This is a genomic window from Agrococcus casei LMG 22410, from assembly GCF_900163565.1.
Taxonomy (GTDB): Bacteria; Actinomycetota; Actinomycetes; order Actinomycetales; family Microbacteriaceae; genus Agrococcus; species Agrococcus casei.
Window position 1 is genome coordinate 1 of sequence record NZ_FUHU01000046.1, and the last position, 113,717, is coordinate 113,717.

The following is a 113,717-nucleotide window of genomic DNA, read 5'->3' on the forward strand; positions in this document are numbered from 1 at the left end:
GAGTCTCTGTCGTGCCTTCCTGGTAACGACTGTCTACAAGAAGTGTCACACCCCATGCGTCCATTCAATTTATCCATGTGATGTCTCAGGCATAGCGGACAGTTCTGTATCAGGACATGTCGGACACTTCAGAATGCGGGGGCTGTTTCAGTGCGGTGGCGGTTCGGTTGTAGCGGACGAATCCGACATGTTTAATCCCGGGTTCAGTGAACTGGGTGTTCGGCGTTGAGTTCCCGGTGCCAGTCCCCAGAACATGATGATCATTTCGCCTGCGATGACGTGGAGTTTTGCGGCAACCTCAGAGTTCGCGTTGGAAATCCACCCAACTCCGCAACAAGAGGTGAGCACCATCACGATCGCCCCTTTCTTGCCAAAGAGGAAAGACTAGATTAGGGTTTCCTGTATGGAAAACAATGAAGTTGAGGCACGGGAGGCGCTTGCTGAGGTCGACCGCATCCGCGAGGTGAACGAGCACCACCTGCGTCGCCCGAAACGGTACTGGATCATGTTCGCCGCTTTCTTCGCGTTGTGGGTGCTCAGCCCGCTGCTCTACGCGGTGGTTCCTGAGCCGTACGGTTATTTCCTGCCAGTAGTGCTGGTTGCCGTCGTCGCTGCAATCTTCCTGTGGCGGAAGCCGCGCGACATGCGCATCCGGTACACACTCGATGAGACCATGCTGCGGCAGTTGATGGTCGGCGTTGTCGTACCCTTTGTCGTACTCAAGGTTGTCAGTCTCGGGCTATTCCAGCTACTCGGATGGTGGTGGGTGCTGCCTGTGGCAGCCGTGGCAACGTTCGTGATCATCTATCTCCGATTCGGGGCCTTGGACCGGCAGTGGGCACACACCGTCAGCCACCGTGAGTAACAAGCGACGAGCGCACGCCCAGCTCGATCCCATCATCCACCCCTTGCCACGACTCCGGCTCTGCGCGATCCTCGCGCCGCTGGACTGGGAAGAGTTTCAAACGCTGCGTGACCTGCTAAAGACGAGTGACTCCGCACTCAGCAAACAGTTAAGCGCGCTCACAGAAGCGGGATACGTGGAGCAGCTCCGAGCCTCTCGCGGCGGACGGAGCCGAGTGCGAGTTCACTTGACTGCCGCCGGTCGTCGCGCGTTTCGCGCACACCTCGCCGCTCTTGCTGCACTCGCCCAGTCCGAATAAAGCTGACCGAGCTAATACTCCAAAGTGGTGGACGGTCGGCTCTATCCGTCGAATCGAACCAGCGCACAGTCAACGGTCGGTGGTTTTGTCGGATGGGCTCCGTACCTATCCGGTGACGGGCAAAGTGTGCACCGTCAGGAAGGGAGCGTGGCGGGCAATGCTGAAGTTCAATACGCTCGGAATATGTGCACCCGTAACCGGAGGTGCTTATGGTCCTCACCATGTGCTGAGACAATCGGAGGCCTCAGTTGGCTGTGGGTGCGGGAAGGCCGTTTCGGCACCCCCGCACCAGCTTCCGCTGTGATGGGACCGGTGGTGCCGACTCGGCGGCACCGGGTCTTTCGTCGCGGTGTGGCTACCGTGGCCCCACCGTCGGGATTGGTGCGCGGTGCCGGTGAGTCACCGGCACCGTTCGTCCCGGTTGCCGACCGCGACGGTGCGACCCGTCAGTGAGCAACAAGTCCACATATTGTACCCCAAAGACCAAGTGGCTACTAGATGTTGTGGTTATGGTGGCGCACCTGTCAGGTATGGACACCATCACCGACACCACACCCAGCAGCAAAACAATGACGACACAGACGTCGCGTTCGGAGAAGCGGCGGGCGCAGGCTCCCGGGCAGTTGCCGCCGGGATTCGATCCGGACGCGTTCACGCGGGAGGCCTGTGAGCGGTCGGGGGTGACGTTCGCGGTCACCGACCCGGTCGCGCTGTCGAAGCTCCGCGTGCTCACACGCCCCAGCACCTGACCGCAGCAGGCTACGGAGAACGGCGCAGAAGTTACGCTGCTGCGCCGTACGTCGTGTTCGCTGTTCAGGCTTTGAAAGTGATCTCGACCCGTTCGGGGCGGAACCTCGCCCCACCTCTCGGTAAAGGTTTGATGATGAGGGTGTCCACGAGCGCGGCAATGATGGCACGCTTCTGCGGGATCGACCACTGTTCCTCCCACGCAGCACGGAGTGCTGGTTCGTCACCGATGGGGATGCCCTTCAACGCCGCCGACTTGCTCGTTCTGCCCAGGAGCCGTTCGGCTTCGATGATGGTGTGCCCTGCCGCGGTTTTCGCTGCATGCAACTCGGCACGGGTGAGGATACCTGCCCCGTAGTCGCGGGCCATATCCTCCATCCGTTGCCTCGCCGCGGTGATCTGCTCCATCGCGCGTGACACCCCGCCATCATCGCCGGGCGACTCATCAGGGAGCGTGGTCGCCGCGAGCCTTCGGATGATCGCTTCCGTGACGACCGCTTCAACGCCTGCCGCACTGGCCGAGAGCCCACCCCGTTCAGGTCTGCCTGGGAGTGGGAGGCAGCGGTAGAAGTGCTGCTTCGAAGGCGCGGTCTGCCCGGAACGCCAGCCCCCGGTGACGAGCGTGTTGCCGCACTTGCCGCAGGAGATGATGCCCGCGAGCAGACTCTTCGCGCTCCTGCCGACGCGGCGGTCGGGATTGGCGAACACAGCCCGGATGCGTTCGGTTTCTTCCGGGGTGATGATCGCTTCCCAATTCCCTGGCCCCATGATCGCCCGCCCGCCCGGTTTCTCGCCACCGCGAGGCGCGTCGGGGTCGTAGGCGCGCTGCCCCGAGATCCGCGCCGAGCACAGAATCGACCGCACCGTGGAGGCATGCCAGATGTTCAGACGGCTCTTGCCCTTCGACGGCGGTATCGGCCCGCCGTCACGGTTCAGCCAGACCGCGATCTGCCGGATCGACTGCCCAGCGAGGAACCGGTCCGCCATTTCACGGATCACGGCGGCTTCCTCGGGGATCAGGACACCGCCGAGGCCGTACCCATATTTCGGCGCTCCATGCCACTCACCGCGTTCGGCTTTCTGCCGATTTGCCCGCCGGATGCGATCCGCCTTATGGCCAGACTCATACGAGGCAATCGCGACGAGTTGCCGCGCCATCAGGCGACCTTCGTGTGCGTTGAGGTCGAACGCGCCACCCTTCACCGTCTCGATCCTGATCGGGTGCGACTCCACCAGGTCGATCAAGTCTTCCAACTCGCGCGGCTTCCGATACAACCGATCGACGTGCCAGGCGACGATGCGTGATGGGCCGAGCTTCACGCGTTCGAGGAGTTCAAGATATCCGGGCCGTTTCTTGTTCCCGTACGCGGAGATATCGTTATCCATGAACACCACCGGTTCATCGACGCCGAGCCGGGCGCAGAGGTCGAGGCAGTCTTGCCGTTGCCGATCGACGCCTGCCTCCGCGCCGGTACGATCTTCCGAGATGCGCAGATAGACGACGATTTGCTCCATGTCGCTGTTGTTTGTTGTTGTGCCGTTCATGACGACCTCCATTCACTGGGTAGGTACGTCGGTCAAACCCGACACGTCGACAAGACGACGACGATGTCTGCGTTGCGGCGGGCGTGGGAGAAACGCCACGGCAGCGGTTCTGTGATCGGTCTGGCACCGTCTGCGGCTGCCGCTGATGTCCTGGCCGGGGATTTGGGGATCTCGACGGAGAACACGGCGAAGTGGCTCCACGAACACCGCCGCGGCAACTGGAACCTCACACCCGGGCAACTCGTCATCATCGATGAAGCCTCCCTCGCAGGAACCCTCGCGCTCGACACCATCGCCACCCACGCCGCCGAGGCCGGCGCGAAGGTACTTCTTGTCGGCGACTGGGCGCAGCTCGCGGCCGTGGATGCGGGTGGGGCGTTCGGAATGGTCGTCCGCGACCGGGACGATGCCCCGGAGCTGACGGATGTGCGCCGCTTCCGCAATGAGTGGGAGAAACACGCCTCCCTCGGCCTGCGCATCGGCGATACCGATGTCATCGACACCTACCTCGACCACGACCGCATCACCCCAGGCGGCTACGAGGACATCCTCGAGCAGGCATACCAGGCATGGCGTGCCGACCTGGCTGCGGGGAAGGCATCGGTGTTGATAGCCGAGACCCTAGACACTGTTTCCGAGCTCAACACCCGCGCCCGCACCGACCGGATCCTCGCAGGCGACGTCGCCCTCGACGGCGTCCGGCTCCATGACGGGAACGAGGCCTCCCGCGGCGACCTCATCATCACAAGACAGAACGACCGCCGACTCGCGCTGGGACGGGGGTGGTTGAAGAACGGCGACCGGTGGACCGTCACCCGCGCCAACGATGACGGATCCCTCACCGTCCGCCGCGCACACTCCAAATGGCGCACCACAATCACTCTCCCTGCCGCGTACGTCACCGAGCACGTCGAGCTGGGGTACGCGATCACGGCTCACCGGGCGCAGGGCTCCACTGTCGATACTGCGCATGCGATCGTGCACTCACCCGAGATGACCCGGGAATCCCTTTACGTCGCGATGACCCGCGGCCGGGAATCCAACCGCGCCTACATCGCGACCGATGAACATCACCTTGAAGATCACCAGCACCGGGACGACCTGCAGATGACCGCCCGGTCCGTGCTCTACGGCATCTTGCAGCATGTCGGTGCGGAGCATTCCGCCCACGAGACCATCACGACTGAGCAGGACATGTGGGGGTCGCTGGCCCAGCTTGCTGCCGAGTACGACACCATCGCCCAAGAAGCGCAGCAGGACCGGTGGGTCACCCTCCTCGAACACGGCGGCCTCACCCCACAGGCGATCGATGAGCTGGTGGAGACGGACTCGTTCGGGATCCTCACCACCGAACTGCGCCGACTCGAAGCCGACGGGCACGACATCAACGACCTCCTCCCACGCATCACCCGCGCCGGAGGCCTCGATGGGGTGGAGGATCTCGGGTCGTTGCTGCGCTACCGGGTCCAGAAAGTCGCCGCCACCTACCAGCCGTCAGCGCGCCGGGTGTCGCTGATCGCCGGCCTCGTCCCGCGTGCGACTGGCATCACCGACCCAGCCATGCGGCAGGCGCTCCAGGAGCGGGAGCAGCTCATGCAGCAACGCCTCGACGCCCTCACCACCACGGCCATCGAACGGCCCGAGCCGTGGATGAGCATCGTCGACGGCCTGGACCCCGACGCACGGGCGACGGCGGTGCGGGTGGTGGCCGCGTATCGGGACCGGTGGGGCATCACCTCCACCAGCCCCCTCGGACCCGTCCCCGACGATGACGCAAAGAGGATCGACTACGAACGCGCCCGAGGGCTCCTCGCCAGCCATCAGCCAGACCAGCAGGACGCATCGCCCGGGGCTCAGCAACGGCGCAGCCGCACCCTGTGAGCACCAACGACCGCCCGGCAAGGGATTGCTCTTCCTTTGCTGCAGGGCCGCCGGTATCCTGATGGTGGCAGGAGCAACCACACGCCGAGCCCCCGGACATTGTTCAGGGGTGACGCAGACCGTTCGAGCAGCATCTCGGGCACTCAACCACTCAGGACCAGCCACACCGCAATAGTCCTGCGTGCGAAAGTGAGGCCCACACCATGCTCCTGAACCGGCTCTGGAACGCCAGCATCCACACCCGCATCTTCCTGCGCCGATGGATGCCCACCAACATCCTCCTCGACCGACTCCGCACCCGTCGCTGCCTGCGGTGGGGTGTTCCAGCGATGCTCCTCGGCGTCGTCTACATCCTGATCGCCGCCACCTGCACCGAGCTCATCGACCAGGGCTGGAGCGAATGGCTCTACCTGGCCTTCTTCTGGGCACTATGGAACGGCCTGAAGTTCCTCCTCTTCGGGCCGTGGAGCCTCATCCTCCTGGCGCAGGTGCGAACGCGGGAAGCGATCGCACGTCGGCGGCAGCATCGACATGCTGCACGCTCCGAACACGCTCCGGTGTGACACGCGCCCATGGCGCGTGGTCGGTCATCGTTCCTGCTCGGCATCGCGCCAGGCCTTGAGACATTGTTAGTCGGCGGACGGCACGTCCTCTTGGGGATCTCGTTCAGATGGCCGGTGTTGATAACGTACTCGTGCATGTCGCGGGTCTCATGAAAGGTCACCAATACCGCTTCCCGATGCGGGAGTGTCTCGTAGATCTCGTGTTGGGCCCGCCAGGGGTGTACCTCGGACGCGCGAATCCGCGCCCGTCGAAAGCTCAGTCACGCCTATCTAGATTGGATGGTTCCTCAAGATCGGTCATAGCGCGGCGTTGGGTGAACGCGACCGCATCGTCACGCATCCTCTGCAGCACGTCCCAGTTGTGGAGCATGTCATCTGCGTCGTGATCGAAGCTCGGCACGAGTTCGCGCATACGGGTGAGGACATCGGTATCGGGCAGCGATTCCAGCCAGGCCCGCACGTCCGCGAATGTTGGAGCGTCGGGCATGTCGGCGATGGTGCCCGTCATGTCCGCTCGTACCGTCGCCGCACTCAGCCGGTCGCGGTTGCGGTCATACGCAGGGACCCGACTCCCTTCGGAGAGCGCCACCCGCAGATCCGGGTGGCCCTGCGATATCTCATGCCACGCCGGGATCTCGGGCTGGGGAGGATCCGTTCCGGTGATGAGCCTCGGGATGGCCTGCGTCCGCACCCAGGCAGCGATCTCGCCCAGCTCGTTCATCAACACCGGCCAGCGAGCGGTTTCCGGCAGGTTGATCCCGACGGTGGGGAACAGCGTCACCGGCACCACCTGGCCCGTGGGAGCCGAGAAGATGACCTCGCCCGGCACGAGCGGTTCCTCAGGCCGCTTCGGTATGTCGCGCGGATGCCGCGGTGTCACGTCTTCGCGAGACACAACAGGGATTCGAACGGCCGTGACCGCCGGGGTGCGGTGCTTCGCGTGATTCGTGTAAGCCACCAGCCGTGCTAACGGATGCGCCTCGGGATCGGTGTACCGGTGAAGTGGCTGGAGATCGTAGATGCGCCGGTTCAGATCCGCACCGCTGCGAAGCGCCGACGGCCCGTTCTTCGCCCGTTTCTGGGTCCACTCCACGAACTTGTCGTAGCTCGACGCAGCAGGCATCTCCACGAGCTTCGCCGCTCTCTCGCTGAGTTCGGCTCCCGCGTCGGCCTCGGCCTCGATGTAGATCGTGTGCTCGATCGCCGCCCGAAGCGCGTTGAGAGCATCAGCGGCCAGCAACGGGATCTTCTGCGGGATCGGCGCCACACTGTCAACCACTAGATGCCGAAGCTGCCCGTCGAGCACTTCTCGGAGGCGAACGACGTCCGAGGACTGGGCCTGGTAGTCAAAGAGCATCTCGCCGACTCTTCCGATCAGCTCGTCGACATGAGCAAGCGTCGCAGCAACCCCGAGGTGCCTATCGGGAAGCCAATGAGCAACCATCACCGCACACCTCCCGACTCTCTCGCTTTTGCTCAATCCTCCCAGAACGCCCTGACATCCCCGATCAAGCCGCTCGGTTCCGCAACCCGCGCCGGAGATGCTCCAAGAACCGTAGGGATGGCGTTCACTGCTTCGAGAGCTTGCGTCCGACGCGACGAGTATTGGGCCTGGACTCGACTTCCGCCCGCTTCAACGCCCGCCACACCATCGAGTGCCCTATACCGAGCTCCCGTGCGATCTCACGCGTCGTCAGCCCCGACTCATAGCCGCGAACCGCGTGCGCAACTTGCTCATCGTCCAACCCCTGACGACGGATCCTGACACCAGCATCCACGAGCAGATCCCGCACCGTTTCCTTACCCAAACGATGCTCACGTGCGATCGAGATCAGCGACGCCCTGGACTCGTACGCCGCGACCATCGCCTGCAACGTCTCGGGGGCGACCGGGGTTCCAGCCGTCTCAATCGGCGTCACCACCGGCCCACGAACATCACTTCGAGGCACAGCTAGACTGGAAACCGACACGCCCTGACCTTCGGAAGATCCGCGTGAAATCAACGATTTCAAGGTGACGAACGAGGATACAGTTTTCTCCCGGTTGGGGCACGAGAATAAAAGGCCCCCTTCACGGGGGCCTTTTTCGTGCGCTCGGGTGCCGAATGCAGCCAATTCGCGGGCCGTTGCCGCGCGTCCGCTGCGCTCCTGTAGCTGCTTTGGCCGATAGTCTGAGCGCAGGGCGCGAGCCTGCGCCCGCGATGGCGAGAGGAGACAGCTGCATGTCGTATCGAGTCCAAGGTGTGGTCGTGAGAGCCGAGGGTGCTCCTGCGCAGATCGAGACGGTGATCGTTCCTGATCCCGGCCCAGGCGAGGCTGTCGTCGACATCATCACGAGTGGTGTCTGTCACACCGACTTCCACTATCAGCAGGGTGGGATCAACGACGAGTTTCCGTTCCTGCTCGGCCATGAGGCCACCGGTCGCGTGGCCGCCATCGGAGACGACGTCACAGAGGTCGCGGTCGGCGACCGCGTGATCCTGAACTGGCGCGCAGTCTGCGGCCAGTGCCGCGCGTGCATGAAGGGCAAGCCCCAGTACTGCTTCGACACCCACAACGCCACCCAGAAGATGACCCTCGAAGACGGCACAGAGCTTTCGCCAGCACTCGGCATCGGCGCCTTCATCGAGAAAACCCTGGTCGCCGCGGGCCAGTGCACCAAGATCGATGAGGAGTCGGATGCCGCGGCGGTCGGCCTGCTCGGTTGCGGCGTCATGGCCGGCATCGGTGCTGCTATCAACACAGCGGAGGTGCAGCGCGGTGAATCGGTCGCAGTGATCGGATGCGGCGGCGTCGGAACCGCGGCGATCGCCGGAGCACAGCTCGCGGGCGCGACCACGATCATCGCCGTCGACATCGACGACGCGAAGCTTGAGCAGGCGAAGCGGTTCGGTGCGACACACACCGTGAACTCGCGTGACCTCGACGCTGTCGAAGAGATCCGCAGCCTGACCGAGGGCTTCGGCGCCGACGTCGTGATCGACGCAGTCGGGCGACCGGAGACCTATGAGCAGGCGTTCTACGCCCGCGATCTGGCCGGCCGCGTCGTGCTGGTCGGAGTCCCGACGCCCGATATGAAGCTCGAGCTGCCACTGCTCGACGTGTTCGGCCGCGGAGGCGCGCTCAAGTCGTCTTGGTACGGCGACTGCCTGCCCAGTCGCGACTTCCAGATGCTCATCGACCAGTACCGCCTCGGGCGACTCGATCTCGACGGTTTCGTGAGCGAGCGAATCGGGCTGGGCGACATCGAGGCCGCCTTCAAGAAGATGGCCGAAGGAACCGTGCTGCGATCGGTGGTCGAGCTGTGAGCGCGCGCATCGAACGACTGGTCACGAGCGGCACGTTCTCGCTCGACGGCGGCACCTGGGATGTCGACAACAACGTCTGGATCGTCGGCGACGACTCCGAAGTCATCGTCATCGACCCCGCCCACGACGCTGCGGCTGTGGCCAAGGCCGTCGACGGACGCGCCGTCAAGATGATTCTGCTCACACACGGTCACGACGACCACGTGCGAGCAGCACGCGAGACGGCACGACTGCTCGATGCGCCCATCCGCCTGCATCCCGACGATCGGATGCTGTGGGATGCAGTGCATGAAGAGGCACCGGATGGGCAGATCGCCGACGGCGACGTGTTCGAGGTCGCCGGGGTCGAGTTGGAAGCTGTGCACACCCCCGGTCACTCACCCGGGTCGGTCAGCTTCGTCGCTCCGGCGCTGGATGCCGTGTTCACGGGCGACACGCTCTTCCAGGGCGGGCCGGGTGCCACTGGACGGTCGTACAGCGACTTTCCGACCATCGTCGAGTCGATTCGCACACGGCTGCTGACGCTGCCGGACGAGACCGTCGTGTATACCGGGCACGGTGACCCCACGCGTATCGGCGACGAGGCACCGCACCTGCAGGAGTGGATCGACCGCGGTCACTGATGCGCGGTGGCGCTGGGCCTGGAAACTTCGTGCATCTGGGCCCGCGCATCCGCCTTGCCTGTGCTGAATGTAGTCAATTCTCGGGTTGATGCCGCGGGGAGGCGTCGTTCGGGCACGTTTCGCGAGATTTGACTACTTTCGGGACACGCAGATGCCCCGGCGCGTACGGTGAGGGCATGAGCCAGACCTCGAAGACCAGCAAGACACCGCAGATCACCCTCAACGACGGCAGCCGCATTCCCGCAATCGGCTTCGGCACCTACCCGATGGTCGGACAGGCCGGCTTCGACGGCACCGCCTCGGCCATCGCCAATGGCTATCGCCTCATCGACTCTGCCGTGAACTACGAGAATGAAGGCGCTGTCGGGGCGGCGATCCGCGCATCCGGAATCCGTGACGAGATCACCGTGCAGACCAAGCTCGCAGGCCGTCACCACGAGACCGAGCGTGCCGTACAGGCCGGCTGGGAGTCGCGCTACCGCCTCGGCCTCGACCAGATCGACGTCATGCTCATTCACTGGCCGAACCACAGCACGGGCAAGTACGTCGAAGCGTGGCGCGGGCTCGTCGAGCTGCAGCAGCAGGGTGTCGTGCGCACGATCGGCGTCAGCAACTTCGCTGAACAGCACCTGCGCGAGATCATTGCCGACAGCGGCGTGACCCCCGCGGTGAACCAGATCGAGCTGCACCCGAGGTTTCCGCAGCCCGAGATGCTCGAGGTGCATCGTGAGCTCGGCATCCAGACGCAGGCGTGGAGCCCGCTCGGCAAGCGCCAGGCTCCGTTCGACGAGTCAGCGGTGGTCGCGGCGGCCGAGGCGCACAGCGTGACGCCCGCCCAGGCGATCCTGCGGTGGCACGTGCAGCGCGGTGTGGTGCCGATGCCGAAGTCGGCCACACCGGAGCGCCAGGTGACGAACCTCGACGTGTTCGGGTTCGAGCTGACGGATGCCGAGGTGCAGTCGATCTCGCAGCTCGCGCAGGCAGATGGGCGGCTGTTCGGCGGTGACCCGCTGACTCACGAGGAGATGTGAGGGGGCGCGGGGTTTCGGGGTTTCGTGACGTGCCTTCGGCACTCCTCAACCACCGGATAGGGTCGCTACTTCGCGGTGTAGCCGCCGTCGATCGGGATGTTGCCACCCGTGATGTAGGCGGCGCCAGGCGACGCGAAGTACGAAACGGCGTGCGCCACGTCGGCAGGCTCGGCCACGCGGCCGAGCGGCACAGCCTCTGAGACCTCGCGCTCCTTGCCGGCCGGGTCGTCGAACGTCGCAAGCCACTCCGTGAACATCTCGGTGCGGGCCATGCCAGGTGCGACCGAGTTGACGCGGATGCGGTGCGGCGCCCATTCGACAGCGGCTGCGATCGTGAACGACTTCAGGGCGCCCTTCGATGACGAGTACACGCTCATCTCAGGTACCCCGATCGAAGCCAGACGGCTCGTGACGTTGACGATCGAGCCGCCTTCGCCCTGCTTGATGAACTGGCGTGCTGCGGCCTGCGCCATGACAATAGGCGCAATCGCATTGGTCTCGAACGTTGCCCGAATGTCGGCGACGGGCGCCTCCTCGAGCTTTGCGTTGTAGTCGATTCCCGCGTTGTTGACCAGCACATCCAGCCGTCCGGTCGCAGACAGGGCCGCCTCGACGACCCTGTCTGCTGCACCGTCTTCAGTGAGATCAGCCTGTACAAACGTCGCCTTGTCTCCAATGGACTGGGCGACTGCCTCGCCGCGTTCGACGCTGCGGCCAGTGACGATCACGTCAAAGCCGTCATCGACGAGGCGACGGGCGATGTCTACCCCGAGCCCACTGGTGGCTCCGGTGACGATTGCTGTAGGCATGATGCTCCTTATTGTTGCTTTCAGCCGCTAGTTCGAGCGGTTGACCTTGCCGACGAGCTCCTCGCCGACTGCCAGGCGGTCCTGGTCATCGTCACCCGGCACGACATTGCCGCGCAGCGAGCGCCCGGCAGTCTCGTTGAAGGTGAGCACGGCGACAAGACCGATCGCGGCGGTGATCATCAGGTAGAAGCCCGGAACCGCGATGAATCCGGTGGCCTCGATCAACAGCTCGTTGAAGAAGCCAGCCGTTCCTCCGAGGAGGCTGGTCGCGATGTTGTAGCCGAGTGCGAATCCGGCGTAGCGGACCGACGTCGGGAACAGCGCCGGCAGGGTTGCCGAGATGTTCGCGAGCAGCATCACCAGGAAGACGCCGAAGATGGCGAGTCCGAGGATCTGCAGCGGGACGATGCCGCTGTCGAGCAGGTAGATCGCGGGCACCGAGCCGACCAGGAAGCCGATGCAGGCCGTGATCAGGATGGGGCGACGGCCGATGCGGTCCGAGAGGGCGCCGATCGGGATGATCACTGCCATCATGACCAGCTGCACGCCGACGAGCATGAAGCCCGAGGTCGTCGGGTCCATGTCGAGCGACGAGTCGAGGTAGGTCGGCATGTAGGTCAGCACGAGGTAGAAGGCCGAGTTGATCAGGATGACCAGACCCATGATCTTCAGCAGCTGCTTGGGCTGCTGCTTGACGAGGTCGACGAGCACCTTCCAGGCCGAGGACTTCGCCTCGCCGCTTGCCTGAGCCTCTGTGAAGGTCTCGGACTCGGTGAGCTTCGTACGCATCCAGAGAGCGAACAGACCCAGAGGCAGTGTGATGAAGAACGGGATTCTCCAGCCCCAGTCGTTCATGAACTCGTCGCCGAGCGTGAGCTGCATGACGGTGACCAGGATGGCAGCGCCCGAGAAGCCCAGCAGGGTTCCGAACTCGAGGAACGAGCCCCAGAAGCCACGACGGTTGTCAGGTGCGTGCTCAGCCATGTAGACGGCCGCGCCTGCGTACTCGCCACCGGCCGAGAAGCCCTGGATGATGCGCAGCGTGAACAGCAGGATCGGCGACCACCAGCCGATGGTGTCGAATGTCGGCAGCAAGCCGATGCAGAAGGTCGACAGCGAGATCATGAGGATCGTGAAGACCAGCACCTTCTGGCGGCCGATGCGGTCGCCGAGGGGGCCGAGGACTGCGCCGCCGATCGGGCGGACCAGGAACGACACGGCGAAGCCGAACAGCACCCAGAGGGTGGAGTTCTCGGAGTCGCCGAAGATGTGCGAAGACAGATACCCGGTCAGGTAGCCGTAGATTCCGTAGTCGAACCACTCGATGGCGTTACCGGCCATCGCTCCCATGACCGAGCGCTTGACGTCTTTGCGCTCGCCCGGTGAGAGATCGATCTCTCTTGTGATCGGTGGTAGGTCTTTGCGACCTCTTGCTGTGGCGGACATGTGTTTCCCTTCTTTAGTTGGGTTTCAAGGCGCGCGTTTCCCATTGCGTCATTGCAATGCGGGCGTAGGCGCGGGCTGCGAGTTCGAGATCAGAGATGGAGACGTGCTCGTTGGGCTGGTGCGCTTGGTTTCGAATGTCTCCCGGGCCGAGGATGATGATCGGGCATGCGTGGTGCTGGTGAACGTAACCACCTTCGCACGCTGCGGTCCAGGCTTCAACTGGACTCGAGAACCCGTCAGCTTCGAGTGCTCCGACACACGCCTCAGTGAGCGGATGCGCGGCATCGGTTTCGAAGCCCGGCATCTGCATGAGCAGCTCGACCTGTGTGTCACAGCCGTCGAGCGTGTGCTCGCGCGCGATGATCTCCTGAAGGTCGGCGAGGGCAGTGGCGCCGGTCTCGCCGGGCATGAGCCTGCGGTCGACCAGCAGCTCGCAGCGGTCAGGCACGATCGAGGTGCCGTGGCCGCCCTGGATCACGCCGACGCTCCACGACGCAGAGCCCAGCAGGCCGCGGCTGCCGGCGCGGAGGCGCTCGTGCTCGCCCGCGATCAGCAGCGCGATGCGGCTCGCGGCCGTGATCGCGTTGACGCCGTCTTCGGGCCTCCCGGCGTGGGCCGCCGAGCCAGTCACCGTGATCTTGAAGTTCGCGGCTCCGCGGCACGCGATCACCGTCGACATGTCGGTCGGCTCGGCGACGACGCAGGCGATATACGCGCGGCTCTCGTTCTCAAGCTCCGCGAGCATGCCGAGCGAGAGGTCTTCTTCGTCGACCGTCACGAGCAGCTCGAGCGGCAGCTCCGGGGCGGACGCGTTGACCGCAGCCATCGCCTGCAGCACAGCTGCGAGCCCGCCCTTCATGTCGACCGACCCGCGGCCATACAGCTTGCCGTCTACGACCCGGGGGCTGAACGGCTGCGTGACCGACCATCCGGTTCCGGCAGGCACGACGTCGGAGTGGCCGAGGAACAGCAGCCCCGGCTCATCGGGTCCGAACTTGATCGAGAGGTTCGGCCTGCCCGGGGCCACCTGGCGGCGCTTCGTGCGGCCGCCGAGCCTGGAGGCGATCATCTCGAGCACTTCAACCGTGCGGATTTCGGTGGTGCCTGGGTTCTCGCTGTTGGCGAGGATCAGCGAGGAGGCGTCGGCGACGATTGTCGCGCCGTCGATCAGCTCCAGTGCCTTCTCGATGTTGCTCACGGATGATTCCTTATTGGGCAGTTGCATAGAGGGTACCCGCCAGACGGGCGACTCCCTCGTTGATTCGTGCAGGTTCGTTGGTTGCGAAGCAGAGTCGCAGCTGGTTTCTGAAGTCGCCGCGGCTCGAGAACGCGGGGCCGGGGATGTAGGCGACGCCGTCGCGGATCGCGTCCGGCATCAGCGCGGAGGAGTCGCGGGATGCGAGCTCGCCTTGCAGCGTCAGCCACAGGAAGAAGCCGCCCGAGGGGTTCGTTGCGACAGCATCGTCGCCGAACGTGCTGGCGAGGACGTCGCGCATGCGGTCGCGGCGCTCGCGGTAGAGCGGCACGACGCGGTCCAGGTGCGACTGCAGATGACCCTCTGCGATGAAGTCGGCCACGAGGTGCTGCGTGGGCACGGGTGTGCAAGTGTCCATTGCCTGCTTGGCGGCGATGATCAGGGGCTTCAGCGACGGGTCGGCGTCGATCCAGCCGACGCGCAGGCCCGGTGCCAGCAGCTTCGAGAAGGTGCGCACCGAGAAGATGCGCTCGTTGCCCGGGTGGAGCTGATGGAACGTCGGCTCGGCCTCACCCTCGAACCGCAGGATTCCGTAGGGGTCGTCGTCAACGATGACAGCGTTCCACTCATCGGCCAGCTCGAGCAGCCGGCGACGGCGGTCGCCCGGCAGGGTGGTGCCGGTCGGGTTCTGGAAGTTGGGGATGCAGTAGATGACCTTGGGCTTCTGACCTGCGAACTTCACGAGATCGGGGAGTGCGTCGACGACCAGGCCCTGCGCATCCGTCGGCGCTTCGAGCACGCGTGCTCCGTACGAGAGCGCCGTGGCGATGCCGTTCGTGTAGGTCGGGCCCTCGACGATGACGAGGTCGCCCGGGTCGACGAAGAGCTTGAAGGCGATGTCGAGGCCCTGCATGGCGCCCGTCGTGACGATGACGCGGTCGTCATCGGTCGGTGCGCCGTGCTGCTGCGTGAGGTCGACGATCTGCTCGATCAGCTTCGGCTCGCCCGCGGTCTCGCCGTAGTCGAACCGGCCCTGGGCGTAGCGGCCCGCGATTGCGTCGAGCTGCTCGACCGGAATCAGGTCTTCACCGGGGGCGCCCATGGCGAACTTCACGATGTCGTGCGTCTGCGAGGCCAGCAGCGAGGTCGACGAGTCGATGACGCTTCCGACGAACTGGTCGGTGCGGCGGGCGAATGGCAGGGTGTGCGTCATGCGGATGTTCCTTTCACGATGAGCTGTCGGGGCGCGTCCGTGAGCGCTTCGACGCCGGTTTCGGTGACGGTGATCGACTCTGAGATCTCGCAGCCCGTCTCGAGCCACATGCCGGCGATGATGTGGAAGCACATGCCGGGGGCGAGGACGGTGGTGTCGTCGCCGCGAATCGAGACGGTGTGCTCGCCCCAGTCGGGCGGGTAGCCGATGCCGATCGAGTAGCCGAGGCGCGACGCCTTCTCATAGCCGCGGGCGGTGATGTGCCGCTGCCAGAGCGCGTGGGCCTCGCGCACCTCCATGCCGGGCTTCATGCCCTCGAGCACGAGCCCGAGCCCTTCGGCCGTGACATCGGCGAGGGTCAGCAGCTCTTGGCTTGGGGGTGCGAGGGCGATCGTGCGGGCGAGGGGCGCGTGGTAGCGCTGGTGCACGCCGGTGAGCTCGAGCGAGACGGCCTCTGCCTTGAACTTCGCGTGGCTGAAGGTGAGGTGCGGGGTGTCGACCGCGGGCCCTGCCATCATGAGCGGCACGATCGCGGGGTAGTCGCCGTTGAACTCCTCAGTTCCGCGGGCCTGGGCCTCCTGGATGATCGCGGCGAGCTTCGCCTGCGACATGCCGACTTCGATGGCGTCGATCGCGGTGCTCATGACGCGGCTCGACACCTTGCCAGCTGCGCGCATCAGCTCGATCTCAGCGGGCGACTTGATCAGGCGCACCCAGTTGACGAGCTCGTGCGACTCGACGAGCGTCCACTCGGGCATGGCCTTCTGCAGAGCCAGGTAGCCGCGGACCGGAAAGAAGTGCGCGTCGCCCTCGACACCGACCCGCGACTTCGCAGCGTGGCCTGCGTCGCGCAGCTGCTGGGCGATCCAGTCGAAGGGGTGGCGGTCGTGCTGCTGCACGAGCGACTCGGGGTAGCCGATGACGGTGCAGGTGCCGGGCTCTGCGGTGCGGTGCGCGCCGTCGGCGTCCATCGCGCGCATGAAGAGCACCGGCGTGCTGTCGTGGTCGACGAACATGGCCTGCGGAGTGTAGAACGACCAGGCGTTGTAGCCGGTCAGATAGTTCAAGTTGGCTGGGTCGACCACTAACAGGGCGTCAAGATCTGCCTCGCGCATTCGTGCACGCGTCTTCGAGAGACGATCCCTGTATTCCTGGGGGTCGATTGCCATATATGCTCCTTCGCTTGTGGTCACTCTAGGCCAAATCGCGTTTAGCACAATTGCACGGTTATGGTCGGTTATCTTAAGCTGTGCTTAAAGGAGGATCGGGTGCTCGATGTCGCGCGACTGCAGCTGCTCGCAGAGCTGCGCCGGTACGGAACGATGGGCGCTGTGGCGCTCGCCATGAGCTACTCGACCTCGGCCGTCTCGCAGCAGCTGGGCAAGCTCGAGATCGAGGCCGGAGTGGCGCTGTTCGAGCGTGCCGGGAGAGGTCTGCGGCTCACTCCCGCAGGCGAGCGGCTCGCAGACGAGGCGGATGCGGTGCTCGAGGCCCTGGAGCGGGCCGAGTCCGTGCTGGCGGTCACCCCGGACGACGCGGGCGAGGTGCGACTGGGGGTGGTTCCGACCCTGATGTGGACTGCGGTGCCGCAGCTGCGCACGCTGCTGGCTGCCGAGCATCCGTCTGTAAGGCTGTCGGTGTCGACCTTCGAGCCTGAAGAGGGCGTCAGCCGGCTGCTTGCTCGTCGCCTCGACATCATGGTGACCGACGAGTACCGGGGGCTGCCCCGCAAGCGGCAGAGCGGACTGCGCCGCGAGCCGCTCATGCGCGACGCCGTGACCGCGACGCTGCCGCGCGGAGTGCCCGCCGACGTCGATCCGCGAGAGCTCGACTGGGTGTTCGAGGCGCAGGGGAGCGAGGCCGAGCGCTGGGCGCTGTCGATCTGCCGCGAGCAGGGCGTCGAGCCGAACGTGCGCTTCTACACGCCTGACCTCGCGCTGCAGCGGCACCTCGTGCTGTCGGGGCTGGCGGCCGCGTTTCTGCCGAGCGTGATGCGCAGCGACGGCGACGAGTATCTGCCGGTGCCCGGGTTTCCGAGCGACCTCGAGCGACAGCTGTATGCCGCGGTGCGCCCGGGGTCTGGCGAACGCGGGGCTGTGAGGGCAACGGTCACCGCGCTGCGGTCGACGCTCAATAGACTCTTTGCATGAGCACACCACGCAAGCGCAACCCGACCGCAGTCTTCGCCTTCTGGATCGGGCTGCTCGGCCTCGTGCTGATGCCGATCCCGCTCTTCGTCGGCCTGATTCTCGGGGGCGGACTCGCGTTCGTCGCACTCGTGCTCGCTGTGATCGGTCTGCTGAAGTCGCGTCACACCGCGGGCCGCGGCATCGGCTGGAGCGTCTGGGCGCTCGTGTTCGTGGCGCTGACGTATGGCGGCATCAGCGTCGGCGGCGGGGTGATCTGGTAGCCGACTTGCTGACCTGACTCCGGCAGTGTCGAAGAACTCTGGTGTTTGACAGTCAAACACCAGAGTTATTCGACACTAATGGTTCTCCACAGGGCGAGACTCTCCACAGGCGGCAGGAAGTGCTGGCGAAGACGCGACCGGGTGCTGCAGAGTGCGCACATGGAACCGCACTACGAAGCATGGATGCCGCCGAAAGTCATCGGCGGGTCGGCGAGAATTTCAGACGCACAGGATGCGGGCATCGGCAAGTTCAAGATGTCGACAGGAAAGCTGGAGCGCCCCTTTCACGGGGTGCGATCGCTGACGCGGGCGACGACGGCACACGAGCGTGCGCTGCAATACCGCTCGAAGCTCAAGCGAGAACAGTGGTTTGGCGGCATCACTGCGATGCGACTGTGGGGGCTGCCGTTGCCGAGGCCGTGGCGCCTCGATGAGCTCACGCGTCTCGTTGTGCCGAGCGGAGCGTACCGTCCGCGCAGCCGCGGTGTGCAGGCCAGCAGTCTGATCCCGAGCCGTCTCGCTGTGACCGTGCTTGACGATCTGCCACTGCTCCGACCGGTGCAGGCAGTGCTCCATGCCGCCGACGAGCTGTCGAACGAGGATCTACTTGCAGCGTTCGATGCCATGATCACGAGCTCCAAGGTGTACCCCGGCCGACACCAGCAGCTGGAAGTCTGGTCTGCAGGTGGCATAGGTGCCGAGATCTCCGCGTGGGGTGGCGGATCCGCGGCTCGGCGGGCTGAAGCGGCGCTCGGACTCGCACGGCCTGACGTGGACTCACAGCAGGAGACACGGCTTCGGCACGTGCTGGTGGAAGGCGGCTTACCGGAGCCTGTACTGCAGCACATCGTGACTCTGCCTGGCGGTACACGGGTGCTCGACGTCGCTTGGCCGCAGTATGGCGTCGGCGGTGAGTACGAGGGAGACCATCACCGCAGCGATTCCGTGCAGTGGCATAGCGACATCAGCCGAGAGCGGTCTCTGACCTTGGCCGGATGGACGATGTTGCGTGTGACGAAACGCGATCTTCGGCCGGAGCATCGGGGTGCGTTGCAGCGCGAATTCTGGCGGGCGCTGTCCCGAGGTGGCTGGACCCCCAGTTAGTGTCGAGAAACTCTGGTGTTTGACCGTCAAACGCCAGAGTTTTTCGACACTGGCGGGGCTAGGCTCTTGACATGAGCAACGACGAGGCGACCACGATCGAAGGGGCCGCTGAGGCCTGTATCGAGCAGGCACGCGAGCACGGCGTCGAGCTGCTGCTTCCGCGAGTGGTTCCGCTCGGCGGACCGCGCGCCATTCCGGTTAGCCGCGTGCTGCCGAACAAGCATCGACACTTCATCGGAGCCTGGTGTTTCGCCGACGCCTTTGGACCCGCCGACCGCGAGACGTACGGTGCGATGGACGTGCCGCCGCACCCGCACACCGGCCTGCAGACCGTCTCGTACCTCGTCGAAGGCGGAGTCGAGCACCGCGACTCGACCGGCCAGAAGCACACGGTGCGGCCAGGCGGCGTCAACGTCATGACCGCGGGCCGCGGCATCTCGCACTCCGAATACCAGGCGGCCGACGCCGACGTGCTGCACGGCGTGCAGCTCTGGACGGTGCTGCCAAGCGGCGAGCGCGGTCGCGAGCCGTCGTTCTCGGGCGTCGACGCAGTGCCCGCCTTCGAGCTGGCGGCCGGCGTCGAGGCGCAGGTGTTCGCGGGGTCGTACCTCGGCCACACCGCCGATGCCCCGTACTTCTCGCCGCTTGTGGGAGTGGGATTGCGCATCCGCGCTGGTGAAGTCGTGACCCTGCCTCTCGAGCGGGGCTTCGAGCACGGGGTGCTGGCGCTGAACGACGGCGTCTTCGTGCTCGGCGACGACGATGCGCGTGTGCCGGTGCTGAACGGCGGCATGGCCTACTTCGCGCCCGGCACCGAGCAGGCGGTCGTGGTCGCCGAGACGGATGCCGTGATCGTGCTGATCGGCGGTGAGCCGTTCGAAGAAGAGGTCGTGATGTTCTGGAACTTCATCGGCGAGAGTCACGACGAGGTGCTGGAGTTCAGGGAGCGATGGATGCGCGAGCGCGCCGAAGAGGAGGCACGGGAGCAGTTCGGCACGGTGGTCGACGATGAGGCTCAGCCTCTTGCCGCACCTCGCCTGCCGGCTGTCGAGCTGTTGCCTCGCGGACGCGCCCGACGCCGCTGAAACCCATCAGTGTCGAAAAACTCTGGTGTTTGACCGTCAAACACCAGAGTTTTTCGACATTTTAGGGGAGGGGGTGGTCAACGTCATAGCGCGAGATCGACGAGCCGTTGCGCGCGATCACCGCCACCAGCCCGACGATCAGAATGCCGCCGAGCAGCATCGGCGACCACAGCCCGAGCCACGCAGCGAGGATGCCCACGTACATGTCGCCGACCCGCGGTCCGCCGGTGACGACGACGGTGAACACGCCCTGCATCCGCCCTCGCATCGAGTCGGGCGTCGCGACCAGCATCATGCTCGACCTGAAGATCGCAGAGACGTCGTCGGATGCGCCCATGCCGGCCATCGCGACGGCGGCAAGCGCGAAAGCGATCCAGTTGACGCCCGTCAGCGTGCTTGACGTCGAAGTCGCCCCGAGCCACTGCGTGACCAGGATCACAGCGCCGAACATGCCCACGAATCCGCCGTAGACCATGATCGCGCACCGAATCGCGACCCCGTGCATCCGCACTGACTTCACGTAGCCCGACAGCAGGCTCGCCAGCAGCGTGCCGATTGCGCCGGCGGCAGTCAGCAGCCCGACCGTGATCTCAGCACCGCCGATGACCACCGCGCCGACCGCCGGCAGCAGCGCATACGGCCGCCCGAACGACATCGCGATGATGTCGACGATGAACGACGTGCGGATGTTCGGCGCAAACCGCAGAAACCGCAGGCCCTCGACGAGGCTCGTCCAGCCGGGGCGCGACACGGTGTCGATCGGCCGCAGCTTCGGCAGCACCACAATGCCCATGAATGCCGCCGAGAACAGGATCGCGTCGACCAGAAACGCCCACGGCAGCCCGATGGTTCCCGCGATGACGCCTGCGAGCGCGGGGCCGACGGTGAGCATGGTGCCGAACGCCATGCCGTTCAGGGCGGATGCGCGGGGCACCAGTTCGGGCGGCAGCAGTCGCGGAACGATCGCGCTGCGTGCTGTGCCTGAGATTGTGGCGGCGACCGAGTTGATCGTGGTCAGCACATAGAACGGCCAGACCTCTGCGCGGTCGCCCGCGTCGATCAGCGCCTGGTCGTGGAATGACAGCGCAACCAGCCCGAGCACCGAGACCCAGCCGGTGATGGCGCTGGTCATCAGCACCGCCTTGCGGTCGAACGCGTCGACGAGCATGCCTCCCCAGAGGCCCGCGATGATCATCGGCACCAGTGCGACGCCGCCGACCAGGCCGACCATGAAGGTGTCGCCGGTCATGTCGAAGATCTGCAGGCCGACCGCCACGATCGTCATCTGCGCGCCGATGCCGCCGATGGCGTTGCCGACCCAGAGGCGAGCGAATTTGGGGCTGACTCTGAGCGGAGTGAGGTCCACCAGAATCTGTCGCGCCATGATTGTCGATCCTACGCCGCGGCCGGCCGACACGATGGCGGCGGTCACTGCCAAGATGGGTGGTGACATGAGCGATATCGAGAACCCCCAGGTCGCGCCGGCAGAGCACGATTCGACAGACAGCGTCGACGCGCTCGTGGTCGGCGCCACCGTCGCCGGTCTCACGGCCGCGCGCGACCTCGCCATGCGCGGCTACCGCGTGCTGGTGATCGACGAGGCGGCGCAGGCCGGCGGTGCCGCGGCCGCTGCCGAGCTGCCGAGCGGGGCGAGCGACTTCGACGCTGCTCCGTTCACAGACCCCGACGGCGACGTGGCGAAGCTGTGCGAAGAGCTGGGGCTCGATCTGAAGAGCCCCGCGACCCTGCGCAGCCAGCTGCTGCTCGGTGCCAAGCGGCTGCCGGTCCCATTGTTCTCGCTGCTCGGCATCCCAGCGTCGCCCCTCGCGAGCGAGGTCGCCAGCATCGTCGGCTGGTCGGGTGCGGTGCGTGCCTACCTCGACCGCCTCATGCCTGTGCTCAAGATCGGTCGCTACGACAACCTCGAGCACCTGGTGGGCAAGAGAATGGGGCGCCGAGTCGCCGAGCGGATGCTGCGCCCGACCGTGCGCGCGCGTCTCGGTGTCGAGGCGGGAGGGGTCGACATCGACGAGACCATTCCTGCGCTCAACAACGCCATCACGAAGGCCGGTTCGCTCTCTGGCGCGGTCGCGATGCTGGTCGAGCAGGCCGCCCACGACAGCGACGCGCTCGAGCGCGGCATCGCCGGCGGAACAAACAGGCTCGTGACCGCTCTCGTCGAGTCGATCACCGAATATCACGGGCGTACACGCCTCGGCACGCGCATCGACATCGCCGAGCGCGACGACCAGGGCTGGCTGCTGACGCTGACCGATGGATCGCTGCTGCGGGCCCAGACGCTCATGTATGCCGAAACCGACATGCAGCGAATCGACCGGGTGGCGCTCGAGGTTCCGACAAGTCAGCTCGCGGCTGCTCCAGACGTGCGCGAGGTGCTGCCGGTCGCCTCCGACGTGCACGCCGTGACTCGCGCATCCCTGCTCTGGCCTGAGAAGAGCGAGCAGGCGGCCGAGGTTGTGCTGCTGCAGTACGCGGCCGAAGAGAAGATTCCAGAATCAGAATATCTTGCGAAGGCCCGCGATGACGCACAGCGGGTGCTCGGTGTCGACCTCGAGCCCACCGCCGCCCGCCTGCTCGCGGCACCGCGCTATCGGATCGCGCCCGCCGCATCCGACCGTCATGCCGCGACTGTGCACGTGCTCGAGCCTGAGGCACAATTGTCAGACACCGTGAAGACTGCGCGTGAGGCGGCAGCGGCTGTTCGGCGCGAAGACTTCGCGGTTCCGGGCGTCTCGTGGGCGCAGCAGGTCAATGAAGAACTCCAGGAGGACGAATGAGCAGCGGCAAGACTGTCGAAGCGGCGACCGACAGGGCGCAGAAGCTCGTGCGAGCGCAGTTTCCTGAGGCGGTGACGAGCGCATTCGTCGAAGACAGCATGTTCTTCCTGACGGCAGAGGTGACCGACGGCGACGAGAAGCGCTCGGCGTCACACGCCTACACGCTCGACTCGACCAAGCCGGCCGAGCTTCAGGCGGCCGCAGAAGACCTCGCCAAGCGCGTGACAGAAGAGCTGCAGTAGATGACAGACGACCGCGAGCAGTCGATCGAGCAGCTGATGGCCTCGATCGACGCAGAGTTTCTGCACGGGGCCTCGGGGCACATCTGGCTCGAGCCCGGCACGACCGTGGCGCAGCTGCAGCAGCAGCTCGACGCGCTGGGCATGCGCCGAGTCGAGCTGCGGGCGGTCGGCATCGGCAGACATCGCAAGCGCGACCTGTTCTTCGTCGTGACCGTCGAGGGCCAGCAGGTGTTCGAAGACGGCGACCCGGGCTTCGCCTGGACGTCAGCCTCGGCGAGCACGCATGAGGCAGAGGGCGCGATGCCCGCGGTCACTGCCCGCTACGACGACCAGGGGCTCGAGAGCGGCTTCGTCGACTTCGTGCTCGATGCGCCCGAGCTTCGGCAGCGGGGCCTGCTGCTGCCCGACGACACGGGCGCCGCGAACCTCGGCATCTTCGTGCCAGAGCTCGACGTCGTCGTGCCGCTGACCGATAAGTCGGTCATCACGTGGCGCTCGCGGTTCGATGCGACCGACAACGAGCTCATCGTGCGCGATGGCGTGGCTTACCGCGACATGATGACGCGCTTCGGCGACTACTACTCGAGCAAGCCGCTCGACCCGGCGCGGGTCGATGCCGACATCGCCCGCATCAACGAGGTCATGACCCGGCTCGCGGCCGGCGAGCGCGTCACCGAGGAGGAATGGCATGGTGCGTAAGCCCGTACTCGACCACGGCGACAGCGACATCGACGACTTCTGGGACGGCGGTGGCGGCGACAGCCAGTGCGACTGGCAAGACAGCGTCTGCACCGAAACCCCCACGCACAACTACGTCGCGTTCTGCGACAACCCCGAGTGCCCCGACCGCCATACGGCCAACCTGTGCGCGAGGCACTACGTCGTCGAGATGAGCCGCCAGATCGAGCACATCCTGCAGTGCCCCGAGTATCTCGAGAGCAGAAGCGTCGACGACCGCAAGCAGGCGGTGATGGCGCACGTGGCGGCCTGGGGAGTGATCGACGGGCAATGAGCCAGGAGGCGCTTCGCGATGTGCTCGAGGCGATCGCCGACGGCCGCGAAGTCGACAGTGCGCAGGTGCATCGGCTGCGAGAGCACGATGCGGCGACGGCTGACCTGATCGAGCAGGTGACCGACCGCATGACGCGGCTCCGTCGCCGAGACAACGAGTTCGCGGCGGTCATCGCGATGACCCACGACCTTGTCGCGCAGAGAAGCGGCTCGCTGCTGCAGAGCATCGTCGACCGCGCGCACGAGCTGCTCGGCAGCGACATGACCTATGTCTCGGCCTTCGACCGTGCCGAGCGAAGCTTTGTGGTGCGCGCCGTGAAGGGTGCGGTCAGCCCCGACTTCCTGGGCATGGTGGTGCCGCCGGGCGTCGGCATCGCGACCCGCGTCGTCGACACGATGGCGCCGATCTGGGTCGACAACTACTTCGAGGCCGAGGGGTTTCCGCACGATGCTCGCATCGACGACATCCTGGTCGACGAGCAGGTCTACTCCATTCTGGGCGTTCCGCTGATCGCCAACCAGCGCATCCTGGGCGTACTGTTCGTGGCCGACAGGCGAATGCGCAGGTACTCGCCAGAAGACATCAGCCTCGCCAGGTCGTTCGCCGACCACGCCGCCGTCGTGATCGAGCAGAGCAAGCTCGTCGGTGACCTGCACTCGGCCACGCGCAAGGCCCAGGCCGTCGCTGATGACGTGCGCCGCGCATCCGCCCTGCATGAAGACCTGACCCGCCTCGTTGCCGGCGGATCCGACCCCGAGACCGTTGCGCAGGCGCTTGCTCAGGCCCTCGGTCGGCGCATCGCGGTCGTCGACGCCGATGCCGAGCTGCTGGCTGGCGAATCGACGCTGCTCGACGGCGGCGCTGAGCTGCAGCGGGCGCTGTCGAAGGCGACTCGTGATGCCGAGAGCGTGAGTCTGGCGGATGGGCGGGTCGACTACGTCGCCGCAATCGTCGTGCAGCAGAGTGCTGTCGGGGCACTGCTCGTCGAACGCAACGAGCGCGCGCTCACGAAGTGGGATCAGCGGTCGATCGAGCGCTCGGGCATCGCGTTCGCGCTGCTTCGCATGCAGCAGCGAGCCGAAGACCTCGCAGAGGAGCGCATCCGCGGCGAGCTCGCACACGAGCTGATCGACGCGTACGGCAACCGCGCCTATGCCATCGAGCGGGTGCGCACGCGCGGCATGAGCACGGCGAAGCCCTGGTCGCTGGCGCACTTCACGACGAACGCAGACGACGCCGAGCGGGTGCTTCGGGCCCTGCGCAAGAGCCCAGAGCTGCTCGTGACGCAGACCAACGGCGTCTTCTGGGCGCTGGCCGCGCAGTGTGCGGCGCCCCAGCGCATTGCACAGGCGTTCCAGACGCTCGGGAGTCGCCAGCCGCTCACTGTGACTGCCGAAGGCTCGAGCCTCCCCGTGCTGATTGAAGAAGTCGATGCGGTTCGCGGTGCGCGCGGGTTCCTGAGCTCGATGGGAGAGTCGCACGGCGTCTTCCCGGCCCACGCGTTCGCTCCCTACACGGTGCTGTTCGGAGGTGACGGGGCACGGGCAGACGCATTCATCTCGGCGTCGATCCAGCCGATCCTCGACTGGGATGCCAAGCGCGCGACCGACCTGTTTCAGACGTTGCTGGCCTCGCTCGACGAGCAGGGTTCGGTGACCGGCATCGCCCGCCGTCTAGGGGTGCACGCAAACACGGTACGACAGCGACTTGACCGCATCTCTTTGCTGCTCTCGGCAGGGTGGCAGCTGCCGGATGCGCGGTTCCGACTCGAGACAGCCGTGCGTCTCGAGGCGGCGAGGCGTTCAATGCGCACACATTAACGTCTCTAAGTATGGTGAAATCGGCCACAGCGGGTCGTGGGTGAAGTTGGTTGACTGTTCTCCGTTGCGCAACGAAGCGATGAAGGGAGCAACGTGGCTACAACCTCCAGACTCAGTGGTCTTCGGAACGAGACGCCTGAGGATCGACTGCAGAAGGTCATCGAGCAGGTTCCCGGTTTCTCTGACCAGGCAGACGCCCTGCGAACGGGCGGCCTCGACATCGAGCGGGCAGACCGCATGATCGAGCACGCGATCGGCCAGATCTCGATTCCGATCGGCGTCGCCACCAACTTCATCGTCAACGGTCGCGAGGTGCTCGTGCCCATGGCCACCGAGGAGCCCTCGGTCGTCGCTGCGGCAAGCAACGTCGCCCGCATGACCCGCTCGACCGGCGGATTCTTCACGTCGTCGACGCTGCCCCTCATGCAGGCGCAGATCCAGCTGCTCGACGTCGCAGACCCGCACGCGGCCAAGCTGCGCATCTTCGAGCAGCGCGAACGCCTGCTCGAGCTCGCGAACTCGAAGGACCCGCGCCTCGTCGAGATCGGCGGCGGCGCTCGCGACCTCATCGTGCGCGTCATCGACGGCCGTCGTCGCACCCATGTGGTCGTGCACCTCGTCGTGCACGTGGGTGACGCGATGGGCGCCAACGCGGTCAACACCATGGCCGAGGCGCTTGCCCCCGAGCTCGCCGAGATCTCGGGCGGCCGCTCGCTGCTGCGCATCCTCACGAACAAGGCAGACCTGCGCCTGAGCCGCGCTCGCTGCGTCATCCCCGCATCCGAGATCGGCGGCGAGCAGGTCGTCGCCGACATGGTGGCCGCTGCTGACTTCGCCCTCGACGACCCCTACCGTGCCGCAACGCACAACAAGGGCATCATGAACGGCATCACCGCTGTCGTGATGGCCACCGGCAACGACACCCGCGCCGTCGAAGCGGGTGCGCACAGCCACGCCGCTCGCGACGGCGAATACGCGTCGCTGTCGCACTTCGACATCGATGCCGACGGCAACCTCGCTGTCTCGATCGAGCTGCCCATGCCCGTCGGGCTCGTGGGCGGCGCGACTCGCACGCACCCGGCCGCCCAGGCTTCGGTCGCGCTGGCCGAGGTGCAGACGGCCCAGGAGCTCGGCGAGCTCATCACGGCAGTCGGCCTCTCGCAGAACATCGCCGCCGTGCGCGCGCTGGCAGCCGAGGGCATCCAGAAGGGGCACATGACGCTGCACGCTCGCAACGTCGCCGTCTCGGCTGGCGCTGACGGTGACGAGGTCGACCGCGTCTCAGCGGCGATGGTTGCGGAAGGCGCCGTGCGCGTCGACGTTGCTGAGCGCATCCTCGCAGAACTGCGCGCATGAGCGCCCTCGAACTGGGGCTTCCTGCCCCCATGCCCGAACTTGGCCTGCCCGAGCGAGTGACCATTTGGGAGATGAGCCCGCGCGACGGCCTGCAGTCAGAGAAGAACCTGATCTCACCGGCCACGAAGATCGAGCTCATTCAGCGCCTCGCGACCACCGGCTTGCCCGTGGTCGAGGCCGGCAGCTTCGTACGACCCGACCGCGTGCCGCAGATGGCCGGCAGCGAGGACGTGCTCCGCGGTGTGGCCGATGTGCAGGTGCGCAAGCCCGTGCTCGTGCCCAACCTCAAGGGCCTCGAGCGCGCCGTCGACGCGGGGGCCGCCGAGATCGCGGTCTTCCTGAGCGTGACTGAGTCGTTCGCCAACGCCAACCTCTCGACCGACCGCGCGACGTCTGAGGCGCGCGCGAAAGAGGTCGTCACCGCTGCCCGCGCCGCCGGCATGCCCGTTCGCGGCTACCTCTCGATGGTCTTCGGAGACCCCTGGGAGGGTCCGGTCGCGATCGACGAGGTCGTCGGACTTGCAACGCGGATGCGCGAGTGGGGAGTCGGCGAGATCTCGCTGGGCGACACCATCGGGGTCGCGACACCCGGCCTCGTCAAGGCCACGCTCGATGCGCTGACACCGGAGATACCCGTCGCGGAGCTCGGTCTGCACATGCACGACACCTACGGCCAGGCGCTCGCGAACGTCTATGCCGGGCTGCAGTCGGGAGTGTCGATCTTCGACGCATCGACCGCAGGAGTGGGCGGATGCCCCTTCGCAAAGTCAGCAACAGGAAACCTCGCCACCGAGGATCTCGTGTGGATGCTCACAGGACTCGGCATCGGAACCGGTGTCGACCTGCGTGCGCTGCTCGACATCTCTCAGTGGCTCGGGGCGGCACTCGACCGCCCCATCACCTCCCGGGTCGCAACGGCGCTGGTCGGAAAGGAAACACAGTGACATCGGAAACAAAACTGGGGGACAGCCCCTCGTACATAGAAGTGTGGGGCGACACTGTCTCGCCCAAGCACATGTGGCTCTCGATCCTGATGGGCGTGATCTTCGCGCCCGCGGCGTTCCTGACGAGCCGGTGGGCGTTCGAGTCGTCGGGTGTCGATGCCCAGCTGGCCGGGTCGTACTCGCTGCTGGTCGGGCTCGGAGCATGCCTGGTCGTCGCGGTGGTCGGCGCGAACCTCTTCAAGCCGAAGCGGGTGCTCGTCGAGAGCGAGCTCGGATCGCGTGAAGACGCGATGGACGCAATCGAAGCCGAGGTCGGCCCGATCGGCGACCCTGACACGTTCTCGGCTGGCGACCTCGCAGAGGTCAAGCAGCTGGGGCTCTACGACGACTTCAAGCGTCGCTTCGAGCAGAACAGCGCTGCATCGACGAATGAGGAGAAGAGCTGATGGAAGAGCTGCTGCCGATGATCGGCTGGGCGCTTGGCATGGCGCTCGCCGGCGCCATCGCATTCGGTCTCCTTGGGCTCGTTTCGGGCACCGACGAGACAGCGACGATCGCCCCCATCACGCTGCTGGTGATTCTGCTGGGCGTGCCGCCGGTCGGAGTCTTCGCGTTCTTCATGGCCGCGATCTCTGCCAAGCACATCACACACGCGATACCGACGACATTGCTCGGAATACCGGGCGACACCATGGCGGCCCCGCTGCTGAGAGACGCGCAGCTGCTGCGCGAACTCGGCGTGCCGCACATCGCCCTCCGCAAGGCCATCTCGGGCGGCGTGCTCGCAGCGCTCATCGCAGTGCCGCTCGCGGTGCTGTTCGCCTGGCTGCTGACGCCCTTCGCTGACGCCATCAGCAGCGTCGCCGGCTGGATCTTCCTCGCGGCTGCCGTGCTCATCGCCTTCCTCTCGAAGAGCCGCTGGGCAGCCGTCATCGCGCTGATCCCGTTCGTGCTGCTCGTGCTCGGCCTCAACGCATTCACCCTCGCAACGCTCGACAAGACGCTGACCGTCAGCTTCTTCCTGGGCATCGCAACCGGTCCGCTGATCGTCGACATGTTCCTCGCGGCGAGCCCCGTGGGGCGCAAGACCCTGCAGCGCGCCGACAAGCGCCGCTTCGAGCTGGCAGCCGACTCCCGCACCTGGAAGGGACGGATGCCGTCGCCGTTCGGAGTGCTCAGTCGCGGTCAGCTGGGGGCAACAGCAGGTGCAGCGACGATCTCGAGCGCGACCTTCGTGTTCTCGCCCGTCGCGATGACGGTGCTCATGGGTGAGCTGTTCGGCAGCCGCGTCAAGGGCGCCTACCAGCGCCTGACGACGCAGATGTCGGTCAAGAACGGCACGACTGAGTCGACCTACATCGCCGAGACGCTCATCCCGCTGATCGCAATCGGCCTGCCGCTCTCGCCGATGGCCGCTTCGGTCGCCAGCCCGCTGTTCAACGCGCCCCCGGTCTACACGATCGACGACGGTGTGCCGAACAACCTGCACACGCTGCTCGAGCCCTGGCAGTTTCTGGTGTTCGGTCTGCTGGCAGTCATCATCGCGGTGCTGCTGACGTATCCGTTCGCCATGACACAGGCGCACCGCGCTGCGAAGTGGATCATGCAGAAGGTTTCGCACGAGGCCATCATCGGAGCCTTTGCTGGCCTGCTCGTGGTCATCAGCCTCTACGAGGGCGGCGTGATCGCGCTGTTCGTGACGCTCACGGTCGGCCTGGTGGGCGGCATGCTCAACAAGCTGTTCGCCGTGCACACGGGCGTGCAGTTCATGGGCTACTACGTTGCTGTGCTGAGCGTGCCCGGAATCCTGGCGCTGTTCGCGTAACCGTCTCTGCTCTGTCAGCGGTGCCTCGTGTGGACAATCCACGTGAGGCACCGCTGCCGCATGCGCGGGCGGCATACGCTGGAAGCATGACCGACACAGACCTCTCCCCCGAGCACAACCGGGCCATTGCTGCGGCACGTGCCAGCGGCATCCGCTTTGATGCTCGCCGTCATGAGCCCGCTGGGTCGCTGGCCGAGGCCGCTGCCGCACGCGGCGTGACCCCGGGCGAGATCGTGAAGTCGATGGTCGTGCGCCTGGGCGAGAGCGATTACGCGATCGCGCTGGTGCCGGGCGATCGCCGGATCTCGTGGCGCAAGCTGCGGCAGGCGATGGGCGTGAACCGCGCGAAGATGCCCACGGCCGACGAGGCGTTCGGGATCACGGGCTTCGAGCGCGGCACGATCACGCCGTTCGGCAGCGAGGGCGATCTGCCGGTGCTGGCCGATGCGCATGTGCCAGACGGGCCGATCTCGATGGGCGGAGGCGCGCACGGCGTTGCGCTCTACCTCGACGGGGCAGACCTCAAGGCGCACTTTGCGGCGCAGGTGCTCGACATCGCCGAGCCGCTCGACGCGACCGCGTGAAATCCCCTCGCGAGATGGAAAAGTGGCGTTGAGATGGCATCTTGTCGGGAGTTTTCCATCTTGCGGCGGGCTGGCGGCGGGCGTGCGGCGCAGCTGAACTCCCTTTGGAGTTCAGGCACCGATTTCGTTCTTCAGGAGGAGACGGATGCGCGGGTGCCGCCGGTAACGTTGGGCGCGTGTTCGACGACTGGAAGCGCCGCCGAGCCGCCAAGCGCGTCAAGGCCGGAGACGGCCACGCCCTGAAGCGATTCCGCTGGTGGCAGCCGTTCTCGCGCGCCCTTATGCACATGCAGCTCGAAGACGGGCAGGGCCGCCGCGAGCAGTGGTCAGTCAGCGTGAGCCTGTGGGGCGAGGGCGACGACGGCGACGTCTGGGCGCACCTCTACCGAAACGGCGGGCACACAGCCAAGTCAAAGCTGCCGGCGGAGTTCGAGGTGCCGGGCGGCCGCATCGAGATCGCGGCGAGCGGCTACGGCCTCAAGCGCTGCCATTACGTCACGCCTGACGGCAATGCCCGACCGCTGACACCTGACCCCGCATCTGCCGAGGGCCGGCGTGCGCGGCTCGACCGACGCCATCCGTTCGCCAGCCGCATGGTCGGCGTGGTCTCCGTGCTGATTCTGGTCGTCGCGCTCGTGCTGGGGGTGCCGCAGCTGATCGAGACGGTGACGAGCATTCCTCCGGTGGCTGAGCGCATCGGCACCTTCGAATCGCCCATCATGCTGCCGGCGTGGTTCAACATCGGGCTGGTGGTGTCGGCGGCGATTGCCAGCACCGAGCGCGCACTGCGCCTGCGATACAACTGGCTGCTCGACGGCGGCCTGTTCGACGGCGAAGACTGACCAGCTGGCCGGAGTGATCAGCTGCGAAGTGACCAGCTGGGCGGTGCAAGGAGAGTTGCGCAGGCAAAGGCATGCGCTTCACCTGCGTGAATCTCCTTGCGATGGCAAAGCCCCGCTGAGATGGAAAAGTCGCGCTGAGATGGCATCTTGCCGGGAGTTTTCCATCTCGCGGCGGCCAGACGGCGGGCGTGAGGCGCATCTGAACTCCAAAAGGAGTTCAGGCCTCGAGCCCGAACAGCGCATCGAGCCCGCTCACGAAGTCGTCGTGCCGACCGGATGCGGCAAGCTCGCGGGCGCGCACGCTCGGCTTGTGCAGAATGACCCCGGCGAAGTGGCGCAGCGCAGCCTCTGTTGCACGGCGCTCAGCCTCGGTGCCACGACGTCCGATCCGCTCGACTTCGGCATCGAGCGCCTCGAACACGTGCTGGCGCAGTGCAGTGACAGCAGGCGCCAGCCGATTCTCATCGGTCACGCGCTCGAACACGGCGGCCGCCTTGCGCACGTAGGCTCGCGCATCGTCGGTCGTCACCAGATGCTGCACGGGCGCATGCAGCCGCACGGTCTCGAGGTCGAGCAGCTGCACTCCGGGAACATCCGCAACAGCCGGCTCGACGTTGCGCGGCAGCCCCATGTCGATCACGATCTGCCCGGCAGGCTCAGCAGCACCGGTCACGGGGCAGACGGATGCGCTGGCACGGTTCTCGAGTCCGAGCCGGCGGCCGCGCAGCAGGGTGTCAGCGCTGATCGCGTACCCCTCGCCCGCAGAGCAGGTGACGATGACATCGGCGAGGGATGCGGCGACATGCACGTCGCGCGAGTCGACGATGTCGATGCCGTTCTTCAGCGCGAACTGGCGCTGGCGGCCCGACGGGCTCCACACCTCGATGTGCTGCGCGCCGCGATCGCGGAGGGCCTTCAACGCAGTGCCGGCGTAGTTTCCGGTGCCGACGAGCAGCACCCGGGCATCCTGCCAGGATGCGAGCTGCGCTGAGGCGAGATCGAGCGCGAGCCTGATCACCGAGCGGTTCGCGCCGCCCACATCGGCCCGCCGCTTCACGATGCGCTGCGTCTCGTTGGCGCGCTGAAACAGCCGCTCGAGGTTGCTCGTCGTCGCACCGAGCTCCTGCGCTCGGCGGTGCCCGCGGCGCACCTGACCCGCGATCTCATCCTCGCCGACGACGACCGATTCGAGCCCGGAGGCCACCGCGAACAGGTGCTCTGCGGCGTCGCGGTCGGCGTGCACCTCGCCCGTCACAGCAACCCCTTGCGCCAGCAGCTCGTCGCGCACGAGCGCGGCCGCGGCGCCAGGGTCTGCGTCGGTTTCGAGGTACGTCTCGAACCGGTTGCAGGTGCTGACCATCACCGCACCCCGCACGGACTCGTGCGTTCGCAGGGTGTCGCTCAGCGCATCCGTGTCGATGCGCGACAGGGTTTCGAGAACAGTGAAATCGTCGGTGCGGTGACTGACCGTCAGAGTGATGAGCATGGCGAAACGCATACTAGCCTGGCCTACAATGCCGAAACTATGACCACCTCTCTTCCGGCCGAGCACCCCCTCCGCACCGTCACATCCGATTCCCGCCTCATTCGCGCCTACCGAGGTGAGCGCCCGGACGTGCTGCCGGTGTGGTTCATGCGGCAGGCCGGCAGGTCGCTGCCCGAGTACCGCGAGCTGCGCAAGACCGCAGAGGCAGGCGCCGACATGCTCGACACCTGCCTCGTGCCCGAGCTGGCGAGCGAGATCACCCTGCAGCCAGTGCGCAGGCACGGGGTCGATGCGGGCATCTTCTTCAGCGACATCATGATTCCGCTGCGTCTGGCGGGCGTGGATGTGCGCATCGAGTCGGGCGTCGGGCCGATCGTCGGCGAGGCGGTGCAGACGCCTGATGCCGTCGACCGCATCGTGCAGCTCGAGCTCACGCACGAGGCGCTTGCCCCGATTCGCGAGGCCGTCGCGCTGACCGTGGCCGAGCTCAACGAGACGGGCACGCCGCTCATCGGCTTCGCGGGGGCACCCTTCACGCTCGCCGCCTACCTCGTCGCCGGCCGCCCGACCAAGGATCACCTGCCGGTGCGCACGTTCATGCGCAGGCATCCCGAGGCCTGGAGCCGCCTGGCCGAGTGGGCCGCGAAGATCACGGGCGAGTTCCTGCGCACGCAGGTGATGGCGGGCGCGAGTGCGGCGCAGCTGTTCGACTCGTGGGCGGGCTCGCTTTCGCGCGGCCAGTACGTCGAGCAGGTCGTCGGCCACTCGCGTGCGGCGCTCGACCCGGTGCGCGAGCTCGGTGTGCCGCTCGTGCACTTCGGCGTCGGCGCGGGCGAGATCTACGGCGACATGAACATCGGCGTCGACACCATCGGCGTCGACTGGCGCGTGCCGCTCGACGAGGCGGTGCAGCGCATGCAGGGCGACGTGACGGTGCAGGGCAACCTCGATCCAGCGGTGCTCGCAGCCGGCTGGGATGCCATCGAGCCCGCCGTTCGCGACGTCGCCGAGCGCGGTCGCGCGGCCCGTGCCCACGTGTTCAACCTCGGCCATGGGGTGCCGCCCGAGACCGACCCGGCGCAGCTGACCCGCATCGTCGAGCTCGTGCACTCGCTGTGACCGACGTCGCCGTCGTCGGCGCAGGCATCGGCGGTCTGGTCGCGGCACGCGAGCTTGCCAGGGCCGGACTCTCGGTCGAGCTGTTCGAGGCGGCTGCGGTCGTCGGCGGCCTGGTCGGAGCGACGCGGATGGGCGACACAGCAGTCGACAGCGGCCCCGAGTCGTTCGCGACACGAGGCGGAGCTGTGGGCGAGCTCGTCGACGAGCTCGGGCTGACGCGCGTCGATGCGGCCGACCTCGGATCGTGGCTGGTGTTCGACGACGGAGCCGCGCCGAGCCCGGCGGGAGCGCTCATGGGGATCCCCGCTGACGTCACAGCGGCTGACGTCGTGCGCGTGATCGGAGCCGAAGCCAGCCAGCGAGCACTTCGCGACCTCGAGCTGCCTGCCCGCGCCGGCACGGCATCCGGCATGCTCGGCGAACTCGTGCGCGAACGCCTCGGCGAGACGGTGCTTGATCGGCTCGTTGACCCCATCGTCTCGGGGGTCTACTCGGCCCGCGCCGACGATCTGCCGGTTTCGAGGGTCTCGCCGAAGCTGCTCGACGCACTTGCCGAGCACGGGTCGCTGCAGGCTGCCGTGCGGCAGATTCGGGGCGGCGGGGCTGGCCGGCCCAGCGGGTCTCGACCCGGTGCGCTCGTGCAAGGCATCGACGGCGGGATGCACCGGCTGGCCGAGGCGCTCGCGGCCGACTTCGAGCGGCTCGGCGGCAGGCTGCGGCTCGGTCATCGCGTCGATGACATCACGATGCTGGATGCGCGGGCGGTCGTGGTCGCGACTCCCGACTGGGCGAGCGAGGCGAGGGGTGCCGAAGTCGAGCTCGTGACCCTGGCGTTCGAGGCGGGTGCGATCGACGGTGCTCCGAGGGGAACGGGCGCGCTCGTGGCCCCCGGTGCCGCCTCGATCAGCGCGAAGGCCCTGACCCACTCGAGCGCCAAGTGGCCGTGGCTGCGTGCCAGCGCCCCGCATCTCGACATCGTGCGGCTCTCGTACGGCCGACAGAACCAGCCGCCGCCCACGAGTTGCCTTGACGACGAGGCAACTGTCGCTCTCGCACGCTCCGACGCCGAGCGCATCCTCGGTCAGAGCCTGCCAGCCCCCGTGTTCACTGGCCGCCGGGCGCTTCGGCAGCCTCCTGCGCCGGGTGCTGTGCAGCCTCCGGACGGCGTTCTCGCAGTCGGATCGTGGGTCGCGGGCACAGGGTTGGCAAGTGTTGTTCCGGCTTCCATAGCCGTTGCAAAGGAACTCTCGCAACGATTGGCGGCAAGCACAGGAGGATTGACGTGAGCGACTTTACGGTCTTCACGGTGTTCGGCCGCGGTCTCTCGGCTGAACACCAGGGTGGCGAGCAGCTGGATGCCGTCATCGACGAATTGGCAGCGGCAGGTGTCGTCACTCGGGGCGTCTATGACGTTTCGGGACTGCGGGCCGGCGCAGACATCATGGTCTGGCTGCACGGCAAGGATGCGCAGGCGCTGCAGTCGGCGGTCCGCCGTATACGCCGCACGGCAGACCTCGCTGGCACCGAAGTGGTGTGGAGCGCCATGGGCGTGCACCGCGACGCCGAGTTCAACAAGGCCCACGTGCCCGGCTTCGCACGCGGTGAGCGCGCCCGCGACTGGGTGACGGTCTACCCGTTCAACCGCTCGTACGACTGGTACCTGCTCGATGACGCAGACCGCAGCCGCATGCTGGCCGATCACGGCCGACGCGGCGCCAAGTTCAAGGGCGTCGTCGCCAACACGGTCTCGGCGTTCGCCCTCGGCGACTACGAGTGGCTGCTGCCGATGGAGGCCGATGAGCTGACCGACCTGGTCGACATGATGCGCGACCTCCGCGCCTCTGAGGCGAGGCTGCACGTGCGCGAGGAGATCCCGTTCTACACGGGCCGTCGCATCGAGGTCGACGAGATCGCCGAGGTGCTGCGATGACCGTCACGACCGACCCCAAGAAGCCTGCCGAGGCCGCGGGCGTCTTCCTCGAAGCCGGCGCCGTCGTGCCGAGCGCCACCGCGCACGCGCAGTCGGGCAAGGCGCATGTCGAGGTGCCGACGCGGTACGACGCGATCCTGCTGTCGTCGTTCGGCGGCCCCGAGGGGCAAGACGATGTGATTCCGTTCCTGCGCAACGTCACGCGCGGCCGCGGCATCCCCGACGAGCGGCTCGAAGAGGTCGCCGTGCACTACCGCCACTTCGGCGGACGCAGCCCCATCAACGACCAGAACCGTGAGCTGAAGGCGGCCCTCGAGGCCAGGCTTGCCGAGCGCGGCGTCGACCTGCCGGTGGTCTGGGGCAACCGCAACTGGCACCCGTACCTCAACGACGCGATGCTCGAGGCCGACGCCGCGGGCCACGCCAAGCTGCTGGCGATCGCGACCAGCGCCTACTCGTCGTACTCGTCGTGCCGCCAGTACCGCGAGGACTGGGCCGATGCACTCGAAGACGCCGGGCTGCAGCAGCGCATGCAGATCGACAAGGTGCGCGCCTTCTACAACCACGAGGGCTTCGTCACGCCGTTCGTCGAGGGACTCCGCGCCGCAGTCGCAGAGGCTCACGACGCCGGCTTCGCCGACAGCGAGATCGAGGTGCTCTTCGCGACCCACTCGATTCCGATCGACGACGCGGCTCGGTCGGGCGACCCATCCGTCGAATGGCCCGCGGATGCACGGGGCCAGACAGGCGGAGCGTACGCGCTCCAGCACCACCAGGTGTCAGAGCACGTCGCAGCCGAAGCCGCACCCGGCATCGCGTGGCAGCTCGTCTACCAGTCGCGCTCGGGACCCGCTTCGCAGCCGTGGCTCGAGCCCGACATCAACGACGCGATCGACGAGCTCGCCGGCCGCAAGGCAGTGATCATCGTGCCGATCGGCTTCATCTCAGACCACATGGAAGTCATGTGGGATCTCGACGAAGAGGCGACCGAGACCGCTGAGAACCGCGGCCTCTGGGTGCGCCGCACGCCGACGCCCGGCGTGCATCCGGCATTCGTCGACGGACTCGTCGACCTCGTGCTCGAGCGCGTCGAGGGCCGGCCTGTCGCTGAGCGCAGCGCCGTGACCGCACTCGGTGTCGAGCCAGACGTCTGCCGGGCAGGCTGCTGCGAGAACACCCGCCGCGGATTCCGCCCCGCCATCGCCGGGCTGCAGCCGTGAGCGCCGCGCCGCTCGGCGGCACCGGTGAGTCGACTGCTGCGCCGCTTCGTGTTGGAACGCGCGGCTCGCTGCTCGCGCTCGCGCAGACCCACGACATCGCAGCGCGCTTCGCAGGCGTCGTCGAGATCGTCGAGATCTCGACCAAGGGCGACGTCGACCGCTCGCCGCTGTCACAGCTCGGCGGCACGGGAGTCTTCGTCTCGGCCCTTCGCGATGCCCTGCTCGGCGGCGAGATCGATGTCGCCGTGCACTCGATGAAAGACCTGCCCACGCTGCCGCAGGAGGGCATCCGTCTGGCTGCTGTTCCGGTTCGCAATGACCCGCGTGACGCGCTCGTCGCCCGCGACGGGCTGCAGCTAAAGACGCTCCCGAAGGGCGCCAAGGTCGGCACGGGTTCGCCCCGCCGCAAGGCGCAGCTGCTGCACGCCAGGCCCGACCTCGATGTCGTCGACATCCGCGGCAACATCACGACGCGCATGAACCGCGCCCTCGCAGAGAACGCCGACCTCGACGCCGTCGTGCTCGCGGTCGCCGGCCTCAACCGCGGCGGATTCAGCGATCGCGTGAGCGAGGCGCTCAGCACCGCAGAGTTTCTGCCCGCCCCTGCCCAGGGAGCCCTCGGCATCGAGACCCGCGACGGCGACGAGCGCTCGCTTGCTGCAGTCGCGGGCGTCGACGACCCCGTCACCGCCGCGTGCGCTGCGGCCGAACGCATAGTGCTGCGCGGCCTCGAAGCCGGATGCGCGGCCCCGGTCGGCGCATTCGCCAGGGCAGACGGCGACACGGTGCAGATCGACGCCGCAGCCTACGCGCTCGACGGCTCGCGCAGCATCCGCGCATCGCGCAAGGGTGCTGTCGCAGACGCCGCAGACCTCGCCGCTGACCTGGTCGCCGAGCTGCTCGACGGCGGGGCCAAGGAGCTCGTGGGATGACCCGCGTGCTCATCTCCCGCGACGGCGCAGCAGCCGAGCCCTGGGCTGACGCCCTGCGCGCTCGCGGACTCGACCCGGTGCTGGTGCCGCTGACGCGCATCCGCGAGGTCGAAGACCGAACCGCGCTCGACGCGGCCCTCGCTGGGCTGACTGCCGGCGACTACGACTGGCTCGTCATCACCAGCCAGAACACTGTGCCGGCGATCGCTGGTGCGCTGCGTTCGGGTCTGCCTGAGTCGACCCGTGTCGCGGCAGTCGGAGAGGCGACGGCGGATGCGCTGCGCGAGTCGGGGGCGCGCGTCGATCTCGTGCCGCGCGTGCAGTCGGCCGCGGGTCTGCTTCGCGAGTGGCCTGGAGTCGAAGGCGAACGGGCTCTGCTGCCGTCGTCGTCGCGCGCGAAGCCGACGCTCGTGCACGGACTGCGCTCGGCCGGGCTCACTGTCGACCAGGTCGATGTATATGACTCTGCCGCGGAGTTCGCATCGCGCGATGAGCTTGCAGCGACTGGTTTTGCCGGCGCCGACGTCGTGGTGGTCTCGAGCGGCACCGTGGCCGAGCAGGTCGCAGCGCTCGAACTCGATGACCGGGCGCTGGTCGTCGCGATCGGCGAGCAGACGGCCGCCGACTGCCTCGAGCTGGGGCTTCGCGTCACGAGTGTCGCCGATGAACCCTCGGCCGATGGCATCGCGACCGCTGTCATTCGCGCGATCGAGCAGACGAAGCGGCCTGTTGCTGTTCCGGTCGACAGACCACGCCGCCTGCGCACGACCGAGCCGATGCGGCGTCTGGTGCGTGAGACGCGCATCCATGCTTCGCAGCTGGTGCTGCCCATGTTCGTCGCCGAAGGCATTTCTCAGCCCCATCCGATCTCTGCGATGCCGGGCCAGGTGCAGCACACGCTCGACTCGCTGGCTCGCGCCGTCGAGGAGTCGATTGACGCTGGCGTGGGGGGTGTCATGCTGTTCGGCGTGCCTGAGCACAAGGATGCCGAGGGCACGCAGGCGTCTGATCCTGACGGCATTCTGAACCGAGCGACCCGCTTCCTCGCCGACCGCTTCGGTGATGCGACGGTCGTGCAGACTGACCTCTGCCTCGACGAGTTCACCGACCACGGCCACTGCGGCGTGCTCGACTCGCGCGGCCGGGTCGACAACGATGCCACGCTGCGCCGCTTCAACGAGATCGCTTTGGCGCAGGCCGCAGCCGGTTCGCAGTTGCTCGGCATGAGCGGCATGATGGACGGCCAGGTCGCCAGTGCTCGCGCCGCACTCGATGCGGCGGGATACTTCGACACCGCCATCCTCGCCTACAGCGCGAAGTATGCGAGTGCGCTGTTCGGGCCGTTCCGCGAAGCGGTCGACTCGAGCCTCAAGGGGCACCGCAGGTCGTACCAGCAGGATCCCGCGAACCGACGCGAGGGGCTGCGCGAGGCGCTGCTCGACCTGGCTGAGGGCGCCGATGTCGTGATGGTCAAGCCAGCAACTTGGTACATGGACGTGCTCGCCGAGGTGAAGCAGCTGTCGCGGGTGCCCGTGTGGGCGTACCAGGTGTCGGGCGAGTACTCGATGATCGAGGCTGCAGCCGCCAACGGCTGGATCGAGCGCGAGCGCGCCATCGTCGAGTCGGTCACGAGCATCGTGCGCGCCGGAGCCGACACCGTGCTCACCTACTGGGCCACTGAGATTGCGCGGGAGCTTCGATGAGCGTCAACGACACCCTGTTCGAGCGTGCTCAGCGCGCGATTCCAGGAGGGGTCAACTCGCCCGTGCGAGCGTTCGGCTCTGTCGGCGGCACTCCGAAGTTTCTGGTGAGCGCTCGCGGGCCGTTTGTGACGGATGCCGAGGGTCACGAGTACGTCGACCTCGTCGGGTCGTGGGGCCCTGCTGTGCTCGGCCACGCGCATCCGGCTGTCGTCTCCGCCGTGCAGGAGGCCGCAGCGCGCGGGCTCTCGTTCGGCGCCTCGACCCCCGCCGAGACTGAGCTTGCCGAGCACGTCGTCGGCATGATCGGCCCCGTCGAGCAGCTGCGCCTGGTGTCGACGGGCACCGAGGCGACGATGACCGCGATTCGCATCGCCCGCGGATTCACTGGGCGCGATCTCATCGTGAAGTTCGACGGGCACTATCACGGGCACTCCGATGGGCTGCTCGCAGCAGCCGGATCAGGCCTGGCCACACTCGCGCTGCCCGCGAGCGGGGGAGTGCCCGAGGCTGTCGCCAGCCAGACGATCGTGCTGCCATACAACGACCGCGACGCTGTCGAGCAGGTCTTCGCCTCGCACGGCGACCGCATCGCCGGCGTCATCGTCGAAGCCGCTGCAGCCAACATGGGCGTCGTGCTGCCCGCCGAGGGCTTTCACGCCTGGCTCGCAGAGACCGCCCATGGGCACGGCGCGCTGCTCATCAGCGACGAGGTGCTCACGGGGTTCAGGGTCACGAGGCGCGGCGTCTGGGGGCTCGACGAGCTCGCGGACACGGCCGCACCCGACCTGTTCACGTTCGGCAAGGTCATCGGCGGCGGGATGCCGCTCGCTGCCGTGGGCGGTCGCGCCGACGTCATGGCGATGCTCGCGCCGCTCGGGCCGGTCTACCAGGCGGGCACGCTCTCGGGGAATCCGGTGGCGGTGGCCGCCGGGCTGACCACGCTGCGGCTCGCCGATGACGCGGTCTACGCACGCATGAATGCTGTTGCCGATGCGGTGTCGGGTGCGTTGACGGATGCGCTCAGCACGGCAGGCGTCGAGCATGCGGTCTCGCGGGTGGGCACGCTGTTCTCTGTGGCCTTCGCCCCTGAGGCACCCGCCGATTTCGCAGCCGCCAAGGCGCAGGAGGCGTTTCGCTTCGCGCCGTTCTTCAGGTCGATGCTCGAGCAGGGCGTGTACCTGCCGCCGAGCGCATTCGAGGCATGGTTCGTGTCGGCTGCGCACGATGACGGGGCTGTCACGCAGATCCTGGATGCGCTGCCCGCCGCCGCGCGCGCTGCTGCCGGTGCCGCGCCTCCGTCTGGCATCTGAACTCCCTTTGGAGATGAGATTGCGCGGTTTGGCTGGGCGGCTCCTCGCGGGATGGAAAACTCTCGACGAGATGGCATCTTGCCGGGAGTTTTCCATCTCGCGGCTGGCACCCGGCCCCAACTGAACTCCCTTTGGAGTTCAGCTCTTCGGCCGCTTCGCCTTCTGCACCGGCAGCATGCCCGTCTTCTCGCTCTGGCGCCACTCGATCCACTCAGGGCGCCCCTGCATGAAGCCGTCGATCGTGGCGGCATCTGCCGTGAGCTTCGGGTCGTGCTTGAGGTACCACTTGGTCTCGCGCGCGATGAGGCCCGACAGCACGAGCAGCCCGATGAGGTTCGGCAGCGCCATGAGGCCGTTCATGACGTCGGAGAACGACCACACGATGCCGAGCTGCGTCGTGCTGCCGACGAACACGATCACAGAGAACAGAATGCGGAACGGCATCACCATGCGCCGCCCGAACAGTCGCTCGATGTTGCGCTCGCCGTAGTACGACCAGCCGAGGATGGTCGAGTAGGCGAACAGGATGAGTCCGATCGTGACAATCCAGTGTCCCCATTCGCCAGGCAGGCCATGTGAGAACGCTTCGCCGGTCATGAGGGCAGGGCTCAGCTGCTCGCCGGTTTCGGGGTCGGTCTGGTTCCAGACACCCGTGACGATGATGGTGAGGCCCGTGAAGCTCACGACGATGATCGTGTCGATGAACGTCTGCGTCATTGAGACGAGGCCCTGGCGAACCGGGTGCGAGGTCTTGGCGGCAGCCGCTGCGATTGCGGCCGAGCCGAGGCCCGACTCGTTCGAGAAGAGTCCGCGCGCGACACCGAACTGCACCGCGATCATGATGGCTGAGCCGGCGAACCCGCCGACTGCGGCAGTTCCGGTGAAGGCATCCGTGAAGATCTGCGCGAAGGCTGCGGGCAGCGCCTCGAAGTTGGCGATGAGAATCCAGAGGCCGCCGAGCACGTAGAGGATGATCATGACGGGCACGAGGCCGGCCGTGACCTTGCCGATCGTGGTGATGCCGCGCAGCAGCACCACGAGGGTCATGACGGCGAGCACGATGCCGGTCGCCCATGTCGGCACGCCCCAGCTGCCTTCCATGTTGCTGGCGATCGCGTTGCCCTGCGTCATGTTGCCGATGCCGAAGCAGGCGAGCACCGCGAAGATCGCGAACATGAGGGCGAGCGTCTTGCCGAACCAGCCGCCGATCCCGTGCTGCAGGTAGTACTGGGGGCCGCCTGACTTCTCGCCCGCCGCATCCGTCGCCCTGAACCGCACCGCGAGGAACGCCTCAGAGTACTTCGAGGCCATGCCGACGAGGCCTGTGACCCACATCCAGAAGAGTGCGCCGGGGCCGCCGATGCCGATTGCGGTCGCGACGCCGACGATGTTGCCGGTGCCGACGGTTGCCGCGAGGGCCGTGGTCAGCGCCTGGAACTGCGAGATGTCGCCTTCTGAGCCGGCGTCCTTGCGCTTGAAGAGGCCGAGGTTGAGGGCCGGGATCAGCTTGAGAAACTGCAGGCCGCCGAGCCTGATGGTGAGGTAGAGCCCCGTGCCGACCAGCAGGGGGATCAGGAGCCACGGACCCCAGACGATGCCGCTGATGGTGTCGAGTGCTTCTTGCAGTGTTTCGGTGAATCCCACGTGCTGCTCCGCTCGAAAGGCCCCTTGGGGGTGCATGTACAGCGTCGAGTGTAAACCCGCCGGGGTGTCTCAGGCGCTTGGTTGGAGTGCCAATTGGCGGTGGGGTGTGCGGTTCGGCGCCGACGCCAGGAGATTCGCGCAGGTGAAGCGCATGCCTTGACCTGCGTGAATCTCCTCGCGGGATGGAAAACTCTCGACGAGATGGCATCTTGCCGGGACTTTTCCATCTCGCGGCGTGCAGTGCGGCGAGCTGAACTCCAAAGGGAGTTCAAACGGATGCGCGGCTAGAACAGCCGGGGCACGTTCGACTCGACGCCGCGCATCTCGTCATAGTCGAGCACGAGGCAGCGGATGCCGCGGTCCTCGGCGAGTGTGCGGGCCTGCGGCTTGATCTCCTGCGCGGCGAAGACGCCCGAGACCGGCGCGAGCTTCGGGTCGCGGTTCAGCAGCTCGAGGTAGCGGGTCAGCTGTTCGACCCCGTCGACGCCGCCGCGGCGCTTGATCTCGACCGCAACCGTCGCGCCGTCAGAGTCCTGCGCCAAGATGTCGACCGGCCCGATCGCCGTCATGTACTCGCGGCGCCACAGCCTGAAGCCGTCGCCGAGGGTCTCGATCTGATCGGCCAGCATCTCCTGCAGGTGCGACTCGACGCCGTCCTTCACGAGGCCGGGGTCGATGCCGAGCTCGAACGACTGGTCAGACTCGACCTCGTGCAGCTGCACGGTGAGGGCATCGCCGGTCTTCTTGTGCGTGACCTTCCAGACTCGGCTGGCCCCCGCATCCGTCTGCTCCTCAGTCGGCTCGCATTCTTCGAGCGATGCCGGCGGGCTCATCCAGTTGAGTGGCTTGTACGATCCGCCGTCTGAGTGCACGAGAATCGACCCGTCGCCCTTCAGCATCAGCACGCGCTTCGCGAGCGGAAGATGGGCGGTCAACCGCCCCGTGTACTGCACGGTGCATGTGGCCACAACCAGTCTCATCGACGAACTCCTGACAGTCGGTTCTCGCGGGTGAAGGGGGTGAGCAACCAGGATACGAGGCCGATCACCAGCAGAATGAGCATCGCCTGGCGCAGCGAGCCGAAAGCTGCGAGCGTGCCGATGACGGGCGGGCCGGCGAGCATCGAGAGGTAGCCGATGCTCGACACGGTCGCGACGCGAGCGGGGCCGAGGCGGGCGTCGTCGCCGGCGGCCGACATGGCGACGGGGAATCCGAGCGCGTTGCCGAAGCCCCAGAGCAGCACGCCCACAACCACCAGCGCGGGGATGTCTGTCAGCAGCACGAGGGCGAGGCCGACCAGGGCTCCGCCGAAGGTGATGCGCAGCGTCAGCACACGACCGAGCTTCTGCAGTGCGATCACGCCGAGGAGGCGGCCGGCGGTCATGCAGGCGAGGAACACCGCGAACAGCACGGCACCTGCGGTCTTCGAGAATCCGTGGCCGTCGACCATCAGCAGTGCCAGCCAGTCGTTTGCGCTGCCCTCCATGAGGCTCGAGCCCAGCACGAACACACCCAGCAGCAGCGTCGCAGGCTCGCGCCAGACGCGCATCCGATCTCGCATGGTGACGGGATCCTCTTCGTCGACCACATCGGGCGCGATGTGTCGACGCGTGATGAATGCGGCGACGATGAGCGCCGCGAGCACGAGCGTCGACTGCAGGCCGAGGTCGAGCTTCAGCCCTTCGAACAGTGCGCCGACGCCGGCGCCCGAGACCGTGCCGACCGAGTAGAACGCGTGGTAGATCGGCATGATCGGCTTGGCGATCGCGCGCTCGTTGGCCGACGCCGAGGTGTTCATCGCAACGTTGGTGATGCTAATGAAATTGCCGGTGACGATGAACCCCGCGAGCACCAGAGGCAGACTGCTGGCTTCAACGGCCCAGCCGGCGATGGAGAGGCCGGCTCCGATGAAGATCAGGCCCATAGACGTGAGGCGATCGGTTCCGAAGCGGTGAACGAGCCAGGATGCGCTCAGAAAGCCGATCGCACTGCCTGCGGCGATCGCGAGCAGCAGGTAGCCGACCTCGTCGACCTCGATTCCGAGCTGGTCGCGCACGTGCGGGATGCGCGCCATCCAGCCGGCGAAGGCGAACCCGACCAGAAAGAACACGGCGAATAGGGCGTTTCGCCAGTTGCGGGGTTCACTCACTGCAACAGTCTACGAGTCTTGTTGTCGAGCCGATGCGTCTGTCAGACTCATGAAATGGCAGAGCAGCAGATCGATGATGAGGGCCGCCCCGAACCGATCCTTGCGGGTGATGAGGTGGTCACGCTCGTGACCTTTCTCGACTACCAGCGTGCAACCCTCGAGTGGAAGACGCGGGGGCTGACGACCGAGCAGCTTCGGCAGCGGATTCCGTCTTCGGCAATGACGCTGGGCGGGCTGCTTGGGCACCTGGCGTGGGTCGAGAGCTTCTGGTTCGAAGAGACCGTTGCGGGGCAGCCGGCACCTGAGCCGTGGGGCTCGATCGACTTCGAGGCCGACGACGACGCCGACTGGACGCTCGGCGTGACGCTCGAGGGCGACGAGCTGCGGTCGCTGTGGGTCGCGAACGTTGAGCGGTCGCGGGCGGTTGTCGATGGCGTCATCGAGCAGCACGGGGCGGATGCGCTGGGCACGACGGTGCCTGCATGGGGCGGTCGCGAGCACGTGGCGGTGCGCTGGGTGCTGACTCACATGATCGAGGAGTATGCGCGGCACAACGGGCACGCTGACGTGCTGCGCGAGGCTGTCGACGGCGAGACCGGGGAGTAGCTGGCGGGTCTGGGTGCGGTGCTGGTTGCCACGCTGATTTCGGTGCGAGGAGATTCACGCAGGTGAAGCGCATGCCTTCTCCTGCGTAACCCTCCTTGCCTGGCTGCTTGCGCGCCCCTGTTGCCCGTTTCCTCGCAGCTGCCCGCCCGCAAGATGGGAAAGTCCCGTTGAGATGCCATCTTGCCGGGAGTTTTCCACCCAGCGGCGGCACGACGCCCAGCGGCAGCTCAGCACCCAGTGGCACCAGCCCAGCCCATCAAGCCCCGAGCACCATCCAGCGATCCGTGCGCGCCCGCAGATACAGTGTCGCCAGCCTCGCACCCATGTACCCCACGCCGAACGCCAGCCACACCGCGACCAGGGCCGCCAGCGACGAGGTCTGCAGCAGCGCGAGCAGCAGCAGCGGCAGGTAGACCAGCAGGTTCACGAAGCCCGTCCAGGCGAGATAGCGCGCATCTCCGGCGCCGATCAGAATGCCGTCGAGCACGAACACGAGGCCCGCCAGCGGCTGGGCAAGGCCGACCACGAGCAGCGCCCACGGCAGCAGCGCCAGCACCTCGGGCTCCGACGTGAAGACGCGACCGATGACGGGCGAGGCGAGCGCGAACAGCGCACCCACGATCACCCCGCTCCAGAGCCCCCACCACAGCAGCCGGCGCGTGACCTGCCGAAGCTCGGCGACATCGCCCGCGCCCAGAGCCTTGCCGATCATCGCCTGAGCTGCGATCGCCAGGGCATCGAGCGCAAACGCGAGCGTCGACCACAGCGCGAAAGCGACCTGCGTGGCAGCCAGCACCTCGGTTCCGGCGCTGGTCGCGACGAAGGTGGTCGAGAGCAGACCGAGACGCAGTGCCAGAGTGCGCAGAAACAGCCAGCCGCCGAACCCGGCCGAGGCGAGCATCCCGCTCCAGTGCGGCGCCAGTGAGACGTCGTGCTTGCGCGCCTGCCGCACTGCGATCCAGATCATGGCGAAGGCCATGCCCCACTGCGCGATGACGGTGCCGAGTGCGCTGCCCGGAACCCCCATCCCCATGCCGTAGATGAAAAGCACGTTGAGCGCGGCGTTCGTGCCGAAGCCGGCTGCTGAGATGATGAGCGGCGTCTTGGTGTCCTGCAGCCCGCGAAGCAGGCCTGTTGCCGCCAGCATGATGAGCATGCCAGGCAGGCCCAGAATCGAGATCGCGAGGTAGCTCGAGCCGATGTCGGTCACAGCCCGCTCGGCGCCGAACACCGAGACGAGCGGATGCGCGAGCGGCAGCAGCACCTGCAGCACGAGTCCCGCAGCGAGCGCCAGCCACATGCCGTCGATTCCTGCGCGAACTGCGTCGGGCATCCGCCCCGCTCCCAAGAACCTCGCAACCCGCGGCGTCGTCGCGTACGCGAGGAACACCAGCAGGCCCGTGACGGTCTGCAGCACGGCCTGGCCGATGCCGATGCCGGCGAGCTCGTTGACGCCGAGGTGCCCGACGAGCGCGGTGTCGACCAGCAGAAAGGCCGGTTCTGCGATGAGAGCGCCGAGTGCCGGAAGCGCGAGTGCGACGATCCGACGGTCGATCGGGGCAAGGCGGGGCACTCCATCACTGTAGTACCGTGCCCCCATGGCGATCACGCGCATCCTCGCGCCGAACCCGGGGCCCATGACCCTCGACGGCACCAACACCTGGCTACTGTCCGACGGCATCGTGATCGACCCCGGCCCCGAGATCGACAGCCACCTCGACGCGATTTGTGAGCACGAGGTGCAGCTGGTGCTCGTGAGTCACTGGCACCCAGACCACACGGATGCGGTCGATGCAGTCCATAAGCGCACCGGCGCACCCGTTCGGGCGCTCGACCCAGCCTGGTGTAGGGCAGCCGAACCCCTGACCGACGGAGAGGTCATCGGCGACCTGCGCGTGATCGCGGTGCCGGGTCACACTGCCGACTCGATCGCGTTCGTCACCGACGACGCCGTGCTGACCGGCGACACCGTGCTCGGCTCGGGAACGACGGTGATCATGCATCCCGACGGCAGCATCGCCGACTACTTCGCGTCGCTCGATCGCCTCGAAGCGCTCGGCGACCTGCGCGTGCTGCCCGGTCACGGCGACGAGCTGCCGTCGATCGCGGCGATTGCTCGCGAGTACCGAAACCACCGCCTTGAGCGCCTCGATGAGGTGCGCGACGCGCTTGCGACTGCGGGCATTCGCGCTGACGATGCGGCAGCGCTCGCGACCGTCGCCGATTCGGTCTACGCGTCAGTGCCCGACAGTCTCAGGCAGGCCGTCGAGGCGATCGTGCACGCTCAGCTTGCATTCGTGCAGCGATAGGGATGCGGGTATACAGTCGTTCTTCCGCCTGACTGTGATGCTTCACAGGGCGGATACTCCTTGGGGGGACCAGTGGCAGCAATCGGCATGGGGGCACTCGAGTGGATGTTCGAGAAGCTTTTCGGCGGCAGTCGTCGCGAGGCTGAGCAGAAGCACATTCAGCAGATTCCGGTGTACGACCGGTTCTGGCGTGCGCGAGCTCGTGAGGGGCGCATCCGTTATCTCGCTCTGGGCGACTCGTTGGCGCAGGGGCTCGGTCTTGACGACCCTGAGCAGGGGTACGTCGCGGGGCTCGAGCGGCTCATGCAGAAGGCGCTCGGCGAGCCCATTGCGACGCACAATGTCTCAAGTTCTGGTGCGCGCACGAACGAGGTGATCGAACGGCAGCTGCAGCACATTGCCGACGTCGACCCGCACGTCGTCACGATGTCGATCGGCGGCAACGACGTGACGCAGGAGGAGTGGCGGCCAGCCGAGTTCGCTTCTCGGATGCGCGTCATCTTGCAGGCGCTGCCGGCTGGCTCGATCGTGGCGGATGTTCCGACGCTGGGGTTCGGCACGTACGAGGGGCGCGCGCGTGAGGCGAACCGCATCGTGCATCGGCTTGTGCGCGAATTCGGCATGACGCTCGCGCCGGTGTATCGCAAGACGCGCAGGCATGTGCCGTTCGGCATCGTGCAGCGGATGAGCCCAGACTGGTTTCACCCCAACGCACGCGGCCACAGGTCGTGGGTCGCGGCGTTCGGGCCCCACGTGGTTGCTCGGGTTCGCGAGGTCGCGCGAGACAAGGTCGAGGTATCCCCAGCCCATTGACGTGGCGCAGAGTCAAGGGGAGTTCTCCTCTTGTGACATGCGGTTGCAGAAGTTTCGATGGCACTACCAGCCCCCGAAATGAAGGAGTGACTGCAATGCTCGCAAGAACCAGAAGGTTCGCGGCACTGATCGTGGGGGTTGCTGCTGCAGTCTCTCTCGTCGGAGTCGCGGATGCCGCACCCAGCGCCGAGGCGGCCGCCGGCCAGGTCTCGTCACCGATCCAGAAGGGCTCGATCGGCCTGCACCTTGCGGGCCAGCACTTCGGCGCAGACCGAGGCGGCAACCCGCACAACGGCTCCGACTACACCGGCATCACCAAGGGTGTGCCGGGCACGAACATCCACTCGATCATGGACGGCACCGTCATCGCGACCGGTCGCGGCAATGGCCAGTCCAACTCGGTCACCGTTCCCTACACGAGCGGCCTCGGCGTCGTGATCGACCACGGCAACGTGAACGGCCAGCGGCTCTACAGCTACTACGGGCACCTCCAGAGCTACAAGGTGTCGAAGGGCGACAAGGTGCAGGCCGGCCAGCACATCGCTGAGATGGGCGGGTCGGGCCCCAACGGAGCAAGCGATTTCGCGGTGCATCTGCACCTGAGCATCTTTGTGAACACGACGCGCCCGGTGGCGCTCTCGACGTTCCACAACCCGCACACGTGGCTTGCGAACAAGGGCATCACGCCCGGCAAGACGACGCCCATCACGCCCGGTGACACCACGCCTCCTCCGACGGGGTCGTGGCCGGATGCGGCACTTCCGATCACGGGGACGCACACGGGAGCGTCGCACGCCGCGTGGGTGCAGCTCATGGGTGACATCGGCTACAAGAACTCGTCGCTGACCGTCAACATTCAGAACTGGCTGAAGGCCAAGGGCTACTACAAGGGAGTGGTCGACGGGCAGTTCGGGCCGATGACCGTGAAGGCGTTGCAGTCGCTGTTGAAGGATCGCGGCTTCTACACCGGAGTCATCGATGGCGATCGCGGTTCGCTGACGGTGAAGGCTGAGATCAGGTTCTTGAACGACCAGCGCAAGTTCTACTAGTTTGTTGCGAACAACGCACCGGCTTGACGGTCAAGCCGGTGCGTTGTTCGCAGCTTCCGGGGTTGCGCCATGATGGAGGCATGAGTTCACCCGATCCCCTGTCGCTCGAGAGGCAGGTGTGCTTCGCGCTCACCGTCGCCTCGCGCAGCGTCGTCGCCGCGTACAAGCCGGTGCTCGAGCCCATGGGCATCACCCACCCGCAGTACCTCGTGATGCTCGCACTCTGGGCAGAGGAGCCGCTGACGGTGAGCGAGCTCGCCGAGCGCCTGCATCAGGATGCCCCGACGCTCTCACCTCTGCTGAAGCGGCTCGAGACGCGTGGTCTCGTGAAGCGGATGCGCAGCACGACTGACGAGCGCCGGCTGCAGATCTCGTTGACCGACGAGGGCGCTGCGCTTCGATCGCAGGCGGCCGAGGTGCCGTTCGAGATGGCGAAGCGGCTCGGCATGGAGCCGGGGCGGCTTGTCGAGCTGCACGAGGCCATGATCGAGCTCATCGAAGCCAGCCAGAGGTCACTCGAAACCGAGGCCTGATTTTAGTTAACGCACGAACTATTCATGGTATGATCTATGCATGGGCAAGCCGAAGCGTGAGAAGAAGCTGCACCTCTGGCATCCGAGCCCGTGGGACGGTGTTCCCGGGGTTCGCGCAACGGTGCTGCGTCTGGCCTTCAACCTCATCGGGCCCGCTGCACTCGGCGCCCGCCACTGGGAGGACGGCCCCGAAGAGCAGGCGCCTCCGGCACCCGAGCATCCGCCGTGCCCTGCCTGCGGCCAGCCGCTCGACGAGCACGACATCGTTCGCGGCGGGCCCGGCAAGTCCACGCACATGATCTGCCCGACCCCGAAGGCTGAAGCAGCCTGAAAGTTGCGAAAAACGCACCAGTTCGACAGTCAAACTGGTGCGTTTTTCGCAACTTTCGCGTGTGAGGCGGAGGCTCAGCCGCTCTTGCGTCGGTGAACGCGCTTCTGAGCGGCCGGCGCGGTGTGTGCGCTCTGCACGCCGCCCTTGTCAGCCATGCCCTCGCCGTGGTGGCCGAGGTTCTTCTTCGCCAGTGCCTCGCGGAACCGGCGACGCTGCACTTCTTCTGCAGTCTCGCTGCCTTCGGGGATGTCGCCCGGGGTCTCAGCCTCAGCCGGCTCGGCTTCATTGGTAGTCATGCCCCTACCTTGCCCCTATCCGGTGCGGTTGTCGAGCATTGACATGCGCTCCCGACACCCGTCTGTTGCGAAAAACGCACCGGTTTGACCGTCAAACCCGTGCGTTTTTCGCAACTCAAGAGCGCAGACGACCCACTGCTCGGGCGACGATTCGTACCGACTCGCCTTCCATGTACGAGACCGGCAGCTCTTCGATCGACGTAGTCTCGACAGTTTTGGGGTCTGCTCCCGCCTCGACGGCCCGCTCCACAGCTTCGGCCGACGCTGTCGCCCGCATCGCCTCGCGTGACGCTCCGCCTGCGACGATCTTCTCGACCTCGCCCGCGATGTCGCCGAGTGCAACGCCCACAGCATTCGCAGCGCCGAGGTTCGGCGGTTTCACGATGCTGCTGACCCCGCTCAGCTCGTCGCCGACGATGATGCCGCCGCCGCCGACGAGAATCACCGGAACAGGCGCGGCGCTCAGCTTCATCTGGTCAACGGCGTCCTCAAGCAGCGCTCGAATCGCACGGCCGCTCGCAGCGACGAGATCGGCAGATAGCGACACGTCTGAGGCAGAGTCGATTGTCGCGAGCCCAGAGGCGAGTGCCACGTCGGTCGCGGTCAGAGTATCGCCGCCGAACGAGAGCGCCTCCTGAAGCAGCCGGTAGCCAACGCTATCTGGACCGAGGCGGATGCCGTCATCCGACTCCCGCACCACGGTTCCGCCACCCAGCGCGATCGACAGGATGTCGGGCATCCGGAAGTTCGTTCGCACGCCCCCGAGCTTGAATGACTCGGACGACTGCCGCGGGAACCCGTCGACGAGCATGCCGATGTCGGTCGTGGTGCCGCCGACGTCGACGACGATGCCGTCGCGCAGTCCCGACAGGTGTGCTGCTCCGCGAATCGAGTTGGTAGGCCCGCCGCCGATCGTCAGCACTGGGTAGCGCAGGGCGTAGTCGACCTCCATGAGCGTGCCATCGTTCTGCCCGAAGAACATGTGCGCAGAGATTCCGCGCTCCGAGAGCGCCTGACGCAGCCCGTCGGCCATCGAGCGCAGCGTCTGCATGAGCGAGGCGTTTAGGATGGTCGCGTTCTCACGCTCGAGCAGCCCGATCGAGCCGATCTCGGCTGAGAGCGACACCGGAACACCGAGCTCCTCCGTCACGATCTCTCCCGCACGCTGCTCCTGCGATGCGTCGACCGGCGAGAACACGCCTACGACAGCGACTGCGTCGACCTGCCCGCGCATCCGCCTGCATGCTTCGCGGATCTCTTGCTCATCGATGTCGGCGATCGTGCGTCCGTCGACTTCGAACCCGCCCGCGACGACGGCGCCACGCCCGCCGATCGCACGCTTCAGGTCGTCTGGCCAGCCCTCGAGCGGGGGCACCGCGGTTGTGGCCGGCGCTGCGAGTCGTATGACGCCGACGCGGCCGAGACCACGACGCTCAAGGATCGCGTTGGTCGCGTGCGTAGTGCCGATCATGGCGAATCGGATGCGCGACGCGTCGATCTGCGCGGCCTCCAGCACCTGGTCGATCGAGGCGAGAACCCCGTCGCTCGTCTGCTGGGTCGTCGGCGACTTCACGGCGGCGATGACTTCGAGCGTCGCGTTGTCGAGGATGACGGCGTCGGTGTTGGTGCCGCCGACGTCGATGCCCAGTCTGTACTCGGTCATGATGCGCTCCTGTCGGTGCTTGCAGATCGGCTCTGTGCGGACAGTTGCTCGACTGGCTGCCAGTCAACGTCGAATCCGAAGTAGCGGGGGCCAGCGGTCTCGATGCCGATGTCGGTGCGCCAGCGTTCGTCAGCCGGAATGCCGACGACCGAGATGCGGTTGCCGTATCGCAGCGTCTCGGTGGTGATCGGATGCGCGGTCGCGGCATCGAGAATACAGATGAGGTCGGGCGTCACGGCAGAGAGCTGACCGTCACGCAGCGCGAGCAGCATCTCGTTCTGGAAGCGCAGTTCGTACTGCGAGCCCTTCCAGGCGCCGATGCCGTCGAGCATCGCCTTGCCGCGAGTGAACCCGGCGTCGAAGCCGCGCTCGAGATCGACGACTTTGCCGTCGAAGAGATGGAACGCGCCGAGCTCATCCGTGAGCACCTCGAGCAGCGCGGCGTCTGTGCGCTCGGCCCCGCGCCCTGACAGCAGCTGCCCGATGCGCTTGGCTAGTGTGAGCGTGCCGGGGATCGCTGCTTCACGCACGATGTCGCCGCCGAACATGTAATCGATCATGGTCGCCGAACCGCCCATCTCGGTGGTGATGGCGCGGGCGAGGCGCTCAGACCACGGACCTGTCACTGGCGTCATCATGACCTCGTTGCCGTGGTGGTCGACCATCACCGTGGCGCCCGGCTTGTAGCCGGCGAGGTGGAAGCTGACCATCTGCGACTCTGGGAACGCGCGTCCCATCGCATCCGCATCCACCAGAGGGAGGCCGGTGAGGGCTGCGGCGGCGATCGGCACCATCGAGTTTCCGCCTCCGACTTCGATGGGCATGACAGCAGTTGGCTTGCGGCCCGTGGCTCGCTCGGCAAGCTCGATCACGCGCACGAGCTCTGACTCGGCCATGATGCGCTCGACGCTCACTGAGGGGGCCCCGATCATGCCCACAGGAAGCACGAAGTCTTCGGCTGTGAGCTCTTCGACCGGCATGAGTGTGACGGCGCCGTACATGCCGATGAGACGCTTCGCGATGAGGGCGCCGACATGGGGGTCGCCGCCTCCTCCGGTGCCGAGCACTGTCGCGCCGATTGCGATGTCGTCGATGTCGTCGACGGTGATCATGGTGCGCGGCATTCAGATCTCGATTCCGTCGATCGAGACGGCGCGCTGAGCACGCCTTCTCACGAACACCTCGAATGCGAGCGCTGCGACGAATGCCACGAGCAGTCCGTCAAGAGCCGGAATCAGCGTCAGCGAGAAGAGTCCGAATCCGAGGCCGTCTGAGGTCTGGGTCGTCATCAGTGCGGTGGCGATTCCGAGCAGCCAGGCGATGACCGGCAGCACGGTGATGCGCGGCACGTCGCTGTGGTGCTCAAACCTCGTGTGCTTGCGGTTCGCGAAGAAGTTCGCGATGTAGACGCCGCCGAATGGCGCGATCACGATGCCGATGGCCGAGATGAAGTTGATGAACCAGTCGGCGGCTCCGAGCACCGCGACGATGATGCCAATTACACCGCCGATGATCGTCAGCGTGCGACGGCTGAAGCGCTTGCTGATCGACGAGAAGCTGATCGCAGCCGAGTATGCGTTGGTGGTGTTCGTGGTCCACTGCGCGAGGATCAGCACGATGACCGCGAAGCCGCCGAGTCCGAGCACGAAGAACATGGTCATGAGCTCGGTCTCGTTCAGCAGCTTGCTGAGGATGACGGCCACGATGATGATGATCGAGTTGCCGAACAGGAACCCGAAGAAGCCTGCGGCCATCGCCTGCTTCGGCGTCTTGGCCCAGCGCGCCATGTCGGGTGCCGAGACGACGCCCAAGACGAAGATGCCCATGACCAGCGACACAGCCCCTCCGAAGCTGTAGACGGCAGCGGTGTCTGCCGTCAGCGCCTCGGATCCGCGCGTTGCGAATGCGACGACAATGCCCACGATGAGCAGGATGAGCAGCAGTGGCACCGCGAGGGTGCTGAGTCGTGAGATCGAGCGGTATCCCCACAGCGCGGTGAGCAGCATCAGGATGCCGCCGAGCACGGTGAAGACGGCGACGGGCCAGTCGATGCCAGTGAGCTCGAGCATCGCGACCTGTGCGTTCGAGCCGAAGAAGCCTGCCTGCACAGCGAACCAGCCGATGAGGCTGATCGACATCGCCAGGGCGAGCACTGCGCCGCCGATCTTGCCGAACACCGCGCGCGAGACCATCGCGGTCGTGAGACCGGTCGCTGCTCCGACGTATGCGCACGCCATAGCCAGCAGGCCGAGCAGCACCGACCCCACGAGCGTTGCGCCGATCGCGGGCCAGAAGTCCATGCCGGCGGCGAGCTCAACGCCGAGGAAGGCGCCAGACAGGTCGATGCCGATGGCAATCCAGACAGCGGCAATGCTGATCCAGTGCTTGCGCTCGGATTTCGGCACTGTTCCGTGCTCGTAGTCCTTGGTCTCCATAGTTCAGTTCTCTCTTTCGGTCATCAATGACACGAGGTGCTGCCACGCTGCTTCGAATCGCTGCGCGTAGACCTCTGTTGAGTAGTGCGCTCGCTGCAGAAACAGGCCGTCCATGAGCATGAGCACGAGCGCGATGAAACCCGCTTCGTCTTGAGGTCCGCGGATGGCTTGGGTCTCAAGCCCTTCGCGGTAGGCGCTCCGAAACGCGTCGGCGAGGCTCGATTCGTAGTCGAGAAAAATCTGTCGCAGGCTCGGCAGCTCGGTGCTCTGCTCGTCTACGGCGGCGCGCAGACTGAACTCGGCGGCATCGGGGCGTTCGTCGTAGAACGCGTCGACGCCGATCAGCAGGTGGCGGATGCGCTCGAGGGGTTCGAGGGTGCGGCTGTCCTGTGCGAGGTGGGCGAAATAGGAGACGTGCTCGGCAGTGATCTCGGCGTACACCGACTCGAACAGTGCTTGCTTGCCGTCGAAGTGGGCGTAGATCGAAGGTGTCTTGATGCCTACGGCTTCTGCGATCTCGCGCAGGCTGGCTTCTGCGTAGCCCTTCTTGGCAAACACGTGACGGGCCGCATCTATGAGGCGCTGTCTCGACATTGTCCTACCTAACGTTAGTTAGGCAATGAGCCTACATGTCTCACGGCTGAAACGGAAGACGTGACACGTGTTGCGAAAAACGCACCGGTTTGACCGTCAAACCCGTGCGTTGTTCGCAACTCACGGCGTGCGCGGTCCTTCGGCTTTCGCCCGCCGCTGCGCCCGCATCGACACGAACAGCATCGGCAGGAACGACCCGATCGACACCAAATACACGACAGCAGCCACCATCCGGACGACGCCCGAAACGGGCAGCGTGCACAGCAGCAGTGCCGCGTTCGCGACAGTGACGCGCAGCACTCCGCCAACGTCGAGCACGGATGCCCCAGCCTTCACCGGATGCGGCCCGCCACCGAGCACGACCGGCACCAGGTGGCTGAGTGCACCGACGAGCACCTGTGCCACGAAGCCTGCCGCGAGAAATGGCACAACGCTGTCGACAGCCACGCGTACCGCGGTGAAGTCACCGCCTTCCGCCCACGCCAAGACAACCCGAACGATGAGCATGGCGAGGCACCCGATCCACCAGAGCACGGCGGCGCCCACAGACAGTGCGGCGAAACTCCTCGGCGGCTTCTGGAGTGCGGCCTTGCCCAGCGATACTCCGATGACCGCCAGCCCGACCAGATAGCCGACGAGTCCGAGCACCAGCACAAGCATCCACGAGCCGGCGGCGCCGATCGCTGCTACTGCGACGGCGGCGGCAAGAACGGGCAACGCTCGAGCAGCACCAGAGGCAGCGTGCTCGGCAGCGCGGGTTCGCAGGATGGTCGGCCACAGGGTCACGAGGGTGCCGGCGACTGTGAGGCCGATCCAGCCGAGCATATTGATCAGTACGTGAGCGAGCGCAAGCGAGACGGATGCGTCGTGTGCGAGCCACGCGCCCACGGCGGCTCCGAGAGGCAGAAAGGCAGCGGCCGCGATGTAATAGCGAATCGTGCGTCCGAACCGACCCGGCAGAGCGCCCCGCGCACGCAGCACCAGGCTCACTCCGTGCCACACGACCGCGATGATGAGCAACGTTGCCCCAGTGATCGTTGCGGCAAGCATCTGCCAGACCACCCCGATCATGACCGCAGCGGCACCGAGATTGGCCAGCGCCAGACGCCACGTCTGCCAGCGCTGGTGAGCGACAGTCTGCGCAGCGCGCAACAGAGCGAACGAGAAGTGCTGACTCCACACCAGAATCGCGTGGGTCGCGGCTCCGAGCAGCAGCAGGTGGATCATGAGCCAGCGCGGCGCCGGCACGTCACTCTGTACGAGGCTTACGACGACCACGAGCACGAACCAGATCACCGTGGGCAGATCACGCAGCGGCTGAAACCCTCGGGATGGTGCCCTGTCGGTGTCACGGCTGATCTCCACGGTGTTCATTCTACGAATAGGCGTGCCTGGGGTAGGGCGCTGCGGCTTTGTGGATGCGTAGGATTACACAGCGAGGAGGGCCGATGGACACGACGATTCAAGAGCTGGCCGCGGCTCGTGGGCTTGAACTACCTGGGGCAGAGCTGACGCATCCGTTCGGGCCTGAGTGGGACGTCTACAAAGTTCGCGGCAAGGTGTTCATGCTGCAGACGGCTCTTGGTGATGCCCCGATGGTGACGTTGAAGGCTTCGCCGCGAGACAGCGAGGCGTTGCGTGCCGGGTACCCTCAGATCACTCCGGGCTATCACATGAACAAACGGCACTGGGTCACTCTGCAACCGGGGTCGGGCCTCGACCGGCAGATGGTCAAAGACCTCGTGACCGAGTCATATCTGCTCGTGATCGAGAAGAATGTGCCGAAGGCTGCATGGCCCGTTGACCCTGAGACGTTCGGTCATGCCGCTGCTGGGTGATCGGCGGGGTCAGGTCTGAGTTCGCGTGCGCTTTGTCGCCTGCAGCAGTCGCGTGCGCGCTGAGGCTCGTGTCTGCTCAGGAGCGCTGGCGCCGATCGTACGCACGAGCGTCGTCAGCCAGACGAATATGATGCCGACCACGATCACTTCTAGCCCAGCGAGGTTGTAGACACCGAACGGACGCCAGAGCAGCACGGCGGTGACCAGAGCGATGCCTGCGCCGACCGTCGTGAGTGTCATCATCGGCGTCGGCCCGGGCATCACGATGGTCACGGCGAGCGCCGCGGCGGCGAACAGGCAGAGCGTGCCGATTGCGGCGATGTTGTGCGCAACGGATGCGGTGGCCACGGGAAACACACCGACTCCGGCGAGTGCGGCTCCGGTCGCCGTGAACAGCACGACCACGATGCCGATCGCTTTCAGACGGCTGTCGCCCATCCATCTGTGCAGATCACGCCCGATGTAGAGCCCGACCGCAGCCACCAGAAGACCTGCGACGATCACGGTGAGGTTGAACGCCCATGCGTTGCCGAGGGATGAGAAGTGCAGCTGCCACCACAGGGGATCAGCAGCGGTGATCATGGCGAACAGGGTTCCGATAGTGAGGTACCCGAACAGCAGCTGCGTCAGGTTGCGGGTGCGCAGCTCGATGCCTGCCTGAAAGGCGAGCCATGAACCGGCTGCGCTCGCGATGGCTGTGAGCAACGCCGCGGCGATCGGCGCCGGCACGAATCCCTGAAGGCCCAGCGCCAGGATCTCTCCAGCCGTCAGCACAGCCATGAACGCCACTGCACCGAACACGACTGTCAGCATTGCCGTCGAGATATGCGACACGGCCCGTTGCCAACCGGGCATGGCACGAGTCTCGTGGCGACGGTGCAGCAGGGTGCTGAGCAAGAATGCCGCAGCAGTGATGAGGGATGCGGTGCCAGCGGCCGGTTGCGTGACATCGAGTTCGCCAGCGTGCGCGGCGATCGGCCTGGCTTCGCCACCGAAGCTGATCAGCCCGAAGAGCAGCCCGAGCGCAGCAGCACCCCACGCTGCAAGAGTGGTCTGCTCTTCGAATCGGCGTGCGACTTCGCTCGTTGGCAGCGCTGTGGGTGAAGACATGACCCCATCGAACCATGCACCCCTGACGCGGGCGTCCGTGATGTGGTCTCTCGCCCGGGTAGCAACGACGGCACTGACCCGAGCCCGCTAAGTGGTCAAGCGCCAGTCATGTAGGTGACTGCGACTTCGCCTTCGCCTCCCATGTCGCTGACAGTGACGTTCCATTTCTGGTCGGCGATCATCACTACAAAGGTGGCGGATCGCATGCCCATGCCTTCGGCGATATCTCGGGACTCAGGAGTGATGCCGACGTCCGCGAGCCCGTCGTCTATCGAGGCCACCACGGTGTCAAAGTCATCAGTTGACGTCACGTTCATGGCTTTGAGAGTTTCGCCGTCGCTCTCGATCGATGTGGAGTTCACCACCACGTGGTTGTCGGGAAGGGGCATGTCGGTCGCGAACCACTCGGGAATGGTGGTGCCCTCGCCGCCTTCGACGGTCACCGAGCCTCCGCTGTCATCGGTGATCGTGACAGAGCCGTCATCTTCGACGTCGACATTGGGGATCACATTGCTCACGAGATCGGTGGCGCTGCATCCTGCCGCAAGTCCGAGTGCCGCTGCCAGCGCAGTAGCCGCCAATGCACGTTTCGCTGCCTTGTTCATCGGGATGCTCCTTTGTGAGATTCGCGTATGCGCAGTCAACCCCGACCCGCTCACGTACCGCTCACACACCGAGAAGGCGCGGCACCGCAGCAAAGCTGCTCCTCGTCCGCAGCAGCTACACCTCGATCAGCGACCGGTCGGCGTTGTTGAGGCACTCGGCACCGTCGGCGGTCACTGCCACGATGTCTTCGATCCGCACGCCGAGTTCGCCGGGAATGTAGATGCCCGGCTCGATGCTGAAGGCCATCCCCTCCTCGAGCACGGTCGTGTCGCCCGCGACCAGATACGGCGCCTCGTGCACGTCGAGGCCGATGCCGTGACCGGTGCGGTGCGTGAAGTACTCGCCGAAGCCAGCGCGTTCGATGACACCGCGCACGACCGCGTCGATCGACTCGGCCGTGACACCGGGCCGAACAGCTGCGAAACCGGCACGGTTGGCTTCAAGCACAACCGCGTGGACCTCGCGCAGTCGAGCCGAGGCAGGGCCGAGGCTCCAGGTGCGTGTCATGTCTGAGCAGTAGCCCTCCCGTGGCCCGCCAAAGTCAGTGAGTACACCCATGCCCTCTTCGAGCACGCGCGCACCCGGGCTGTGATGCGGCATAGCCGCGTTTGACCCGGCTGCAACGATGCTGAACGATCCGCTGAGGTCGTGCCCGGTCGCCTGCAGGTACTCCCGAAGGTCGTCCTGAACCGCAAGCTCAGTGCGACCGCGAAACTCTGTTGTCGCGAGGAATCGACGGTAGGTCTCATCGACAGCGGATGCGGCGCCCCGCAGCAGGGCGAGCTCGGTCGACGACTTGCGAACCCGAAGCGGCACAAGCACCTCGTCAGCGGGCACCCATGCAATGTCGCTGTGACGGTTGAACTCCAAGGTGAAGCGCATCGGCACATCCGCGCCAATTGCCACCCTCTGGCGGGAGCCCAGGCCGAGCCCCTCGATCAGCATCGCCGCCGGGTCGTCCCCGTCGCTCCAGGCGATCACATCGATGCCGATATCGATCACGGGCTGCATGGCATCGAGTTCGAAGACTGGCGCGACCGCGCGCACGCGGCCATCAGCCGTGATGCCGAGGGCGATCAGACGTTCCCGCAAGCTTGGGCGCGCACCGGTCAGATATGCAAAGTCTGTCGACGGCGTCACGATCATGGCGTCCGCGCCCGACCGGGTCAGCGCATCCGCGACGCGTTCGATGCGCTCCAAGAACACAGACTCACTCACTGGCGGCCTCCTTTGAAACCGGCACTCGATTCAGTGCCTCATCTATATGCGATGCCCATTCGTCAGGCGCCTCAGCAGCGGGTGCCTCGGGCAGCACACCTTTGCCGTCGGGGTGCGGAATCGCACTCAGCAGCGCCCGCGTGTACGGGTGCACAGGGTCGTTCCAGATCAGCGAGGTCGACCCAGACTCGACAACCTTGCCGCGATACATGACCATGAGCCGGTCGGCCATCAGACGCACGACCGAAAGGTCATGGCTGATGAACAGCATGCCCGCCCCCGCGTCGAGGCAGAGCTGGCGCATCATTGCGGCGACGGATGCCTGACTCGAGGCATCGAGGGCAGAGATCGGCTCGTCTGCAACGATCAGATCGGGCTTGGCAGCCAATGCCCTCGCGATCGCGATGCGCTGTCGCTGACCGCCCGAGAACTGGTGCGGATACCGCCCGACCATGTCGGCATCGAGGCCGACAGCCTCAAGCCACTCTTGGGGTGAGTTCGACTTCAGGCCGCGCGCTTTCGCGGCGCGGATGCCGTCGGCGATCTGGTCTCCGACGCGCTTTCTCGGGTTCAGTGATGAGTTGGGGTCCTGAAACACCATCTGCATCGCTGTGAAGTCTGGCCGTCTCGTGCGAAGGTCCAGCTTCGGCACATCGCTGCCGCGGAACAGCACGGTTCCCTCGGCAGGCTTGTCCATGCCGACGATGGCTCGCGCAGTCGATGATTTGCCGCATCCGGATTCACCGACAAGCGCCAACACCTCACCGGGTGTGATCTCGAGCGAGACGCCGTCGACCGCTGTGACCGGCCCGTATCGCACGTGCAGGTCGTCGACTCGCAGCAGCTCGTTCATAGCACTTCACTCTCCTGGGCATCGGGCATGGCTTCGAGCAGCTCGCGCGTGTAGGGATGTTCAGGGTCGCGGAAGAGCTTCTCGCGTGTGCCGGTCTCGACAATGCGACCGTGACGCATCACGGCCATGTCGTCGGCAACCGCGCTCATGACCCCAAGGTCATGGGTGACGAGCAGCACAGCGAGGTCGCGCTCTGCGACCAGGTCGCGCAGCAGGTGCAGGATGCCGGCCTGCACGGTCACGTCGAGCGCGGTCGTCGGCTCGTCAGCAAGCAGCACCTCGGGGTCACATGCGAGTGCCATCGCAATCGCGATGCGCTGCCGCTGACCGCCCGAGAATTGGTGCGGATAGCGTGACAGCGCCTCTTCGGGATTCGGCACACGCACGCGAGCCAGCAACTCGACTGCACGCTCCTTGGCCTCGCGACGCTTGAGCTTCAGGTGGTGCCGCACGTGATCGGTCAACTGGCTGCCCACGGTGATCTGTGGATGCAGGCTCGCCGAAGGATCCTGGAACACCATGGCCACGCGCATCCCGCGAATGCTGCGCAGCTGACGGGTTGGCATGCCGAGCAGTTCGGTATCGCCGAGGCGGATTGATCCGGTGACCTTTGCAGAGTCGGGCAATAGACCGAGTACTGCCATCGCGGTCACGGTCTTGCCAGAGCCCGATTCGCCCGCGAGCCCCTGGATTCGGCCTGCGGTCAGGTCGAGCGAGACGCTGTCGACGACCGTTCGACCGCTGCCCTTGGGGCCGAACTCGATGCTGAGGTCAGTGATGGAAAGGACTGCACTCATTGGTTTGGCTCCTGCCTGCCCTGTGCGAAGTCGGGTTCTGCACCCGGGTCGGCGGCCGCATCCGTCGTCACTGCCGGGGCTGCGGCTCCAGCGCCTTGACGCTCGGCCGATGACAGCGGGTCGAGCACGTCGCGGAGTGAGTCGCCAATGAAGTTGCATGCCATGACCACGGTGAGAATCGCAAGACCGGGGAAGACTCCGAGCCACCAAGCGTCGATGTTCTGCATCGCCCCAGAGATCATTGCGCCCCACTCGGCAGTCGGAGGCTGGGCTCCGAGGCCCAGGAACGACAGGCCGGTGAGCAGCAGAATTGCTGTGCCGATTTCGAGGGATGCGAGCACCAGCACGGGGCCGAGTATGTTCGGCAGAATGTCGGTGCGCAGTGACCGCCACGACGAGTACCCGAGCATGCGTGATGCCACGACGAAGTTCTGCGAGCGAAGGCTCACGACCAGCGATCGCGTGACACGTGCATACACGGGCCACGTGACGATGATGCCGGCAAGCACCGCGTTGAACAGCGACGGACCGAGGGATGCGGCGATCACCATGGCGAGAATCACCGTCGGGAACGCCATGAAGAGATCGGTGAGGCGACCAAGCACCTCGTCGACCCAGCCTCCGACATACCCGCCGATCGCTCCGATCAGGGTGCCGAGCACCATGGCGCAGAGCACCAGCATTCCCGCAAACGGGATCGTCACTCGGGCTCCGTGAATGAGGCGAGAGAGCACATCGCGGCCCAATGCATCCGTGCCGAACCACGCCAGCTCACTTGGCGGCATGAGACGCGGAAGCTCCTGTGCGAGCGGGCCATAGGGAGCGATCCAGGGTGCGAACACAGCCAGGATCAGCCAGATTCCGGCGATGACGACGCCGATGATCGCCAGGGGGCTTCGCCATGCGGCCGGCAGCCTGCGCCGAGCCTTGCGCTGAAGCTTTGCATCTGCGGAGCGGCCGATATTCGTGTTCGAGCTCATCGCAGCCTCACTCTCGGGTCGAGAACGCTGTACATGAGGTCGACGACCAGGTTGATGCCGACATAGATCACACCGACCACGAGGCCAACACCCATGACTGCGGGCAGGTCGAGGTTGATTGCGGCGTTATACGCGTAGGTGCCGAGCCCTGGCCAGGCGAAGATCGCCTCAACCAGCACGGTTCCTGACAACAGAGAGCCGAACGCGATGCCCAGCATGGTCAGGATCGGCAGCGATGCGCCGCGCAGCAGGTAGCCGCCGATGATGCGTCGGCCGGGCAGCCCCTTGGCGCGGGCCGCCCTGATGTAGTCGGAAGAGAGGACTTCGAGCACGGATGTGCGAATGAACCGAGTCAGGAGTCCCACGGTGAACAGCGACAGCACGAGCACCGGCAGCGCCAGGTGCGCAGCGGCGTCGATGAAGCCGACATGGTCGCCATCAATTGCGAAGTCGACAAGGTAGAGGCCAGTGACCTGGGGCGGCGGGTTCAACGTGGGGGAGAGGCGGCCAGAGCCGGGCGCCCACCCGAGTTCCATGAAGAAGAAGCGGTAGGTGATGATCGCCAGCCAGAACGTCGGCACGCTGAGGCCGATGAGCGAGAGTACGCGGATCACCTGATCAGGCAGCCGGCCTGCCCGGTAGGCGGCGATGGTGCCGAGCACCAGGGCAACGGCGAGCGAGAGGATGACGGATGCGACGGCCACTTCGATCGTCGCAGGCAGCGCGACCGCGAGTTCTTCGAGAACAGGGCGGCTGGTGCGAATCGACGTGCCGAGGTCGCCCTGCACGAGTGACACCAGGTAGATCCAGTAGCGCTCGGGCAACGGCCGATCCATGCCGTAGCGCTCTCGGTACGCGGCGACGGTTGCTTCGTTCTCTCGAGCCCCTTCACCGAGAGCAGCAGCGATCGGGTCGCCTGGAACTATCGCGGTGAGGATGAACGTGACGATCGTCACGCCGATGAGCAGCAGCACCGAGGTGATCAGTCGCTGCAGAATGTAGCGCGGCAGCGCGGAGCCGCGTGTGCGACTCCGCGCTGCCTTGGTTGCTGTGGTCATCGAACTACTGTGCCGGCGTGAGCTCGGCGAGGTCGATGGTCCAGTTCGAGTTGTAGTTCACGCCGTCGACTCCCGACGAAGCAAAGCTGCGAGCCGGCACGATGAGCGGAATGAAGGGTCCTTCTTCCTGCAGTGCGGTTGCGAACTCGGCAAAGGCCTGCTCGCGCTCGTCGACGTCGGTCGCGTTGCGCGCCTGGGTCACCAGGTCGGCGATTTCAGGTGCTGCTTCTGCCGGCCAGCCAGCACGGGTTCCGACCGTCTCGGACGGGCCAAACGGGAGGAACGATGACGAGTCTGCGAAGTCCGGGCCCCAGTACCACATGGCGAACTCTGCGGTGCCGTTCACGTAGGGGTCGATCTCGGTCGCGAACGGCGCAGGTGCGAGTTCGATGTTGATGTCGGCCTCGGCCAGCTGCGACTGCACGCGCTCAGCGAGCGTGGTGAAGTCAACGCCGCCGATGGGCTGGTCATTCGGGAAGCGAAGGGTCAAGGTGCTGCCGTCGTAGCCGGACTCCTCGAGAGCGGCTGCTGCACGGTCAAGATCCTGTTCGATGCCGCCGTCGAGTGCGCCAGGGAACATTGGCGGAATCACTCCGGTCGCCTGGGATGCACCCTCGCCAGAGAGTTCGAGCAGTGCGTCGTAGTCGAGTGCGTAGCGGATAGCCTCAGCCAGCTTCGGGTTGGCCAGGTCACCGCTGACTTCGTCGCTCTGGTTCACGAACAAGAAGATCTGCTGTGCGCCGGGGCCCGCGTTGATGTCGAAGTCTCCCTCGAGCTGCGCAACCTGGTCCCCTGAGAGGTCGAGTGCGAGGTGCGAGTCGCCACCGCGCAAGTTGGTCAGCTGCGTGGCTGCTTCGGTTACGTTGCGCACGACGATGCGGTCGTACTGAGCGGGCTGGTCACCGTTGTACTCGGGGTTCGGCACGAGCACGACCTGGGTCGTCAAGTTGAACGAATCGAGCTGGTACGGGCCCGAGCCAACCGATGTGCCGTTGAGGAACTCCTCGGCGGCATCGGTGTCATCCGTCGTCCCGCCGTTTTCAATCACGACCTCGGAGTTCAGGATGCCCAGGGCAGGGTTCGTCACGATGGCCGGCAGCTGCAGGTACGGTTCGTCGGTGCTGATCATGACCGTCTGGGTGTCGATCTTCTCGATATCGATGTCGACCACGAGGTGGTTGGCCTTCGAGGCTTCCATGCCCATCAGCCGCTCGAACGAGAACATGACGTCGTCTGCGTCGACGACCGAGCCATCCGAGAACGTGCGCCCCTCGTCAAGCGTGAACGTGAACTCGGTCGCCTCGTCGTTGACCTCCATCGTCGCCAGACCGGGCACGGGTTCGGATTCGTCGCCGCCTTCGAAGGTCAGCAGCGTCTCATAGATGGGGCGCAAGATCGTGTTGCCGGTCGGCACGTAGTTGCGGCCCGGGTCACCGGTTTCGAGGGAGAACGCGGTGTCGACCACCAGGGTGCCCCCAGAGGTCGAATCGCCATCGTTGTTGCTGTTATTGCTGGAGTTGCCGCCGGAGCACGACGTCAGGGCGAGCGCACCGACGATGCCGAGCGCAACGGCGCGACGGCTGAATCGTGTAGCCATTCTGGATCCTTTTCTTGGGGTGTGGGACAGCAGCGGGAGGCGCTGTCAGATACGGGAGTCAGCCGACCTGGGCTGATGCGTGGTGCAGGCTTTCGACGATGCTGCCCTTGGATTCCGAAGTGAATCCTTCGGCAAGGAATTCGTTGATGCCGTCGGTGCTCGACTGGCGCCACGGGTTCGATACCCAGCCGTCATAGTCAGCGGCAGAGTTCCAAAGAGCGGTGACGAGCAGGCGGTCGTCGTTTTCAGGGTCGGGATAGATCTCGGTCGACAGGCAGCCGGCTTCGCGCACGGCACGTTCCAGAGCGCCGGTCTCCTTGTACCAGTCGATGACGTCATCACGCCGTCCCGGTTTGAGATCAAGATGCAGGAAAGTTCGAATCATGGCGCGCTCCGTCGTTGGAATTTCTGTATGGCCAAAGCTATACACTCGAATAGCGATAGTCGATAGTTTCGCCCCAGTGTAATGAAAGTGTTACCAGAGCGAAATCTCGCTGAGTGCCATCGGTGCCTGGGATACCGGGCTGGGTGGCTATTCTTGGCGATAAGCAATGACGAAGGAAGAACTGATGAGTTCTGAGGATGACCTCGACCTGGACGGCACTGGCGCCGACTGGGTCCTGAGCAACATTGGCGGGCGCATCCGCGACTTCCGTCGTCATCGTCGGCTTACACTCGCCCAGCTTGCTGAACAGAGTGGTTACAGCGAGGGCTACATCTCTGCCGTTGAAACGTCGGCGACGGTGCCCAGCATCAGCGCTCTGAGCACGCTGTCTGCAGTGTTGCGCGTTGATGTCTCAGAGCTCTTTCCGCGTGAAGTCGAGGCCGAAGTGACGGTGCACCGTGCAAGTGGCCCGAACCACCTCCGCCTTTCGGAGTCTGCGACCGAGTCGTACTCGCTGCTCTCGTCGAGGCTCAACAATCCTTCGTACACCGCATTGCGGCACGAGTTCACGAGCATCGACAGCAGTGCGACCTACCGGTATCTGGGGGAGCGATTCTGCCTGGTGCTCGATGGTGAAGTCACACTGTCATTTGAGGGAACGAGCTTCACCATGGGTCCGGGCGATTCCCTGCACTACGCGTCACAGCCCCAGCACAGTCTGTCGATGCATCCGGATGCCGAGCGGGTCGAACTGCTCTGGCTCGTGACCCCGGCGCTGGTTCGATGAACGCCCCCGAGTCGGATGCGCTGGTGCCGCGGATCGGCCGCGCAATTCGTGATCGACGCAAGGCATCGGGTCTGACCCTGACGCAGCTTGCGCAGCAGGCCGAGATTTCAGTCTCACACCTGTCGAACATCGAGACGGGTCAGTCGATTGCGTCGCTTCCGCTGCTGTCAAAGGTTGCCTCTGCCCTCGGCATCAGCATGGCTGAGCTCACGCGCGACGAGAACCGACTCGTTGCGCACTCAGGTCGCCTGCCGACGCCTGGCGAACATTGGCGCATCCTGTCGCACGACGATCTGGAGACGCGGATTGCTGCCGGCGACTTTGCGGCAGGAGCTGAGCTGGCGTTTCCGTTCCCCCTTGAGGGTCGTGACTGCTTTCTCACAGTGCTGTCTGGTGCCGTGAAGGTGACCGTTGACGGCGGTGAGTATTCGCTCGGACAGGGTGATGCCATTGATGCGCGCAGTGCGGCGATTCTAACGATCGTGGTCGCGGATGACGCTCGGATCGTGTGCTCAACCTCACCGAGCTCGCGGGATACCGGCATCAGCGGCTGAGTGCGGCTGTCACACCGGCAGGTTTCGCGACTTCCAAGCAGCTCGGGCGAGGCTACTCGGTCCAGCTGAGCCCTGCGTCGTCGAGGGCGTCAGACAGGATGCGCAGGGCCTTCGGGCCGACACCGTGCAGGTTCCCGAGGCGCTTCTTGCCATAGTTGGCGGCCTCGGCAAGTGTCGTGATGCCTTCGTGCAGGAGGGCGCTGGTCGCGGGTCGGCCGATGCGTGGAAGGCCGCCAATCTGCTCAGGTGCGTCGCGTGTGCTCATGCTGACGCCATAGCGTCGCGGTTTATCTCAGCTGCCATTCGATGAGCTCGACCAATCTCTTTTCGAGTCGTTGCCTCCATGACATGGATATCGCCTTGCGCTGTAACGACAGTGAGATACACAGAAGCCGTGAATATGCCAGAAGGGCCATTGGCAATCTGCGCATAGGCGCCAGGCCCAAGCGGCCACTTTCCGGGGCTCCAAGAGTACATGACCGAACGGATCAGCACGCCGTTCTTGTACTTGTACTCGTGAATTCGCGGGACTCCGGCCATGCTTTGATCTTGGCCGAGAGTCTGTCTGAATGCCAGCGATTAGAGCGCAATAACTAAAAAGGACCCCGAACTCACATGGTGCGGGTCGGGGCACTTTCAGCTATGGGTTTCGTCTCGCTTCGCTTGGCTCAGACGCAGAACGGCTCAACGATGCATTCGCAACGTTGAGCCGATCGCTGTGGGTTTCGGCTCGCTCGCCTTCGGCGGGCTCGCTCAACCTTGACATGCGACGCATGAACGCCGCGCAGCGGCATTGATGCGACTCATATCAAAAGTCCCAGTCGTCGTCTTCTGTAGCCTCAGCCTTGCCGATGACATACGACGAGCCCGAGCCCGAGAAGAAGTCGTGGTTCTCGTCGGCGTTCGGCGACAGGGCCGAGAGGATGGCCGGGTTGACTTCGGCCGCCGTGTTCGGGAACAGCGGCTCGTAGCCGAGGTTCATGAGCGCCTTGTTCGCGTTGTACTGCAAGAACTTCTTGACGTCCTCGGTCAGCCCGACCTCGTCGTAGAGCGCCGCGGTGTACTTGACCTCGTTCTCGTACAGGTCGTACAGCACCGCATAGGTCTCGTCCTTCAGAGCATCCTTCTGCTCCTGCGGAAGACCCTCGATGCCGCGCTGGTACTTGTAGCCGATGTAGTACCCGTGCACAGCCTCGTCGCGAATGATCAGGCGGATCATGTCTGCGGTGTTGGTGAGCTTCGCGCGGCTCGACCAGTACATCGGCAGGTAGAAGCCCGAGTAGAACAGGAACGACTCGAGCAGCGTCGAGGCGATCTTGCGCTTGTGCGGGTCGGTGCCGTCGTAGAAGTCGAGGATGACGCGCGCCTTCTTCTGCAGGTACTCGTTCTCACGCGACCAGCGGAAGGCGTCGTCGATCTCAGGCGTAGATGCGAGGGTTGAGAAGATCGACGAGTACGACTTCGCGTGCACCGACTCCATGAACGCGATGTTCGTGTAGACGGCCTCTTCGTGCGGGGTCAGCGCATCCGGAATCAGTGAGACCGCACCGACGGTGCCCTGAATCGTGTCGAGCAGCGTCAGGCCCGTGAAGACGCGCATGGTGAGCGTCTTCTCGGCCTCCGTCAGCGTTCCCCACGACTGCACGTCGTTCGAGATCGGCACCTTCTCGGGCACCCAGAAGTTGTTGACCAGGCGGTGCCAGACCTCGAGGTCTTTGTCGTCTTCGATGCGGTTCCAGTTGATTGCCTCAACCAGAAGGCTCTTCTTCGTGTCTGTGTCAGTCATGTCCAAGCTTTCGTCTCGTTCGGCGCATCACAGCATGCAGCTGACGCAGCCATCCACTTCAGTGCCCTCGAGCGCGAGCTGGCGCAGACGGATGTAGTAGATCGTCTTGATGCCCTTGCGCCATGCGTAGATCTGCGCGCGGTTGATGTCACGCGTGGTCGCCGTGTCTTTGAAGAACAGCGTCAGCGAGAGGCCCTGGTCGACGTGCTGCGTTGCCGCTGCATAGGTGTCGATGATCTTCTCGTAGCCGATCTCGTACGCATCCTGGAAGTACTCCAGGTTGTCGTTCGTCATGTGCGGCGCCGGGTAGTAGACGCGACCGAGCTTGCCTTCCTTGCGGATCTCGATCTTCGACGCGATCGGGTGGATCGATGAGGTCGCGTGGTTGATGTACGAGATCGAGCCCGTCGGCGGAACAGCCTGCAGGTTCTGGTTGTAGATGCCGTGCTCCTGCACGCTCGCCTTGAGCTGCGCCCAGTCGGCCTGCGTCGGAATGTGGATCTGCGCATCCGCAAAGATCTTCGCGACCTTCTCGGTTGCCGGCACCCACTCCTGGTCGGTGTACTTGTCGAAGAACTCGCCGCTCGCGTACTTCGAGTTCTCGAAGTTCTGGAACGTCTCGCCCTTCTCCATTGCGATCTTGTTGGATGCGCGAATGGCGTGGAAGAGCACCGTGTAGAAGTAGATGTTCGTGAAGTCGATGCCCTCTTCAGAGCCGTAGAAGATGCGCTCGCGACCGAGGTAGCCGTGCAGGTTCATCTGGCCGAGGCCGATTGCGTGGCTCATGTCGTTGCCGCGTGCGATCGACGGCACCGAGGTGATGTTCGACTGGTCGCTCACTGCGGTGAGTGTGCGAATCGCCGTCTCGATGGTGGCACCGAAGTCAGACGAATCCATCGCCTTCGCGATGTTCATCGAACCGAGGTTGCACGAGATGTCCTTGCCGATCTCTTCGTAGCCCAGGTCGGCGTCGTACTCGCTCGGCGTGTTCACCTGCAGGATCTCGCTGCAGAGGTTCGACATGTTGATGCGGCCCTCGATGGGGTTCTCGCGGTTCACAGTGTCTTCGAACACGACGTAGGGGTAGCCCGACTCGAACTGGATCTCGGCGATCGTCTGGAAGAACTCGCGAGCTTTCATCTTCTTCTTCGAGATGCGCGAGTCGTCGACCATCTCGTAGTACTTCTCGGTGACCGAGATGTCGCTGAAGGGCTTGCCGTAGACGCGCTCAACGTCGTAGGGGGAGAACAGGTACATGTCCTCGCCCTTCTTGGCGAGCTCGAACGTGATGTCGGGGATCACGACGCCGAGTGAGAGCGTCTTGATGCGGATCTTCTCGTCGGCGTTCTCACGCTTGGTGTCGAGGAACCGCATGATGTCAGGGTGGTGGGCGTTGAGGTACACAGCACCGGCGCCCTGACGAGCACCGAGCTGGTTCGCGTACGAGAAGCTGTCTTCGAACAGCTTCATCACGGGGATCACGCCAGACGACTGGTTCTGGATCTGCTTGATCGGTGCGCCGTACTCACGGATGTTCGTGAGGTTGAACGCGACGCCGCCGCCGCGCTTCGACAGCTGCAGGGCCGAGTTGATCGAGCGGCCGATCGACTCCATGTTGTCTTCGATGCGCAGCAGGAAGCACGAGACGAGCTCGCCGCGCTGCTTCTTGCCGGCGTTGAGGAACGTCGGCGTTGCGGGCTGGAAGCGTCCCTGCACGATCTCGTCGACGATGCTGGTCGCGAGGCCGCGGTCGCCGTCGGCCAGGGCCAGGGCGACGTTGACGACGCGGTCTTCGTAGCGCTCGAGGTAGCGCTTGCCGTCGAACGTCTTGAGCGTGTACGAGGTGTAGTACTTGAACGCACCGAGGAACGTCGGGAAGCGGAACTTGTACCCGTAGGCGCGCTTCATGAGCGACTTGATGAACTCGAAGTCGTACTTGTTGAGCACCTCCTCCTCGTAGTACTCGTTCTCGACGAGGTAGTCGAGCTTCTCCTTCAGCGAGTGGAAGAAGACCGTGTTCTGGTTGACGTGCTGCAGGAAGTACGCGTTCGCAGCCTCGCGGTCCTTGTCGAACTGAATCTCGCCGTTCGGGCCGTAGAGGTTCAGCATCGCGTTGAGTGCGTGGTAGTCGAGCCCCGACTGGGTCGCGCTCGCCTGCGCGTGCTCGGTGGTTACTGTTGCCACAGTCTGTCCAATCCTTCGTTCACATTCATTACGTCTTCTGGAGTCCCGAATACTTCGAAACGGTAGAGATGGGGCACCTTGCACTTGGCTGACACGATTTCTCCTGCCAGACAGTAGGCGGCCCCGAAGTTGGTGTTGCCTGCCGTCACGACTCCGCGGATCAGTGACCGGTTGTGCTCGTCATTGAGAAACTTGATCACCTGTTTGGGAACCGCGCCCCGCCCGTTGCCGCCCCCGTAGGTGGGGAGGATGAGCACGTACGGCTCGTCGACATGCAGCGGGGGTTCGGTCGAGTAGAGGGGGATGCGCTGGGCGGGCCGTCCGAGCTTCTCGATGAATCGGTGCGTGTTGCCCGACACCGAAGAGAAGTAGACGATCGTCGAGACGTCTGAGATCGAGCTGCCCTGCATCGTGTCGTCCTGGACACTCAGCATGCTGCCTCCCTCCTGCGACTGTCGCTACGCGGCTGCGATTGCCGAGATCTTGTCGGGGCGGAATCCCGACCAGTGGTCGTCGCCGGTGATGACGACGGGTGCCTGCATGTAGCCAAGGTCTTTGACAGTCTCGAGGGCCTTCTCGTCAGCGGTGACGTCGAAGATCTCGTACTGGATGCCCTGGGCGTCGAGGGCACGGTAGGTTGCCGTGCACTGAACGCAGGCGGGCTTTGAGTAGACGGTTACGGTCATGGCTGCTGCTCCTGAGTGGTTGGGGCCGTTGAAGTAGGAGTTCCCACTATATGTAGTGTTCAAACTTCTCAGGCGACACAAGATGGTGTGTTACACGCTTGTCATTCACAACGCCTGTGGAGGGTTGGTTGTTCCCGTTTGCGACATCCGCATCAGGTCGCGGATCTCGCCTGTGGAAAGTGGTTCTCCACAGGTGCGAAAACGGTGGAAAGAAACTTTGCACGACACGCCGGTGTGTCTTACAGCGGTGTAGTTCCGGGCGCGCCGGGGGCCGAGTAGAAGAAGATTTTCGCAGGTCGAGGCAGGTGCTTGACCTGCGGAAATCTTCTCGCGGATGGGGTGGGTCCTGGGATTTCGTGACGCCGCGAAGCGGCTCCTCAATCACCGGTGGCGGATGGGGTGGGTCCGGGATTTCGTGACGCCGCGGCGCGGCTCCTCAATCACCGGTGGCGTTGCGCGCCTACGCCGCAGCGGCTCCGCCGAGGTAGGCCGCCCGTACTTCTGGCCGCTCCACGAGCTCGCTCGGCTTGCCCTCGAGCACGACGCGGCCGCGCTGCATGACGACGGCCCTGTCGGCGATCTTGAACGACGCGCGCACGTTCTGCTCGACGAGCAGCACCGCGAGTCCGCGCTCGGCAAGCCTCGTCATCACCGTCATGATCTCGCTGACCACCTTCGGTGCGAGGCCGACAGACGGTTCGTCGAGCAGGATCACCTTCGGGTCGGCCATGAGCCCGCGCCCGATCGAGACCATCTGCTGCTCACCGCCTGACAGCGTGCCGCACACCTGCTGCAGCCTGGGCTTCAGGCGTGGAAACAGCTCGAGCACGGGATCCAGGTCGAGCTTGCCGCGCCTCGACCAGCCGCCGAGGTCGAGATTGTCTTTGACGGTCAGCGACGGAAAGCACAGCCGGTTCTCGGGCACGTGCGTCATGCCGAACTTCGCCATCTTCTCGGTCGGCTTGCCCGTCACGTCGTGACCGTCGATCTCGACCCCTCCGGCGGTCGGCGCAACGATGCCGTTGACAGCGCGCAGCAGCGTGGTCTTGCCGGCGCCGTTCGAGCCGACGACCGCCACCACCTCACCTGCGGCCACATTCAGGCTGACGCTGTGCAGCACGCGCAGCGCGCCGTAGCCCGCATCGAGGTCCTTGACTTCAAGCATCGTCGTCCTCCTTGGGGTCGTCAGAGCGCACCGCATCGACGGCGGCAACGCCTTCGAGTACCTGCTCGGCCTCGTCTTCTTCAGTGCCGAGGTATGCGGCGATGACCTTCGGATTGGCCTGCACCTCTTCTGGCGTGCCGATCGCGATGAGGTCGCCGTCATCGAGCACAGCCACCTGGTCGGCGAGCGCCATGACCTGCGCCACGTCGTGCTCGACCAGCAGCACCGTCAGCCCCGCATCGCGCAGCCTGCGCAGCAGCTCGGCCAGCACCTCTCGCTCGGCTCCGGAGAGCCCCGCCATCGGCTCGTCGAGCAGCAGCAGCGTGGGCTCGAGCGCGAGGGCCCGGCACACTTCCATCATGCGCTGGCGTCCGAACGGCAGATCGCCCGCAGGTAGATCGGCCACGTCGCCGAGGTTCAGTGCATCGAGGATGTCGCGCGCCACATCTCGGTGCCGACGCTGCTCAGCGCCCTGCATCCCGAGCATGCCACGCAGCACACCCGCCCGACCGTTCCGGTAACGACCCATGTAGACGTTGCCCAGCACATCCGTCGATCCGAACACCTGCAGGTTCTGGAACGTGCGCGTGAGGCCTGCGCTCGCGGCCACGTTGGGCTTGCGCCCCTGCACCTCACGCCCGAGGAAGCTGACGGTTCCGGAAGTCGGAGCGATCGCACCCGAGATCATGTTGAAGCACGTCGTCTTGCCCGCGCCGTTCGGGCCGATGAGCCCCGTGATCCGGCCGGCGGGCACGTCGAACGTGACGTTGTCGACCGCCACGACGCCGCCGTAGCGCTTCGTGAGGCCCTCGAGCCGCAGCACGGTCTCGCCGGTGGCGACGGGCGTCGGCATCTCGGGCAGGTTCGCCGCCGCCTGCTCGACAGCGGAGTCGATGCGCTGGGCCTCCTCCTCAGCGATCGCGGCGCTGAATGCGCCGGTAGGAGTCTGGTCGGATGCGCCCTGCAGTTTTGCAGAACGTGCGGTGGTGCTGGGGCCCTTGCCGAGCATCCGTCTGACCCAACGGGTGATGATCTGCACCACCCCGACGAACCCGCCTGGCAGCAGGATGATGACCAGCACCAGCACGAGACCGTAGCCAATCAGCTGCACTTCGCCGGTGGCTCCCGGGATGATCGTGGGGATGATCGCGCGCAGGCCGTCGCGCAGCAGCTCGACGATGAACGAGCCCGCGACCGCGCCCCAGACCGAGCCGAGCCCGCCGAGCACGACCATGAGCAGGAACTCGACCGAGAGGTGGAATTCGCCGATCTCGGGGGTGACGATGCGCACGTGATAGGCGTAGAAGACGCCGCCGAGACCCGCGAATGCGGCCGACAGCACGAAGACCTTGAGGCGCAGGCTGTAGGTGCCGACGCCGAGGCTTTCAGCAGCCAGCTCGGAGTCGTTCACGGCCGAGAGCGCGCGGCCCGCCCGAGAGCGGGTCAGGTTGAGCGCGAGGATCAGCCCGATCACCACGAACGGCGCGACGAAGTAGAAGAAGAGGCCGTTGTTGCCGATCTCCATGCCGAACACCTCGGGGCGCTGGATGCCCGAGATGCCAAGCGTGCGGTTCGTGAAGTCGGATTCGCGGGCCACGATGTAGACGATGAAGCCGAGTCCCAGCGTCGCCAGCGCCAGGAAGTGCCCGCGCAGACGCAGCAGCGGCCAGCCGACGAGCAGGGCGATGAGCATGGATACGCCGACCGCGAGCACAGCCGCGAGCACTTCGGGAATCGGCGTGCGCGTGATGAGCATCGCGTGAGCGTAGGCGCTGATCGCGAAGAACGACGCCTGGCCGAGACTGACCTGGCCCGCGAGGCCCATGAGCAGCGAAAGGCCGATCGCGGGCAGGGCGTAGATCAGGGCGAAGACGCCGATGTTCATGAGCGTCGGCGACGCCACGAGCGGAAAGACGATGAGCGCCACGACGAGTGCGGCGACGCCGATCCACTGCACGAGAGCGTTCTGCAGGATGCGCGGGGCCCGTTTCTGAGCGGCGGGCAGGGCGGTCTTCTGAGCAGTCATGTCAAACCCTCACAGCACTCTGTCGCAGCACGAGGCCCTGCGGACGGATGATGAGCACGAGAATCAGGACGAGGAAGGCGACTGCGTCTTTGAAGCCGCCGTCGATGTAGCCCGCAACGTACTGCTCGAGCACGCCCAGCACGAGCGCGCCGATGATGGCGGCCCTGAATGAGACGAGCCCGCCGAGCACCGCTGCGACGAAGCCCTTGAGGCCGAGCAGCAGCCCAGCGCTCCAGGTCGCCAGGTACAGCGGAGCTGCGACGACGCCAGAGACGCCGCCCGCGAATCCGGCGATCGCGAATGCGACGATCGAGGCGACCACCGGCGAGATGCCGACGATCCGGGCCGCGACCGGCTGCTCGGCGACCGCGCGCAGCGCCTTGCCGAACTTGGTCTTCTCGTAGAAAAGCAGGATGCCGCCGCCGACTACCAGCAGAGCGCCGAGCATCCAGAGCTCCTGCGAGCGAATCGAGATGCCCGCCACGTTGATGTCACTGCCTGGGAAGGTCGGCAGACGACGCCCTTCAGCGCCCCAGGCGAGCAGCATGCACGCCTGTATCAAGGTCGATACGCCGAGGGTCAGGATGATCGACACAAGTGTTGTCAGATTCTTGACGCGCGAGATGATCAGCCGCTCCATGATCACCGACGCCACCGTGACGCCGATGATCGCGAAGATGACGGCCAACAGCAATGGAACGCCGCCGGCGACCATCGACACGGCGCCGAGACCGGCGAGCATCGCGAAGTCGCCCTGAGCGATGTTGATGACGTGTCTGACCGTGTAGGTCGCAATGAGGCCGACGGCGAGCAGGGCGTACACAGATCCCTGTGAAAGCCCTGCCACCGTCAGCTGCAGGAAGTCGACGAGCATCGAGTCGCTACTCGGCGAGGTTCCAGCGGCCGTCGCCTGCTTCGGCCATGATCAGCGCACTCGAGTCGAGGCCCGAGTGGTTCTCGGGCGACATCTCGAAGACACCCGAGATGCCGACGAATCCACTGACGTTCTCGATCGCGTCGCGCAGGGCGTCAGCGTCGGTGCCGGCCTCTTCGAGAGCGATCACGGCGATCTTCCATGCGTCATAGGCGTGACCCGCGAATGACGACGGGGGAGTGCCGAACTCCTCTGTGTAGTCGGCCACGAACTGGTCGATCACCGGCAGCTGGGGGTCATCGTCGGGCAGCTGGTCAGCGACCAGCAGACGGCCCATGGGGGCCAGCACGCCATCGGCAGCGTCGCCGGCGGCTTCGAAGAACGCGTCGTTCGCGACACCGTGCGACTGGTAGACGGGGGCGTCGATGCCGAGCTGCACGTACGCGGCCTGCGCGAGACCAGCTGAAGGCGTGATGCCCCAGATGATGTTCGCGTCAGCCTCAGCGTTGCGGATGTTGGTCATCTGCGCGGTGAAGTCGGTAGCGCTCGGCTCGAACGACTCGGTTGCGATGAGTTCGATGCCCTGCTCGGCGCCGACCTCGGTGATCATCTCGGCGATGCCTTCGCCGAATCCGGTCGCGTCCCGGGCGAGGGCGACGGTCTTGTAGCCCTTCTCGGCCATGTTATCGATGATCGACTGGATCACGACGACGTCATTCTGCGCGGTTTTGAAGACCCAGTCGGACCCTTCAACGATGGCGGCGTTGGCCGCAATCGAGATGTTCGGAATCTGCTCCGACTCGACGATTGGGCGCATCGCCAGACTGGGCCCGGTGCGGCTGGCGCCGATGATGAGGTCGACGTCGTCGTTCTGGATCAGCTCGGTCGTCGCACGTGCGGCGCCGTCTTCTGTTGACTGGTTGTCTTTGATGATGAGCTCGACTTCGCGGCCGTTGATGCCGCCTTCTGCATTGAGCTGGTCGGCCAGCATCTGAAGCGTGTTCTGTTCAGGAACGCCGAGGTTTGCGCCGACACCTGTGATGTCAAGCACTGCTCCGATGACGATGGGGCCCTCTTCAGCCTCGCCGTCGCCGCCTGTGTCGTCGTCTCCTCCGAAGTTGCCGCCTCCTCCGCAAGCCGTGAGCGTGAGGGCAGCGGCCGCCGCGAGCGCGACGGGCATGATGCGTCGATGTGATCGAGCCATGGAACTCTCCTTTGAGTTCGTGCTGGTGCACGGGGTGGTCGTCAGATGACCGAACGATCGGTCAGTAACGATCCTGCCCTGTCGCGCGGCTCATGCACAGACATCGGAGGTGATAGTGATCAAATCGTAATGCGGCGTCGTTGCAGTGCGGTGTCTGGAAGCCGCTCTCGTTGGCAGCGGAATCACGAGCTGGCGTCGCCAGACCACGTTGGCCGGAGGCTCGGTTCTGGGGTTCGGCGCTATTCTTCGGCGCTGAGCGAGGCGCGGTGTGGATTATGCGCCTGGCCTCGCGCTCAGGCACTGAAAATGGCGAAGGGGGTGCGTGCAGTCAGAGCCCTCGTGCGACCGCGGCACCCGCAGCAAGCCAGGCGCGCTGCGTCGTCGGGTCGAGTGACCCGAGGCGCAGCAGCCCGTCGACCATTGCCGGGTCGTGCGGAATCGCCACGACCTCGCGCGCGAACTCGCGGTAGCCGTCAGAGACGCGGCGCAGCTCGTGCTTCGACTCCTTGGGGTCTGCCTGGTTCACGATTGCCACAGCATTCGCAGCCAGCTTCGCCGAGCGCTCGTCACGCGCACGGAGTGCGTCGAGCAGCAGCGCGCCGGCTTCTGCGTGGTCGTCACGCGTCGTGGTCGCGACGACGATCTGATCTGCGTGGTCGATCATCTGCAGCCACAGCGGGTCTGACTCGTCGTTGCCCGAGTCGATCACCACGAGGCGGTAGTACTTCGAGGCGACCGCGTGAATGGCGTCGACATCGTCACCGCTGATGCGCTGGGCGGCAGCCAAAGCCATCGGCTTCGAGCGCAGCACGTCATAGCGGTCGCGAGTCTGGTGGTGCACGTAGCTTGCGAGGTCGGCACTCTGGGCGCCGGTGCCGAGCAGCTGCTGCACGTTGGGCAGCAGATCGAGCAGCGTCGACTCGTGCGGGCCCTGCTCGGTGCGCCATCCGAGGGTTCCGCGGGTCTGGTTGTTGTCCCAGGCGAGCACGCCGGCGCCGCCGTAGCGGGCCAGGATCGCCGAGAGCAGGATCGTGGTCGGCGTCTTGCCGGCCCCGCCCTTGCCGTTGACGACCGCGATGGTGCGCGGGCCGGGCCAGTGCTGCGAGACAGCCTGCTCGTCGGCACGCTCTGCTCGCTCGCGCTCGCTCGGCGCAACCTTCGCGCCCATCTTCGTCATGAATCCGCGGAAGCCCTGCTGAGCCGGCTCTTCCACGGTCTCCTGCACGAGGAACGACTTTCGAGGCCCTGCAGGGGCAGACGGATGCGCGGCTGCAGCCGCCGGCGTCGCCTGCGTCATCGAGGGCAGCGGGGGTGCCGCCTGAGGCGACTGCTGCGCGGGCTTGGGCGTCGGACGCTGCTGTGCCCGCGCGGGCTGGGGCGCCGATGCCTGCGGCTGATTCGGCTGCGGTGAAGGTGCCTGCTGTGACGGTGCAGCCTGCTGAGCAGCCGGTGCCGAGCGCGGCGGGCGGGTGTCGTGAATCGGAGCCGACGGCTCGGGCCGCGCGGGAGGCGAAGCGAGCGAGCCGCCCGGCTGGTCAGCTGCGGGCGCTGCGCTCGAATCACTGGGCGCAGCCGACTCCCGCCACGACGCGAGCGTCTGCTGCGGCGTGCTGAGGTTCGGGGCCGAGGGCGCGTCTGACACCGGGGCCGCCTGCGGTGCCGGGGCCGCCTCGGGGGCCGACGGCGCATCCGCTGGCTCCGCCGCACTGGGTGCCTCTGCTGCACTGGGCACTGGCGCCGCGCTGGGCACCACGGGCGCAGCGGCTGCCTCAGGCTCCGGGGCCCCTGTCGCGGGGTAGGCGTCAGACTGCGGCTTCCAGACGGGGGCCGATTCGATCACCGACGGCGCGGGCGCTGCGGCAACGGGAGTTGCGGGGCGCTGCTCGTCGTCTGCGGTGCGGGGCTGGCGAGGCGCGGTCTCTTCGACCTTGCCGTCAGGGTGCACTGCCAGCGTCGCAACCGCATCGATGTCGGTGATGACGAGCGACACCGTCGAGCCGGTCGCGGCGGCATGCTCGGCCGTGCGATGGATGATGTCGCGCCGAAGATTGGTGAGGGTCATGGCCTCGAGATGCTCGTCTCGGCCGTCGAGGCTGAGATCTGCCGTCACATCGGCGTGAACGATCGCGTGATTCATCGTGAGTGCACTCCTACTCATAGAACATCCGCGATGTTACCGGTCGCCGTCGACTGGCACCTGAGCGCGGGGTCTCGCGGCTATGCGACCATTGCCGCCCGAATGCTCCAGGGGTGTCCGCCGGGTTCGGATGCGCGCATCCGCTCTGCGTCAGACACCTCACCCAGCACGGTCTTGGCGGCGGGTATGAGCCTGCTCGCCATCTCGCTGCTCGCGCTCACGGTCGACAGCTCGTTCTTCACGGTGATGATCATGCGGGCACCTCGCTCTTGGAGTCGGTCAGTTCGCTCAGCGTCACACGCACCTCTGACTGCCGCCGGTTCGCGGGCGACTCGTTGCGGTCGGCGACGGCCTGTCCGATGCTGCGCACCGCGAGCACCAGAGCGAAGACGATCGCCCATGACGCCACGAACAGCGCGAGCACCAGGAGTCCGATGTTCGTCAGCTCTGCAAGCCTGTTCAGGAACTCGATCATGGTGGCCTCTCTTCGCGTCTCGCAGCGGGTGCTGCTCTGTGTACTTACGAACTTACGAAGAGAGCACCTGCCTGCGCGTCGCCCTCTGGGGTGGTTGTCGTCATACCTGAGGATGATCGCTGCTCGGCTGTTCTCTGTCATGCGGATGACCGCGCCGCGCTGCACCGATTGGGATTCGCTGATCGCCGTGAGCGGATACCCCAGCCGATGTCACACGCAGTCAATAGGATTGCCCGCATGACCAATGGCGTTTCAGGAATCAACACAGACGAGTTCACAACCGACATCGGCCCCCGCGACGACCTCTTCATGCACGTGCATGCGAAGTGGCTCGAGCGCACCGAGATCCCGAGCGACAAAGCGCGCTGGGGCTCGTTCGCGGTGCTCGCTGACACGGCAGAGGACGCCGTGAAGCAGATCGTGACCGAGACCAAAGACGCCGCTGCCGGCACCGAAGACCGCAAGATCGGCGACCTCTACGCGAGCTTCATGGACGAAGCGAAGCTCAACGAGCTCGGCGGCGACCCGATTCGCCCGCAGCTGGCCGAGGTCGACGCCGTCTCGAGCGTCACCGAGTTCCTCACGCTGCTGGGCCGCGGCGACTCGACCGGCGGGCCCGGCTTCATCGGCCAGTTCGTCGACACCGACTTCGGCAGCCCCGACACCAACATCCTGTTCTGGATGCAGGGCGGCATCGGCCTGCCCGACGAGTCGTACTACCGCGAAGAGCCCTTCGAAGAGGTGCGCGAGAAGTACCGCGAGTACCTCGAGCGCATGCTCGATCTGCTGGGCGAGCAGAACGCGGCAGAGCAGGCCGAGCGCATCTGGAACCTCGAGGTGCAGATCGCCAAGCTGCACTGGAACAAGGTCGACGCACGCGACTTCGAGAAGATGTACAACGTGATCGCGGTGCGCGACGAGTTCCCCGAGCTGCTGCCGTTCATCGACGCGGTCGAGGCTCCGTCGCACGCGTTCGACAAGGTCGTCGTCGGGCAGCCCGACTTCATCGCAGGCGCCATCAGGCTGCTGACAGCAGACAACCTCGAAGCCTGGAAGTCGTGGGCCAAGCTCTCGATCATCCGCGGTTCGGCCGCATACCTCTCGACCGAGATCTCGAAGGCCAACTTCGACTTCTACGGCACCGCACTTACCGGCACGACCGAGCAGCGCGCCCGCTGGAAGCGCGGCGTCGGCTTCGTCGAGGGCGCCATCGGCGACGCAGTCGGCCGCGCATACGTCGAGCGTCACTTCTCGAAGACCGCGAAGGCTCGCATGCAAGAGCTGATCGGCAACCTCGTCTGGGCCTATGAAGACTCGATCAAGAGCATCGACTGGATGGGCGACGAGACCAAGAAGCGCGCGCTCGACAAGCTGGCGAAGTTCACGCCCAAGATCGGCTATCCCGTCAAGTGGCGCAGCTACGAGGGCCTCGAGGTCACCGAAGGCGACCTGCTGCGCAACGTGCGCCAGGCCACGCACCACGAGCACCTCTACGAGATGGCGAAGGTGGGCGGCCCCATCGACCGCGACGAGTGGGAGATGAGCCCGCAGACCGTCAACGCCTACTACCACCCGGGTCGCAACGAGATCGTGTTCCCGGCGGCCATCCTGCAGCCTCCGTTCTTCGACGAGACCTGGGACGACGCGGCCATCCACGGCGCGATCGGCTCGGTCATCGGCCACGAGATCGGGCACGGGTTCGACGACCAGGGCTCGAAGTTCGATGGCGACGGCCAGCTGGTCGACTGGTGGACCGAAGCCGACCGCGAGGCGTTCGAAGAGCGCACCAAGTCGCTCACCGAGCAGTACAACGCGCTCGCGCCGTACGAGGCGCCCGACCACAAGGTCAACGGCGAGCTCACCCTCGGCGAGAACATCGGCGACCTCGGCGGCCTCGGCATCGCCTGGAAGGCGTACCAGCACGCGCTCGGCGGTAGCGAGGCTCCTGTCATCGACGGCCTCACCGGTGCGCAGCGCTTCTTCTATGCCTGGGCTCAGGTCTGGCAGCTGAAGATCCGCCGCGAAGAGGCCATCCGCCTCGTGCAGATCGACCCGCATTCGCCCAACGAGCACCGCACGAACCAGATCGTGAAGAACCTCGACGCGTTCTACGACGCGTTCGACGTGCAGGAGGGCGACCCGATGTACCTCGCTCCCGAGGAGCGCGTCACCATCTGGTGACGCCCTTCACGACAGAACGGATGCGCGGCTCGCTCGAGTCGCGCATCCGTTCTGTATATAAGGGGGTCGTCAGGTCTGCCGCGGGATTTCGCCCGTGTCAGCCCGCTGGGCCGCACGCTGCTGCTCGGCCTGCTGTGCCCACTCGGGCGTGACGCCCTGCGTCTGCCCGAACTTCACCGAGACCTTGCGCGGCTCGGTCACGAGCGGCTTCGGCAGGCGGCGGCCGAAGAATCCGGTCACGGCCATGAGCGCGATGAGCACTGCCAGGACGATCCAGCCGGGCAGGCCGATCGCCGTCTGCAGGAAGCCGTCGGGCGTCTCCTCTTCGAACACCAAGAAGATGATGCCGATCGAGATGACCGAGTTGAGGGCACCGTGGCCGACCGCCGCGACGTACACATTGCGGCACCACATGCGTGACCAGTTGAGCAGCACGCCCACGAAGAACGTGAAGCCGATCATCATCAGCACGCCGAGCGCGTCGGTGCGGCCGAAGTTGTAGCCGAGCAGGATGAGCGGCGCATGCCACACGCCCCAGATGACACCCGAGATGAGGCTCATCTTCCAGAAGCCGAGCGGCGCGAGGGCCGGCACCAGGAATCCTCGCCAACCGAGCTCCTCGCCGAATGCGAAGATCGTCGCCTGCACGACGATCAGCGGAATCGTCACGAACTGCAGCAGCACGAGCATGTCGACCGGAATCCCGGCCTGCTCGGCAAGGGGCTCGAGGGCTTCGGTGCTGTAGCCGAGCTCGGCCAGCCCGAACGCCGCGGTCAGCAGCGCCGCGAGCACCGACACGATGCCGAAGATCACGGGCCAGGCGAGAATCAGGATGATCGACCGCCACACAGGCTTGAACGGCGTCAGGCCGAGGTAGCGCGCTTTGTGCTTCGGCTTGACGATGAAGAACGTCACGATGAGCGCCGCGACCGTGGGCGTGTACATCATGAGCGGCGTCGTCCAGCCGAATGCGGGGTCTGCCAGGCCATCGCCGAGCCACAGCGGCAGCGTCACGGCCCAGGCGAGCGCCATGGCGAGCACGGTGTAGACGACAACTGCGACCCACGGAACCTTCGGCGGCGCAGTAGGCACGGCACCTGTCACCGGCCGCACCGAATGCGCTGAGACGGGGGAGGGCGCGGCATCCTGCGTGAGCGCACCGTGCTGCGAAGACGTTGGCTGCAGAGCGCCGGAGGGCTGGGGTGAGGCTGCGTCGTCGGGAGTCATGACTCCATCCTTGCCACCATCGTCGGGCAGCGCTTCCCCCGACTGGCGGAACTTGGTCGGATGCGCATCCGCCGTTCGACAGACCGACGCGTCGAGGGGTCACGCTGTGCAGCACGCACAAGCGAGACGCACTGAGCGCCGAATATTCGCCCGCATCCTCAAATCCGGTGTGCGGCGACCCGTCAATCCCGGTACCGTAGTCAACGTGCCAGAGAGCACTCAACGTTTGGAGAGCATTATGCGTGGACGAATTCTCTTTGTTGTAGGCATCGGCGTCGGATATGTGCTCGGCGCGCGTGCCGGACGACAGCGCTACGAGCAGATCGCCTCGAGCGCAAGCAAGCTCTGGAACTCAGACGCAGTCACCAAGCCGCGAGAGCAGGCAGTCGACTTCGTGCAGAAGCAGAGCCCGAAGGTGGCATCGGCTGCAGCAGACGCAGCTTCGAAGGCCATCGGCAAAGTCACCAACCGCAAGTAGGTAATCACCCATGAGTGAGCGCAAGCGCTTGGGAGACCTCATCAGCGAGGTCCCCGGTCAGATCACCAGCCTGCTGAAGGCCGAGATCGCCAACCTGAAGGCAGAAGTCACCGGCAAGGTGAAAGGCATCGGCATCGGCGCCGTGCTGCTCATCGTCGCCGTGGTGTTCGCGCTGTACATGGTGGGGTGGCTGTTCGCGGCCGGCTTCCACGCGTGGCAGCTGCTGTTCCCCGAGTGGGCCGCTGCGCTGCTCACCGCAGCTTCGCTGCTGGTCATCATCCTGATCCTCGCGATCCCCGGTGCGCTGATGGTGATGAAGAACGCCAAGTTCGGCGACATGCGCTCAGTTGGCTCCATCAAAGAAGACGTCAACATGGCTCGCGGACTCGGTCACGCCGCAGACGGCACCTCGCCGCTTGATGACCTCGACGCCCGCGAAGACCTGAAGGCCAAGAACGAAGAGGGCGACCGATGAGCGACGAAAACAAGAACGAGCCGACGCCCACGCAGGCTGAGATCGACCGCCAGCGCGAAGAGCTGCGCCGCAACCTCAACGACCTCGAAGACCGCGTGAACCCCGCCAAGGTGTTCGCGCGCACCAAGAGCAGCGTCGAGAAGTCGGTTCGCGAAGAGCCCACTCCCTGGATCGCCGCTGCAGCCGGCACCGTCGTGCTGATCGCCGGAGCCATCGCGCTCGCGGTCATCGGCAAGCGTCGCTGAGCGCACCGTGCGCCGCCACACGGCGCTGATCACTGGCGCAACCGCCGGGATCGGCGCCGAATTGGCGCGCCAGCTGGCCGCCAAGCAGGTCAACTTGGTGCTAGTGGCTCGCACCGCTGACAGGCTCGAGGCCCTCGCAGCCGAGCTCTCTGCCGCACACGGGGTGACGGCTGCCGCGTTTCCGTGCGATCTCGCCGACCCTGACGACCTCGAGCGTCTTGCCGAGCGCGTCGCCGATGCCGCGCATCCGATCGACATCCTTGTGAATAACGCCGGGTTCGGCATTCACGCGCAGTTCGAATCGAGCCCTGTTGCCGACGAGCGCCGGTTGTTCGAGGTGCTCGCGTGGGCGCCGGTTCGGCTCTCGCATGCCGCAGTGCCGGGGATGCTTGAGCGTGGCCACGGTTGGATCCTCAACGTCGCAAGTGTCGCCGCGTTCACTCCCACCGGCACGTACGGCGCGGTCAAGGCGGCAGTCGTGTCGTTGTCGAGGTCGCTGAATGCCCGATACCGGTCGCAGGGGCTGCATGTGACGGCACTTTGCCCCGGCATGGTGCGCACCGAGTTTCACGAGCGCATGGGAGCCGACGGCGCCGAACGCCTGCCAAGCATTGCATGGGCGGATGCGCGCACAGTCGCCCGGGACGGCATCCGTGCACTGCGCCGCGGCAGAAGCGTTGTGGTCGCCGACTGGCGCTACCGCTTGCTGCAGCCGCTCGTGCATGTGCTGCCGGATCGCCTCACGGAGCGGGTTTCTTCTACAGCTTTGTGAGGGCCGAGGTGTGCTGAAAGTAGTCAATTATCGGCGAAACGCCGGCTGGAGCCTACTTTGGGGCACGCAAACCGAGATTTGACTACTTTGAGGCACACGGGCCGGCAGCAAGCTGCAGAATCAGCCCTCTGTCTGCGGCAGGTGCACCGCGAGCTCGAAGTTCGTGCCGTCGCCAGAAGCGTCAGCGAGCCCGAGCCGCTCGTAGAAGTCAGCGGCCACCTGCGACGACTGCCACTGCAGCACGCCGATCCGCCGCTCGTCCTGTGCCCAATTGCGCACGTCGTTGAACAGCGCACGCCCAGCCCCGCGGCCGCGCGCCTCGGGTGCGACCCAGAGGTCGTGCATCCGCGCCACCGACCGGTCTTCGCCCGACGGGGGCCCGTAGTCCTGCGCCGCCGCATACCCGAGCGTCTGCCCGTCGATCTCGGCGACGACGATGCGGTGATCCCAGCTGTCGACGAGGCGATCGAGCCGGTCGCGGTAGCGGTTGACCTTCTCGTCGGTCGACGAGGCGGTGCTGTGCTTGACGAACAGCCCGTGCAGCTCGCGCACGTCTGACGCGTTGGCCGCCCTGATCACGAGACCGGCGCTCATGAGGCGACCTGCGCATCCGTCTGAACACTCGCATCTGCATGCACGCTGCAGAGCACTTCGCAGTCGGGATGCGCGACTACCTGTCGCGTGCAGTCTGCGACAGCGCAGTCGCCCACGTGGTTGGTTTCGCCGCCGCACGCGGTGCACGAGCCGATGACCTTGGCGCCGTCGCCGAAGTCCATCGTGCCGCGCTTGTCGAAGACGTAGAGCGAGCCTTCCCAGAGGCCTGAGTTGCCGAACGTCTCGCCGTATCGAGCGATGCCACCCTCGATCTGGTAGACGTTCTCGAACCCTCGGTTGATCATGAGCGTCGAGAGCACCTCGCACCGGATGCCGCCAGTGCAGTATGTGACGATCGGCTTGTCTTTGAGGTGGTCGTACTTGCCGCTCTCGAGCTCGTCGATGAAGTCGCGAGTCGTCTCGACCTCGGGCACGACCGCGTTCTTGAAGCGCCCGACCTCTGCCTCGTACTTGTTGCGGCCGTCGAAGAAGACGGTGTCGGGATGCTCTTCGATCAGCTGGTGCACCGCGGCGGGTTTCAGATGCTTGCCGCCGCCCACGACGCCGGATTCGTCGACCTCGATCTCGTCAGATGCGCCAAACGTGACGATCTCGTCGCGCACCTTGACGGTGAGCTTCGGAAAGTCTGCGCTGCCGCCGCTCGACCACTTGATCTCGGTGCCGCGAAAGCCGCTGTACTCGCGAGTGAGGCGTACGTAGCGCTTCAGAGCGTCGATGTCGCCGCCGAGGGTGCCATTGATGCCGTGCTCAGAGATCAGCACGCGGCCGGTCAGGCCGAGCGTCTGGGCAAGCGTGAACTGCCACATGCGGATCGCTTCAGGATCGGGCAACGGCGTGAACTTGTAGAAGAGGATCACCTTCTGCATGCCTCCATTGTCGCAGTTCTGGCGCATCGCACACACGCCTGGCCAAAATCGGCTCGCAGCGCCAGGATCGAACGCGTGAATATGTGGCTGCAATGGATCCTCGCGCTCTTCTTCAGAAGCAAGGGCCGACCGCGTCTCGACCTGACTGCGGTGTCGCGAATCGGCTTCAGGGTCTGGCCGACCGACATCGATCTGATGATGCACATGAACAATGGCAGGTACCTGTCGTACATGGACCTCGGCCGGGTCGATCTGACCGAGCGCACAGGTCTTGCGACCGTGCTGCAGGCACACGGCATCTCGGCGGTCGTCGGCGCGCAGACCATCACCTACCGCAAGTCGCTGCAGCCGTTCCAGCGCTTCACGGTCGAGTCACGCCTGGTCGGCACCGACGAGCGCGCCTTCTACATCGAGCAGCGCTTCGTCGTGCGAGGCGAGGTCTATGCGCGTGCGATCGTGCGCGGCCGGCTCATCAGCAAGACCAAGGGCACGCTGAAGGTCGCCGAGCTCAAGGAAGTCACGGGCCACGACTGGGCCGCGTGGAGCGCCTCGCCCGAGATCGTCGCGTGGGCTGAGCAGTTCAAGCTGCCGGCGACGAAGGCGGATGCGCCCAGCGAGTGGACAGCGCCGGCCCCGGAAGCGCCGCGTCACCCGTAGGCCACACCTCGACTCAGCAGACTGTGAGGCAATGCCCACCGGTCGCCAACGTGGGGGAGCAGGCGTCGACGTAGCTTGGTGAGCGTCATTGAAACCCACCAATCGGAGGCATCATGAACAAGCTCACGAAAGCAGCACTCACAGGCGTCGCAGCCCTCGGACTCATCGGCGGCGGGCTCGTCACCGGCGGCGGATCCCCTGCGGCCGAGGCGGCAGGCGGCTACAAGATGTACAACTCGAAGAACTACTGCAAGACGGTCGCTCTTGACCTGCAGATGTCAGGCGGAACCGTCGTCCTCAATTGCCAGTGGGTGCCGCTCAGCAACAAGTACCTGCTCATCTGGAAGTAGCTTCAGACAGCAGCTGCACCTCACAGCTCTGCCGGCCGCAGCGTGCGCGCGTAGTCCTCTTTCACGACGTGCAGGTGCGTCCACGACTCGACGGCGGCCGTGGCCGGCAGCGCTCGCAGCGCCTCGATCGACGCGAACACGCTGCGGGGGTTCGGGCCCACCATCGTCGCGATGAAGTCGTGTCGCCCGTACGACTGCGCGGCGAAGTCGACTGCCTTGTTCTTCGCCAGGAACTCGGCGATCTGCTCGTCGTCGCCGCGCGAGGTGATGCCGACGCCGACGCCGAGCTGCCCGCGCACGACGCCGCGCGCCTCGACCGCTGAGATGCGGATCACGTTCTGCTCGATCAGGCGGTTGACGCGCTCGCGAACGCTCGAGGGCTGCATTCCGACGTCGCCCGCGAGGGCTGTGTAACTGCGCCTGCCGTCACCTTCGAGCAGCGTGATGAGTTTGCGGTCGATGTCGTCGGGCTCGTAGTCGCCGCGGTAGTTCGCAACGAAGAACCCGCGGACGATGCGGATGTACGTCGTGGTCGAGACGCGTTCGACGCCTTCCAGAGAGCGCACCCACTGCAGCAGCTCGAGCATCGCGTCGGTGCTGCCGAAGCGGGTCTCGAAGACCACATGGTCGGCGCCGGAGACCGCCGAGACGAACACGGTCTCCTCGCGAGCCCGCAGCTGCTCGGTCACGTGCGCGGTGCTGCCGCTGACGCGAAGCATGTTGTGCGTGAGGATGCTGTGGCCGAGAAACCCGGGGTCGACCGCGGCGACGACGCGGACGGTGCCGTCGTCGAGGAGGCGCTTGAGCCGAGAGGAGACCTGCGCCCTGCTCGCCTCGAGTTCGTCAGCGAGCGTCTGGATGCTGGCCCGGCCATCCTGTTGCAGTGCACGCACCAGGGCCGCGTCGAACTGGTCTTCCGATGGCTTCATGCGTCGCCCTCTCAAATCGTTATCGTCGACAATTCTCGGCTATACCCCATCAGAATATCGACAGAATGCCGACATTCGGTCGGAGATTGACTGCAAACTGTGGGCCGTGTCTTCATATTGTCGGCAAACCGGCTCGATCACTGAAAACCTATGCTTGGCAATCGCGTCAGTTCGACGTAGAGTTCCTCCATTGCACCAAACGAGCAAGGGAGCTTGCCATGGCAACCACAGACACACACGTGCCTGCCTTCAAAAACAAGCGCGCGATGCGCGCGGGCCTGGGGGCCTTCGTCGGGACCACCATCGAGTGGTACGACTTCTACGTCTACGCGACGGCGGCTGCGCTCGTCTTCCCGCGACTGTTCTTTCCTGACACAGACCCGTTCCTGGCGACCATGGGAGCGTTCTTCGGCAGTGCGGTAGCGTTCTTCGTCCGACCACTGGGCGGCATCATCTTCGGGCACATCGGCGACAGGATCGGCCGGCGCCCAGCCCTCGTGATCACGCTGGTGCTCATGGGCGTAGCGACAGTGGCCGTGGGCCTCCTGCCGACGTACGCCGCAATCGGTGTCGCGGCACCCGTCCTGCTGATGCTGCTGCGCGCGGCACAGGGTCTCGCTGTCGGCGGCGAATGGGGCGGTGCAGCCCTGATGAGCGTCGAGTCGGCACCCCAGAAGCAGCGCATGTTCTTCGGCGGCTTCACGCAGCTCGGAAACCCCGCCGGTGCTGTGCTCTCAAGCGGGATCTTCTGGCTGATCTCGATGGGAGGCGACGACTTCCTCATGGACTGGGGCTGGCGCATCCCGTTCCTCGCAAGCATCGTGCTGATCGGTGTCGGCTTCTGGGTTCGCTACCGCGTCGAGGAGTCGCCGGTCTTCGAGCAGAAGGTCGAAGGCCGTGACCAGTCGATCCCGCTCGTATACGCCCTGAAGAACAACTGGTGGCCGATCCTGCTCGGCATCATGATCCTGCCGATCGCGTCTGGCTTCTACTACCTCGCCACGACCTTCGTGCAGAACTACGCCGTCGAAGAGGCTGGCATCGCCGTCGAGCACGTGCTGGCCGCAATGACGATCGCCTCGTTCGTCGAACTGCTGGTGACGCTGCCACTGGCTGCTCTCAGCGACAAGTGGGGCGGCAAGATGATGATGTACATCGGCGTCTTCGGCTCGCTGATGGCCATGGTTCCGCTGCTGCTGGTCATCGGCGGCGGCGAGGTCGCCCTCATGTACATCTTCGTGTCGCTGGTCCGAGTCATGATGAGCGCTACCTGGGCACCGCTGGCCACGATCATGGCGCAGATGTTCCGCCCGCAGTCGCGCTACACCTCGATGTCGCTCGCCTACGGAATCGGCGCCGCTGTCTGGGGCGGCATGACCCCGATGGCAGCCCTGTGGCTGCTCGAGATGACCGGAACCCCCTGGAGCGTCATCGCGCTCGTCGCGGTCATGGCTCTCATCAACGCCGTTGCGATGTTCCTCGCACCGCAGCACTCTGACGAGGCACCGGTGACGGCCTCGTACGAGCCTCGACTCGACACGACGGCAGGCCCGACCATCAACGGCAAGGAGCAGTAAGCACGATGCGACAGCTGGCGACCTTCGACGCTCGGGACTCTGCCCCGACGATCCTGACGGCTTCGCGCATCCTCCCCGTCGGGGGAGAGGTGCGCGAAGCGCAGGCGATGCTGACCCACAGGGGCCTCATCATCGCCATCGGCACACTTGCTGATGTCGATCGGGCCGCGGCCGACGCAGGGCTGCAGCCCGATCGCGTCGACCTCGGAGACGCCACTGTCGTGCCGGGCTTCATCGACGCGCACGCGCATCCGCTCATGTACGGGCAGATGCTCACGTGGGTCGACATCTCGCCCGAGAAGGCCGGTTCGATTCCCGAGATCGTCGAGTTGCTGCGACAGGCTTCGCAGAAGCTGCCGGCTGGCGCTCCGCTGCGCGGCTATGGCTACGAGCAGCGCAACCTCGCAGAGCAGCGCCACCCCACCAAGGAAGAGCTCGACCAGGTCTCCACCGATCGTGAGGTGTACATCATGAACGCCTCCGGCCACGGCGGCGTCGTGAACAGCTTCACCTTTGCCAAGCACGGTGTGACGCGTGAGACGCCGAACCCTGAGGGCGGGGAGTTCTTCCGCGACGCCGACGGCGAGCTCACGGGCGAGCTGTCGGATGCGGCGTGCAACGTGCTCACGGGCCTCCATGGCGTGAAGATCGGCCACCACGGCCCCAACTTCCACCTTGGCGACGAGCCCGAGGAGCACCTGCGCCAGATGCGACTCGTGCAGCGCGAGTTCCTGGCCGGCGGCGTCACTGCCATCGGCGACGCTCAGGTGTCGAAGCGCGAACTCGAGACCTACCTGCGGTTCGCCGGTGAGGGCGAGCAGAAGGTGCGCGTCTCGATGTACTTCCTGTCGCACCTGCTCGACCAGGTGCTCGAGCTGGGACTCACGGCGCCGTTCGGCAACGCGATGCTCGCAACCGCAGGCATCAAGCTCTACGCAGACGGCACACTCGGCGGCTGGACGGCGTACTTCCCCGACGGCTACGTCGGTGACCCGTGCCGCACCGGTCAGCTCTACCACGAGCCTCGCGACTACGCAGAGCTCGTCGCCAAGGCACACGCGGCGGGTCTGCAGACTGCAACGCACGCGCAGTCGCCCATCGCGATCAAGATGGTCGTCGACGCGGTCGAGGCGGCGCTTGCTGCGAATCCCGACCCGGATGCCCGTCACCGCATTGAGCACTGCGGGCTGCCTGCAGAAGCCGAAGTGGCGCGCATGGCCGAGCTGGGCATCCGTCCGGTCAACCAGACCCAGCACTACTACAACTGGGGTGAGGGCGTCGAGCAGGCGATCGGTACCCCCGGCGAGCGCTTCAACCCGCTCGGAGAGTTCCGTGACGCAGGTGTTCCGATGACGATCTCGTCGGATGCGCCGGTCGCCGAGCCGAGGCCGCTGGAGGCAATCCAGGCGGCAGTGACGCGGGTCACACGTCGAGGCGCCAAGCTCGGGCCCGACAGCCTGCGCATCACGGCAGCCGAGGCGCTTCGAGCGCACACGCTCGAAGGTGCTGTCTCGATCGGCCGCGAAGACGAGCTGGGGTCGCTCGAAGTCGGCAAGCGCGCAGACTTCGCGGTGCTCGCCGCTGACCCGCTGTCAGTGGACGCGGCTACCATCGGCAGCATCGAAGTGCTCGAGACCTGGGTTGACGGCAAGCGCGTGTTCGCCGGCGACCGATGACCCGAATCACCATCTGAAGACTCACGAAGTCAACACGACAACGTCCCACCAACGACGCGAAAGACGAACGAGACATGCAGACAATCGAGAAGCGCACGACCGGCTGGGTCCTGCTTGAGACCCTCCGCAACTACGGCATCGACACGGTGTTCGGCATCCCCGGCACCCACAACCTCGAGCTCTACCGGCCGCTGACCGCGCTGGGCATCCGCGCCGTCACGTCACGACACGAGCAGGGCGCCGGATACGGCTCCGACGGCTGGTCGCTTCAGAAGGGCCTGCCGGGCGTTGTCATGACGACGAGCGGCCCCGGCCTGCTGAACGCACTGTCGTCGGCTGCGACCGCGTTCGCTGAGTCACGCCCCATGATCCTGCTGGCACCTGGTGTCGCCCGCGGCGCTGAATTCGCAGATGTCGGCACACTGCACGAGACGAAAGACCAACTGGCGGCCGCGCAGGCTGTCGTCGAGTGGGGCCGTCGCGTCGAGTCGGCCGAAGAGGCAGTGCAGGCAGTGCACGACGCCTTCAAGCTGTTCCGCACAGGTCGCCCCCGCCCCGTCTACATCGAGGTTCCGCTCGACGTACTCGAGGCCGAGACCACGCTTGAGGGCTCGGTGCTCGAGGCCGTTGCGGCTCCCGCTCCCGCGCAGCTCGACACCGCCGCTGTCGCAGAGGGCGCGGCGCTGCTCAAGGGCGCAGAGAACCCTGTGATCTTCGCCGGTGGCGGCTCGCGCGGCGCTGCCGCCGGAGTCAAGGCGCTCGCTGAGAAGCTCGGCGCACCCGTCGTGACCTCGACCAACGGCAAGGGCGTGCTCGACGAGCACCACCCACTCTCGCTCGGCGCCAACCTGCGTCTCGAAGCAGCGCGCAATGTGGCCAAGACCGCAGAGGTGTTGCTCGTGATCGGCTCGAAGCTCGGCGAGGCCGACCTCTGGGTCGACGCACTTGAGGCTGAGGGCAAGGTCGTGCGCATCGACGTGCTCGAGTCGCAGATCAACAAGAACCAGCGTGCCGACGTCGGCATCGTCGGCGACGCAGCCGCGGCCATCGACGCACTGATCCTCGCCATCGGCGACGTCGAGCCTAAGAACGCGGTCGATGTGGCGGCGATTCTCGAGGCCGTCGAGGCAGAGTCGTACGAGCTCGACGCCCACAACACCGAGATCGGCAAGCGCATCGCGCAGGCGCTCCCGGCAGACGTGATCCTCTCGACCGACTCGTCGAAGATCGCCTACTGGGGCCTGCTCAACATGGTCAAGGTCTCGAAGCCCAACTCGGTGCAGTACATGGCCACCTACGCGACCCTCGGCTACGGCCTGCCGGCTGCGATCGGCGCTCGCATCGCCGACCCGTCGCGTCCGTCGGTGCTCGTCATCGGCGACGGCGCGCTCATGTTCAGCGTGCAGGAGTTCATCACCGCGGTCGAGCAGCAGCTCGATGTCGTCGTGATCGTCGTCGACAACGGCGGCTACGCCGAGATCAAGGGCAACGAGGCGGCAGTCGGCATCGCGCCGATCGGCGTCGACCTCGTGCAGCCCGACTGGGCGGCCCTCGTCACGGCCTTCGGCGGCACCGGCGTGAGCATCGACAGCATCGACCAGATCGACCAGGCCGTCGAGCAGGCCGTCGCCGCAGGCGGCGTGCAGCTCATCCACGTGCCCACCGTCGAGCCCGTCGCCTGACAGACACCGAACAGACACAACCCGGAGGTATGAACCATGGCTTCGAGCCCCGTCGGCCCCACTGACGCATCCAAGACCCCCCGCTACGCAGGTCTCTCGACCTTCGCGCGCCTGCCGCGCATCGAAGAGGTCGAGTCGACCGACATCGCCATCGTCGGCATCCCGTTCGACACCGGCGTGAGCTACCGCCCGGGCGCCCGCTTCGGCCCCGAGCACGTGCGCGCATCCAGCCGTCTGCTGCGCCCCTACAACCCGGCGCAGGACTTCGCCGCCTGGGACACCGTGCAGGTCGCCGACGCCGGCGACATCGCACCGAACCCCTTCAACCTCAAGAAGGCAGTCGACGAGGTCGAGGTCGCGGCGACCGAGCTGGGCGAGCGCGTCGAGCAGATCCTCACGATCGGCGGCGACCACACGGTCGCGTACCCGCTGCTCAAGGCGATCAACAAGAAGCACGGCCCCGTCGCAGTGCTGCACTTCGATGCGCACCTCGACACCTGGGACACCTACTTCGACGAGCCCATCACGCACGGCACCCCCTTCCGCCGCGCATCCGAAGAGGGCTACATCGACCAGACCGCTTCGATGCACATCGGCACCCGCGGCCCGCTGTACGGCAAGGGCGACCTCGAAGACGACGCCCGCCTGGGCTTCGCGATCATCACGAGCGAGTTCATCGAAGAAGAGGGCGTCGCAGCCGCGATCGAGCGCATTCGCACTCGCATCGGCGACAAGCCGCTCTACATCTCCGTCGACATCGACGTGCTCGACCCGTCGCACGCACCGGGCACCGGAACCCCTGAGGCCGGCGGCCTCACGAGCCGTGAGTTGCTGCGCATGATCCGCGCACTGGCCGACCTCAATATCGTTGGCGCCGACGTGGTCGAGGTCGCACCCGCCTACGACCACGCACAGGTCACCGGCATCGCCGCCAGCCACGTCGTCTACGACATCATGACGGCAATGGCCCAGGTCATCGACAGGTCGCGCAAGGCGGCTGAGTGACGCCCAGGCCCGTCGCGGTCTACACCGAAATCGACGACACCGACCTCACGACAGGTGTCGCGATGCTCGAACAGCACGGCTTCGAGGTGCGCACGCTGAACACGCGTGACGCCTCGGAGATCGTTGCTGACGCCGCCGACGCCCAAGTATTACTCGTCGGCTATGCCGATGTCACGCGCGAGATGATCGAGGCGATGCCCAAACTGCGGCTCGTCGCGCTCATGTCGATGGGCTTCAACAACGTCGACATCGAGGCCGCTGACGAGCACGGTGTCTGGGTAACGAACGTGCCAGGCGCAGCGACAGAAGAGGTGGCGACACACGCTCTGGCGCTGCTGCTCGCGGTCGCTCGACAGTTCGACTTCTACACGCGCTCGGCTACTGCGGTGCCCGACGAGTGGAACTCGCGCGCTGTCGATGCGCCGCCGCGCTTGAGCGAGAAGACGCTCGGCATCGTGGGGCTCGGCAAGATCGGGCGCAAGCTGGCCGAGATCGCCAGACCGCTGTTCGGTGCGGTGATCGGGTACGACCCGCTGCTACCCGAGAATGAGCAGACGGCGCGGATGCTCGACGAGCTGGGTGTGCGTCGCACCGGTCTCGATGAAGTGCGCCGCGCATCCGATGTGCTGTCGCTGCACGTGCCGCTCACACCCGAGACCGAGCAGCTAATCGATGCAGACTTCATCGAAGGCATGCCTCAGGGCGCGATCCTCGTGAACGTGTCGCGCGGTGCTCTGATCGACCCGCACGCGGTGGCTTCGGCTGTTCGCAGCGGCCGGCTGTTCGGAGCGGGGCTTGACGTGCTCGAGTTCGAGCCGCCCGAAGCAGGGCACCCACTGCTAGATGTCGACGGCGTCGTACTCACCCCGCACGTCGCTTACTACTCCGAGCGCACTGACGCCGAGTATGTGCGAATCCAGGCGCAGAACGCCGTGTCGCTCTTGACGGAGGGTCGCCCTGACAGCCCCGTCAACTCCCCCACACTCTCCCTCTAGTGTCGAATAACTCTGGTGTTTGACCGTCAAACACCAGAGTTATTCGACACTGATGGGCTCCTAGCGAAAGAAGGAATGATGTCGCTTACAGACGAAGCCAAGAAGACCGCCCAGGCATGGGTCGACGAGAACCTCGAGCGTCTCACTGAGTGGCACACCCACATCTGGCAGCTCGCCGAGCCCGCCTGGCGCGAGTACCGCTCGCAGCAGTGGTACGTCGAGCGGATGCGCGAAGAGGGTTTCGAGGTCGAAGATGGTTCCGCAGGCATGCCGACTGCGTTCAGCGCCACCTGGTCGAATGGCGACGGGCCCACGCTGCTGACCTACGCCGAGTATGACGCTGTGCCGGGCAACAGTCAGGCCGCAACGACCACCGAACAGCCTCAGGACGGCACCTCGCGTTTCGCACCGGGCCACACCGATCCGCACTCCGTGCTCGGTATCTCGACGCTCGCAGGAGTGCTCGCCGCGAAGCACGCCATGATCGAGCACGGCATCACCGGCACCATCCGATACACGGGCGAGCCGGCCGAGAAGATGCACGGTTCGAAGGTCGTGCACGGTCTTCGCGGCTACTACGACAACGTCGACGGCATCGTCTCGTTCCACCCGTTCTACATGCTGCCGCTGTGCAACACGGCCCGCTGGGACACCCAGTGCGGCGCGTACTACAGCAAGGTCTACACCTTCAGCTGCGACAGTGCAGAAACCTGGCAGGTCTCGAGCGCCGACCCCAACTCGCCGATCCCGGCATCGCACTCGGCAGCCCGCGCCCCCGGTGCGAACGTCGCGCTCATGCAGATGTACACCTCGTCGCGCATCATGCAGGATGCGATGCTGCCGGCCGCAGGAGGCTGGAGCTTCTCAGACGCGATCCTGTCAGACGGCCAGGCGACTGCAGACAACCTGCCCCAGCGCGTCGCGCGCATCCAGTTCTCGTGGCGCACGCCCGACATCGAGATGGCAGAGCACGTGCTCGCAGTGCTCGACCGCAACGCCGAGCACGCAGCAGCCATGGCGCACTGTGAGCTCGAAGACCGTTGGATCGCACGCAGCCGCCCCGGTCGCACCAACCACAAGATGGCAGAGGTGCTCTACGACAACCTCTCGGCAGTCGGTGCGCCGCAGTACGGAGCGGATGCTGTTGCAGTCGCGCAGGAAGTGCAGCGCGGTCTTGGTCTTGACCCGAGCGAGAAGCCCTTCTTGGCTGAGACCGAGCAGCTCATCGAGCCGCAGGAGGCCGAGCGCCTGCTGCGCGAGCACATGCCCGCCTGGCAGCGCAACTGGACGAGCGACGACTACGTCGAGATGTCGCACTATGCGCCGACCGTGCGCTTCTATGTCTCCCGCCCGGCGCTGCAGCCGGTCCCCGGAGCCGGGCCCTACCCGGCGTGGGTCATGAACGCGCTCGGCGGCATTCCCGCCACGATCGCGCCGACCATTCAGACGACGGGCAAGACGATCGCGGGCACATTCCTCGACCTGTTCAGCAAGCCCGAGCTGCTGGCCGAGGCGAAGCGCGAGTTCGACGAGCGTGTGGAGGCCGAGCCGATGCCGGCGCTGCTGCCCGCCGACTTCGAGGCGCCGATCGACCTGCCGTGGCCTGAATACAAGTAGCCATCGCCATTTTCAGGCGCTGAGCGGGGGTCGAGCTGCAATATGCGGCTCGACCCCCGCATTCGCATGAATTGTGGCGCGCCGAGCCGCGCATCCGACCCCTCGACGGAACCGCCCCGCGAGCGTATGGTGGTCAGACCACCGATTCGCAGGGGGTGCCGACGATGGCAGCACAAGCCGAAACTCCGGCCACAGCCGAGGTCACGAGCGCGTCAGTTCTGGATGCGCGGGCCGAGATCGAGGGCGAGCGCGAGTCGCGAGTGGGCATGACGCAGCAGGCGCTCGATCTGCTCGCAAAGTTGCGCGTGCTGCACGGCGAGCTGATGTTCCACCAGTCGGGCGGCTGCTGCGACGGGTCGAGCCCGATGTGCTTTCCGACAGGCGACTTCAAGACCGGCGACGCCGACGTGCTGCTGGGCACGTTCGAGCTGCCCGCGACCGACGACCTGCCTGCCGCCGAGCTTCCGTTCTGGATGAGCCGCGAGCAGTTCGAGTACTGGAAGCACACGCACCTGACCCTCGACGTCGTGGACGGCCGGGGCTCCGGGTTCTCTGTCGAAGCCCCCGAGGGCAAGCGGTTTCTGATCCGTTCGCGCCTCATCAACTCGCCCTGACGCGGGTGCCTGGTGCGCATCCGCTGACCGACCAAACACCACGAGTGCAAAGGAGCACACATGTCTGTCTATGCAAACCCAGGAACCGACGGCGCCGTCGTCTCGTTCAAATCGCGGTACGAGCACTACATCGGCGGCCAGTGGGTGGCTCCGGTCAAAGGCCAGTACTTCGAGAATCCCACGCCCGTCACCGGCCAGACATTCTGCGAGGTCGGTCGCGGCACCGCTGAAGACATCGAGGCGGCCCTCGACGCAGCGCACGCGGCGGCTCCCGCCTGGGGAAAGACTCCGGTGGCTGAGCGCGCCGGCATCATCCAGAAGATCGCCGATCGCATGGAAGAGAACCTCGAGATGCTCGCGGTCGCCGAGACCTGGGACAACGGCAAGGCCGTGCGCGAGACCCTGAACGCCGACATCCCGCTGGCGATCGATCACTTCAGGTACTTCGCATCTGCGATCCGCGCGCAGGAGGGTTCGCTCTCACAGCTTGACGAAGACACCGTCGCGTACCACTACCACGAGCCGCTCGGGGTGGTCGGGCAGATCATCCCCTGGAACTTCCCCATCCTCATGGCGGTCTGGAAGCTCGCTCCGGCGCTCGCGGCCGGCAACGCGATCGTGCTGAAACCGGCTGAGCAGACGCCCGCATCGATTCTGGTGCTGGCGGAGCTGATCGGCGACCTCCTGCCAGCAGGCGTGCTCAACATCGTCAACGGCTTCGGTCTCGAAGCGGGCAAGCCACTGGCGTCGAACAAGCGCATCCGCAAGATCGCATTCACGGGTGAGACGACGACCGGGCGCCTCATCATGCAGTACGCATCCGAGAACATCATTCCGATCACGCTCGAGCTCGGCGGCAAGTCGCCCAACATCTTCTTCGAAGACGTCATGGCGCAGGACGACGCCTACTGGGACAAGGCGCAGGAGGGCTTCACGATGTTCGCCCTCAACCAGGGCGAGGTCTGCACGTGCCCGTCGCGTGCGCTGATTCAGGAGTCGATCGCCGACCCGTTCCTCGAGGCGGTCGTGGCTCGCGCGAAGGCGATCAAGCAGGGCAACCCGCTCGACACCGACACGATGATGGGCGCGCAGGCGTCGAACGACCAGTTCGAGAAGATCAAGTCGTACCTCGACATCGGCCGCCAGGAGGGTGCCGAAGTGCTGCTGGGAGGCGAGCCCGTCGACCTCGGCGGCGAGCTCTCGGGCGGCTTCTACATTCAGCCGACGATCTTCAAGGGCGACAACTCGATGCGCATCTTCCAGGAGGAGATCTTCGGGCCCGTCGTCTCGGTCGCCACGTTCAAGGACTACGACGACGCGATGCACATCGCCAACGACACCCTCTACGGCCTCGGCGCCGGAGTCTGGTCGCGCAACGGCAACACCTGGTACCGCGCCGGCCGCGAGATCCAGGCGGGCCGCGTCTGGGTGAACAATTACCACGCGTACCCCGCGCACTCGGCGTTCGGCGGCTACAAGTCGTCGGGCATCGGCCGCGAGAACCACCTGATGATGCTCGATCACTACCAGCAGACCAAGAACCTGCTGGTGTCGTACTCAGAGAACAAGCAGGGCTTCTTCTAATAGAGACCAAAACCAGGGCGCAGCGGGGGCTCGTGTGGATTATCCACGCGAGCCCCCGCTCTCGCTTGTTTTTGAGCGATCGCTATCACTGAGCGTACGCGTTTGCCGCCTCGGCGACCCGGTTGTTGTAGGAGGTGGCCGAGTTGTAACCGGCAACGGCATCGATCCAGACCGCCGGATCGGTGAGGTCGCCGCCTGGGCCGCAGAGCGCAGCGGCTGCGGTGAGGGCGGCATCGTCGATCTGCTGCGGATCGAGCACGCCGTCGCCGTTGCCATCGAGCGCCAGCGCCTGCCAGGTCTCCGGGATGAACTGCATGGGGCCGATGGCGCGATCCCACTCTGCATCGCCGTCGAGCTCACCGCCGTCGGTGTCGGTAATGGCGTCGGTGCTGGAGCCGTCGAGCGCGATGCCGATAATGGCAGGATCAGCGACTCCATCGTCGCCGATCGAGCCGCCTTGGATGGTCCCGTGATGCGTCTCCACTTCGCCGATCGCGGCGAGCGTGTTCCAGCCGAGGCCGCAGGCCGGCCACATGTCGCCGGCACGAAGCGCTGCTCCCGCGTAGGCCTGCAGCGCTCGCTCCGGAATGCCGGTGGCTGCAGCCGTTGCGGCAACCCAATCGGCGTCGGCCAGCTCTGCGATGTCGTGCGATCCCCCGAGGAGCCCCGCATCGACCTCCGGCAAGTCTGCGGCTTCGGGTGCGGTCACCCCCGATGCCGCGCGAAACTCGACGTCGCCTCGATAGTCGCCCGCCGCATCCGACCCGGTTCCGTCTACGACGACCCAGATGCCGAGGCCGATGCAGATCGCGGCGAGTCCGGCCAGTGCGCCGACAGCAATGCGTCCTCCCCTGCGCTTACTGCTCATCGGCGGACTCCGGAGCGATGCGGGCGAACACCACGAGGTTCTGCTCGATGCGGTTGCCGTCAGCGTCGAACAGGCAGGTCACGAGCACGAGCCTGCCGGCGGACTCTCCCCACACTTTCGGGATGCTCGAGAGCTCAGCGCTGCCGTAGAACTCGGTGCTGACAACCTGGTAGACGACCGCGCCTTCAGCGGTCTCGACCACGATCTCGTCGCCGGGCATGACCGTGCTCTTCAGCTGTTCGCGATCGACGAGCGGGTCGAAGGCGCCGCCGCCGTACTGCGCGGAGTGGCCGAGCAGATACACGGTGTCGCTCGAGTCTGCGCCGGCAAGGCCGCGATCGTCGAGCCAGGTCGCGGTGTCTGCCTCAGGGGGAGTCAGGACGCCCTCGACAGCGGGTGGCTGCACGTCGACTTCGGTCTCGAGGCCGACGACAGGCACCGTCACGCTCACCGGCTGCGCGGCAGAGACAGGATGCGCGGATGGCGCGAGCGGCGCGACCGGCACCCGCGAGGCTGCCTCGTACTGCGGCGTCGCGTTCATCGAGTTCAGGCCCAGGATGCCGACGCCGATGCCGATGGCAACGACGGCTCCGGCAGTCACGAATCCTACGGTTCTTCCGCGCATCAGGCGCTCGGCTTTCTGCGCAGCGCTGCGAGCGTGATCACGGCGGCAGCAGCCAGCAGCACACCGGTGGTGCCGAGCAGCAGCCCCTGCTCGAGCGGGGTGAGCCCGTTGTCCGGTGCCGCCGAGAGGTCCTCGTCGTCGCCGGTGAGGTCGGCCTGAACATCAGGCAGCTCTGCGGCAGGCACGTCATCCTGCGGTGCGGCCTCATCTTCGCCGGCGATCTCAAGCTCGTACCAGCCAGCGTGCGCACCGTCGGCAGCCGTGAATACGAGGTAGTACGTGCCGCCCTGCAACGAGCCGATGTTGATGCGCAGCTCACCGTCGGAGTTCACGCGAATCCAGTCGACACCGAGCTTGTGCGGGTAGATGTGCAGGTAGTACCAGTCGCCTGGCTCAGCCCCCGGAATAGTCACGGCCAGCTCATCGCCGTCGAGCACTGCGGTGATGCCGCCCTGCTCTGCCAGCTTCAGCTCTGCTAGCGAGGAGAACGGAGGGCCGGGAGCCGACTCAGGCTTCGGCTGCTCCTGCGCGGTCGGAGTCTTCTGCTGGTTGGGTGCCAACTGCTGAGGCGTGCTGTCGCGGTTGCCGTTGGCGGGAGCGGGCTGCCAGGGTGAGCCACCGCTGTTGCCATTGTTCCCACCATGGCCGTTTCCGTCGCCGTCGCCGTCGCCGTCATCGTCGGGATCGGGAGGCGTCGGCTTGATGGACTGGGGTTCGAGCACCGTCGGCGCAATGGGCTGCACCGAGTCTGGCGCCGCCCACTGCGTGCTGTTGACGAGCACCTGCGAGACCTCGGACGACCACGTGCGGGCCCCGATCGCCGACATCGACGCGTGCAGCGACAGCAGCACCGTGCGCGATCCGCTGCCGTCAGACACAGCGATCCCATCGCCGAGAACCGTGACCGACCCATCGTTGTTCTGCTTCGCCGCCGAGGCGAGCACCTGCGCGCCCGGCTCGTTGAAGTCTGAGAACCAGGCGGTGAACTTCGGGCCGGTCGACTGCGAGTTCTGGCTCACGAACATCTCTGGCGTGAGCGCCGAGTTCGACAGCTGACCGGCGGCGAAGATCGGATGCTCGGCAGTGATCACGTAGCCGGTGGCGGTCGCGTCTCGGTCGTTGGCGCCCTCGCGCACCACCGGGCTGCCGGTGTGATGGCTCAGCAGCGCGATGCCGGTCGTCTCGTTGGATCCCAGGTCGAGCCAGAGCGAGCCGACTCCGCTTGCCTGCAGCGACTGTCGCAGCGCTGCGATCGCGGCAGGGTCGGCCTGTGCGGCGGTGTCGACGATCACGGTGTCGAACTCGTCAGCATCGACCGATGCCGGAAGATCGGGGCGCTGCGTCACCGTAGTCTCGTTGGCTCGCAGCAGCTCGGCCGTGCGATCTGCGTCACCCGAGCCGATGAGCAGCACGCGCAGCTGCGGCGACAGCACGGCGTTGACCGTGGTCTGATGCGCGACCTCGACGCGAGCCGGAGCTGCCGTCGCGGTCGTCATGCCCTCGGCGCTGAACGCCACCGTGTACTGCCCGGGCGGCAGCCCCTCGAAGCGATAGGAGCCGTCGGATGCGGTGGTCGTGGACAGCGGCTGCCCGACCACGACGACGGTTGCGCCTTCGATGGGCTCGTTCGTCTCGCGGCTGACTGCGACGCCCTGGATGACACCGGTCGTCATGGCCTCGAGTTCAGCCTGCGCCTGCACGATGCGGTCGTCCGGCACCGTGACCGCCACTTCGGTCTCGTGGTAGCCGAACGCCTGGATTCGCAGCGTGTACTTGCCGGGCACCAGCGGCGCTTGGAAGGCGCCCCGCGCATCCGTCGTCCAGCTCTCGCTCACATCTGCGTAGGTGACAAGTGCGCCCTCGATGGGTGCACCTGTAGCGCTGTCGATGACGGTGCCGGAGACGCCTGAGGCGCCCAGCACCGAGGCGATCGCGTCGTGCACGTTGATGCGGCCGTGTCCGTAGCGGTCGTCCTGCTCCGCGTCGTCGCCGGCCGGATGCCAGGCGGTGTCTTCGAGCGCCTGCGCGATTTCATCGACCGAGAGTCCGGCGCGAGCCGAGGCGATCAGCGCTGCGGCTCCTGCCACGTGCGGCGTTGCCATCGACGTGCCTGTCGACTGGCCCCACCTGCCGCCTGGAATCGCGGAGTAGACAGCGGTACCCGGGGCGCTGACGTCGGGCTTCATGAAGTTCTGCGGCCAGTCGTAGCGTTCGGTCACCTCGGCGGGCCACGCGGTCTGCGCGCCGCAGGATTCGGGGTTCACCTCGTCGGCTGAGTTCGTGTTGCCTACGCCGACGGCTTCGTAGAGGTCGCCGGGGGAGGAGTTGCCGGTCGGTCCGCACGGCGCGTTGCCGATCGCGATCGCGGGGAAGATGCCGGCGGCGCGAATATTGCGGATGATGTCGGCGAACGCCGCGCTGTGGCCGGTCGAGCCGAGCGACATGTTGATGACGTTGGCAGGCAGCCCGACGCGATCGTCGGTGCTGTGGCCCGAGTGGGGTGCGAGCGCCCACTGCAGGCCGGCCAGGATGCGCGCGTAGGAGCCGCCGCCCGCGCCCGAGAGCACGTTGGCAGCCATCAGGCTCGCGCCGGGCGCTACACCGATCTGCACCTCGGAGGCATCGCCGCCGACGATCGTGCCGGCAACGTGCGTGCCGTGCGACCCCGGATCAGCGGGGGTTGTCGCGATGGGCAAGCCGTGCGAGTCGAAGGTGATCCAGCCGCCCGGGTAGGTCGGGTCGTTGAGGTCTGCGCCGACCATCTTGTCCGCGAGGTCGGGGTGCGAGGCGTCAACGCCGGTGTCGAGCACCGCTACCCGCACGCCTTCGCCGGTCACGCCGAAGTCGTCCCAGGCCTGCGGCGCTTCGATGCGGTCAACGCCCCAGGTGAGCGTGCCGTGGGTGGGATCGTCGACGGTCTCGCCAGGGGAGCCCGGGCCAATCACATCGGCCGTCGGCTCGACGGTGAAGTTCGGCACGACCTCGACGGCACCTGGCAGCGCGGCAAGGTCTGACAGCACCTCCTCTGACGGGGTCGCGCTCACGAGAATCGCCCCCGTGATCCAGAAGCGGTTGAGCACCGTCACGCGATCGTCCAGTGCGCGAAGCCCCTCTTCGACCAGGTCCCATCGCTGCTGCTCGAGCGACTGCAGTGCGGCGACGGCGGCCTCCGGGTCACCGGCGGCAGCGCTCGGAACACCGGGATCAGCGAAGCGCACCACGATCTCAACGGGGCCGGATGCCGAGTCCGGCGACGCGGTCTCGTCTGACCCAGCAACGTCAGTGAGCAGCTCCGCGTCGATATCGGCCGGGGTGTCGTCGGTGGCTGCCATGTGGGCCTCCAGGTCTGCCGATCGGCTGTCGCGCTGTGCGGTCAGCACGCCCCCGGCTCCTGCGTTGGCCCCCGTGGGCGACAGCAGGATGCCGAAGCACAGCAGCAGTGCAATGACACTGATCACCACTCGTCGAGCATGATTCTGAGCCTGAATCAGCACATAACCTCCAGCTGAAAGCGTTGTTTGCGGGCACGCAGAATGCACCGGTTCAGTGGTATGCCGGAAGCGGCATGCCACTGATGGCGGTGAACCTGGTTTAGGTAAGGCTATCCTTATTTGAGTGCTTGCCACAAGAGCTGTAGTTAGGCTAGCCTCACCTAATATGAAGCGTCGACCGTCCAGCGCGGCTCGCGGCAGGATCATTCCGATCCTGCTGTCTGCTGTGCTGCTTGCAACCCTCTCAGCGTGCTCCCTGTTCACCGGTGGGCCCGATGTTGCGAGCACGGATTCCGCGGATTCTCAGGGCGCAAGGTTCTTTGAGGGGCCTGACACGGCCATCCTTGACTCGACCGACATCACTCCGATCATCGATGACCCGCAGCCTGATCTGCCGGTCACCTTCACGGGGCTGGATGACGTGGACACTCAGATCACCGACACCAGCCGGATTCTTGCCCTTGATGGCTCGGGCGGGCTCGCATCCGTCGTCTTCGGTCTGGGCTTCGGCGATCAGGTGGTCGGTCGCGACGTCACGACGGGCTTCGACTCAGCCAAGGATCTGCCTATTGTCATGGACAATCACACACTCAATGCTGAGGCAATTTTGGCATTGCGTCCCACCCTCATCCTGACCGATTACAGCATCGGTCCGTACGACGTGCAGCTGCAGATGCGCAACGCGGGCATACCCGTGGTGTTCTTCAAGCCGGCAGAGGGCTTCGAAGACATCAGTCGGCTGATCGGTGACGTGTCAGAAGCGCTGGGCGTGCCCGAGCTCGGCAAGCAGTACCAGGCCGACTTCGACAGCCGTCTCGATGCGACGATCGCTGCGATTCAAGACATGGCGCCTGACGCAGAAGGTGACAAGGTGCGCATGGTCTTCCTCTACATGCGCGGCCAGGCAGGCGTCTACTACATGTACGGCAACAACCCCGATGGCACCACGGGCATCGCGGGCGTGCTGATCGATGCCATGGGCGGTGTCGATGTCGCCGGAGAAGAGAATTGGACCAGCGGCAACCTGACGGCAGAGGGGCTCATCAAGCTCGAGCCCGATCTCATTCTCATGCTGACGCTCGGGCTCGAGTCGGTCGGCGGCATCGACGGCCTCATGACCATCCCCGGCATCGCACAGACGCCGGCCGGGCAGCGTGAGCGCGTCGTGGACATGAGCGACTACGAGATGTTCAGCTGGGGCCCGCGCACGCCAGAGATCCTGCTCGCCCTCGCCGAGGCGATCTACCGTGATACCCCGCAGGTGCAGCCGTGACGAAACTGGCGCTGCAGGCGCCATCTCAGGCACCGCGACTGCTTGACCTGCCCACGAAGCCGGTGCAGCTGCCCGTATCGCGACGCAGAGCCGCACTGCTGCTGACGGTCATCGGCGTGACCCTCATCATCGGCGTGCTGCTGTCGGTCGCGATCGGGCAGCTGCCAATTTCCATCCCGGAGATATTCGGCTCGTTCTGTCGCAAGCTGGGACTCGGATGCACGAGTCCGGATGCGCTGTACATCGACGGTGCGCTGTGGGAGGTGCGGCTGCCGCGCGTCGTGTTGACCGTGCTCGTCGGCGGTGCGCTGGCGGCGGCGGGAGCTGTGATGCAGGGCATCTTCGGCAACCCTCTTGCCGACCCCGGCATCATCGGCGTCTCCTCGGGTGCGGCAGTGGGCGCAAGCCTCGCGATCGTCACCGGCATCGGGGCGCTCAGCTCGATTGCGATTCCCGGCGCGGCATTCGTCACTGCGCTGCTGACGACGTTCTTCGTCTACGCGTTCTCACGCTCGAACGGCCGCACTGAGGTCATCACCCTCATCCTCACCGGCATCGCGGTCAACGCCGTCGCCGGAGCGGGCCTGGCCTTCATGACCTTCGCGGCCGACACCAACCAGCGTGAGCAGATCGTGTTCTGGCAGATGGGCTCGCTCGCGGGCTCGCTGTGGTTCCAGGTCGGCGCAGTGCTGCCGCTGGTGCTTATCGGCGTGATCGCGATCATCCCCCTCATGCGACAGCTCGATCTGCTGGCCCTCGGCGATGACGCTGCCAGGCACCTGGGCGTCGACATCGAGAAGCTCCGCGTCGTCGCGATCGTGATCGTCGCCGTGCTCACCGCTTCGGCCGTGTCGTTCGCAGGCATCATCGGCTTCGTCGGGCTCGTGGTGCCGCACCTGATCCGCATGGTCGCCGGGCCCAGCCACCGCCTGCTGATCGCTGCGAGCATCCCCGGAGGAGCGGCGATGCTGACGCTCGCCGACCTCGTCGCTCGCACCGCGGTGCCGTATGCCGAGCTGCCCATCGGCATGATCACGGCCTTGATCGGCGGCCCGTTCTTCTTCTACCTGCTGCGTCGTCAGCGCAGTCGGACGGGAGGATGGGCATGAGTCTGCTCCTCGCACCGAAGGTCGCCCCCGAGCGACCGGCATTCGGCGACGTCGCCCTGCGAGGCACCGACGTCAGCGTCGACCTCGGCGGCCAGCGCATTGTCAGCGGCATCGACATCGAGATCCGCGCTGGCGAGATCGTCGCGCTGGTCGGCCCGAACGGCGCAGGCAAGTCGACCCTGCTGGCTGCGCTGGCGGGGGACCTCGGATACTCGGGCTCGGTCGAGCTGGACGGCAGGCAGGCCGCGAAGTGGTCGAGTGCTGAGCTTGCACTGCGTCGCGCCGTGCTGCGACAGGACAACATCGTGACCTTCCCGTTCAAAGTGATCGAGATCGTCGCGATGGGGCGGGCTCCTTGGCAGCGCATCACGAGTCCGCGCGAAGACGAGCGGATCATCGGCGAGGAGCTCGTTAGAACCGACTCGCTGCAGTTCGCGGACCGCACCTTCGGTTCGCTCTCGGGCGGCGAGCGGGCCCGCGTATCGCTGGCGAGGGTGCTCGCCCAGCGCACCGGCCTGATCTTCCTCGACGAGCCGACCGCCGCACTCGACGTCAACTACCAGGAGCTCGTCCTGGCGACAGCCAGGAGGGTTGCGCGAGAGGGCGCTGCGGTCTGCATCGTGCTGCACGACCTGGCCGCAGCCGCCGCCTACGCCGACCGCGTCGTGCTGCTTTCGCACGGCTCGTGCATCGCGCACGGCACGCCTGCCGAGGTCTTTGACAGCGAGACGCTCTCTTCGGTGTACGCGCATCCGATTCGTGTCTTGCAGCAGCCCGCAGCCGATGGCGGCACTGAGCTGCACATCGTCCCAGAGCGCTACGCCGACACGTCGGCAGCCACGACAGCCCCCGCCGACCTCGGCGGCTCGACCCTGGAGGATCAATGATGCGCGCATCCGCCGCACTTCGTACCGTCATCGCGGCATCGGCCGCAGCGCTGGTGCTTGCAGGCATCACGCCAGCGACCCCCGCGCAGGCTGCGGCCCAGGTCTCGGTGTCGCCGGCGCCGAGCTCGGATTCTGCCACCGAGGTCACGCTGACCGGCAGCGGATTCCAGTACCAGCCGAATGCGCCCGGCGGCGTGTACGTGTTCTTCGGGGCAGTCACCGACCCGTCTGGCGGCTCATGGAAGCCGAGCCAGGGCGGCAAGTCCGGCACGACCTTCGCGTACGCGGGCACGAGCGGCGCGCAGCTGCTGGTCGCCTTCGAGGGTGGAGACTCTGCCGAGGCAGCCAACGGCATGATCAGGGCGGACGGCAGCTGGAGCGCAACCATGCGGATTCCCGGCAGCGTCTTCGAGGCGAGCTTCGGCAACCCGCACGACGGTCAGAACCAGCAGGGCCAGCAGATCGACTGCAAGGTCGTGCAGTGCGGCATCATCACGATCGGCGCGCACGGACTCTGGAACGCCAACAACGAGTCGTTCACGCCCATCACGTTCGACGGCACGACGCCCACGCAGAACTTCGACGATGAGGCGACCGTGCTCGAAGTGCCCGGCGGTGACTCAGAAGCCGATGAGCCCGAGGCTCCGTCACCGACGGAGACGGCAGAGGCAGCAGACGTCGAAGCCGACGCAGAAGGCGACGGCGGCGGGCAGGGTGATGCCGACCAGCAGGTCGCGACTGCCGACGAGAGCGGGGCCAGCACCTGGATCTTCATCGTGCTCGGCGCAGCGGTGGCGCTGCTGCTGGGTGCGGTCGTGCTGCTCATCGTTCGCAGCCGCAAGCCGGCCGTTGCCGGCGCGAGCCAAGAGACAGCAGAGGGAACAGATCAAGAGAGAGGAGACGGGGCATGATCAGCAGACTCAGATCAGCAACCGTCGGGGGAGCGCTGGTGGCAGCGCTCGGCCTGGCAGGCATCGGCCTCGCAGGAACAGGCGCACAGCCGGCGGCAGCCGCCGACGGTGACGTGCAGGTGACCGACGGCACGTTCGAATGGGGCATTCGCGCATCCATTCGCAACTACCTCGAGAACTTCGACCACACCGAGGGGTCGATCTCTGCGTACAACGGCGCCACCTACACAACGGGTGACTCGGCCATCGTCTTCTCGAAAGCGAGCGGATGGGCGAACGAGTCGCAGGGGACCGCGGAGGTCTCGTTCGACGGCGAGGTCGAGATGCTCGGCTTCGGCGAATCGTGGCTCTGGTTCGACAACCTGCGTGTGCAGATCGATGGCGAGAGCGCCGACATCGTCGTCGACATGACCGAGAGCTTCAACACCAAGGAGCCGACGGCCGACGTCGTTCTGGCGTCCTACCCGGTCGATGGCGACACGATCGCTGTCGCAGACGGCTCAGTCTCGCTCAATCTCACCGACGGCCTCTTCTCGACAGCCGCGTGGGACGAGCACCTGCCGAAGCTCGGCGGGGCGCCGACCTACGGGCCCCCGAACGACATGGTCGATGACGCATCCGCGTCGCTGGTGACCGAGGGTGAGGCAACGGATCCCGAGCCGACGGACCCTGAGCCTACAGATCCTGAGCCGACCGACCCCGAGCCCACAGACCCGGTGCCGACCCCGACCGTCGACCCGGATCCGAACGATGAGGTCGCCTACGGCGTCAGCCAGGGCGAACCGCTCAGCGGCACCGAGTCGTACATCACCGTCACCCCGGGCTACGCGCTCGATGCCGACGGTGCGACGCTCGTGCGCATCGAGGGCTTCAACTTCAACCCCGGCCCCGCAACAGAACCGGGCACCGGCTCGGGCGGCATCTACGTCGGCTTCGGCCAGGCAGCGAACCCGGGCACCGAGGAGTGGCGCCGCAGCAAGGGCGGATTCACCGGCCCCGGTGCTGACCTCGACTACGGCAGCCCCCGATTCGTCGCCCACCAGAACAGCGCAGACGGCGAAGTCGCAGACGCCATGATGGATGCGAGCGGCTACTGGTCGTTCACCGTCGAGGTTCCTGGCGCAGCGATTCCGTCGTTCTTCGGCGGCGGCGAGATCGACTGCCTCGCATCGCAGTGCGGCGTCTTCTCATTCGGCGCGCATGGCGTGATCAACGCCGACAACGAGGCTTACACCCCGGTCTACTTCACGGGCCAGGACGAATCGGACTGGCCGCCGCGCGGCGACTCGGATGAGCCTCCTGTCTCGGCTCCTGAGCAGCTGCCGACGCTGGCCGACCTCACTGACGCGAACCGCGGACAGGTGTCGATCCTGAACGTCGGAACGACGAATCTGACTGCTCAGGTGCCGGATGACCTGGCCGGCTCGTGGATCGGCGCCGTCGTGCTGTCTGACCCGCAGTTCGCCGGATGGGTTCGCGTTAACGACGCAGGACGCATCGACGTGCGCCTCCCCGGCGATCTCGCTGAGGGCGACCACACCCTGGCGATCGTCAACGCCGCCGGTGACGTCGTCGGCTGGGCTCCGTTCATCTACGAGCAGCCCGAGCCGATCGACGACAACGACGATGGCAAGACGACGCCTCCATCGACCGAAAAGAACCCGCACGGCGAGAGCACCGGCACCAACGAGGCTGGCGCAACGCTGACCGTGTCACCCGCGTACGAACTGGCCGACAAGAGCCAGGTCGTCACGCTGACCGGAGAGGGCTACCCGACCCAGAACGCTGCCGGCAGCAACTTCGGCGGCGCGTACATCCTGTTCGGCTGGATCGACCCCGATGCCGGCACCGACTGGGCTCCGTCGAAGGGCGGCACGACCGGCTTCACCTACGTCTACATCGAAGGCGAAGACAACCAGAGCATCGTCAGCTACCCGGGCAACACCACGACGCCGGGCTTCCCAGAGATGGATGCCGACGGCAACTGGGAGGCCGAGTACACGATCGCAGCGTCGCAGTTCACCGCCTTCAACCAGCAGATCGACTGCTACGAGGTGCAGTGCGGTGTCATCACGATCGGTGCGCACGGCCAGGCGAATGCCGGTGCCGAGGTGTTCACGCCAGTGTTCTTCGACGCGGATGGGTCGTCGATCGACGACGACGCACGCCCCGGTGCCGCAGCGGGCGACGGTGGCACCAGCGGCAATGCCACTGGCAACACCGTCACGGGCAACGGCGTCAACACCGCCGTGCTGCAGTCGCAGAACGACGGACGCACGCTGCTGTTCGCATCCGCTCTGATCATCGCCCTCGGAGTGCTCGGACTCTCGATGCTCTGGGCGGCTCCTCGATTCTCTTCGCGCCGGTAATCGCCGGACACTCCTCCATATAACCGAAAGGAACACCCATGTTCGAAATGGCTCAGCGGCCCCCGAGACGCACCGGGGCCAAGGCCCTGGCAGCGCTCGGCACGGCTGCAGTCATGACGGTCGGATTCGCGATGCCGGCGGCAGTCGCAGATCCGTCCGGATCATCAACCGGCACAGGCCCGAGTGGCGCACAGGTGAACGTCGCGCCCGGCGAGAACCTCGTCGCTGACGGCGACAGCACGCTCTCGCTCACCGGCTCGGGCTTCGCCACCAGCAACAACGGCTCGTCGTTCGGCGGGGCGTACCTGCTGTTCGGCGTCGTCACGCCGAAGGATGCCAGCGACGAACACAGCTGGACGCCTTCCGCTGGCGGTCTGATCGGGCAGAACTATGACTACGCTCCCGGTGCTGGCCTGTACCAGAGCATGGTCAGCTACCCGGGCAACACGACCGAGCCAGGGCTCCCGACGATGGATGCCGACGGCAATTGGAGCGCAGAGCTGACGATTCCCGGCGCGGTCTTCGAGAGCCAGATGGGCAACGAGATCGACTGCTTCGTCGACCAGTGCGGCGTCATCACCATCGGCGCTCACGGCCAGCGCAACGCCGGCGTCGAGGCATTCGTGCCCGTGACGTTCGAAGAGGAGTCGACCGCTGTCGAGACAACGGTCACCGTTGCACCGCAGCCGGTCGGTGACTTCCCGACCTACTTCCTCGGCGAGGAAGAGTCGCTCACCGCATCCGTCTCTCCTGCTGAGGCGACCGGATCGGTCGAGTTCTTCGACGGCGACACGAGCCTCGGCACCGCTGAGGTGGCAGACGGCGAAGCAACGCTGACGACCGACGCCTGGGTCGCCGGCGGACCTCGTGCGATCACGGCACAGTTCACCAGCGACTCCGAGCAGTTCCTGGGATCAGAGAGCAGTTCGCGCAGCTACGTTGTGGTCGACCTGGCCCGCAGCATCGCAGACATCGAGCTCGGCGCGACGGTCGCAGAAGGCGAGGGTGCGCAGCTCGACTGGACCATCGCCAACATGTACAACACGGTCGGCTACTGGTTCGACAAGGAAGCGATCGACGGCAACGTCAGCGTTCCCGAGACCGTGCCCGGTGAGCCATACGAGAACACCAACCGCCTCTTCACCTTCTCGGAAGGCATCGCGCAGCAGGATGCGGACGGCAACACGGTGATCTCGTTCGAAGGCACCGCGCGCATCACCTCGGGTTCCGCCAACCAGTGGAACTTCAAGGATGTGCAGGTGCACGTGAACGCAGCTGGTGACGGCTACATCACCGCTGACTTCTCCGGCTACTTCACGGTCGAGGGCATGGCTGACTATCAGTACGGCCCCGGCCGCACCACGATCGCGACCTTCAGTGGCGCAGACGTTACGGCAGACGAGAACGGCCAGGTGTCGTTCGAGATCGCTCCCAACTGGGAGGGCGAGACCGACGAGGGCACCTGGGCAGGCGGCATCGACGCCTCGTACCCCAACGAGTTCACCGCGCAGATCTACTCGGGCGTTCGCTCGTTCTTCTACGGATCGGGCTCGTCAGGAGACCAGTACAAGAAGCCGCGTCCGTTCACGCTGTCGTACTCGACAGAAGAGGTTGCGATCGCACCTTCGATCGTCACCGATCCGGCAGACGTCGTGGCCGCCCCGGGCGAGGATGTCGAGCTGTCGGCTGAGGTCGCGGGCTCGCCTGAGCCCACAGTGCAATGGCAGCAGCTGACTGACGGCGAGTGGGTCGACGTCGACGGCGCAACGTCGACGACCTACGCATTCACCGCAGCTGCAGAGCAGGACGGCGCGCAGTTCCGCATCGTGGCGACCAACGAGGCCGGCTCGGCCGAGTCGGCTGCCGCAACGGTCACGGTCACCTCGGCAGCTGTTGAGGCTGCTCCAGAAGTGATCTCGCACCCCGAGGACGTCACCGCGAAGCTCGGTGAGCGCGTGACGCTCGAGACCATCGTGACCGGCAGCCCGGCACCGGTTGCTCAGTGGCAGATGCTTGCAGCAGGTGCAGACGAGTGGGTCAACGTCGGCGAAGAGCTGCGTCTCGACCAGGCCGACACCGCACGCGGCGCCCAGCCGACTGCAGACGGTCTGCCGCAGTACATCGCAACGCTGTCGTTCACGGTCGACGAGTCGGTCGCAGACGCTCAGTTCCGCATTTCGCTCGTGAACGAGTTCGGCGAGGCTGTGTCGGATGCGGCAACCCTGACGGTCTCGGATCTGCCGGTCGACCCGACCGATCCTGTTGACCCGACTGACCCTGTTGACCCGACCGATCCTGTCGACCCGACGGACCCTGTCGACCCGACGGATCCGGTTGACCCGACCGACCCTGTGGAGCCCACTGACCCGGTGGACCCAGGCAACCCGGGTGAGTCAGGCGGTCCGACCGACGCGCCCGCTCCCACCTCACCGGATGCTGACGGCAAGCTGCCGAACACCGGTGTGGCACCTGGCCTGCTCGCCATCGCGCTCGCAGGAATGATGCTGGTCGGCGGAGGCGTGCTCTTCGCACGTCGCGGTCGCACCCAGTAGCCATTCGGGGCCCGGTCGCTGCACGCGGCCGGGCCCTGTCCATCCGCAGAATTCTTCTTGCACAGGAGTCCTCATGACTGACACCACAACACTCTCGGCC

The 113,717-nt window shown here is 65.9% G+C and carries 109 protein-coding genes and 1 pseudogene (1 of these 110 running past the window's edge); 62 read left to right on the plus strand and 48 right to left on the minus strand.

What is annotated here, in order from left to right; translation table 11 throughout:
• Positions 1 to 403 precede the first annotated feature (403 nt).
• From CZ674_RS12890 to CZ674_RS12900, 3 genes are all read left to right on the plus strand, one after another.
• On the plus strand, positions 404 to 865 hold the full coding sequence (locus CZ674_RS12890) for a hypothetical protein (protein ID WP_086992928.1): 462 nt from the start codon (positions 404 to 406) through the stop codon (positions 863 to 865).
• On the plus strand, positions 858 to 1,163 hold the full coding sequence (locus tag CZ674_RS12895; protein WP_086992929.1) for a transcriptional regulator: 306 nt from the start codon (positions 858 to 860) through the stop codon (positions 1,161 to 1,163). Before CZ674_RS12890 ends, CZ674_RS12895 begins: the two co-directional genes overlap by 8 nt.
• A 530-nt stretch (positions 1,164 to 1,693) precedes the next feature.
• On the plus strand, positions 1,694 to 1,912 hold the full coding sequence (locus tag CZ674_RS12900) for a hypothetical protein (RefSeq protein WP_143244746.1): 219 nt from the start codon (positions 1,694 to 1,696) through the stop codon (positions 1,910 to 1,912).
• A gap of 64 nt (positions 1,913 to 1,976) precedes the next feature.
• Here CZ674_RS12900 and CZ674_RS12905 read toward each other — a convergent pair whose 3' ends face one another.
• Positions 1,977 to 3,455, minus strand: coding sequence for a recombinase family protein (locus CZ674_RS12905; RefSeq protein ID WP_200810115.1), 1,479 nt, complete (start codon positions 3,453 to 3,455; stop codon positions 1,977 to 1,979).
• Between the two features lie 63 nt (positions 3,456 to 3,518).
• Between CZ674_RS12905 and CZ674_RS12910 the strand changes: the two genes are divergently transcribed.
• On the plus strand, positions 3,519 to 5,336 hold the full coding sequence (locus CZ674_RS12910; RefSeq protein ID WP_086992931.1) for an ATP-dependent DNA helicase: 1,818 nt from the start codon (positions 3,519 to 3,521) through the stop codon (positions 5,334 to 5,336).
• A gap of 203 nt (positions 5,337 to 5,539) precedes the next feature.
• Entirely contained in the window at positions 5,540 to 5,899 is a 360-nt protein-coding gene (locus tag CZ674_RS12915) for a hypothetical protein (RefSeq protein WP_086992932.1), read from the plus strand.
• A gap of 256 nt (positions 5,900 to 6,155) precedes the next feature.
• On the opposite strand, the gene CZ674_RS12920 is transcribed toward CZ674_RS12915, so the two are convergent.
• Together CZ674_RS12920 and CZ674_RS12925 are read right to left on the minus strand one after the other, a co-directional pair.
• Complete coding sequence (locus tag CZ674_RS12920) at positions 6,156 to 7,256, minus strand: hypothetical protein (RefSeq protein WP_200810116.1); 1,101 nt, start codon at positions 7,254 to 7,256, stop codon at positions 6,156 to 6,158.
• Between the two features lie 211 nt (positions 7,257 to 7,467).
• Positions 7,468 to 7,848 carry a helix-turn-helix domain-containing protein gene (locus CZ674_RS12925; RefSeq protein ID WP_143244747.1) on the minus strand — a complete coding sequence of 127 codons (381 nt, stop codon included), beginning with the start codon at positions 7,846 to 7,848 and terminating at the stop codon, positions 7,468 to 7,470.
• 272 nt (positions 7,849 to 8,120) lie between these two features.
• Between CZ674_RS12925 and CZ674_RS12930 the strand changes: the two genes are divergently transcribed.
• The 3 genes from CZ674_RS12930 to CZ674_RS12940 all read left to right on the plus strand — a co-directional run bounded on the left by CZ674_RS12930 (position 8,121) and on the right by CZ674_RS12940 (position 10,860).
• Positions 8,121 to 9,206: an S-(hydroxymethyl)mycothiol dehydrogenase gene (locus CZ674_RS12930; RefSeq protein ID WP_086992933.1), complete on the plus strand. Its 1,086-nt coding sequence runs from the start codon at positions 8,121 to 8,123 to the stop codon at positions 9,204 to 9,206.
• Positions 9,203 to 9,829 (plus strand): MBL fold metallo-hydrolase, encoded by a 627-nt coding sequence (locus tag CZ674_RS12935; protein WP_086992934.1) that lies wholly within the window; start codon positions 9,203 to 9,205, stop codon positions 9,827 to 9,829. Before CZ674_RS12930 ends, CZ674_RS12935 begins: the two co-directional genes overlap by 4 nt.
• Positions 9,830 to 10,005: 176 nt before the next feature.
• On the plus strand, positions 10,006 to 10,860 hold the full coding sequence (locus CZ674_RS12940) for an aldo/keto reductase (protein WP_086992935.1): 855 nt from the start codon (positions 10,006 to 10,008) through the stop codon (positions 10,858 to 10,860).
• 65 nt (positions 10,861 to 10,925) lie between these two features.
• On the opposite strand, the gene CZ674_RS12945 is transcribed toward CZ674_RS12940, so the two are convergent.
• The 5 genes from CZ674_RS12945 to CZ674_RS12965 are packed head-to-tail and all read right to left on the minus strand — an operon-like array spanning position 10,926 to position 16,692.
• Positions 10,926 to 11,669, minus strand: coding sequence for an SDR family NAD(P)-dependent oxidoreductase (locus tag CZ674_RS12945; RefSeq protein ID WP_086992936.1), 744 nt, complete (start codon positions 11,667 to 11,669; stop codon positions 10,926 to 10,928).
• Between the two features lie 27 nt (positions 11,670 to 11,696).
• Positions 11,697 to 13,115 (minus strand): MFS transporter, encoded by a 1,419-nt coding sequence (locus tag CZ674_RS12950; RefSeq protein ID WP_086992937.1) that lies wholly within the window; start codon positions 13,113 to 13,115, stop codon positions 11,697 to 11,699.
• A 13-nt stretch (positions 13,116 to 13,128) separates the two neighbouring features.
• Entirely contained in the window at positions 13,129 to 14,313 is a 1,185-nt protein-coding gene (locus CZ674_RS12955) for a M20 family metallopeptidase (RefSeq protein WP_234988593.1), read from the minus strand.
• Between the two features lie 10 nt (positions 14,314 to 14,323).
• Positions 14,324 to 15,523 carry an aminotransferase-like domain-containing protein gene (locus CZ674_RS12960; RefSeq protein WP_086992939.1) on the minus strand — a complete coding sequence of 400 codons (1,200 nt, stop codon included), beginning with the start codon at positions 15,521 to 15,523 and terminating at the stop codon, positions 14,324 to 14,326.
• Positions 15,520 to 16,692, minus strand: a complete 1,173-nt coding sequence (locus CZ674_RS12965; protein ID WP_086992940.1) for a M24 family metallopeptidase — start codon at positions 16,690 to 16,692, stop codon at positions 15,520 to 15,522. The genes CZ674_RS12960 and CZ674_RS12965 overlap by 4 nt, the downstream gene beginning before the upstream one ends.
• 99 nt (positions 16,693 to 16,791) lie before the next feature.
• On the opposite strand from CZ674_RS12965, the gene CZ674_RS12970 reads away from it, so the two are divergent.
• The 4 genes from CZ674_RS12970 (at position 16,792) to CZ674_RS12985 (ending at position 20,122) form a co-directional block, all read left to right on the plus strand.
• Positions 16,792 to 17,673, plus strand: a complete 882-nt coding sequence (locus CZ674_RS12970) for a LysR family transcriptional regulator (RefSeq protein WP_159456999.1) — start codon at positions 16,792 to 16,794, stop codon at positions 17,671 to 17,673.
• Positions 17,670 to 17,933 carry a hypothetical protein gene (locus CZ674_RS12975; protein ID WP_086992942.1) on the plus strand — a complete coding sequence of 88 codons (264 nt, stop codon included), beginning with the start codon at positions 17,670 to 17,672 and terminating at the stop codon, positions 17,931 to 17,933. The genes CZ674_RS12970 and CZ674_RS12975 overlap by 4 nt, the downstream gene beginning before the upstream one ends.
• A 159-nt stretch (positions 17,934 to 18,092) precedes the next feature.
• Positions 18,093 to 19,037, plus strand: a complete 945-nt coding sequence (locus CZ674_RS12980) for a hypothetical protein (RefSeq protein ID WP_143244748.1) — start codon at positions 18,093 to 18,095, stop codon at positions 19,035 to 19,037.
• A gap of 71 nt (positions 19,038 to 19,108) precedes the next feature.
• On the plus strand, positions 19,109 to 20,122 hold the full coding sequence (locus CZ674_RS12985; protein ID WP_086992944.1) for a pirin family protein: 1,014 nt from the start codon (positions 19,109 to 19,111) through the stop codon (positions 20,120 to 20,122).
• A 61-nt stretch (positions 20,123 to 20,183) separates the two neighbouring features.
• Here the strand turns inward: CZ674_RS12985 and CZ674_RS12990 are convergent, their stop codons facing one another.
• Entirely contained in the window at positions 20,184 to 21,506 is a 1,323-nt protein-coding gene (locus CZ674_RS12990) for an MFS transporter (protein WP_086992945.1), read from the minus strand.
• On the opposite strand from CZ674_RS12990, the gene CZ674_RS12995 reads away from it, so the two are divergent.
• The 11 genes from CZ674_RS12995 (at position 21,505) to CZ674_RS13045 (ending at position 31,545) form a co-directional block, all read left to right on the plus strand.
• Positions 21,505 to 22,920: an FAD-dependent oxidoreductase gene (locus CZ674_RS12995; RefSeq protein ID WP_159457000.1), complete on the plus strand. Its 1,416-nt coding sequence runs from the start codon at positions 21,505 to 21,507 to the stop codon at positions 22,918 to 22,920. The genes CZ674_RS12990 and CZ674_RS12995 overlap by 2 nt on opposite strands.
• On the plus strand, positions 22,917 to 23,162 hold the full coding sequence (locus tag CZ674_RS13000) for a hypothetical protein (RefSeq protein WP_086992947.1): 246 nt from the start codon (positions 22,917 to 22,919) through the stop codon (positions 23,160 to 23,162). The genes CZ674_RS12995 and CZ674_RS13000 overlap by 4 nt, the downstream gene beginning before the upstream one ends.
• Positions 23,163 to 23,861, plus strand: a complete 699-nt coding sequence (locus CZ674_RS13005; protein WP_086992948.1) for a hypothetical protein — start codon at positions 23,163 to 23,165, stop codon at positions 23,859 to 23,861.
• On the plus strand, positions 23,851 to 24,174 hold the full coding sequence (locus tag CZ674_RS13010; protein ID WP_086992949.1) for a hypothetical protein: 324 nt from the start codon (positions 23,851 to 23,853) through the stop codon (positions 24,172 to 24,174). Before CZ674_RS13005 ends, CZ674_RS13010 begins: the two co-directional genes overlap by 11 nt.
• Positions 24,171 to 25,994 carry a helix-turn-helix domain-containing protein gene (locus tag CZ674_RS13015; RefSeq protein ID WP_086992950.1) on the plus strand — a complete coding sequence of 608 codons (1,824 nt, stop codon included), beginning with the start codon at positions 24,171 to 24,173 and terminating at the stop codon, positions 25,992 to 25,994. The genes CZ674_RS13010 and CZ674_RS13015 overlap by 4 nt, the downstream gene beginning before the upstream one ends.
• 93 nt (positions 25,995 to 26,087) lie before the next feature.
• Entirely contained in the window at positions 26,088 to 27,350 is a 1,263-nt protein-coding gene (locus CZ674_RS13020; RefSeq protein WP_086992951.1) for a hydroxymethylglutaryl-CoA reductase, degradative, read from the plus strand.
• Positions 27,347 to 28,294 (plus strand): hydroxymethylglutaryl-CoA lyase, encoded by a 948-nt coding sequence (locus CZ674_RS13025; protein WP_086992952.1) that lies wholly within the window; start codon positions 27,347 to 27,349, stop codon positions 28,292 to 28,294. The genes CZ674_RS13020 and CZ674_RS13025 overlap by 4 nt, the downstream gene beginning before the upstream one ends.
• Positions 28,291 to 28,740, plus strand: a complete 450-nt coding sequence (locus CZ674_RS13030) for a hypothetical protein (RefSeq protein WP_143244749.1) — start codon at positions 28,291 to 28,293, stop codon at positions 28,738 to 28,740. Before CZ674_RS13025 ends, CZ674_RS13030 begins: the two co-directional genes overlap by 4 nt.
• A complete protein-coding gene (locus CZ674_RS13035; RefSeq protein WP_200810117.1) occupies positions 28,740 to 30,119 on the plus strand; it encodes a tripartite tricarboxylate transporter permease in 1,380 nt (459 codons plus the stop codon). Before CZ674_RS13030 ends, CZ674_RS13035 begins: the two co-directional genes overlap by 1 nt.
• An 86-nt stretch (positions 30,120 to 30,205) precedes the next feature.
• Positions 30,206 to 30,703, plus strand: a complete 498-nt coding sequence (locus CZ674_RS13040; RefSeq protein ID WP_086992955.1) for an aminoacyl-tRNA deacylase — start codon at positions 30,206 to 30,208, stop codon at positions 30,701 to 30,703.
• Between the two features lie 176 nt (positions 30,704 to 30,879).
• Complete coding sequence (locus tag CZ674_RS13045) at positions 30,880 to 31,545, plus strand: hypothetical protein (protein WP_086992956.1); 666 nt, start codon at positions 30,880 to 30,882, stop codon at positions 31,543 to 31,545.
• Between the two features lie 217 nt (positions 31,546 to 31,762).
• Here the strand turns inward: CZ674_RS13045 and CZ674_RS13050 are convergent, their stop codons facing one another.
• Entirely contained in the window at positions 31,763 to 33,031 is a 1,269-nt protein-coding gene (locus tag CZ674_RS13050) for a glutamyl-tRNA reductase (protein WP_086993037.1), read from the minus strand.
• A gap of 39 nt (positions 33,032 to 33,070) precedes the next feature.
• On the opposite strand from CZ674_RS13050, the gene hemE reads away from it, so the two are divergent.
• The 8 genes and pseudogenes from hemE (at position 33,071) to hemL (ending at position 41,245) form a co-directional block, all read left to right on the plus strand.
• On the plus strand, positions 33,071 to 34,150 hold the full coding sequence (gene hemE, locus CZ674_RS13055) for a uroporphyrinogen decarboxylase (RefSeq protein ID WP_086992957.1): 1,080 nt from the start codon (positions 33,071 to 33,073) through the stop codon (positions 34,148 to 34,150).
• Complete coding sequence (locus CZ674_RS13060) at positions 34,147 to 35,436, plus strand: protoporphyrinogen/coproporphyrinogen oxidase (RefSeq protein ID WP_086992958.1); 1,290 nt, start codon at positions 34,147 to 34,149, stop codon at positions 35,434 to 35,436. Before hemE ends, CZ674_RS13060 begins: the two co-directional genes overlap by 4 nt.
• Positions 35,433 to 36,080 carry a hydrogen peroxide-dependent heme synthase gene (gene hemQ, locus CZ674_RS13065; RefSeq protein ID WP_327078628.1) on the plus strand — a complete coding sequence of 216 codons (648 nt, stop codon included), beginning with the start codon at positions 35,433 to 35,435 and terminating at the stop codon, positions 36,078 to 36,080. The genes CZ674_RS13060 and hemQ overlap by 4 nt, the downstream gene beginning before the upstream one ends.
• Positions 36,077 to 37,300, plus strand: coding sequence for a ferrochelatase (locus CZ674_RS13070; RefSeq protein ID WP_086992959.1), 1,224 nt, complete (start codon positions 36,077 to 36,079; stop codon positions 37,298 to 37,300). The genes hemQ and CZ674_RS13070 overlap by 4 nt, the downstream gene beginning before the upstream one ends.
• The gene (gene hemC, locus CZ674_RS13075) at positions 37,297 to 38,232 is read left to right on the plus strand and encodes a hydroxymethylbilane synthase (RefSeq protein WP_086992960.1); all 936 of its coding nucleotides are present in this window, start codon (positions 37,297 to 37,299) and stop codon (positions 38,230 to 38,232) included. Before CZ674_RS13070 ends, hemC begins: the two co-directional genes overlap by 4 nt.
• Positions 38,229 to 38,906: pseudogene (locus CZ674_RS14445) on the plus strand (uroporphyrinogen-III synthase); the annotation flags it as partial. The gene hemC and the pseudogene CZ674_RS14445, both read left to right, overlap by 4 nt.
• 102 nt (positions 38,907 to 39,008) lie before the next feature.
• Positions 39,009 to 39,935: a porphobilinogen synthase gene (hemB, locus tag CZ674_RS14450; protein ID WP_234988603.1), complete on the plus strand. Its 927-nt coding sequence runs from the start codon at positions 39,009 to 39,011 to the stop codon at positions 39,933 to 39,935.
• Positions 39,932 to 41,245 carry a glutamate-1-semialdehyde 2,1-aminomutase gene (gene hemL, locus CZ674_RS13085; protein WP_086992962.1) on the plus strand — a complete coding sequence of 438 codons (1,314 nt, stop codon included), beginning with the start codon at positions 39,932 to 39,934 and terminating at the stop codon, positions 41,243 to 41,245. The genes hemB and hemL overlap by 4 nt, the downstream gene beginning before the upstream one ends.
• A 138-nt stretch (positions 41,246 to 41,383) precedes the next feature.
• Here the strand turns inward: hemL and CZ674_RS13090 are convergent, their stop codons facing one another.
• The 3 genes from CZ674_RS13090 to CZ674_RS13100 form a co-directional block, all read right to left on the minus strand.
• Entirely contained in the window at positions 41,384 to 42,889 is a 1,506-nt protein-coding gene (locus CZ674_RS13090; RefSeq protein WP_234988594.1) for an alanine/glycine:cation symporter family protein, read from the minus strand.
• 284 nt (positions 42,890 to 43,173) lie between these two features.
• Positions 43,174 to 43,869 (minus strand): endonuclease NucS, encoded by a 696-nt coding sequence (gene nucS / locus CZ674_RS13095; protein WP_086992964.1) that lies wholly within the window; start codon positions 43,867 to 43,869, stop codon positions 43,174 to 43,176.
• On the minus strand, positions 43,866 to 45,038 hold the full coding sequence (locus CZ674_RS13100; RefSeq protein WP_143244750.1) for an MFS transporter: 1,173 nt from the start codon (positions 45,036 to 45,038) through the stop codon (positions 43,866 to 43,868). Before CZ674_RS13100 ends, nucS begins: the two co-directional genes overlap by 4 nt.
• A 54-nt stretch (positions 45,039 to 45,092) precedes the next feature.
• Here CZ674_RS13100 and CZ674_RS13105 point away from each other — a divergent pair, with 54 nt between their 5' ends.
• On the plus strand, positions 45,093 to 45,644 hold the full coding sequence (locus CZ674_RS13105; protein ID WP_086992966.1) for a DinB family protein: 552 nt from the start codon (positions 45,093 to 45,095) through the stop codon (positions 45,642 to 45,644).
• A 256-nt stretch (positions 45,645 to 45,900) separates the two neighbouring features.
• Here the strand turns inward: CZ674_RS13105 and CZ674_RS13110 are convergent, their stop codons facing one another.
• Positions 45,901 to 47,217 (minus strand): MATE family efflux transporter, encoded by a 1,317-nt coding sequence (locus CZ674_RS13110; RefSeq protein ID WP_234988595.1) that lies wholly within the window; start codon positions 47,215 to 47,217, stop codon positions 45,901 to 45,903.
• Between the two features lie 25 nt (positions 47,218 to 47,242).
• On the opposite strand from CZ674_RS13110, the gene CZ674_RS13115 reads away from it, so the two are divergent.
• From CZ674_RS13115 to CZ674_RS13135, 5 genes are all read left to right on the plus strand, one after another.
• Entirely contained in the window at positions 47,243 to 47,953 is a 711-nt protein-coding gene (locus tag CZ674_RS13115) for an MBL fold metallo-hydrolase (protein ID WP_086992968.1), read from the plus strand.
• 72 nt (positions 47,954 to 48,025) lie between these two features.
• Complete coding sequence (locus CZ674_RS13120) at positions 48,026 to 48,766, plus strand: SGNH/GDSL hydrolase family protein (protein WP_143244751.1); 741 nt, start codon at positions 48,026 to 48,028, stop codon at positions 48,764 to 48,766.
• 95 nt (positions 48,767 to 48,861) lie between these two features.
• Positions 48,862 to 49,815, plus strand: a complete 954-nt coding sequence (locus tag CZ674_RS13125) for a peptidoglycan DD-metalloendopeptidase family protein (protein WP_086992970.1) — start codon at positions 48,862 to 48,864, stop codon at positions 49,813 to 49,815.
• Positions 49,816 to 49,895: 80 nt separating this feature from the next.
• Positions 49,896 to 50,348: a MarR family winged helix-turn-helix transcriptional regulator gene (locus CZ674_RS13130; protein ID WP_086992971.1), complete on the plus strand. Its 453-nt coding sequence runs from the start codon at positions 49,896 to 49,898 to the stop codon at positions 50,346 to 50,348.
• Between the two features lie 40 nt (positions 50,349 to 50,388).
• The gene (locus CZ674_RS13135) at positions 50,389 to 50,679 is read left to right on the plus strand and encodes a hypothetical protein (RefSeq protein WP_086992972.1); all 291 of its coding nucleotides are present in this window, start codon (positions 50,389 to 50,391) and stop codon (positions 50,677 to 50,679) included.
• 74 nt (positions 50,680 to 50,753) lie between these two features.
• Here CZ674_RS13135 and CZ674_RS13140 read toward each other — a convergent pair whose 3' ends face one another.
• From CZ674_RS13140 to CZ674_RS13165, 6 genes are all read right to left on the minus strand, one after another.
• Entirely contained in the window at positions 50,754 to 50,975 is a 222-nt protein-coding gene (locus CZ674_RS13140; RefSeq protein WP_086992973.1) for a DUF5302 domain-containing protein, read from the minus strand.
• 115 nt (positions 50,976 to 51,090) lie between these two features.
• A complete protein-coding gene (locus tag CZ674_RS13145) occupies positions 51,091 to 52,638 on the minus strand; it encodes a hydantoinase/oxoprolinase N-terminal domain-containing protein (RefSeq protein WP_086992974.1) in 1,548 nt (515 codons plus the stop codon).
• Entirely contained in the window at positions 52,635 to 53,762 is a 1,128-nt protein-coding gene (locus CZ674_RS13150) for a DUF917 domain-containing protein (RefSeq protein WP_086992975.1), read from the minus strand. Before CZ674_RS13150 ends, CZ674_RS13145 begins: the two co-directional genes overlap by 4 nt.
• Positions 53,763 to 55,073, minus strand: coding sequence for a cytosine permease (locus CZ674_RS13155; protein WP_086992976.1), 1,311 nt, complete (start codon positions 55,071 to 55,073; stop codon positions 53,763 to 53,765).
• Between the two features lie 3 nt (positions 55,074 to 55,076).
• A complete protein-coding gene (locus CZ674_RS13160) occupies positions 55,077 to 55,667 on the minus strand; it encodes a TetR/AcrR family transcriptional regulator (protein WP_086992977.1) in 591 nt (196 codons plus the stop codon).
• Positions 55,668 to 55,787: 120 nt separating this feature from the next.
• Positions 55,788 to 57,032 (minus strand): hypothetical protein, encoded by a 1,245-nt coding sequence (locus tag CZ674_RS13165; protein ID WP_143244752.1) that lies wholly within the window; start codon positions 57,030 to 57,032, stop codon positions 55,788 to 55,790.
• Positions 57,033 to 57,115: 83 nt separating this feature from the next.
• On the opposite strand from CZ674_RS13165, the gene CZ674_RS13170 reads away from it, so the two are divergent.
• Positions 57,116 to 57,505 carry an MmcQ/YjbR family DNA-binding protein gene (locus CZ674_RS13170; RefSeq protein ID WP_086992979.1) on the plus strand — a complete coding sequence of 130 codons (390 nt, stop codon included), beginning with the start codon at positions 57,116 to 57,118 and terminating at the stop codon, positions 57,503 to 57,505.
• Between the two features lie 9 nt (positions 57,506 to 57,514).
• On the opposite strand, the gene CZ674_RS13175 is transcribed toward CZ674_RS13170, so the two are convergent.
• From CZ674_RS13175 to CZ674_RS13215, 9 genes are all read right to left on the minus strand, one after another.
• Positions 57,515 to 58,615, minus strand: coding sequence for a DUF998 domain-containing protein (locus CZ674_RS13175; RefSeq protein WP_086992980.1), 1,101 nt, complete (start codon positions 58,613 to 58,615; stop codon positions 57,515 to 57,517).
• A gap of 95 nt (positions 58,616 to 58,710) precedes the next feature.
• Positions 58,711 to 59,220: a hypothetical protein gene (locus CZ674_RS13180; protein ID WP_086992981.1), complete on the minus strand. Its 510-nt coding sequence runs from the start codon at positions 59,218 to 59,220 to the stop codon at positions 58,711 to 58,713.
• Between the two features lie 115 nt (positions 59,221 to 59,335).
• Entirely contained in the window at positions 59,336 to 60,439 is a 1,104-nt protein-coding gene (locus CZ674_RS13185) for a M24 family metallopeptidase (RefSeq protein ID WP_086992982.1), read from the minus strand.
• Complete coding sequence (locus CZ674_RS13190) at positions 60,432 to 61,292, minus strand: ABC transporter ATP-binding protein (protein WP_086992983.1); 861 nt, start codon at positions 61,290 to 61,292, stop codon at positions 60,432 to 60,434. The genes CZ674_RS13185 and CZ674_RS13190 overlap by 8 nt, the downstream gene beginning before the upstream one ends.
• Entirely contained in the window at positions 61,289 to 62,089 is an 801-nt protein-coding gene (locus CZ674_RS13195) for an ABC transporter ATP-binding protein (RefSeq protein WP_086992984.1), read from the minus strand. Before CZ674_RS13195 ends, CZ674_RS13190 begins: the two co-directional genes overlap by 4 nt.
• Entirely contained in the window at positions 62,086 to 63,069 is a 984-nt protein-coding gene (locus tag CZ674_RS13200) for an ABC transporter permease (RefSeq protein WP_086992985.1), read from the minus strand. Before CZ674_RS13200 ends, CZ674_RS13195 begins: the two co-directional genes overlap by 4 nt.
• Positions 63,066 to 64,127, minus strand: coding sequence for an ABC transporter permease (locus CZ674_RS13205; RefSeq protein ID WP_086992986.1), 1,062 nt, complete (start codon positions 64,125 to 64,127; stop codon positions 63,066 to 63,068). Before CZ674_RS13205 ends, CZ674_RS13200 begins: the two co-directional genes overlap by 4 nt.
• A 4-nt stretch (positions 64,128 to 64,131) precedes the next feature.
• Positions 64,132 to 65,724: an ABC transporter substrate-binding protein gene (locus tag CZ674_RS13210; RefSeq protein ID WP_086992987.1), complete on the minus strand. Its 1,593-nt coding sequence runs from the start codon at positions 65,722 to 65,724 to the stop codon at positions 64,132 to 64,134.
• A 58-nt stretch (positions 65,725 to 65,782) separates the two neighbouring features.
• Complete coding sequence (locus tag CZ674_RS13215; protein ID WP_086992988.1) at positions 65,783 to 66,109, minus strand: putative quinol monooxygenase; 327 nt, start codon at positions 66,107 to 66,109, stop codon at positions 65,783 to 65,785.
• 184 nt (positions 66,110 to 66,293) lie between these two features.
• On the opposite strand from CZ674_RS13215, the gene CZ674_RS13220 reads away from it, so the two are divergent.
• Both CZ674_RS13220 and CZ674_RS13225 read left to right on the plus strand, forming a co-directional pair.
• On the plus strand, positions 66,294 to 66,896 hold the full coding sequence (locus CZ674_RS13220) for a helix-turn-helix domain-containing protein (RefSeq protein WP_159457001.1): 603 nt from the start codon (positions 66,294 to 66,296) through the stop codon (positions 66,894 to 66,896).
• Complete coding sequence (locus CZ674_RS13225; RefSeq protein ID WP_086992990.1) at positions 66,893 to 67,450, plus strand: helix-turn-helix domain-containing protein; 558 nt, start codon at positions 66,893 to 66,895, stop codon at positions 67,448 to 67,450. Before CZ674_RS13220 ends, CZ674_RS13225 begins: the two co-directional genes overlap by 4 nt.
• A gap of 52 nt (positions 67,451 to 67,502) precedes the next feature.
• Here the strand turns inward: CZ674_RS13225 and CZ674_RS13230 are convergent, their stop codons facing one another.
• The 12 genes from CZ674_RS13230 to CZ674_RS13280 all read right to left on the minus strand — a co-directional run bounded on the left by CZ674_RS13230 (position 67,503) and on the right by CZ674_RS13280 (position 79,987).
• Positions 67,503 to 67,715, minus strand: coding sequence for a helix-hairpin-helix domain-containing protein (locus tag CZ674_RS13230; RefSeq protein ID WP_086992991.1), 213 nt, complete (start codon positions 67,713 to 67,715; stop codon positions 67,503 to 67,505).
• Between the two features lie 543 nt (positions 67,716 to 68,258).
• Positions 68,259 to 69,236, minus strand: coding sequence for a class 1b ribonucleoside-diphosphate reductase subunit beta (gene nrdF / locus CZ674_RS13235; protein ID WP_086992992.1), 978 nt, complete (start codon positions 69,234 to 69,236; stop codon positions 68,259 to 68,261).
• A gap of 27 nt (positions 69,237 to 69,263) precedes the next feature.
• Positions 69,264 to 71,420 carry a class 1b ribonucleoside-diphosphate reductase subunit alpha gene (nrdE, locus tag CZ674_RS13240; protein WP_086992993.1) on the minus strand — a complete coding sequence of 719 codons (2,157 nt, stop codon included), beginning with the start codon at positions 71,418 to 71,420 and terminating at the stop codon, positions 69,264 to 69,266.
• Entirely contained in the window at positions 71,408 to 71,854 is a 447-nt protein-coding gene (nrdI, locus tag CZ674_RS13245; protein ID WP_234988596.1) for a class Ib ribonucleoside-diphosphate reductase assembly flavoprotein NrdI, read from the minus strand. The genes nrdE and nrdI overlap by 13 nt, the downstream gene beginning before the upstream one ends.
• Positions 71,855 to 71,878: 24 nt before the next feature.
• Positions 71,879 to 72,106 carry a glutaredoxin-like protein NrdH gene (nrdH, locus tag CZ674_RS13250; protein ID WP_086992994.1) on the minus strand — a complete coding sequence of 76 codons (228 nt, stop codon included), beginning with the start codon at positions 72,104 to 72,106 and terminating at the stop codon, positions 71,879 to 71,881.
• A gap of 460 nt (positions 72,107 to 72,566) precedes the next feature.
• Positions 72,567 to 73,271 carry an ABC transporter ATP-binding protein gene (locus CZ674_RS13255; protein WP_086992995.1) on the minus strand — a complete coding sequence of 235 codons (705 nt, stop codon included), beginning with the start codon at positions 73,269 to 73,271 and terminating at the stop codon, positions 72,567 to 72,569.
• Positions 73,264 to 75,297 carry a branched-chain amino acid ABC transporter ATP-binding protein/permease gene (locus CZ674_RS13260; protein ID WP_086992996.1) on the minus strand — a complete coding sequence of 678 codons (2,034 nt, stop codon included), beginning with the start codon at positions 75,295 to 75,297 and terminating at the stop codon, positions 73,264 to 73,266. The genes CZ674_RS13255 and CZ674_RS13260 overlap by 8 nt, the downstream gene beginning before the upstream one ends.
• 1 nt (position 75,298) lies before the next feature.
• Positions 75,299 to 76,171: a branched-chain amino acid ABC transporter permease gene (locus tag CZ674_RS13265; protein ID WP_086992997.1), complete on the minus strand. Its 873-nt coding sequence runs from the start codon at positions 76,169 to 76,171 to the stop codon at positions 75,299 to 75,301.
• A gap of 7 nt (positions 76,172 to 76,178) precedes the next feature.
• Positions 76,179 to 77,375 (minus strand): ABC transporter substrate-binding protein, encoded by a 1,197-nt coding sequence (locus tag CZ674_RS13270; protein ID WP_086992998.1) that lies wholly within the window; start codon positions 77,373 to 77,375, stop codon positions 76,179 to 76,181.
• Between the two features lie 328 nt (positions 77,376 to 77,703).
• A complete protein-coding gene (locus tag CZ674_RS14455) occupies positions 77,704 to 79,512 on the minus strand; it encodes a MinD/ParA family ATP-binding protein (protein WP_234988597.1) in 1,809 nt (602 codons plus the stop codon).
• An 80-nt stretch (positions 79,513 to 79,592) separates the two neighbouring features.
• The gene (locus tag CZ674_RS14220) at positions 79,593 to 79,766 is read right to left on the minus strand and encodes a hypothetical protein (protein WP_159457002.1); all 174 of its coding nucleotides are present in this window, start codon (positions 79,764 to 79,766) and stop codon (positions 79,593 to 79,595) included.
• Positions 79,763 to 79,987, minus strand: a complete 225-nt coding sequence (locus CZ674_RS13280) for a hypothetical protein (protein WP_086992999.1) — start codon at positions 79,985 to 79,987, stop codon at positions 79,763 to 79,765. Before CZ674_RS13280 ends, CZ674_RS14220 begins: the two co-directional genes overlap by 4 nt.
• A gap of 237 nt (positions 79,988 to 80,224) precedes the next feature.
• Here CZ674_RS13280 and CZ674_RS13285 point away from each other — a divergent pair, with 237 nt between their 5' ends.
• Positions 80,225 to 82,168, plus strand: a complete 1,944-nt coding sequence (locus tag CZ674_RS13285) for a M13 family metallopeptidase (protein ID WP_086993000.1) — start codon at positions 80,225 to 80,227, stop codon at positions 82,166 to 82,168.
• Between the two features lie 69 nt (positions 82,169 to 82,237).
• Here the strand turns inward: CZ674_RS13285 and CZ674_RS13290 are convergent, their stop codons facing one another.
• Positions 82,238 to 83,395, minus strand: a complete 1,158-nt coding sequence (locus tag CZ674_RS13290; RefSeq protein ID WP_086993001.1) for a CPBP family intramembrane glutamic endopeptidase — start codon at positions 83,393 to 83,395, stop codon at positions 82,238 to 82,240.
• 238 nt (positions 83,396 to 83,633) lie between these two features.
• Between CZ674_RS13290 and CZ674_RS13295 the strand changes: the two genes are divergently transcribed.
• From CZ674_RS13295 to CZ674_RS13310, 4 genes are read left to right on the plus strand one after another with little or no spacing between them, the layout of a single operon-like run.
• Complete coding sequence (locus CZ674_RS13295) at positions 83,634 to 83,873, plus strand: hypothetical protein (protein WP_086993002.1); 240 nt, start codon at positions 83,634 to 83,636, stop codon at positions 83,871 to 83,873.
• A 10-nt stretch (positions 83,874 to 83,883) separates the two neighbouring features.
• Complete coding sequence (locus CZ674_RS13300; RefSeq protein ID WP_086993003.1) at positions 83,884 to 84,348, plus strand: phage holin family protein; 465 nt, start codon at positions 83,884 to 83,886, stop codon at positions 84,346 to 84,348.
• Positions 84,345 to 84,593, plus strand: coding sequence for a DUF3618 domain-containing protein (locus CZ674_RS13305; protein ID WP_086993004.1), 249 nt, complete (start codon positions 84,345 to 84,347; stop codon positions 84,591 to 84,593). Before CZ674_RS13300 ends, CZ674_RS13305 begins: the two co-directional genes overlap by 4 nt.
• A 7-nt stretch (positions 84,594 to 84,600) precedes the next feature.
• Positions 84,601 to 85,365 (plus strand): SDR family NAD(P)-dependent oxidoreductase, encoded by a 765-nt coding sequence (locus CZ674_RS13310; protein WP_086993005.1) that lies wholly within the window; start codon positions 84,601 to 84,603, stop codon positions 85,363 to 85,365.
• 120 nt (positions 85,366 to 85,485) lie between these two features.
• Here CZ674_RS13310 and CZ674_RS13315 read toward each other — a convergent pair whose 3' ends face one another.
• Positions 85,486 to 85,959: a GNAT family N-acetyltransferase gene (locus tag CZ674_RS13315; RefSeq protein ID WP_086993006.1), complete on the minus strand. Its 474-nt coding sequence runs from the start codon at positions 85,957 to 85,959 to the stop codon at positions 85,486 to 85,488.
• Positions 85,956 to 86,873: an oxygen-dependent tRNA uridine(34) hydroxylase TrhO gene (gene trhO / locus CZ674_RS13320; protein ID WP_327078629.1), complete on the minus strand. Its 918-nt coding sequence runs from the start codon at positions 86,871 to 86,873 to the stop codon at positions 85,956 to 85,958. Before trhO ends, CZ674_RS13315 begins: the two co-directional genes overlap by 4 nt.
• A gap of 54 nt (positions 86,874 to 86,927) precedes the next feature.
• Between trhO and CZ674_RS13325 the strand changes: the two genes are divergently transcribed.
• Together CZ674_RS13325 and CZ674_RS13330 are read left to right on the plus strand one after the other, a co-directional pair.
• Positions 86,928 to 87,503 carry a thioesterase family protein gene (locus CZ674_RS13325; protein ID WP_086993008.1) on the plus strand — a complete coding sequence of 192 codons (576 nt, stop codon included), beginning with the start codon at positions 86,928 to 86,930 and terminating at the stop codon, positions 87,501 to 87,503.
• Between the two features lie 113 nt (positions 87,504 to 87,616).
• Entirely contained in the window at positions 87,617 to 87,853 is a 237-nt protein-coding gene (locus tag CZ674_RS13330) for a hypothetical protein (protein ID WP_086993009.1), read from the plus strand.
• 20 nt (positions 87,854 to 87,873) lie between these two features.
• Here CZ674_RS13330 and CZ674_RS13335 read toward each other — a convergent pair whose 3' ends face one another.
• On the minus strand, positions 87,874 to 88,782 hold the full coding sequence (locus tag CZ674_RS13335) for an Lrp/AsnC family transcriptional regulator (protein ID WP_086993010.1): 909 nt from the start codon (positions 88,780 to 88,782) through the stop codon (positions 87,874 to 87,876).
• Between the two features lie 218 nt (positions 88,783 to 89,000).
• On the opposite strand from CZ674_RS13335, the gene CZ674_RS13340 reads away from it, so the two are divergent.
• The 8 genes from CZ674_RS13340 to adh all read left to right on the plus strand — a co-directional run bounded on the left by CZ674_RS13340 (position 89,001) and on the right by adh (position 99,532).
• Positions 89,001 to 90,359 carry an MFS transporter gene (locus CZ674_RS13340; protein ID WP_086993011.1) on the plus strand — a complete coding sequence of 453 codons (1,359 nt, stop codon included), beginning with the start codon at positions 89,001 to 89,003 and terminating at the stop codon, positions 90,357 to 90,359.
• 5 nt (positions 90,360 to 90,364) lie between these two features.
• On the plus strand, positions 90,365 to 92,035 hold the full coding sequence (locus CZ674_RS13345) for an amidohydrolase (protein ID WP_086993012.1): 1,671 nt from the start codon (positions 90,365 to 90,367) through the stop codon (positions 92,033 to 92,035).
• A gap of 74 nt (positions 92,036 to 92,109) precedes the next feature.
• Positions 92,110 to 93,717 (plus strand): thiamine pyrophosphate-binding protein, encoded by a 1,608-nt coding sequence (locus tag CZ674_RS13350; protein WP_086993013.1) that lies wholly within the window; start codon positions 92,110 to 92,112, stop codon positions 93,715 to 93,717.
• Between the two features lie 36 nt (positions 93,718 to 93,753).
• Entirely contained in the window at positions 93,754 to 94,722 is a 969-nt protein-coding gene (speB, locus tag CZ674_RS13355; protein ID WP_086993014.1) for an agmatinase, read from the plus strand.
• Entirely contained in the window at positions 94,719 to 95,717 is a 999-nt protein-coding gene (locus CZ674_RS13360) for a C-terminal binding protein (protein WP_234988598.1), read from the plus strand. The genes speB and CZ674_RS13360 overlap by 4 nt, the downstream gene beginning before the upstream one ends.
• A gap of 75 nt (positions 95,718 to 95,792) precedes the next feature.
• Entirely contained in the window at positions 95,793 to 97,334 is a 1,542-nt protein-coding gene (locus tag CZ674_RS13365) for a zinc-binding metallopeptidase family protein (RefSeq protein ID WP_086993015.1), read from the plus strand.
• Positions 97,335 to 97,498: 164 nt separating this feature from the next.
• Positions 97,499 to 97,948, plus strand: coding sequence for a DUF779 domain-containing protein (locus tag CZ674_RS13370; RefSeq protein ID WP_086993042.1), 450 nt, complete (start codon positions 97,499 to 97,501; stop codon positions 97,946 to 97,948).
• A 60-nt stretch (positions 97,949 to 98,008) separates the two neighbouring features.
• On the plus strand, positions 98,009 to 99,532 hold the full coding sequence (gene adh / locus CZ674_RS13375) for an aldehyde dehydrogenase (RefSeq protein ID WP_086993016.1): 1,524 nt from the start codon (positions 98,009 to 98,011) through the stop codon (positions 99,530 to 99,532).
• A gap of 85 nt (positions 99,533 to 99,617) precedes the next feature.
• On the opposite strand, the gene CZ674_RS13380 is transcribed toward adh, so the two are convergent.
• From CZ674_RS13380 to CZ674_RS13390, 3 genes are read right to left on the minus strand one after another with little or no spacing between them, the layout of a single operon-like run.
• Complete coding sequence (locus CZ674_RS13380; RefSeq protein ID WP_143244754.1) at positions 99,618 to 100,400, minus strand: lytic murein transglycosylase; 783 nt, start codon at positions 100,398 to 100,400, stop codon at positions 99,618 to 99,620.
• Positions 100,390 to 101,001, minus strand: a complete 612-nt coding sequence (locus CZ674_RS13385) for a class F sortase (RefSeq protein WP_086993017.1) — start codon at positions 100,999 to 101,001, stop codon at positions 100,390 to 100,392. The genes CZ674_RS13380 and CZ674_RS13385 overlap by 11 nt, the downstream gene beginning before the upstream one ends.
• 23 nt (positions 101,002 to 101,024) lie before the next feature.
• Positions 101,025 to 104,486 carry a S8 family serine peptidase gene (locus CZ674_RS13390; protein WP_159457003.1) on the minus strand — a complete coding sequence of 1,154 codons (3,462 nt, stop codon included), beginning with the start codon at positions 104,484 to 104,486 and terminating at the stop codon, positions 101,025 to 101,027.
• A 196-nt stretch (positions 104,487 to 104,682) separates the two neighbouring features.
• Between CZ674_RS13390 and CZ674_RS13395 the strand changes: the two genes are divergently transcribed.
• The 7 genes from CZ674_RS13395 to CZ674_RS13425 all read left to right on the plus strand — a co-directional run.
• Positions 104,683 to 105,789 (plus strand): heme/hemin ABC transporter substrate-binding protein, encoded by a 1,107-nt coding sequence (locus tag CZ674_RS13395; RefSeq protein WP_086993019.1) that lies wholly within the window; start codon positions 104,683 to 104,685, stop codon positions 105,787 to 105,789.
• Entirely contained in the window at positions 105,786 to 106,898 is a 1,113-nt protein-coding gene (locus CZ674_RS13400; RefSeq protein WP_234988599.1) for a FecCD family ABC transporter permease, read from the plus strand. Before CZ674_RS13395 ends, CZ674_RS13400 begins: the two co-directional genes overlap by 4 nt.
• Complete coding sequence (locus CZ674_RS13405; protein WP_200810118.1) at positions 106,895 to 107,785, plus strand: heme ABC transporter ATP-binding protein; 891 nt, start codon at positions 106,895 to 106,897, stop codon at positions 107,783 to 107,785. The genes CZ674_RS13400 and CZ674_RS13405 overlap by 4 nt, the downstream gene beginning before the upstream one ends.
• Positions 107,782 to 108,696: a hypothetical protein gene (locus tag CZ674_RS13410; RefSeq protein WP_086993020.1), complete on the plus strand. Its 915-nt coding sequence runs from the start codon at positions 107,782 to 107,784 to the stop codon at positions 108,694 to 108,696. The genes CZ674_RS13405 and CZ674_RS13410 overlap by 4 nt, the downstream gene beginning before the upstream one ends.
• A complete protein-coding gene (locus CZ674_RS13415; protein WP_086993021.1) occupies positions 108,693 to 111,065 on the plus strand; it encodes an HtaA domain-containing protein in 2,373 nt (790 codons plus the stop codon). Before CZ674_RS13410 ends, CZ674_RS13415 begins: the two co-directional genes overlap by 4 nt.
• A 38-nt stretch (positions 111,066 to 111,103) precedes the next feature.
• Positions 111,104 to 113,617: an Ig-like domain repeat protein gene (locus tag CZ674_RS13420; RefSeq protein ID WP_086993022.1), complete on the plus strand. Its 2,514-nt coding sequence runs from the start codon at positions 111,104 to 111,106 to the stop codon at positions 113,615 to 113,617.
• Between the two features lie 73 nt (positions 113,618 to 113,690).
• Positions 113,691 to 113,717 carry the start of a biliverdin-producing heme oxygenase gene (locus tag CZ674_RS13425; RefSeq protein WP_086993023.1) on the plus strand. It continues 624 nt past the right edge of the window, so only the first 27 of its 651 coding nucleotides appear in the window; it begins with the start codon at positions 113,691 to 113,693; its stop codon lies off the right edge, out of view.

Bases quoted from the DNA above. Each gene is read 5' to 3' on its own strand.
- CZ674_RS13295 (WP_086993002.1), top strand. From the start codon at position 83,634: ATGCGTGGACGAATTCTCTTTGTTGTAGGCATCGGCGTCGGATATGTG.
- CZ674_RS12975 (WP_086992942.1), top strand. From the start codon at position 17,670: ATGAGCACACCACGCAAGCGCAACCCGACCGCAGTCTTCGCCTTCTGG.
- hemE (WP_086992957.1), top strand. From the start codon at position 33,071: ATGACCACCTCTCTTCCGGCCGAGCACCCCCTCCGCACCGTCACATCC.
- CZ674_RS13330 (WP_086993009.1), top strand. From the start codon at position 87,617: ATGAACAAGCTCACGAAAGCAGCACTCACAGGCGTCGCAGCCCTCGGA.
- trhO (WP_327078629.1), bottom strand. From the start codon at position 86,873: ATGCGCCAGAACTGCGACAATGGAGGCATGCAGAAGGTGATCCTCTTC.
- CZ674_RS12950 (WP_086992937.1), bottom strand. From the start codon at position 13,115: ATGTCCGCCACAGCAAGAGGTCGCAAAGACCTACCACCGATCACAAGA.
- CZ674_RS13350 (WP_086993013.1), top strand. From the start codon at position 92,110: ATGCAGACAATCGAGAAGCGCACGACCGGCTGGGTCCTGCTTGAGACC.
- hemB (WP_234988603.1), top strand. From the start codon at position 39,009: ATGCGGCGTCTGGTGCGTGAGACGCGCATCCATGCTTCGCAGCTGGTG.
- adh (WP_086993016.1), top strand. From the start codon at position 98,009: ATGTCTGTCTATGCAAACCCAGGAACCGACGGCGCCGTCGTCTCGTTC.
- CZ674_RS13270 (WP_086992998.1), bottom strand. From the start codon at position 77,375: ATGGCTCGATCACATCGACGCATCATGCCCGTCGCGCTCGCGGCGGCC.
- CZ674_RS13145 (WP_086992974.1), bottom strand. From the start codon at position 52,638: ATGACCGAGTACAGACTGGGCATCGACGTCGGCGGCACCAACACCGAC.
- CZ674_RS14220 (WP_159457002.1), bottom strand. From the start codon at position 79,766: ATGATCATCACCGTGAAGAACGAGCTGTCGACCGTGAGCGCGAGCAGC.
- CZ674_RS13210 (WP_086992987.1), bottom strand. From the start codon at position 65,724: ATGGCTACACGATTCAGCCGTCGCGCCGTTGCGCTCGGCATCGTCGGT.
- CZ674_RS13415 (WP_086993021.1), top strand. From the start codon at position 108,693: ATGATCAGCAGACTCAGATCAGCAACCGTCGGGGGAGCGCTGGTGGCA.
- CZ674_RS13035 (WP_200810117.1), top strand. From the start codon at position 28,740: ATGGAAGAGCTGCTGCCGATGATCGGCTGGGCGCTTGGCATGGCGCTC.
- CZ674_RS13010 (WP_086992949.1), top strand. From the start codon at position 23,851: ATGGTGCGTAAGCCCGTACTCGACCACGGCGACAGCGACATCGACGAC.
- CZ674_RS13395 (WP_086993019.1), top strand. From the start codon at position 104,683: ATGAAGCGTCGACCGTCCAGCGCGGCTCGCGGCAGGATCATTCCGATC.
- CZ674_RS12910 (WP_086992931.1), top strand. From the start codon at position 3,519: ATGTCTGCGTTGCGGCGGGCGTGGGAGAAACGCCACGGCAGCGGTTCT.
- CZ674_RS13005 (WP_086992948.1), top strand. From the start codon at position 23,163: ATGACAGACGACCGCGAGCAGTCGATCGAGCAGCTGATGGCCTCGATC.
- CZ674_RS13325 (WP_086993008.1), top strand. From the start codon at position 86,928: ATGTGGCTGCAATGGATCCTCGCGCTCTTCTTCAGAAGCAAGGGCCGA.
- CZ674_RS13205 (WP_086992986.1), bottom strand. From the start codon at position 64,127: ATGACCACAGCAACCAAGGCAGCGCGGAGTCGCACACGCGGCTCCGCG.
- CZ674_RS13130 (WP_086992971.1), top strand. From the start codon at position 49,896: ATGAGTTCACCCGATCCCCTGTCGCTCGAGAGGCAGGTGTGCTTCGCG.
- CZ674_RS13265 (WP_086992997.1), bottom strand. From the start codon at position 76,171: ATGCTCGTCGACTTCCTGCAGCTGACGGTGGCAGGGCTTTCACAGGGA.
- CZ674_RS13305 (WP_086993004.1), top strand. From the start codon at position 84,345: ATGAGCGACGAAAACAAGAACGAGCCGACGCCCACGCAGGCTGAGATC.
- CZ674_RS12945 (WP_086992936.1), bottom strand. From the start codon at position 11,669: ATGCCTACAGCAATCGTCACCGGAGCCACCAGTGGGCTCGGGGTAGAC.
- nrdF (WP_086992992.1), bottom strand. From the start codon at position 69,236: ATGACTGACACAGACACGAAGAAGAGCCTTCTGGTTGAGGCAATCAAC.
- CZ674_RS14455 (WP_234988597.1), bottom strand. From the start codon at position 79,512: ATGAATCACGCGATCGTTCACGCCGATGTGACGGCAGATCTCAGCCTC.
- CZ674_RS13225 (WP_086992990.1), top strand. From the start codon at position 66,893: ATGAACGCCCCCGAGTCGGATGCGCTGGTGCCGCGGATCGGCCGCGCA.
- CZ674_RS13420 (WP_086993022.1), top strand. From the start codon at position 111,104: ATGTTCGAAATGGCTCAGCGGCCCCCGAGACGCACCGGGGCCAAGGCC.
- CZ674_RS13410 (WP_086993020.1), top strand. From the start codon at position 107,782: ATGATGCGCGCATCCGCCGCACTTCGTACCGTCATCGCGGCATCGGCC.
- CZ674_RS12940 (WP_086992935.1), top strand. From the start codon at position 10,006: ATGAGCCAGACCTCGAAGACCAGCAAGACACCGCAGATCACCCTCAAC.
- CZ674_RS13140 (WP_086992973.1), bottom strand. From the start codon at position 50,975: ATGACTACCAATGAAGCCGAGCCGGCTGAGGCTGAGACCCCGGGCGAC.
- CZ674_RS12965 (WP_086992940.1), bottom strand. From the start codon at position 16,692: ATGGCAATCGACCCCCAGGAATACAGGGATCGTCTCTCGAAGACGCGT.
- nrdH (WP_086992994.1), bottom strand. From the start codon at position 72,106: ATGACCGTAACCGTCTACTCAAAGCCCGCCTGCGTTCAGTGCACGGCA.
- CZ674_RS12905 (WP_200810115.1), bottom strand. From the start codon at position 3,455: ATGAACGGCACAACAACAAACAACAGCGACATGGAGCAAATCGTCGTC.
- CZ674_RS13135 (WP_086992972.1), top strand. From the start codon at position 50,389: ATGGGCAAGCCGAAGCGTGAGAAGAAGCTGCACCTCTGGCATCCGAGC.
- CZ674_RS13040 (WP_086992955.1), top strand. From the start codon at position 30,206: ATGACCGACACAGACCTCTCCCCCGAGCACAACCGGGCCATTGCTGCG.
- CZ674_RS12900 (WP_143244746.1), top strand. From the start codon at position 1,694: ATGGACACCATCACCGACACCACACCCAGCAGCAAAACAATGACGACA.
- CZ674_RS13370 (WP_086993042.1), top strand. From the start codon at position 97,499: ATGGCAGCACAAGCCGAAACTCCGGCCACAGCCGAGGTCACGAGCGCG.
- CZ674_RS13115 (WP_086992968.1), top strand. From the start codon at position 47,243: ATGGCGATCACGCGCATCCTCGCGCCGAACCCGGGGCCCATGACCCTC.
- CZ674_RS12920 (WP_200810116.1), bottom strand. From the start codon at position 7,256: ATGCTCTTTGACTACCAGGCCCAGTCCTCGGACGTCGTTCGCCTCCGA.
- CZ674_RS13345 (WP_086993012.1), top strand. From the start codon at position 90,365: ATGCGACAGCTGGCGACCTTCGACGCTCGGGACTCTGCCCCGACGATC.
- CZ674_RS13155 (WP_086992976.1), bottom strand. From the start codon at position 55,073: ATGGAGACCAAGGACTACGAGCACGGAACAGTGCCGAAATCCGAGCGC.
- CZ674_RS12915 (WP_086992932.1), top strand. From the start codon at position 5,540: ATGCTCCTGAACCGGCTCTGGAACGCCAGCATCCACACCCGCATCTTC.
- CZ674_RS13160 (WP_086992977.1), bottom strand. From the start codon at position 55,667: ATGTCGAGACAGCGCCTCATAGATGCGGCCCGTCACGTGTTTGCCAAG.
- CZ674_RS12960 (WP_086992939.1), bottom strand. From the start codon at position 15,523: ATGACGCACACCCTGCCATTCGCCCGCCGCACCGACCAGTTCGTCGGA.
- CZ674_RS13150 (WP_086992975.1), bottom strand. From the start codon at position 53,762: ATGCCGCGCACCATGATCACCGTCGACGACATCGACGACATCGCAATC.
- CZ674_RS13015 (WP_086992950.1), top strand. From the start codon at position 24,171: ATGAGCCAGGAGGCGCTTCGCGATGTGCTCGAGGCGATCGCCGACGGC.
- CZ674_RS13405 (WP_200810118.1), top strand. From the start codon at position 106,895: ATGAGTCTGCTCCTCGCACCGAAGGTCGCCCCCGAGCGACCGGCATTC.
- CZ674_RS13200 (WP_086992985.1), bottom strand. From the start codon at position 63,069: ATGAGCTCGAACACGAATATCGGCCGCTCCGCAGATGCAAAGCTTCAG.
- CZ674_RS13215 (WP_086992988.1), bottom strand. From the start codon at position 66,109: ATGATTCGAACTTTCCTGCATCTTGATCTCAAACCGGGACGGCGTGAT.
- speB (WP_086993014.1), top strand. From the start codon at position 93,754: ATGGCTTCGAGCCCCGTCGGCCCCACTGACGCATCCAAGACCCCCCGC.
- CZ674_RS13105 (WP_086992966.1), top strand. From the start codon at position 45,093: ATGGCAGAGCAGCAGATCGATGATGAGGGCCGCCCCGAACCGATCCTT.
- nucS (WP_086992964.1), bottom strand. From the start codon at position 43,869: ATGAGACTGGTTGTGGCCACATGCACCGTGCAGTACACGGGGCGGTTG.
- CZ674_RS13180 (WP_086992981.1), bottom strand. From the start codon at position 59,220: ATGAACAAGGCAGCGAAACGTGCATTGGCGGCTACTGCGCTGGCAGCG.
- CZ674_RS13280 (WP_086992999.1), bottom strand. From the start codon at position 79,987: ATGATCGAGTTCCTGAACAGGCTTGCAGAGCTGACGAACATCGGACTC.
- CZ674_RS13290 (WP_086993001.1), bottom strand. From the start codon at position 83,395: ATGACTCCCGACGACGCAGCCTCACCCCAGCCCTCCGGCGCTCTGCAG.
- CZ674_RS13340 (WP_086993011.1), top strand. From the start codon at position 89,001: ATGGCAACCACAGACACACACGTGCCTGCCTTCAAAAACAAGCGCGCG.
- CZ674_RS13255 (WP_086992995.1), bottom strand. From the start codon at position 73,271: ATGCTTGAAGTCAAGGACCTCGATGCGGGCTACGGCGCGCTGCGCGTG.
- CZ674_RS13285 (WP_086993000.1), top strand. From the start codon at position 80,225: ATGACCAATGGCGTTTCAGGAATCAACACAGACGAGTTCACAACCGAC.
- hemL (WP_086992962.1), top strand. From the start codon at position 39,932: ATGAGCGTCAACGACACCCTGTTCGAGCGTGCTCAGCGCGCGATTCCA.
- CZ674_RS13190 (WP_086992983.1), bottom strand. From the start codon at position 61,292: ATGAACGAGCTGCTGCGAGTCGACGACCTGCACGTGCGATACGGGCCG.
- CZ674_RS13380 (WP_143244754.1), bottom strand. From the start codon at position 100,400: ATGAGCAGTAAGCGCAGGGGAGGACGCATTGCTGTCGGCGCACTGGCC.
- CZ674_RS13125 (WP_086992970.1), top strand. From the start codon at position 48,862: ATGCTCGCAAGAACCAGAAGGTTCGCGGCACTGATCGTGGGGGTTGCT.
- CZ674_RS13000 (WP_086992947.1), top strand. From the start codon at position 22,917: ATGAGCAGCGGCAAGACTGTCGAAGCGGCGACCGACAGGGCGCAGAAG.
- nrdI (WP_234988596.1), bottom strand. From the start codon at position 71,854: ATGCTGAGTGTCCAGGACGACACGATGCAGGGCAGCTCGATCTCAGAC.
- CZ674_RS13175 (WP_086992980.1), bottom strand. From the start codon at position 58,615: ATGTCTTCACCCACAGCGCTGCCAACGAGCGAAGTCGCACGCCGATTC.
- CZ674_RS12985 (WP_086992944.1), top strand. From the start codon at position 19,109: ATGAGCAACGACGAGGCGACCACGATCGAAGGGGCCGCTGAGGCCTGT.
- CZ674_RS13070 (WP_086992959.1), top strand. From the start codon at position 36,077: ATGACCGTCACGACCGACCCCAAGAAGCCTGCCGAGGCCGCGGGCGTC.
- CZ674_RS13195 (WP_086992984.1), bottom strand. From the start codon at position 62,089: ATGAGTGCAGTCCTTTCCATCACTGACCTCAGCATCGAGTTCGGCCCC.
- CZ674_RS13025 (WP_086992952.1), top strand. From the start codon at position 27,347: ATGAGCGCCCTCGAACTGGGGCTTCCTGCCCCCATGCCCGAACTTGGC.
- CZ674_RS13260 (WP_086992996.1), bottom strand. From the start codon at position 75,297: ATGACTGCTCAGAAGACCGCCCTGCCCGCCGCTCAGAAACGGGCCCCG.
- CZ674_RS12995 (WP_159457000.1), top strand. From the start codon at position 21,505: ATGATTGTCGATCCTACGCCGCGGCCGGCCGACACGATGGCGGCGGTC.
- CZ674_RS13365 (WP_086993015.1), top strand. From the start codon at position 95,793: ATGATGTCGCTTACAGACGAAGCCAAGAAGACCGCCCAGGCATGGGTC.
- CZ674_RS13220 (WP_159457001.1), top strand. From the start codon at position 66,294: ATGAGTTCTGAGGATGACCTCGACCTGGACGGCACTGGCGCCGACTGG.
- CZ674_RS12890 (WP_086992928.1), top strand. From the start codon at position 404: ATGGAAAACAATGAAGTTGAGGCACGGGAGGCGCTTGCTGAGGTCGAC.
- CZ674_RS13300 (WP_086993003.1), top strand. From the start codon at position 83,884: ATGAGTGAGCGCAAGCGCTTGGGAGACCTCATCAGCGAGGTCCCCGGT.
- CZ674_RS13335 (WP_086993010.1), bottom strand. From the start codon at position 88,782: ATGAAGCCATCGGAAGACCAGTTCGACGCGGCCCTGGTGCGTGCACTG.
- CZ674_RS13315 (WP_086993006.1), bottom strand. From the start codon at position 85,959: ATGAGCGCCGGTCTCGTGATCAGGGCGGCCAACGCGTCAGACGTGCGC.
- CZ674_RS13050 (WP_086993037.1), bottom strand. From the start codon at position 33,031: ATGCTCATCACTCTGACGGTCAGTCACCGCACCGACGATTTCACTGTT.
- CZ674_RS12930 (WP_086992933.1), top strand. From the start codon at position 8,121: ATGTCGTATCGAGTCCAAGGTGTGGTCGTGAGAGCCGAGGGTGCTCCT.
- CZ674_RS12990 (WP_086992945.1), bottom strand. From the start codon at position 21,506: ATGGCGCGACAGATTCTGGTGGACCTCACTCCGCTCAGAGTCAGCCCC.
- CZ674_RS12980 (WP_143244748.1), top strand. From the start codon at position 18,093: ATGGAACCGCACTACGAAGCATGGATGCCGCCGAAAGTCATCGGCGGG.
- CZ674_RS13170 (WP_086992979.1), top strand. From the start codon at position 57,116: ATGGACACGACGATTCAAGAGCTGGCCGCGGCTCGTGGGCTTGAACTA.
- CZ674_RS13230 (WP_086992991.1), bottom strand. From the start codon at position 67,715: ATGAGCACACGCGACGCACCTGAGCAGATTGGCGGCCTTCCACGCATC.